General features: G+C 74.3%; 97 protein-coding genes and 1 other RNA gene (2 of these 98 only partly in view). 46 read left to right on the top strand and 52 right to left on the bottom strand.

Features of this window, described 5'->3' with window-relative positions; translation table 11 throughout:
- Positions 1-3,396 carry the 5' portion of a pullulanase-type alpha-1,6-glucosidase gene (pulA, locus tag BLU95_RS27140; protein ID WP_093862275.1) on the bottom strand. The gene continues 2,133 nt to the left of window position 1, outside the view, so only the first 3,396 of its 5,529 coding nucleotides appear in the window; its start codon is at positions 3,394-3,396; its stop codon lies beyond the left edge, outside the window.
- Between the two features lie 327 nt (positions 3,397-3,723).
- On the opposite strand from pulA, the gene BLU95_RS27135 reads away from it, so the two are divergent.
- Positions 3,724-4,632 (top strand): phosphatase PAP2 family protein, encoded by a 909-nt coding sequence (locus tag BLU95_RS27135; RefSeq protein ID WP_231977806.1) that lies wholly within the window; start codon positions 3,724-3,726, stop codon positions 4,630-4,632.
- 118 nt (positions 4,633-4,750) lie between these two features.
- Here BLU95_RS27135 and BLU95_RS27130 read toward each other — a convergent pair whose 3' ends face one another.
- The gene (locus tag BLU95_RS27130) at positions 4,751-7,774 is read right to left on the bottom strand and encodes a bifunctional [glutamine synthetase] adenylyltransferase/[glutamine synthetase]-adenylyl-L-tyrosine phosphorylase (RefSeq protein WP_093862274.1); all 3,024 of its coding nucleotides are present in this window, start codon (positions 7,772-7,774) and stop codon (positions 4,751-4,753) included.
- 187 nt (positions 7,775-7,961) lie between these two features.
- On the opposite strand from BLU95_RS27130, the gene BLU95_RS27125 reads away from it, so the two are divergent.
- Entirely contained in the window at positions 7,962-9,122 is a 1,161-nt protein-coding gene (locus BLU95_RS27125) for an acyltransferase family protein (RefSeq protein ID WP_093862273.1), read from the top strand.
- Here the strand turns inward: BLU95_RS27125 and BLU95_RS27120 are convergent.
- Both BLU95_RS27120 and glnA2 read right to left on the bottom strand, forming a co-directional pair.
- Positions 9,089-10,300, bottom strand: coding sequence for a hypothetical protein (locus BLU95_RS27120; RefSeq protein ID WP_231977805.1), 1,212 nt, complete (start codon positions 10,298-10,300; stop codon positions 9,089-9,091). The genes BLU95_RS27125 and BLU95_RS27120 overlap by 34 nt on opposite strands.
- 183 nt (positions 10,301-10,483) lie before the next feature.
- Positions 10,484-11,845, bottom strand: a complete 1,362-nt coding sequence (gene glnA2, locus BLU95_RS27115; protein WP_093862272.1) for a gamma-glutamylpolyamine synthetase GlnA2 — start codon at positions 11,843-11,845, stop codon at positions 10,484-10,486.
- Between the two features lie 152 nt (positions 11,846-11,997).
- Between glnA2 and BLU95_RS27110 the strand changes: the two genes are divergently transcribed.
- Complete coding sequence (locus tag BLU95_RS27110) at positions 11,998-13,752, top strand: NAD+ synthase (protein ID WP_093862271.1); 1,755 nt, start codon at positions 11,998-12,000, stop codon at positions 13,750-13,752.
- Between the two features lie 23 nt (positions 13,753-13,775).
- On the opposite strand, the gene BLU95_RS27105 is transcribed toward BLU95_RS27110, so the two are convergent.
- The 3 genes from BLU95_RS27105 to BLU95_RS27095 all read right to left on the bottom strand — a co-directional run bounded on the left by BLU95_RS27105 (position 13,776) and on the right by BLU95_RS27095 (position 17,541).
- Positions 13,776-14,822, bottom strand: a complete 1,047-nt coding sequence (locus tag BLU95_RS27105; protein WP_093862270.1) for an endonuclease/exonuclease/phosphatase family protein — start codon at positions 14,820-14,822, stop codon at positions 13,776-13,778.
- Positions 14,823-15,129: 307 nt separating this feature from the next.
- Positions 15,130-15,771 carry a TetR/AcrR family transcriptional regulator gene (locus BLU95_RS27100; RefSeq protein ID WP_093862269.1) on the bottom strand — a complete coding sequence of 214 codons (642 nt, stop codon included), beginning with the start codon at positions 15,769-15,771 and terminating at the stop codon, positions 15,130-15,132.
- A 123-nt stretch (positions 15,772-15,894) separates the two neighbouring features.
- Positions 15,895-17,541, bottom strand: coding sequence for an MFS transporter (locus BLU95_RS27095; RefSeq protein ID WP_173862138.1), 1,647 nt, complete (start codon positions 17,539-17,541; stop codon positions 15,895-15,897).
- A 266-nt stretch (positions 17,542-17,807) separates the two neighbouring features.
- On the opposite strand from BLU95_RS27095, the gene panB reads away from it, so the two are divergent.
- From panB to BLU95_RS27080, 3 genes are all read left to right on the top strand, one after another.
- The gene (panB, locus tag BLU95_RS27090) at positions 17,808-18,677 is read left to right on the top strand and encodes a 3-methyl-2-oxobutanoate hydroxymethyltransferase (RefSeq protein ID WP_093862268.1); all 870 of its coding nucleotides are present in this window, start codon (positions 17,808-17,810) and stop codon (positions 18,675-18,677) included.
- A gap of 147 nt (positions 18,678-18,824) precedes the next feature.
- The gene (locus tag BLU95_RS27085; RefSeq protein WP_093862267.1) at positions 18,825-19,856 is read left to right on the top strand and encodes an ATP-binding cassette domain-containing protein; all 1,032 of its coding nucleotides are present in this window, start codon (positions 18,825-18,827) and stop codon (positions 19,854-19,856) included.
- Positions 19,853-20,665 (top strand): ABC transporter permease, encoded by an 813-nt coding sequence (locus tag BLU95_RS27080; RefSeq protein ID WP_093862266.1) that lies wholly within the window; start codon positions 19,853-19,855, stop codon positions 20,663-20,665. The genes BLU95_RS27085 and BLU95_RS27080 overlap by 4 nt, the downstream gene beginning before the upstream one ends.
- Positions 20,666-20,771: 106 nt before the next feature.
- Here BLU95_RS27080 and BLU95_RS27075 read toward each other — a convergent pair whose 3' ends face one another.
- Positions 20,772-24,155, bottom strand: coding sequence for an ATP-binding protein (locus BLU95_RS27075; protein WP_093862265.1), 3,384 nt, complete (start codon positions 24,153-24,155; stop codon positions 20,772-20,774).
- Between the two features lie 206 nt (positions 24,156-24,361).
- Here BLU95_RS27075 and BLU95_RS27070 point away from each other — a divergent pair, with 206 nt between their 5' ends.
- Positions 24,362-25,177, top strand: a complete 816-nt coding sequence (locus tag BLU95_RS27070; protein WP_093862264.1) for a site-2 protease family protein — start codon at positions 24,362-24,364, stop codon at positions 25,175-25,177.
- 36 nt (positions 25,178-25,213) lie between these two features.
- Here BLU95_RS27070 and BLU95_RS27065 read toward each other — a convergent pair whose 3' ends face one another.
- Both BLU95_RS27065 and npdG read right to left on the bottom strand, forming a co-directional pair.
- Complete coding sequence (locus BLU95_RS27065) at positions 25,214-25,399, bottom strand: hypothetical protein (RefSeq protein ID WP_093862263.1); 186 nt, start codon at positions 25,397-25,399, stop codon at positions 25,214-25,216.
- Between the two features lie 163 nt (positions 25,400-25,562).
- A complete protein-coding gene (gene npdG / locus BLU95_RS27060) occupies positions 25,563-26,255 on the bottom strand; it encodes an NADPH-dependent F420 reductase (RefSeq protein ID WP_045940430.1) in 693 nt (230 codons plus the stop codon).
- A gap of 47 nt (positions 26,256-26,302) precedes the next feature.
- Here npdG and BLU95_RS27055 point away from each other — a divergent pair, with 47 nt between their 5' ends.
- Positions 26,303-26,947 carry a hypothetical protein gene (locus BLU95_RS27055; protein WP_093862262.1) on the top strand — a complete coding sequence of 215 codons (645 nt, stop codon included), beginning with the start codon at positions 26,303-26,305 and terminating at the stop codon, positions 26,945-26,947.
- A gap of 165 nt (positions 26,948-27,112) precedes the next feature.
- Positions 27,113-28,492, top strand: a complete 1,380-nt coding sequence (locus tag BLU95_RS27050; RefSeq protein WP_231977804.1) for an MFS transporter — start codon at positions 27,113-27,115, stop codon at positions 28,490-28,492.
- Between the two features lie 13 nt (positions 28,493-28,505).
- Here BLU95_RS27050 and BLU95_RS27045 read toward each other — a convergent pair whose 3' ends face one another.
- Positions 28,506-28,739 (bottom strand): hypothetical protein, encoded by a 234-nt coding sequence (locus BLU95_RS27045; RefSeq protein ID WP_093862261.1) that lies wholly within the window; start codon positions 28,737-28,739, stop codon positions 28,506-28,508.
- A 133-nt stretch (positions 28,740-28,872) separates the two neighbouring features.
- On the opposite strand from BLU95_RS27045, the gene map reads away from it, so the two are divergent.
- Positions 28,873-29,718: a type I methionyl aminopeptidase gene (map, locus tag BLU95_RS27040; protein ID WP_043472485.1), complete on the top strand. Its 846-nt coding sequence runs from the start codon at positions 28,873-28,875 to the stop codon at positions 29,716-29,718.
- A gap of 83 nt (positions 29,719-29,801) precedes the next feature.
- Here map and BLU95_RS27035 read toward each other — a convergent pair whose 3' ends face one another.
- Complete coding sequence (locus tag BLU95_RS27035; RefSeq protein WP_093862260.1) at positions 29,802-30,503, bottom strand: bifunctional DNA primase/polymerase; 702 nt, start codon at positions 30,501-30,503, stop codon at positions 29,802-29,804.
- A 442-nt stretch (positions 30,504-30,945) separates the two neighbouring features.
- Between BLU95_RS27035 and BLU95_RS41660 the strand changes: the two genes are divergently transcribed.
- Both BLU95_RS41660 and BLU95_RS42480 read left to right on the top strand, forming a co-directional pair.
- Positions 30,946-31,176 (top strand): DUF8847 domain-containing protein, encoded by a 231-nt coding sequence (locus BLU95_RS41660; RefSeq protein WP_107452606.1) that lies wholly within the window; start codon positions 30,946-30,948, stop codon positions 31,174-31,176.
- Between the two features lie 29 nt (positions 31,177-31,205).
- Positions 31,206-31,403 (top strand): hypothetical protein, encoded by a 198-nt coding sequence (locus BLU95_RS42480; protein WP_159425007.1) that lies wholly within the window; start codon positions 31,206-31,208, stop codon positions 31,401-31,403.
- Between the two features lie 78 nt (positions 31,404-31,481).
- On the opposite strand, the gene BLU95_RS27025 is transcribed toward BLU95_RS42480, so the two are convergent.
- Positions 31,482-32,141: a PadR family transcriptional regulator gene (locus tag BLU95_RS27025; RefSeq protein ID WP_093862259.1), complete on the bottom strand. Its 660-nt coding sequence runs from the start codon at positions 32,139-32,141 to the stop codon at positions 31,482-31,484.
- A gap of 182 nt (positions 32,142-32,323) precedes the next feature.
- On the opposite strand from BLU95_RS27025, the gene BLU95_RS27020 reads away from it, so the two are divergent.
- Together BLU95_RS27020 and BLU95_RS27015 are read left to right on the top strand one after the other, a co-directional pair.
- The gene (locus tag BLU95_RS27020; RefSeq protein ID WP_093862258.1) at positions 32,324-32,722 is read left to right on the top strand and encodes an ACT domain-containing protein; all 399 of its coding nucleotides are present in this window, start codon (positions 32,324-32,326) and stop codon (positions 32,720-32,722) included.
- A 114-nt stretch (positions 32,723-32,836) separates the two neighbouring features.
- Complete coding sequence (locus BLU95_RS27015) at positions 32,837-33,094, top strand: metallothionein (protein ID WP_093862257.1); 258 nt, start codon at positions 32,837-32,839, stop codon at positions 33,092-33,094.
- An 80-nt stretch (positions 33,095-33,174) separates the two neighbouring features.
- On the opposite strand, the gene rnpB is transcribed toward BLU95_RS27015, so the two are convergent.
- The 3 genes from rnpB to BLU95_RS27000 all read right to left on the bottom strand — a co-directional run bounded on the left by rnpB (position 33,175) and on the right by BLU95_RS27000 (position 36,624).
- Positions 33,175-33,572: RNase P RNA component class A (rnpB, locus tag BLU95_RS27010), an RNA gene on the bottom strand.
- Between the two features lie 13 nt (positions 33,573-33,585).
- Positions 33,586-35,004 (bottom strand): MFS transporter, encoded by a 1,419-nt coding sequence (locus tag BLU95_RS27005; RefSeq protein ID WP_093865157.1) that lies wholly within the window; start codon positions 35,002-35,004, stop codon positions 33,586-33,588.
- 111 nt (positions 35,005-35,115) lie between these two features.
- Positions 35,116-36,624 (bottom strand): RNB domain-containing ribonuclease, encoded by a 1,509-nt coding sequence (locus tag BLU95_RS27000; RefSeq protein WP_093862256.1) that lies wholly within the window; start codon positions 36,622-36,624, stop codon positions 35,116-35,118.
- 202 nt (positions 36,625-36,826) lie between these two features.
- Between BLU95_RS27000 and BLU95_RS26995 the strand changes: the two genes are divergently transcribed.
- Positions 36,827-37,291, top strand: coding sequence for a DUF3995 domain-containing protein (locus BLU95_RS26995; RefSeq protein ID WP_093862255.1), 465 nt, complete (start codon positions 36,827-36,829; stop codon positions 37,289-37,291).
- Between the two features lie 41 nt (positions 37,292-37,332).
- Complete coding sequence (gene yaaA, locus BLU95_RS26990) at positions 37,333-38,118, top strand: peroxide stress protein YaaA (RefSeq protein WP_093862254.1); 786 nt, start codon at positions 37,333-37,335, stop codon at positions 38,116-38,118.
- A gap of 160 nt (positions 38,119-38,278) precedes the next feature.
- Here yaaA and BLU95_RS26985 read toward each other — a convergent pair whose 3' ends face one another.
- From BLU95_RS26985 to BLU95_RS26975, 3 genes are read right to left on the bottom strand one after another with little or no spacing between them, the layout of a single operon-like run.
- Positions 38,279-39,418 (bottom strand): bifunctional RNase H/acid phosphatase, encoded by a 1,140-nt coding sequence (locus tag BLU95_RS26985; RefSeq protein WP_173862134.1) that lies wholly within the window; start codon positions 39,416-39,418, stop codon positions 38,279-38,281.
- 10 nt (positions 39,419-39,428) lie between these two features.
- Positions 39,429-40,172: a zinc ribbon domain-containing protein gene (locus tag BLU95_RS26980; RefSeq protein ID WP_197698624.1), complete on the bottom strand. Its 744-nt coding sequence runs from the start codon at positions 40,170-40,172 to the stop codon at positions 39,429-39,431.
- Between the two features lie 23 nt (positions 40,173-40,195).
- A complete protein-coding gene (locus tag BLU95_RS26975) occupies positions 40,196-41,032 on the bottom strand; it encodes a Nif3-like dinuclear metal center hexameric protein (RefSeq protein ID WP_093862251.1) in 837 nt (278 codons plus the stop codon).
- Between the two features lie 605 nt (positions 41,033-41,637).
- On the opposite strand from BLU95_RS26975, the gene BLU95_RS26970 reads away from it, so the two are divergent.
- Both BLU95_RS26970 and BLU95_RS26965 read left to right on the top strand, forming a co-directional pair.
- Positions 41,638-45,228, top strand: coding sequence for a class III lanthionine synthetase LanKC N-terminal domain-containing protein (locus BLU95_RS26970; protein WP_159425006.1), 3,591 nt, complete (start codon positions 41,638-41,640; stop codon positions 45,226-45,228).
- Positions 45,219-47,225: a S9 family peptidase gene (locus BLU95_RS26965; RefSeq protein ID WP_093862249.1), complete on the top strand. Its 2,007-nt coding sequence runs from the start codon at positions 45,219-45,221 to the stop codon at positions 47,223-47,225. Before BLU95_RS26970 ends, BLU95_RS26965 begins: the two co-directional genes overlap by 10 nt.
- Here BLU95_RS26965 and BLU95_RS26960 read toward each other — a convergent pair.
- Entirely contained in the window at positions 47,222-48,301 is a 1,080-nt protein-coding gene (locus BLU95_RS26960; protein ID WP_093862248.1) for a serine/threonine-protein kinase, read from the bottom strand. The two genes, BLU95_RS26965 and BLU95_RS26960, sit on opposite strands and share 4 nt — an antisense overlap.
- Before the next feature lie 341 nt (positions 48,302-48,642).
- Here BLU95_RS26960 and BLU95_RS42475 point away from each other — a divergent pair, with 341 nt between their 5' ends.
- A complete protein-coding gene (locus tag BLU95_RS42475) occupies positions 48,643-48,792 on the top strand; it encodes a hypothetical protein (protein ID WP_159425005.1) in 150 nt (49 codons plus the stop codon).
- 131 nt (positions 48,793-48,923) lie between these two features.
- On the opposite strand, the gene BLU95_RS26955 is transcribed toward BLU95_RS42475, so the two are convergent.
- Positions 48,924-50,015 carry an alcohol dehydrogenase catalytic domain-containing protein gene (locus BLU95_RS26955; protein ID WP_093862247.1) on the bottom strand — a complete coding sequence of 364 codons (1,092 nt, stop codon included), beginning with the start codon at positions 50,013-50,015 and terminating at the stop codon, positions 48,924-48,926.
- Positions 50,016-50,304: 289 nt separating this feature from the next.
- Here BLU95_RS26955 and BLU95_RS26950 point away from each other — a divergent pair, with 289 nt between their 5' ends.
- The 4 genes from BLU95_RS26950 to BLU95_RS26935 all read left to right on the top strand — a co-directional run bounded on the left by BLU95_RS26950 (position 50,305) and on the right by BLU95_RS26935 (position 54,881).
- Positions 50,305-50,961, top strand: a complete 657-nt coding sequence (locus BLU95_RS26950; RefSeq protein WP_093862246.1) for a class I SAM-dependent methyltransferase — start codon at positions 50,305-50,307, stop codon at positions 50,959-50,961.
- Positions 50,962-51,251: 290 nt separating this feature from the next.
- Entirely contained in the window at positions 51,252-52,544 is a 1,293-nt protein-coding gene (locus BLU95_RS26945; protein ID WP_159425004.1) for a hypothetical protein, read from the top strand.
- 163 nt (positions 52,545-52,707) lie between these two features.
- Positions 52,708-53,625, top strand: a complete 918-nt coding sequence (locus tag BLU95_RS26940) for an N-acetylmuramoyl-L-alanine amidase (protein ID WP_093865156.1) — start codon at positions 52,708-52,710, stop codon at positions 53,623-53,625.
- A gap of 305 nt (positions 53,626-53,930) precedes the next feature.
- Positions 53,931-54,881, top strand: a complete 951-nt coding sequence (locus BLU95_RS26935; RefSeq protein ID WP_093862244.1) for a hypothetical protein — start codon at positions 53,931-53,933, stop codon at positions 54,879-54,881.
- Positions 54,882-55,033: 152 nt separating this feature from the next.
- On the opposite strand, the gene BLU95_RS26930 is transcribed toward BLU95_RS26935, so the two are convergent.
- The 3 genes from BLU95_RS26930 to BLU95_RS26920 form a co-directional block, all read right to left on the bottom strand.
- Positions 55,034-56,116, bottom strand: a complete 1,083-nt coding sequence (locus BLU95_RS26930) for a prenyltransferase/squalene oxidase repeat-containing protein (RefSeq protein ID WP_093862243.1) — start codon at positions 56,114-56,116, stop codon at positions 55,034-55,036.
- Positions 56,113-56,874, bottom strand: coding sequence for a class I SAM-dependent methyltransferase (locus BLU95_RS26925; RefSeq protein ID WP_045944337.1), 762 nt, complete (start codon positions 56,872-56,874; stop codon positions 56,113-56,115). The genes BLU95_RS26930 and BLU95_RS26925 overlap by 4 nt, the downstream gene beginning before the upstream one ends.
- A 152-nt stretch (positions 56,875-57,026) precedes the next feature.
- Positions 57,027-58,337, bottom strand: coding sequence for a glycosyltransferase family 4 protein (locus BLU95_RS26920; protein WP_093862242.1), 1,311 nt, complete (start codon positions 58,335-58,337; stop codon positions 57,027-57,029).
- Positions 58,338-58,570: 233 nt separating this feature from the next.
- On the opposite strand from BLU95_RS26920, the gene BLU95_RS26915 reads away from it, so the two are divergent.
- From BLU95_RS26915 to BLU95_RS26890, 6 genes are all read left to right on the top strand, one after another.
- Positions 58,571-59,254, top strand: a complete 684-nt coding sequence (locus tag BLU95_RS26915; protein ID WP_093862241.1) for a TetR family transcriptional regulator — start codon at positions 58,571-58,573, stop codon at positions 59,252-59,254.
- Between the two features lie 314 nt (positions 59,255-59,568).
- Positions 59,569-60,879 carry an SCO2321 family membrane protein gene (locus BLU95_RS26910; protein WP_093862240.1) on the top strand — a complete coding sequence of 437 codons (1,311 nt, stop codon included), beginning with the start codon at positions 59,569-59,571 and terminating at the stop codon, positions 60,877-60,879.
- Positions 60,876-61,757: an SCO2322 family protein gene (locus BLU95_RS26905; protein ID WP_231977802.1), complete on the top strand. Its 882-nt coding sequence runs from the start codon at positions 60,876-60,878 to the stop codon at positions 61,755-61,757. The genes BLU95_RS26910 and BLU95_RS26905 overlap by 4 nt, the downstream gene beginning before the upstream one ends.
- Positions 61,754-63,001, top strand: coding sequence for a CbiQ family ECF transporter T component (locus BLU95_RS26900; protein WP_107452604.1), 1,248 nt, complete (start codon positions 61,754-61,756; stop codon positions 62,999-63,001). Before BLU95_RS26905 ends, BLU95_RS26900 begins: the two co-directional genes overlap by 4 nt.
- A complete protein-coding gene (locus tag BLU95_RS26895) occupies positions 62,998-64,620 on the top strand; it encodes an ABC transporter ATP-binding protein (RefSeq protein ID WP_093862239.1) in 1,623 nt (540 codons plus the stop codon). Before BLU95_RS26900 ends, BLU95_RS26895 begins: the two co-directional genes overlap by 4 nt.
- Positions 64,617-65,468: an ECF transporter S component gene (locus BLU95_RS26890; RefSeq protein ID WP_093862238.1), complete on the top strand. Its 852-nt coding sequence runs from the start codon at positions 64,617-64,619 to the stop codon at positions 65,466-65,468. Before BLU95_RS26895 ends, BLU95_RS26890 begins: the two co-directional genes overlap by 4 nt.
- 23 nt (positions 65,469-65,491) lie before the next feature.
- On the opposite strand, the gene BLU95_RS26885 is transcribed toward BLU95_RS26890, so the two are convergent.
- Complete coding sequence (locus BLU95_RS26885; protein WP_093862237.1) at positions 65,492-65,983, bottom strand: TrmO family methyltransferase domain-containing protein; 492 nt, start codon at positions 65,981-65,983, stop codon at positions 65,492-65,494.
- A gap of 13 nt (positions 65,984-65,996) precedes the next feature.
- Positions 65,997-67,379: an NsdA family TPR-like regulatory protein gene (locus BLU95_RS26880; RefSeq protein WP_231977800.1), complete on the bottom strand. Its 1,383-nt coding sequence runs from the start codon at positions 67,377-67,379 to the stop codon at positions 65,997-65,999.
- A 593-nt stretch (positions 67,380-67,972) separates the two neighbouring features.
- Here BLU95_RS26880 and BLU95_RS26870 point away from each other — a divergent pair.
- The gene (locus tag BLU95_RS26870; RefSeq protein WP_093862235.1) at positions 67,973-68,176 is read left to right on the top strand and encodes a hypothetical protein; all 204 of its coding nucleotides are present in this window, start codon (positions 67,973-67,975) and stop codon (positions 68,174-68,176) included.
- A gap of 440 nt (positions 68,177-68,616) precedes the next feature.
- On the opposite strand, the gene BLU95_RS45245 is transcribed toward BLU95_RS26870, so the two are convergent.
- On the bottom strand, positions 68,617-69,579 hold the full coding sequence (locus tag BLU95_RS45245) for a helix-turn-helix domain-containing protein (RefSeq protein WP_159425003.1): 963 nt from the start codon (positions 69,577-69,579) through the stop codon (positions 68,617-68,619).
- A gap of 297 nt (positions 69,580-69,876) precedes the next feature.
- Between BLU95_RS45245 and hemC the strand changes: the two genes are divergently transcribed.
- Positions 69,877-70,839, top strand: coding sequence for a hydroxymethylbilane synthase (gene hemC, locus BLU95_RS26855; protein WP_093862232.1), 963 nt, complete (start codon positions 69,877-69,879; stop codon positions 70,837-70,839).
- Here hemC and BLU95_RS26850 read toward each other — a convergent pair.
- Together BLU95_RS26850 and BLU95_RS26845 are read right to left on the bottom strand one after the other, a co-directional pair.
- Complete coding sequence (locus BLU95_RS26850; protein WP_093862231.1) at positions 70,800-71,771, bottom strand: porphobilinogen synthase; 972 nt, start codon at positions 71,769-71,771, stop codon at positions 70,800-70,802. The genes hemC and BLU95_RS26850 overlap by 40 nt on opposite strands.
- A gap of 146 nt (positions 71,772-71,917) precedes the next feature.
- Positions 71,918-72,316: an ATP-binding protein gene (locus tag BLU95_RS26845; protein WP_093862230.1), complete on the bottom strand. Its 399-nt coding sequence runs from the start codon at positions 72,314-72,316 to the stop codon at positions 71,918-71,920.
- Positions 72,317-72,538: 222 nt separating this feature from the next.
- Here BLU95_RS26845 and BLU95_RS26840 point away from each other — a divergent pair, with 222 nt between their 5' ends.
- Together BLU95_RS26840 and BLU95_RS26835 are read left to right on the top strand one after the other, a co-directional pair.
- Positions 72,539-73,813: an NsdA family TPR-like regulatory protein gene (locus BLU95_RS26840; RefSeq protein WP_231977799.1), complete on the top strand. Its 1,275-nt coding sequence runs from the start codon at positions 72,539-72,541 to the stop codon at positions 73,811-73,813.
- A gap of 44 nt (positions 73,814-73,857) precedes the next feature.
- Complete coding sequence (locus BLU95_RS26835; protein ID WP_093865153.1) at positions 73,858-74,331, top strand: NUDIX domain-containing protein; 474 nt, start codon at positions 73,858-73,860, stop codon at positions 74,329-74,331.
- Positions 74,332-74,395: 64 nt separating this feature from the next.
- Here BLU95_RS26835 and BLU95_RS26830 read toward each other — a convergent pair whose 3' ends face one another.
- Complete coding sequence (locus BLU95_RS26830) at positions 74,396-74,722, bottom strand: antibiotic biosynthesis monooxygenase family protein (RefSeq protein WP_093862228.1); 327 nt, start codon at positions 74,720-74,722, stop codon at positions 74,396-74,398.
- Positions 74,723-74,766: 44 nt separating this feature from the next.
- A complete protein-coding gene (locus BLU95_RS26825; protein ID WP_093862227.1) occupies positions 74,767-75,138 on the bottom strand; it encodes a cupin domain-containing protein in 372 nt (123 codons plus the stop codon).
- Between the two features lie 69 nt (positions 75,139-75,207).
- Here BLU95_RS26825 and BLU95_RS26820 point away from each other — a divergent pair, with 69 nt between their 5' ends.
- Positions 75,208-75,690 (top strand): MarR family winged helix-turn-helix transcriptional regulator, encoded by a 483-nt coding sequence (locus BLU95_RS26820; RefSeq protein ID WP_093862226.1) that lies wholly within the window; start codon positions 75,208-75,210, stop codon positions 75,688-75,690.
- Positions 75,691-75,700: 10 nt separating this feature from the next.
- Here the strand turns inward: BLU95_RS26820 and BLU95_RS26815 are convergent, their stop codons facing one another.
- On the bottom strand, positions 75,701-77,797 hold the full coding sequence (locus tag BLU95_RS26815; protein WP_093862225.1) for an MDR family MFS transporter: 2,097 nt from the start codon (positions 77,795-77,797) through the stop codon (positions 75,701-75,703).
- 323 nt (positions 77,798-78,120) lie between these two features.
- On the opposite strand from BLU95_RS26815, the gene BLU95_RS26810 reads away from it, so the two are divergent.
- Positions 78,121-79,305: a peptidoglycan-binding domain-containing protein gene (locus BLU95_RS26810; RefSeq protein WP_093862224.1), complete on the top strand. Its 1,185-nt coding sequence runs from the start codon at positions 78,121-78,123 to the stop codon at positions 79,303-79,305.
- A 25-nt stretch (positions 79,306-79,330) separates the two neighbouring features.
- Here BLU95_RS26810 and BLU95_RS26805 read toward each other — a convergent pair whose 3' ends face one another.
- The 4 genes from BLU95_RS26805 to BLU95_RS26790 form a co-directional block, all read right to left on the bottom strand.
- Positions 79,331-79,918 carry a TMEM165/GDT1 family protein gene (locus BLU95_RS26805; RefSeq protein ID WP_093862223.1) on the bottom strand — a complete coding sequence of 196 codons (588 nt, stop codon included), beginning with the start codon at positions 79,916-79,918 and terminating at the stop codon, positions 79,331-79,333.
- 340 nt (positions 79,919-80,258) lie between these two features.
- Complete coding sequence (locus tag BLU95_RS26800; protein WP_231977798.1) at positions 80,259-81,044, bottom strand: ABC transporter permease; 786 nt, start codon at positions 81,042-81,044, stop codon at positions 80,259-80,261.
- A gap of 3 nt (positions 81,045-81,047) precedes the next feature.
- Positions 81,048-82,676, bottom strand: a complete 1,629-nt coding sequence (locus tag BLU95_RS26795; protein WP_093862222.1) for a dolichyl-phosphate-mannose--protein mannosyltransferase — start codon at positions 82,674-82,676, stop codon at positions 81,048-81,050.
- A gap of 173 nt (positions 82,677-82,849) precedes the next feature.
- Complete coding sequence (locus tag BLU95_RS26790; RefSeq protein WP_231977797.1) at positions 82,850-84,187, bottom strand: MFS transporter; 1,338 nt, start codon at positions 84,185-84,187, stop codon at positions 82,850-82,852.
- A 170-nt stretch (positions 84,188-84,357) separates the two neighbouring features.
- Between BLU95_RS26790 and BLU95_RS26785 the strand changes: the two genes are divergently transcribed.
- A complete protein-coding gene (locus tag BLU95_RS26785; RefSeq protein WP_093862221.1) occupies positions 84,358-84,918 on the top strand; it encodes a MarR family winged helix-turn-helix transcriptional regulator in 561 nt (186 codons plus the stop codon).
- 135 nt (positions 84,919-85,053) lie between these two features.
- Here the strand turns inward: BLU95_RS26785 and BLU95_RS26780 are convergent, their stop codons facing one another.
- The 3 genes from BLU95_RS26780 to BLU95_RS26770 all read right to left on the bottom strand — a co-directional run bounded on the left by BLU95_RS26780 (position 85,054) and on the right by BLU95_RS26770 (position 88,747).
- Positions 85,054-86,865, bottom strand: a complete 1,812-nt coding sequence (locus BLU95_RS26780; protein WP_093862220.1) for a glycosyl hydrolase family 18 protein — start codon at positions 86,863-86,865, stop codon at positions 85,054-85,056.
- Positions 86,866-87,212: 347 nt separating this feature from the next.
- Positions 87,213-87,965, bottom strand: coding sequence for a hypothetical protein (locus BLU95_RS26775; RefSeq protein WP_093862219.1), 753 nt, complete (start codon positions 87,963-87,965; stop codon positions 87,213-87,215).
- 221 nt (positions 87,966-88,186) lie between these two features.
- A complete protein-coding gene (locus tag BLU95_RS26770) occupies positions 88,187-88,747 on the bottom strand; it encodes a DoxX family protein (RefSeq protein WP_093862218.1) in 561 nt (186 codons plus the stop codon).
- Between the two features lie 181 nt (positions 88,748-88,928).
- On the opposite strand from BLU95_RS26770, the gene BLU95_RS26765 reads away from it, so the two are divergent.
- Complete coding sequence (locus BLU95_RS26765) at positions 88,929-89,564, top strand: MarC family protein (protein ID WP_093862217.1); 636 nt, start codon at positions 88,929-88,931, stop codon at positions 89,562-89,564.
- Between the two features lie 41 nt (positions 89,565-89,605).
- Here BLU95_RS26765 and BLU95_RS26760 read toward each other — a convergent pair whose 3' ends face one another.
- A complete protein-coding gene (locus tag BLU95_RS26760; RefSeq protein ID WP_093862216.1) occupies positions 89,606-90,148 on the bottom strand; it encodes an NADPH-dependent FMN reductase in 543 nt (180 codons plus the stop codon).
- A 141-nt stretch (positions 90,149-90,289) separates the two neighbouring features.
- On the bottom strand, positions 90,290-90,724 hold the full coding sequence (locus tag BLU95_RS26755; RefSeq protein WP_093862215.1) for an Lrp/AsnC family transcriptional regulator: 435 nt from the start codon (positions 90,722-90,724) through the stop codon (positions 90,290-90,292).
- A gap of 246 nt (positions 90,725-90,970) precedes the next feature.
- On the opposite strand from BLU95_RS26755, the gene BLU95_RS26750 reads away from it, so the two are divergent.
- The 3 genes from BLU95_RS26750 (at position 90,971) to BLU95_RS26740 (ending at position 93,746) form a co-directional block, all read left to right on the top strand.
- Entirely contained in the window at positions 90,971-91,801 is an 831-nt protein-coding gene (locus BLU95_RS26750; RefSeq protein WP_093862214.1) for a tryptophan 2,3-dioxygenase, read from the top strand.
- A gap of 106 nt (positions 91,802-91,907) precedes the next feature.
- Positions 91,908-93,134: a kynureninase gene (kynU, locus tag BLU95_RS26745; RefSeq protein ID WP_093862213.1), complete on the top strand. Its 1,227-nt coding sequence runs from the start codon at positions 91,908-91,910 to the stop codon at positions 93,132-93,134.
- Positions 93,135-93,233: 99 nt separating this feature from the next.
- Positions 93,234-93,746: a F0F1 ATP synthase subunit B family protein gene (locus BLU95_RS26740; RefSeq protein ID WP_093862212.1), complete on the top strand. Its 513-nt coding sequence runs from the start codon at positions 93,234-93,236 to the stop codon at positions 93,744-93,746.
- A 69-nt stretch (positions 93,747-93,815) separates the two neighbouring features.
- On the opposite strand, the gene BLU95_RS26735 is transcribed toward BLU95_RS26740, so the two are convergent.
- Complete coding sequence (locus BLU95_RS26735; protein WP_093862211.1) at positions 93,816-94,787, bottom strand: hypothetical protein; 972 nt, start codon at positions 94,785-94,787, stop codon at positions 93,816-93,818.
- Between the two features lie 63 nt (positions 94,788-94,850).
- On the opposite strand from BLU95_RS26735, the gene BLU95_RS26730 reads away from it, so the two are divergent.
- Positions 94,851-95,573: a TetR/AcrR family transcriptional regulator gene (locus BLU95_RS26730; protein ID WP_093862210.1), complete on the top strand. Its 723-nt coding sequence runs from the start codon at positions 94,851-94,853 to the stop codon at positions 95,571-95,573.
- Here BLU95_RS26730 and BLU95_RS26725 read toward each other — a convergent pair.
- Complete coding sequence (locus tag BLU95_RS26725) at positions 95,570-97,057, bottom strand: choice-of-anchor A family protein (protein ID WP_231977796.1); 1,488 nt, start codon at positions 97,055-97,057, stop codon at positions 95,570-95,572. The genes BLU95_RS26730 and BLU95_RS26725 overlap by 4 nt on opposite strands.
- Positions 97,058-97,335: 278 nt before the next feature.
- Between BLU95_RS26725 and BLU95_RS26720 the strand changes: the two genes are divergently transcribed.
- The 3 genes from BLU95_RS26720 (at position 97,336) to BLU95_RS26710 (ending at position 99,579) form a co-directional block, all read left to right on the top strand.
- Positions 97,336-98,037, top strand: coding sequence for a 4'-phosphopantetheinyl transferase family protein (locus BLU95_RS26720; RefSeq protein ID WP_093862208.1), 702 nt, complete (start codon positions 97,336-97,338; stop codon positions 98,035-98,037).
- A 196-nt stretch (positions 98,038-98,233) separates the two neighbouring features.
- The gene (locus BLU95_RS26715) at positions 98,234-98,716 is read left to right on the top strand and encodes a DUF2269 family protein (protein ID WP_093862207.1); all 483 of its coding nucleotides are present in this window, start codon (positions 98,234-98,236) and stop codon (positions 98,714-98,716) included.
- Between the two features lie 32 nt (positions 98,717-98,748).
- Complete coding sequence (locus tag BLU95_RS26710; protein ID WP_093862206.1) at positions 98,749-99,579, top strand: MmyB family transcriptional regulator; 831 nt, start codon at positions 98,749-98,751, stop codon at positions 99,577-99,579.
- Between the two features lie 36 nt (positions 99,580-99,615).
- Here BLU95_RS26710 and BLU95_RS26705 read toward each other — a convergent pair whose 3' ends face one another.
- Positions 99,616-100,035, bottom strand: coding sequence for a hypothetical protein (locus BLU95_RS26705; protein ID WP_093862205.1), 420 nt, complete (start codon positions 100,033-100,035; stop codon positions 99,616-99,618).
- Between the two features lie 240 nt (positions 100,036-100,275).
- Positions 100,276-101,295 (bottom strand): Lrp/AsnC family transcriptional regulator, encoded by a 1,020-nt coding sequence (locus BLU95_RS26700; RefSeq protein WP_093862204.1) that lies wholly within the window; start codon positions 101,293-101,295, stop codon positions 100,276-100,278.
- Positions 101,296-101,399: 104 nt separating this feature from the next.
- On the opposite strand from BLU95_RS26700, the gene BLU95_RS26695 reads away from it, so the two are divergent.
- On the top strand, positions 101,400-102,215 hold the full coding sequence (locus BLU95_RS26695) for an inositol monophosphatase family protein (protein ID WP_093862203.1): 816 nt from the start codon (positions 101,400-101,402) through the stop codon (positions 102,213-102,215).
- A gap of 3 nt (positions 102,216-102,218) precedes the next feature.
- Here BLU95_RS26695 and BLU95_RS26690 read toward each other — a convergent pair whose 3' ends face one another.
- From BLU95_RS26690 to BLU95_RS26670, 5 genes are all read right to left on the bottom strand, one after another.
- Positions 102,219-103,169, bottom strand: coding sequence for an amidohydrolase family protein (locus BLU95_RS26690; RefSeq protein ID WP_093862202.1), 951 nt, complete (start codon positions 103,167-103,169; stop codon positions 102,219-102,221).
- Positions 103,166-104,803, bottom strand: a complete 1,638-nt coding sequence (locus BLU95_RS26685) for an acyl-CoA dehydrogenase family protein (RefSeq protein WP_093862201.1) — start codon at positions 104,801-104,803, stop codon at positions 103,166-103,168. Before BLU95_RS26685 ends, BLU95_RS26690 begins: the two co-directional genes overlap by 4 nt.
- Positions 104,787-105,416, bottom strand: coding sequence for a TetR/AcrR family transcriptional regulator (locus BLU95_RS26680; RefSeq protein WP_093862200.1), 630 nt, complete (start codon positions 105,414-105,416; stop codon positions 104,787-104,789). The genes BLU95_RS26685 and BLU95_RS26680 overlap by 17 nt, the downstream gene beginning before the upstream one ends.
- Positions 105,417-105,651: 235 nt before the next feature.
- The gene (locus BLU95_RS26675) at positions 105,652-107,124 is read right to left on the bottom strand and encodes a S28 family serine protease (protein ID WP_093862199.1); all 1,473 of its coding nucleotides are present in this window, start codon (positions 107,122-107,124) and stop codon (positions 105,652-105,654) included.
- Between the two features lie 151 nt (positions 107,125-107,275).
- Positions 107,276-108,145, bottom strand: a complete 870-nt coding sequence (locus BLU95_RS26670) for a S1 family peptidase (RefSeq protein WP_093862198.1) — start codon at positions 108,143-108,145, stop codon at positions 107,276-107,278.
- 166 nt (positions 108,146-108,311) lie between these two features.
- Between BLU95_RS26670 and BLU95_RS26665 the strand changes: the two genes are divergently transcribed.
- Positions 108,312-109,202: a metallophosphoesterase family protein gene (locus tag BLU95_RS26665; protein ID WP_093862197.1), complete on the top strand. Its 891-nt coding sequence runs from the start codon at positions 108,312-108,314 to the stop codon at positions 109,200-109,202.
- A 72-nt stretch (positions 109,203-109,274) separates the two neighbouring features.
- Here the strand turns inward: BLU95_RS26665 and BLU95_RS26660 are convergent, their stop codons facing one another.
- Together BLU95_RS26660 and BLU95_RS26655 are read right to left on the bottom strand one after the other, a co-directional pair.
- Complete coding sequence (locus BLU95_RS26660) at positions 109,275-111,803, bottom strand: ATP-dependent Clp protease ATP-binding subunit (protein ID WP_093865150.1); 2,529 nt, start codon at positions 111,801-111,803, stop codon at positions 109,275-109,277.
- Between the two features lie 730 nt (positions 111,804-112,533).
- Positions 112,534-112,656 carry the final stretch of an ATP-grasp domain-containing protein gene (locus BLU95_RS26655; RefSeq protein WP_093862196.1) on the bottom strand. Its footprint extends 1,128 nt past the window's final position, so the window shows 123 of its 1,251 coding nt (coding positions 1,129-1,251); the start codon falls outside the window, past its right edge; the stop codon is at positions 112,534-112,536.

Genomic DNA, 112,656 nt, shown 5'->3' with positions numbered 1-112,656 from the left:
CAGGGTCCTCGAGGTGCCGCCGGTGGCGGTGTCGAAGACCTGGACGGAGACCTCCTGCGCGGTCGGCGCCCAGAGCGAGAGCGCGACCTTGCCGTGGTAGAAGGCCGGTCCGAAGTCGACCCGGCCGGTGCGGCGGGCGTACAGGTCGTCGAGCACGCCGGGGATCTGCACACCGGTGGCGGCCAGGGCGGCACCGCTCGGCAGGTGCTCGGTGAACAGCAGCTGGCTCCGCAGGGCTTCGGGCACCCGGGCGGCGTCGCGCGCGTCCACGGTGAAGGCGCGGTAGCCCGCCAGGTGCGGGAAGGCCGCCTTCTGGGCGGCCGTCAGCCCGCCGGGGGCGGGCTCGAGCCGGATCCACCGGCCGGGCCCGGTCAGGGTGCCCCGGTCGGCCCGGATGCCGCCCGCCGGGTCGTACACCAGCTGGGCGCTGGTGCCGGCGGCGAGCGCGGCGTCCCCGGCCCCGTACCCGGGCGGGACGACGACGGTGCGGGCGTCGATCCACTGGGCCTTGGCGGCGGCGGGGTCCAGCTGGGAGGAGGCACCGGCGGCCTGCGGCAGCAGGTAGCCCTCCCGGCCGCCGAGGATCCAGACCTCGCGGCCGGTGCCGGCCAGGTCGAGCGACTGGTCGGCGGGCAGGTCCTTGTCGTTGCCCTTGTGCAGGATGTAGCTGAGGCTGGTCGCGCCGGGGGCGAGCGGTACCTCGAAGACGGCGCCGAAGGCGTCCCGGCGGACGGGCTGCAGCGGGTTGCCCCAGTCGGTGGGGGCGGCGGCGCCGGTCCAGTCGTGCAGGCCCCAGCCGTCGTAGTTCCCGTCGGCCCGGTTGTAGTGGAGCACCGCGGTGCCCGCGGGCGGGGTGTTCACCGGGCCCGGGTTCGCGGTGCGGACGGCCGGGTCGCCCTCCTTCAGCCAGACCTCGCCGGTGGCGCCGAGGTCGAGGTGCCGGTCGGCGTCGACGTCCTTGACGCCGTCCTTCTCGACCACGAAGCCGAGGTCCGAGGCGCCCGGCCGGAGCTTCACATAGGCGAAGGCGCCGTACGCGTCCCGGCCGGTGAAGCCGTGCCCGGCGGGCCACTGGGTGGCCTCGCCGTCGGCGAGGTCGCCCCAGGCGTAGAGGTTCCAGCCGTCGTAGTCGCCGTCCTTGCGCTGGTAGTGGACGACGGCGTACGGGCGGGCGGCGGCACTGGGGACCGGCTTCGGGGCCGGGGTGCCGGTGGTGAACCCGCCGGTGGCCGAGGCCAGCCGGCCGGCGGCGTCCTGGACCACGGCCTTGTAGCGGACGGGCGTGCCCGGGGCGACGCCCGCGAGGTCCTGGGTGACGGCGTAGGGCTTCTGACCGGCGGAGCCGGACGTGCCGGTGTCGGAGGTGCCCAGCACCTGCCAGGGCCGGTCGCCGACCTGCGCGGCGAAGGTCACCCGGCCGAAGCCGCCGCCGGGCACCTTCGCACCGACGGTGACGGTCCCGGTGGAGCCATCGGCGGGCGCCTCGACGGCGATCGAGGGCGCGGCCGGAAGCGGGGCGGCCTTCCCGGCGGCCCTGAGGACGAGGGAGGACAGCGCCGGGACGGTGACAGTGACCCTGCGGTCCGCGCCGCTGGAGACCCGCTCCCCCGCCGCCGGGTAGATCCGGTCGAAACCCTGTCCGGCCGAGAAGGTGTCCAGGGTGACGGTCTTCGCCTCGGGGGCGTTGTTGACCGCGACCAGGTACTCGATCTGCTGGGCGGCGTCGATCCGGGAGAAGGCGTAGACGCCGGGGCCGTCGGCCGCGTACCGCTCGATCTGGGCGCCGTCGGCGAGCGCCGGGTGGTCGCGGCGGAGCTTCGCCAGGGCGGCGATGTCCCGGTAGGGCGCGGCGTCCCGGTCGTAGCGGTCGGCGGGGCCGGGGGTGCCGCCGAGGACGCGGTCGGTGTTGTAGGAGGGGGTCTGCGAGGCGAAGACGTCCTGGCGGGCGTCCTTGTCGCCGCCGGCGCCGGTGAAGCCCTGCTCGTCGCCGTAGTAGACGACGGGCTGGCCGCGGGTGAGGAACATCAGCTCGTTGCCGAGCCGGTCCTTCTTCAGCAGGGTGGCCTCGTCGGCGCCGGGGTTGTCGGCGAGCAGGAAGGAGCCGAAGCGGCCCATGTCGTGGTTGCCGAGGAAGGTCGGCAGCTCGTAGGCGTCGGTGTCGGCGGTGGTGTAGCGGTGGTCCTGGCCGTAGAGCTCGGCCAGGCCCCGGGCCGGTCCGCCCTGGGAGACGTAGGCGCGGGCGGCGCCCTGGAACGGGAAGTCGAGGGTGGCCTGCAGCCGGCCCTTGGTGACGTAGGGCGCGGTGACGGCCGGGTCGCCCGAGTAGACCTCGCCGAACATGAAGAACTTCTTGTTGCCCCGCTCGGCGGCGAACTTCTTGAGCGCGGGCGCCCACTGCTGCCAGAAGGCCATGTTGACGTGCTTGACGGTGTCGATCCGGAAGCCGTCGACGCCGGCCTCCTCGACCCACTGCTGGTAGACCTTCTCGAAGCCCTTGACCACCTTGGGGTTCTGGGTGTCGAGGTCGTCGAGGCCGGAGAAGTCGCCCTCGGTGGCGGACTCGCCGGCGAAGGTGGAGTCGCCCCGGTTGTGGTACAGCGCGGGGTCGTTGAGCCAGGCCGGGGTCTTGGCGGTGGCGTCGGAGGGCTTGCGGAAGACCGGGCTGTAGGGGAACGAGTCCTTGGTCAGCTTCGGCCAGGCAGCTGCGGCGTCGGCGAGGGCGGTCTCGTCGACGGGCCTGCCGTCGGCGTCCAGCACCGGGTAGGCGCCGGTGCTGCGGTAGCCGGACTGTCCCTGCCGGTTGTCGATGATGTCGGCGGTGTGGTTGGTGATGACGTCGAAGAAGACCTTGATGCCCCGGGCGTGGGCCTTGGCTATCAGTTCCTTCAACTGCTCGTTGGTGCCGAAGTGCGGGTCGACCCGGGTGAAGTCGGTGATCCAGTAGCCGTGGTACCCGGCGCCGGCGGCGTCCCCGGCGCCCTGGACCGGCTTGTTGGTGAAGATCGGCGCCATCCAGATCGCGGTGGTGCCGAGGTCCTGGATGTAGTCGAGCCGCTGGATCAGCCCGGCGAGGTCGCCGCCGTGGTAGAAGCCCTTGTCGGCCGGGTCGAGGCCGTGGTCGAGGCGGGTGCCGGTGATGCCTCCCGTGTCGTTGCCCCGGTCGCCGTTGGCGAAGCGGTCCGGCAGCACGAAGTAGAACTGCTCGCGGGTGAGGTCGTGCCGACCGGCGGTGGCGGCCAGCGCGGCGTCCGAGGGCGGGCCGGGCGGGGCGGCGGCGAGCGCGGCCGGTCCGGCGGTGCCGAGGGAGGCGGCGGTGAGCGCGGCGGCGAGGAGCACCGCCGTCCGGCCGGGTCTGCGAGGGGTGCTCCGCCTGCGGCGGGGCGGGACTTCGGCCACTGAAGGCTCCCTTGCGGGGGTATGGGGTCATGGGGTGCTCGGGTGGCCGAGACGCTAGCGGCCTGCAATATGTTTCAGCAAGATGCAGAAAGGGTTTCGGTCGGGGAAAATGCGACCGCCCCGCGCGGCCCCACCCCCGATTGCGCCGCCCCGCCCCTCCGGCGTGACAATGGGACGTATGCCCGTCCCACCGGTTGACCCCAGATCCGTCCGCACCCCCTCCCCCGGTGGGAGCCACCCCCTACCTCTGAAGGGGGACAGCCGGTGAAGAATCCACTTCCGGAGGATGAGCAGACGGCTACGGGACGTCTGGCAGACTTCTCGTCCATGGGGGAACCGACCGAGATCGACCAGAACGGCGGCCGCATGCCCGACGGAGCCACCCGTGCGGCCCGCACCCGGACCGCGGCCCTGCGTGACCGCGTCCGCGAGCAGCGCCGCTCGCCCGCGCGCCCGAGACTCTGGTTCGAGCTGGCACTGATCGGCGTCAGCTACTGGATCTACTCCCTGGTGCGCAACGCCGTCCCCGAGCAGGAGGCGATCGCGCAGAAGCACGCCGGCTGGATCTGGGACCTCGAGCAGTCCCTCGGCATCGCCGTCGAGCGCTCGGTCAACCACGCGGTCGACAGCGTCGGCTGGCTGATCACCGGGATGAACTACTACTACGCGACGCTGCACTTCATCGTGACCATCGGCGTCCTGGTCTGGATCTACCGGTGGCACCCCGGCCGCTACGCCGCGGTCCGCACGGTGCTGTTCGTCACCACCGCGATCGCCCTGGTCGGCTTCTACTTCTTCCCGCTGGCCCCGCCCAGGCTGATGACCGACGGCGGCTTCATCGACACCGTGAAGGCGCACGGCACCTGGGGTTCGATGGCCTCCGGCCCGGCCACCCACGTCTCCAACCAGTTCGCCGCGATGCCCTCGATGCACATCGGCTGGTCGACGTGGTGCGGTCTGACCATCTTCTTCCTGGCCCGCCGGACGTGGGTCCGGGGCCTCGGCCTGCTCTACCCGGTGGCCACCCTGCTGGTGATCGTCTCCACCGCCAACCACTTCTGGATGGACGCGGTCGGCGGCCTGCTGTGCCTGCTGGTGGGCTTCCTCACCGCCGGCTGGCTCTACCACTCCTGGGTCTACCGGCTCCCGCAGGTGCCCGCCCGGGAGCTGCCGGCCGAGCCGGTCACCGTGCCCGAGCAGTGGAGCGAGCCCGCGGTGAGCAGCGCGCGCCGCTGAGGCCGCGACCGAGGACGGGAACGACGGGAACGACGGGAACGACGAGAACGACGAGAACGACGAGAACGCGGAGAGGGGCCCCGGGCGACCGGGGCCCCTCTCCGCGTTCCCCCGCGTGTCAGCCGTAGAACAGCCGCTCCACCACCGACCGGGCCCGCCGGGTGGTGCGCCGGTAGTCGTCCACCAGCTCGCCGCTGTGCCCGGCCCCGTACCCCAGGTAGCGGGCCACCCCGGCCAGCTCCCGGGTGTCCGCCGGGAAGGAGTCGCCCGGCCGGCCGCGCACCAGCATCACCGCCGAACGCACCCGGGAGGCCAGTACCCAGGCCGCGTCCAGCACCTCCGCGTCCTCCGCCCCGACCAGCCCGGCTCCGGCCGCCGCCGCAAGCGCCGCCCTGGTCCGGGTGGTGCGCAGCCCCGGCAGCTCGTGCCCGTGCCGCAGCTGGAGCAGCTGCACGGTCCACTCGACGTCCGCCAGCCCGCCCCGGCCGATCTTGGTGTGGGTGGTCGGATCGGCGCCGCGCGGCAGCCGCTCCGCCTCGATCCTCGCCTTGATCCGGCGGATCTCCAGCACGTCCCGCTCGGGCACCCCCTCGCCGGGGAAGCGCAGCGGGTCGATCAGCCGCCGGAACCGCTCCCCCAGCTCCGGGTCCCCGGCCACCGGCTCGGCCCGCAGCAGCGCCTGGCTCTCCCAGGCGTGCGACCAGCGCCGGTAGTACGCCTCGTAGGAGGCGAGCGAGCGCACCAGCGGTCCGTTCCGCCCCTCCGGGCGCAGGTCGGCGTCCACCTCCAGCGGCGGTTCGGTGGACGGCGCGGCCAGCAGGGTGCGCAGCTCGTGGCAGACCGACTGGGCGGCCCGGGCGGCGTCCTCCTCCAGCGAGCCGAGCACCGGCTCGTGGACGAAGAGCACGTCCGCGTCCGAGCCGTATCCCAGCTCGTGCCCGCCGAACCGGCCCATCGCGATCACCGCGATCCGGGTCGGCAGCTCGCCGTTGCGGGCCTCCCAACCGGCCACGCAGGCCCGCAGCGCGCCCTGCAGGGTGGCCGCGTTGATCGCGGTGAGCGCCTCGCCGGCCGTGTCCAGCGCCTGCGCCGGGTCCTCGCCGAGCCGCCCGAGCACGTCGGCGGCGGCGGTGCGGAACAGCTCCCGGCGACGCACCGAGCGCACCGCGGCCACCGCGCCGGCCACCGAGTCGGCCCGGCTGACGGCGGCCAGCACCTCCCGCTCCAGCGCGGGCCGCCCGCGCGGCGCCAGGCCCTGCGGGTCGCCGAGCATGGCGACCGCCTCCGGCGCCCGCAGCAGCAGGTCGGGGGCGAGCCGGCCGGCCGACAGGACCCGCGCCAGCTGTTCGGCGGCGGCGCTCTCGTCCCGGAGCAGCCGCAGGTACCAGGGGGTGCGGCCGAGCGCGTCGGAGACCTGGCGGAAGTTGAGCAGCCCGGCGTCCGGGTCGGCGGAGTCGGCGAACCAGCCGAGCAGCACCGGCAGCAGGGTGCGCTGGATCGCCGCCTTGCGGCTCACCCCGGCGGCGAGCGCGCTCAGATGACGCAGCGCGGCGGCCGGGTCGGCGTAGCCGAGCGCCTCCAGCCGGGCCCGGGCGGCGTCCTGGCGCAGGCCCGCCGCGCCCGGCGGCAGCTCGGCGACGGCGTCCAGCAGCGGCCGGTAGAACAGCTTCTCGTGCAGCCGGCGCACCTCGACGGCGTGCCGCTTCCACTCCCGCCGCAGCGCGGCGACCGGGTCGGCCCTGGTGTCGTCGTTGATCAGCGGCGCCAGCGAGCGGGCCAGCCGGCGCTGGTCCTCCTCGTCGGTGGGCATCAGATGGGTGCGGCGCAGCCGGTGCAGCTGGATCCGGTGCTCCAGCGAGCGCAGGAACCGGTAGGCGGCGTCCAGCGAGGCGGCGTCGGCGCGGCCCACGTACCCGCCGCGGGAGAGCGCGGCCAGCGCCTCCAGGGTGTTGCCGCTGCGCAGTGCCTCGTCGGTGCGGCCGTGCACCAGCTGGAGCAGCTGGACGGAGAACTCGACGTCGCGCAGTCCGCCGGGGCCCAGCTTGAGCTGGCGGTCCAGCTCGGTGGCGGGGATCGAGTCGACCACCCGGCGGCGCATCTGCTGCACGTCGGTGACGAAGTTCTCCCGGGCGGCGGCCTGCCAGACCATCGGCGCCAGCTCGGCGACGTACGCCTCGCCCAGCTCGGCGTCGCCGGCCACCGGGCGGGCCTTGAGCAGCGCCTGGAACTCCCAGGTCTTGGCCCAGCGCCGGTAGTAGGCGACATGGCTGGCCAGGGTGCGGACCAGCGGGCCGTTGCGGCCCTCGGGACGCAGATTGGCGTCCACCGGCCAGATGGTGCCCTCGCCGGTGGTGTCGGCGCACAGCCGGGTGAGCGCCGCGGCCAGCCGGGTGGCGGCCCGGACCGCCCGGTGCTCCTCGACGCCCTCGCGAGGCTCCGCGACGAAGATGACGTCGACGTCGGAGACGTAGTTGAGCTCGCGTCCGCCGCACTTGCCCATGCCGATGACGGCGAGCCGGCAGTCGGCGGCGGCCTCCGGGTCCTGCGCGGCGGCCAGGTCGAGGGCGGTCTGGAGGGTGGCGCCGGCCAGGTCGGCGAGTTCGGCGGCGGTCTGGGCGAGATCGGTGGTGCCGGTCAGGTCGCGGGCGGCGACCGCCAGCAGGCAGCGGCGGTAGCCGACCCGCAGCGCGTCGGCCGGGCGGCCGGTGGGGTCGGCGGCGACGGCCTCGGCCAGCGCCCGACGGAAGTCCGCCGGGCCGGGGTGCATGTCGCGCAGCTCGAAGGTGACCAGGACGTGCCAGTCGTGCGGGTGCCTGGCGAGGTGGTCGGCGAGCGCGGTGGACGCGCCGAGCACGCCGAGCAGCCGGTCGCGCAGCGGCTTGGAGGTGGTCAGGGTGTCGCGCAGGGTGTGCCGGTCGGTCTCCTCGGCGGCCTCCAGCAGCCGGGACAGACCGAGCAGGGCGAGGTCGGGATCGGCGGTGGCGGCGAGCGCGTCGAGCAGCACCGGGTCCGCGGCCAGCCCGTCCAGGGCCGGTTCGACGAGCAGCCGCAGCGCCTTGGCGGGGTCGGTGAACCCGCGCCGCGCCAGTCTGCTCTCCGGTCGGCTCACCCGGCTGCCGGCCCGCTGTTCCTCCACCGCCATCGCCCCTCCGTCCGTCCGCCCCCGTCCGCCCCCCGTCCGCTCCAGCAGGCTACGCGTCCCGGGGGCGGCACGCCCGGGCGTGACCACCGGGCGGACACCGGTGTCGCCCGTCCGTGACCCCGCGCCCGCCGCGCTCGTTCACCCGGCGTCCGCTCCCGCTGCCCGTCCCACCCTCCCGGAGGGTCCGATGCCCGGCCGTCTGCCCTCGCTCACCGGGCTGCGCTTCTGGGCCGCGCTGCTGGTGGTGCTCTACCACCTGGCGCGCAAGCTCGGCGAGCTGCCGCTGCTCGGCCCGCTCTCCTGGTACGGGCGTTCGGGGGTCACCTTCTTCTTCGTCCTCTCCGGTTTCGTCCTCGCCTGGACGTACGAGGGGTCACCGGTCGGCGCCCGGTCCTTCGCCCGCCGCCGGTTCGCCCGGATCTGGCCGCTGCACGCGCTGACCACCGCGCTGTCGCTGGGCGCGAACGCCGTCCTGGGCCTGGCCGTCCCGCTGGCGGCCGTGCTCTGGTCGCTGCCGCTGCTGCACGCCTGGGCACCGGGGACGGTCTTCGGCGGCAACCCGGCCTCCTGGTCGCTGGGCGCCGAGGCCTGGTTCTACCTGCTGTTCCCGGCGCTGCTGCGGCTGCTGGCCCCGCGCCGGCGGAGCTGGCTGCCGCTGGCGGCGGCCTGCGCCGCACTCGGCCCGGTGCTCTGGGCTGCGGGCGCGCTGCTCCCCGCCGATCCGGCCCTGCGCGGCTGGCTGCTGGACTACCTGCCGCTGACCCGCACCCCGCAGTTCGTGCTCGGGGTGGTCACCGGGCTGGCCGCCCGGCACGGGCTGCTCCCACGGGTGCGGCTCGGCGCGGCCGCGGCGGCGGTGGCCGGCTGGCACGTCCTGCTGGTGCCCTGGCACGCGGCCGTCCCCGACTCCCTGTGGTGGGGCCCGTACAGCGCCTCGCAGCTGTTCCCGGCCCCGCTGTTCGCGGCGCTGCTGGTGGCCGCCGCCGGGCGGGACGCGGCGGGCACGGCGCCCCGGCTGCTCCGCGGGCGCACGGCGGTGCTGCTCGGCGAGTGGTCCTACGCCTGGTACCTGGTGCACGAGATCGGCATCCGCTGCTGGCTGTGGACGGCCGGCCGGCCGACCGGGACGCTCGCGCTGCTCGCCGTCGACCTGCTGCTCGCCGCCGGGACGCTGGCCGCGGCGGGCGCCCTGCACCGGTGGGTGGAGCGCCCCTGCGAGCGGCTGCTGCGCGGGGCGCCCCGGCGGGCCGGAACGCCGCTGCCGCACCCCCCGGTCCGGGTGGTGCGGCAGCGGCGCGGGTCGGTGCCGGGCGGTCAGCCCTCCAGCGAGCCGTCCAGGTTCACGTAGGCGTAGAAGACACCGAGGTCGTAGCCGTCCTTGTCGGTGTCGAACTTGATGGTGATGTCGGTGTCCCCGTTGCGCAGGAACGGCGAGATGTCCCAGCGGTTGGAGTCGTAGCCGAAGTTGTTGCGGTTGTACGGGTTGCGGACGAACTGGTCCGCCGGGGTCAGCTCCTCGATGGTGGAGTTGAACGCGTCGTTGGAGGCGTGGTTGACGTCCGTGAAGATCGACTCCGGCCCGTTGGTGGACTTCATCGCCAGGGTGTCCCCGGTCCACTTCAGGTCGCCGTCGTAGACGATGAAGCCGAGCTTTCCGGCGACCGGCCCGGTGGCGGGGGTCTGCAGCCCGTCGAGGTTGAACTCGCGGGCCGGGCTGTCCGGCAGCTCCACCTGGAAGCCGTCCCAGATGTGGACGTGGCGCAGCGGCTTGCAGGGGTTCTCGTACGCCACCACGATCGACCAGCCGCCCCAGCTGTGCGGCTTCACCACCGAGTCCATGTTGGCGGCGGTGTAGGTGCCGTTGCCCGCCGCCTTCACCAGGTCGGTGATGTCGGCGGAGGCCTGGTAGCTGCTCTCCTCGGTGGTGGTGATGTAGCCGATGGACGGCTGGTCGTTGGCGATGTTGCGGTACTGGTTCTCGCCCGGGACCTTCAGGTAGATCTCGTCGATCTGGCTCTCCGGCAGGACGGTGCTGCCGATGCCCCGGGTGCCGCCCCAGTACAGCCGGGCGTACTTGATCTGAGAGCCCTCCAGCAGCCCCAGGTCGGCCGAGCTGGCCGAGTAGATCTCGTCGCCGAGCGGGCCGATGCTGCCCGGATCGATGTTGATGTACTTCATCTGGTAGTTGTTGTTGATCGGCCGGCTGCCCGCGCCGGTCCGGGCGTCCACGCACGCCGGCTGTGCCGGGTCGACCGGCGGCTGGGTCTCGTCGCAGGTCATCAGGGAGTTGCTGATCCGCGTGACCGAGCCGTGGAAGTCGCCCTGGAAGCGCGTCTTGAACGGCAGCGGGTTCGAGACGATGGTGTCGGCACGCTGCTGCGGGCCCTTGGGGCCCGAGCCGCGGGCGTCCGCGATCGGGGCGGTGAGCAGCTGTCCGGCGACGGCGACGACAGCCACCCCGGTGATCCCGGCCCGGCGGGCGAGGGTGCGGACGGCGGCGGCGCGGCTGACGGTGGAGGAGGGCATGAGGTCCTCTCAGGGGGGAGGGGATTGATCACGCTTATCGGATCACAACGCAACGTCACAATCTCCTCACGTACCGCCATCAGGGAACGCGCCAACCCAAACGGCGGGCCCGCCGTCATCCATTGGAACGACGGCGGGCCCGGTGGTGCTTGACGTGGCGTCAGCCCTCTGTGGTCGGAACCGCTACAGCACCTGGAGGTTCTTGCGCAGCTCGAAGGGGGTGACCTCGGAGCGGTACTCCTCCCACTCCTGCTTCTTGTTCCTCAGGAAGAAGTCGAACACGTGCTCGCCGAGGGTCTCCGCGACCAGCTCGCTGCGCTGCATCAGGTCGATCGCCTCGCCCAGGTTCTGCGGCATCGGCTGGATGCCGAGGGCGCGGCGCTCGGGGTCGGTGAGGGCCCACACGTCGTCGTCGGCGCCCGGCGGGAGCTCGTAGCCCTCCTCGATGCCCTTGAGACCGGCCGCCAGGGTGACGGCGTAGGCCAGGTAGGGGTTGCAGCCGGTGTCCAGGGAGCGGACCTCGACCCGGGTGGAGCCCTGCTTGCCCGGCTTGTACATCGGGACCCGGATCAGCGCGGAGCGGTTGTTGTGGCCCCAGCAGATGTACGACGGGGCCTCGCCGCCCGCGCCGGCGGTGCGCTGGGAGCCGCCCCAGATCCGCTTGTAGGAGTTCACCCACTGGTTGGTGACGGCGGCGGTCTCGGCGGCGTGCTTCAGCAGACCGGCGATGAACGAGCGGCCGACCTTGGAGAGCTGGTACTCGGCACCCGACTCGTGGAAGGCGTTGCGGTCGCCCTCGAACAGCGAGAGGTGGGTGTGCATGCCCGAACCGGGGTGGTCGGAGAACGGCTTGGGCATGAAGCTGGCGTGCACGCCTTGCTCCAGCGCGACCTCCTTCATCACCAGCCGGAAGGTCATGATGTTGTCGGCCGTGGAGAGCGCGTCGGCGTAGCGGAGGTCGATCTCCTGCTGGCCGGGGGCGCCCTCGTGGTGGGAGAACTCCACCGAGATGCCCATCGACTCCAGCATGGTGATCGCCTGGCGGCGGAAGTCGTGGCCCACCCCGCGCGGGGTGTGGTCGAAGTAGCCGGAGTGGTCGGCGGGGATCGGCGCGGTGCCGTCGCCGGGCAGGTTCTTCAGCAGGAAGAACTCGATCTCGGGGTGGGTGTAGAAGGTGAAGCCCTGGGCGGAGGCCTTCTCCAGGGTGCGCTTCAGCACGAACCTCGGGTCGGCGTAGGACGGCGAGCCGTCCGGCATCAGGATGTCGCAGAACATCCGCGCGGTGCCCGGGGTCTCCGAGCGCCACGGCAGGATCTGGAAGGTGGTCGGGTCCGGCTTCGCGATCATGTCGGACTCGTACACCCGGGCGAATCCCTCGATCGCCGAGCCGTCGAAGCCGATGCCCTCCTCGAACGCCTGCTCCAGCTCGGCCGGCGCCACCGCGACCGACTTGAGGAACCCCAGGACATCGGTGAACCACAGCCGGACGAACCGGATGTCACGCTCTTCGAGCGTCCGAAGCACGAACTCCTGCTGCTTGCCCATGGGGACAGTCTCACCTCTGCTCTTTACGTTCGTGTTACGCCCGGAAACCACCCCGGCGGCGACTGCTCCCCATCATGGCGGATCACGGCCGCCGGAGGCAGTGGCGACCCCGGCCGAGACATTTCGTCAGATCGACGATTAGACTCGGTGACATGCCCAATCTGCGTCTCGCCCTCTGCCAGACCGACCCCTGGGTCGGTGACATCGCCCGCAACGGCGACGAGGTGGTGCACTGGACCGGGCGGGCCGTCGAGGCCGGCGCCCAGCTGGTGGCGTTCCCCGAGATGGCCCTGACCGGCTACCCGGTCGAGGACCTCGCGCTGCGCCGCTCCTTCGTCGAGGCGTCGCGGTCCGGCCTGACCCGGCTGGCTGCCCGGCTCGCCGCGGAGGGGCTCGGCGAGGTGCCCGTGGTGGTGGGCTACCTCGGCCGGTCCGCACAGGCCTCGCCGCGCTTCGGCCGGCCGGCCGGCTCCCCGCAGAACTGCGCCGCGGTGCTGTTCCGCGGCGAGGTCGCCACCCGGTTCGCCAAGCACCACCTGCCGAACTACGGCGTGTTCGACGAGTACCGCTGGTTCGTCCCCGGCGACCAGCTGCCGGTGCTGCGGGTGCACGGGGTGGACGTCGCGCTGGCGATCTGCGAGGACATCTGGCAGGACGGCGGCCGGGTGACCGCCGCCCGCGAGGCCGGGGCCGGCCTGCTGCTGGTGATCAACGGCTCGCCGTACGAGCGCAACAAGGACGACGTCCGGCTGGAGCTGGTGCGGCGCCGGGCCGCCGAGGCGGGCTGCGCGCTCGCCTACGTGAACATGGTCGGCGGCCAGGACGAGCTGGTCTTCGACGGCGACTCGGTGGTGGTCGCCCCGGACGGCGAGGTGCTGGCCCGCTCCCCGCAGTTCGAGGAGCACCTGCTGGTGCTGGACCTCGACCTGCCGACGGCCGGCAGCGACCACACCGACGGACTGCTGCTCGCCGACGGGCTGCACCTGGTCCGCACCGAACTGGGCGGCGGGCCCGCCGGGGCTCCCGCCGAGCGGGTACGGGCCGAGGTCGCGCCGCGGATCGCCGACGAGGCCGAGATCTGGTCCGCGCTGGTCTCCGGCACCCGGGCCTACGTGCGCAAGAACGGCTTCCGCTCGGTGCTGATCGGCCTGTCCGGGGGCATCGACTCGGCCGTGGTCGCCGCCCTCGCGGTGGACGCGGTCGGCGCCGGGAACGTGCACTGCGTGTCGATGCCGAGCCGCTACTCCTCGCAGCACTCCCGGGACGACGCGGCCGAGCTGGCCCGCCGCACCGGGCTGAACTTCCGCACGGTGTCGATCGCCCCGATGTTCGACGCCTACACGGCCGCCACCGAGCTGACCGGACTGGCCGAGGAGAACCTCCAGTCCCGGCTGCGCGGCACCCTGCTGATGGCGATCTCCAACCAGGAGGGGCACCTCGTGCTCGCGCCCGGCAACAAGAGCGAGCTGGCGGTCGGCTACTCGACCCTGTACGGCGACTCGGTCGGCGCCTACGGCCCGATCAAGGACGTCTACAAGTCGCTGGTCTTCCGGCTGGCCCGCTGGCGCAACGAGGAGGCCGAGCGGCTCGGCGCGGTGCCGCCGATCCCGGAGCACACCATCGTCAAGCCGCCGTCCGCCGAGCTGCGGCCGGACCAGAAGGACACCGACTCGCTGCCGGACTACGACCTGCTGGACACCGTCCTCGACCTCTACGTCGAGGGCGACCAGGGCCGGGACGCGATCGTGGCGGCCGGCTTCGACCCGGCCGTGGTGGACCGGGTGGTGCGGCTGGTCGACACCGCCGAGTACAAGCGCCGGCAGTACCCGCCGGGCCCGAAGATCTCGGCCAAGGGCTTCGGCCGGGACCGCCGGCTCCCGATCACCAACCGCTGGCACCGGGGCTGAGCTGCCCCGAGCTGTTCGCCGGCTCAGCGGTAGCGGTAGGTGGCGGCCACCGCGAGGTGGTCGCTGCCGTCCCGCTCAAGGGTCCGCGAGTCGGTGGGCTCGAGTCCGCCCTTGCTCATGATCTGGTCGATCCGGGCCATCGGGAGGGACGCCGGCCAGCTGAAGCCGAAGCCGTCCCCGGCCGCGCCCTGGGCCGAGCGCATCTGCGAGGTGATCGGCGCCAGACTGCGGTCGTTCATGGTGCCGTTGAGGTCGCCGAGCAACAGCACCTTCTTCAGCGGTTCGGCCTCGACCGCGTCCCCGAGCGCCTGGGCGCTGACGTCCCGCTGGTTGACGGTGAAGCCGCCCTCGGCCTTGAGCCGGACCGACGGCAGATGGGCGACGTACACCGCGAGCGGACCCTTCGGGGTGGTCACCTCGGCCCGGAACGCCCTGGTCCAGCCCATCCTGATGTCCACCACCGAGACGTCGCCGATCGGGTACTTGGACCAGAGCCCGACCGTGCCCTCCACCGCGTGGTACGGGTAGCTCTCGGCCAGCCCGGTCTCGTAGGCGCGCAGCTGCCGGCCGGCCAGTTCCTGGAGCGCGACGATCTGCGCCCCGGACTGCTCCAGCATCCGGACGGTGCCCTGCGGGTCGGTGTTGGCGGCGGCCACGTTGTGGCTGACCACGGTGAAGTCGCCGGTGCCGCCGCTCTTGTCGGTGAGCAGGCCGCCGAACATGTTGGCCCAGATCACCACCGGCACCAGCAGGGCGAGCAGCGCGGTGGCGGAGCGGCGCAGCAGGGCGGGGACGAGCAGCACCGGCACGGCCAGCCCCAGCCAGGGCAGGAAGGTCTCCAGCAGGCTGCCGAGGTTGCCGACGCTGTTCGGCACCTCGGCGTGGAAGGCCAGCAGGGCGCCGGTGAGCAGGGCCGCCACGGCGAGCACGAGGCCGCGCCGCCAGGTGGTGCTGCCCCGGGCGTCCCGGCCCCAGCCGCGCACGCCGAGGAACCCGGCCGGGCGCCGGCCGGATCCCGGGTCGCCGGCCGCTGCCGGGGACACCCGGTCCGCCCTGTCCGCCTGCGCCATCCGTGACTCCCGTCGTTCGCGCCGTCTGTCCGTCCGCGGTACGCCCCCGCCGGTGGCGGAGGGCGTGCCGGACCTGTGCCGGTTCGGTCGGATTCCGGCCCAGCCTATGTCGGGACAGACGCCCGGTCGGGCGACCGGGGTTCCGGCGTGGCCCGGTTTGGTGAGCCAGGCCACTGCGCGGCCGGCCGTCCCGCGCCGGCCCCCCGGCCTGCGGCGATGACGGGAGGAGGGCCGGGCGGAGGGCCGGGCGGAGGACGCGGGACAGCGCGGGACAGGCGCGGGACGGCCGCGGGAGGTGCCCGTCCGGTCAGGTCCGGGCGGGCCGGAGGGCGGGGCCCCCGAGACCGTCGAGGAGGGCGTCGACCATCCGCTCGGCGAGCCGCGGGTCGTCGAGGTCGGAGTCGTCCCAGAGCACGCTGCGGGCGAGGATCGGTCCGAGCAGCAGATCGCCGAGCAGGTCCTCGTCGAGGTCGGCGCGCAGCTCGCCCCCGGCGACACCGCGGCGGACGAGCTCGCGGGCGGCCTCCCGGCGGGGCGCGATCACCCGGGCGCGGTAGGCGGCGTGCAGCTCGGGCCAGCTGTGCATCTGGCCGAGCGCGGCCTTGAGCACCCAGCGGGAGCGCTTGGCCAGGCCGCGCTGCCGCATGTACTCGATCATCGCGACGAGGTCGCCGCGGATCGACCCGGTGGACCCGGGGAGGGGCTCCTCCAGTCTGCTGACCATGTCGATCAGCAGGGCCTCCTTGTTGGGCCAGCGACGGTAGATGGTGGCCTTGCCGACGCCGGCGGCGGTGGCGATGCCCTCGATGGTCAGTTCCGCCAGGCTGGTGCCGGCCGCCATGAGTTCCTCGACGCCGGCGAAGATCGCCTGTTCGGCGGCCTCGCTGCGGGGCCTGCCGCGGCGCGGGCCGGCGCAGGGCGGCGGCGCGGCCGTCGGGTCGGTCTTCATCTCGCATCTCCCGGTTGTGGAGCCCCCGCCCGGAGAGTGGCGGGGGTCGCACGCGCTCGTGGGCCCTGTCACCGGCGGTCCTCCCGGCGACAGGGCCCCATTCTCGCTCAGCCCGGCCGCCGGTCAGGCGTCCGCGGCCGCCGTCCTGCGGGCCTTCGCGGCCGCCTCGCCGTGCTGTACCGCGTCCGCCGCCGCGCCGGGGCCGGCGGGACCGCCGGCCGGGCCGCCGGCCGGCACCTTGCCCGGCAGCAGGAACCAGGCCAGCAGGGCGCCGGCCGCGGTGATCCCGGCGGAGAGTCCGGCCACCACGTGCATCGCGTGGATGAAGGAGTCGTTGGCCGGGCCGACCAGTTCCCTGCCCCGCTCGCCGAGGCGCGCGGCGACGGCCATGGTGGCCTCCAGCGACTCGCCCGCCTTCTCCCGCAGTTCCGGGGTGGGCAGCTGGGCGAGCTTGTCGGAGATGCCGTCGCGGTAGACGGTGGAGAGCACGGCGCCGAGCACCGCGACCCCGAGCGAGCCGCCGACCTGGCGGAAGGTGTTGTTGACGGCCGAGCCGGCGCCGGCCTTCTCGCGCGGCAGCGAGCCCATGATCGCGACCGTGATCGGCGGCATGACGTGCGCCATGCCGGTGCCCATCAGCAGACCGAGCACGACCAGCACCCAGATCGGGGTGGTGGCGCCCAGCAGCAGGTAGCCGAGGAAGCCGACCGCGATGAACGCCATGCCGGCGGCGCAGGTGGCGCGGACGCCGAAGCGGTCGACCACCAGCCGGGCGCGCGGGGCGAAGACCAGCTGGGCGGCGGCCAGCGGCAGCATCAGCACACCGGCCTCCAGCGCGCTGTAGCCGCGCACGCTCTGGGTGTAGAAGACGCCGAAGAACGAGACGCCCATCAGCGCGAAGAACACCACGCCGATCACCACCACCGAGGCGCTGAACACCTTGTTGCGGAACCAGTCGACGTCCAGCGCGGGGTGCGCGGTGCGGCGCTCGAAGAGCACGAAGGCGGTGAGCGCCAGCAGGCCGAGCAGCACCGGCCCCCAGGCGGCGACGTCCGTGAAGTCGGCCAGCTCGCCGCCCTTGATGATGCCGTAGATCAGCGCCACCAGGCCGACGATGGAGAGCAGCACACCGACCGGGTCCATCCGGCCCGGGTTCGGGTCCTTGGACTCGGGGACGAGCAGGGTCATCGCGATCAGCGCGACGATCACGATCGGCACGTTGACCAGGAAGACCGAGCCCCACCAGAAGTGCTCGATCAGCAGGCCGCCGGTGATCGGGCCGATCGCGATCGCGAGTCCGACCGCACCGGCCCAGATGCCGATCGCCTTGGGCTGCTCGGCACGCTCGAAGACGTTCATGATGATGGCGAGCGTGGCCGGCATCGCCAGCGCCCCGCCGACGCCCATCAGGGCCCGGTAGGCGATCAGTTCGCCCGGCGTCGAGGCGAGCGCGGAGAGCAGCGAGGCCAGGCCGAAGACGACCATGCCGGCCAGCAGGGCCCGCTTGCGGCCGAACCGGTCGCCCAGCAGTCCGGAGGTGAACAGCAGTCCGGCGAAGACCAGGGTGTACGAGTTGATCGACCATTCCAGGTCGCTCTGGCTGGCGCCGATGCCGGTGGGCGCGGGGGAGGCGATGGTCTTCATCGCGACGTTGAGGATCGAGTTGTCGAGGACGACGACGAGCAGGGCGAGCACCAGGGTGCCCAGGATCGCCCAGCGGCGGCGGTGGATGGCTTCCGGTACTCGGGGTGGTGCGGCGGCGGTGGTCATGGCTTCTTCCCGTCCGTGGTACGGCGTGGCACTGGCGGGCACATTCGAGCCGCGGTCGTCTCGTAAACCCCCCGCAGTGAGCGTAGCGCCAATTTCGATACGAGACGGCTCCGTTTCGTAAAACCCTGGCAAAGACCCGCCGGACCCGCTCCCGCACCCGGTGCGGCCCCGCCCCTTTTGCACCCGCGCCGGGCCGTGCAAGCATGGAGGTGATCCGGGGACGCCGCACGGCGCCACGAGACGACAACCCTTCAGGAGCCTGTTCGATGAACGCTTCTTCGCCTTCGCCTGCCCAGAACCAGGCGTCGACCACCACCCTCTACGGTGGGGTCACCACCCGCCGCGTCACCGTCCGCGACCTCGCCGCAGCCAAGCAGCGCGGCGAGAAGTGGTCGATGCTGACCGCCTACGACGCCCTCACCGCCGGCGTCTTCGACGAGGCCGGCACGCCCGTCCTGCTGGTCGGCGACTCCGCCGGCAACTGCCACCTCGGCTACGAGACCACCGTGCCGGTGACCATGGACCAGATGGTCATGCTGGCCGGCGCCGTCGTCCGGGGCACCAAGCGGGCCATGATCGTCGCCGACCTGCCGTTCGGCTCCTACCAGGAGTCCCCGGCCCAGGCGATGCACAACGCGGTCCGGCTGATGAAGGACGCCGGGGTCGGCGCGGTCAAGCTGGAGGGCGGCGAGCGCAGCGCCCGCTCGATCGAGCTGCTGGTCGAGGCCGGCATCCCGGTGATGGCGCACATCGGCCTCACCCCGCAGTCCGTGCACGCGCTGGGCGGCTACCCCGTCCAGGGCCGCGGCGACGAGGCCGCGCACCAGCTGCTGCGCGACGCCAAGGCGGTGCAGCAGGCCGGCGCCTTCGCGGTCGTCCTGGAGGCGGTGCCCGCCGAGCTGGCCAAGCAGGTCACCGAGCAGCTCTCCGTCCCCACCGTCGGCATCGGCGCCGGGGTGGACTGCGACGCCCAGGTGCTGGTCTGGACCGACTTCGCCGGCATGACGGCGGGCCGGGTGCCCAAGTTCGTCAAGCAGTACGCCGACCTGCGGGCCGTGCTCGGCGACGCCGCCCGCGCGTTCGCCGAGGACGTCCGGGGCGACGCCTTCCCCGCCCCGGAGCACACCTTCCACTGACGCCCCCCGTCACCGGGCCCCGGCCACGGCCGGGCCGGGCCCCGGTGACAGCCGCGTGACAGCGCGCCGACAGCGCCTCGCCGGCGGGCCGCCCGTCCGTCACCCCGCTGACAGCGGGCTGTCAGCGGCGGCCGCCAGTCTTGGGGCATGACACGAATCTCCACCGCCCCGAACGACCGGGGGCCCGCCGCGGGGAACGCCGTCGAGGTCCGCGGCATCGTCAAGCACTTCGGCAGCACCAAGGCGCTCGACGGCGTCGACCTCACCGTGCGCGAGGGCACCGTCCTCGGCGTGCTCGGCCCCAACGGAGCCGGCAAGACCACCCTGGTCCGCGTCCTCTCCACCCTCATCAAGCCCGACGCCGGCACCGCCTTCGTCGGCGGCTACGACGTGCTGCGCCAGCCCAAGCAGCTGCGCCGCACCATCGGCCTCACCGGCCAGTACGCCTCCGTCGACGAGCTGCTCTCCGGCTACGAGAACCTCTACCTCATCGGCCGGCTGCTCGACCTCTCCAGCAAGGACGCCAAGGCGCGCGCCACCGAGCTGCTGGAGCGGTTCTCGCTCACCGAGGCCGCCAAGCGCGTCGCCAAGACCTACTCCGGCGGCATGCGCCGCCGCCTCGACCTGGCCGCCTCCATGATCGGCCGTCCCCGGGTCCTCTACTTGGACGAGCCCACCACCGGCCTGGACCCGCGCACCCGCAACGAGGTCTGGGACGAGGTGCAGCGGATGGTCGCCGAGGGCGCCACCGTGCTGCTCACCACCCAGTACATGGAGGAGGCCGAGCAGCTCGCCAACGAGCTGACCGTGATCGACCGGGGCCGGGTCATCGCGGCCGGCGGCATCGCGGAGCTCAAGGCCCAGGTCGGCGGCCGCACCCTCCAGGTCCGGCCCACCGACCCGGCCGCCCTGCCCGCGATGGCCCGCTGCCTGCACGACACCGGTATCGCCACCGCCACCTTCTCCGCCGACACCGGGCTGCTGTCGGTCCCGCTCACCGCCGAGGAGCAGCTGACCGCCGTGATCGGCGCCCTGGGCGGCCGGGGCTTCGGCATCGCCGACATCGACACCAAGCTGCCCAGCCTGGACGAGGTCTTCCTCGCCATCACCGGCAAGCCCTCGGACCGCCCGGCGGCCGCGGACACCGCCCCCAGCCTCGCCAAGGAGCCCGTCGCATGACCACCGCCACACTCGCCCCCGCCCGGGCCGAGGAGGGCCGGATCGGCCTGCCCGGCCACCTGCGGCACGTCGGCGCGCTGACCCGCCGCAACCTGATGCGGATCAAGGCCGACCCGGAGTCGATGTTCGACGCCGTGCTGATGCCGGTCATCTTCACCGTGCTCTTCGTCTACGTCTTCGGCGGCGCCATCTCCGGCGGCCAGGACGCCTACAAGCAGTACATGATCCCCGGCCTGCTCGGGCAGACCGGCATCACCCTGGCGATGGCCGTCGGCACCGGCCTCAACAGCGACTTCCAGACCGGGGTGATGGACCGGTTCCGGACCCTGCCGATCGGCCGCTCCTCGGTCCTGCTCTCCAAGATCGCCGCGGAGACCTGCCGGGCCCTGCTCTCGTTCACCATCCTGATCGTCTTCGCGCTGGTCCTCGGCTTCGAGCTGAAGGGCGGCTTCCTGGAGCTGCTCGCCGCGGTCGGACTCTCGCTGCTGTTCGGCATGTCCATCGTGTGGATCTCGATGCTGCTGGGCATGGCGCTGCGCAGCGCCCAGGCCGTCCAGGGGGTCGCCATGCTGGTCCTGATGCCGATGCAGTTCGGCAGTTCGATCTTCGCCCCGACCGACACCATGCCGGGCTGGCTCCAGGCCTTCACCAAGGTCAACCCGCTGTCCGCGCTGGCCGACGCCTGCCGGGCCCTGATGAACGGCCAGGGCGCCGTGGCGCACCCGGTGCTGATCGTGCTGGCCTGGTCGGTCGGCATCACCGCGGTCTTCGCGCCGCTCGCCGTCGCCCGCTTCCGCAAGCGGACCTGAGCCGCGGCCGACCGGCCACCGCACGGCCCCGGACGCGCGAGGGGAGCGCCCGGGGCCGGCTCGGTGCACCCGCAGGTGACGGCTCGGTGCACCAGCAGGTGACGGCTCAGTGCACCAGCCGGTCGAGCATGGCGTTGGTCTCCGCCATCGACATCGTCCGCCCCTCGGCGGCCGCCGCCTCGAACTCCGCGTCGCCGAGCAGTCCGCGCAGCACCTTCTCGGCCCGCTCGCGCTCGACCCGGTCGAGGTAGCCGCCCTTCGGCCCGTTCATCCCCGCGTGCGCGCCGAACAGCACCGCGGCCAGCCGGGCCCGCTCCAGGTCGCCGTCCCGCCGGGCGAAGGCCTCCAGCAGCCCGACCACCGGAGGCAGCATCATCACCGACATCTGCTCCACGAAACCGCTCGCCGCGGCCGGCACCGAGCGCATCAGCTGCCACCCCTCGCTGACCAGCTCCCGCCCGAGGTCGGGATCGCCCGCCCGGGCGGTGATCCAGCCCCGGGTGACCGTCAGCATCCCGCCCACCACGTCCGGGGCGAACGCGCCGATCCTGGTCCACCGGAGCACGTCCAGCTCGGCCAGGGCCCGCGCGAAATCCTCGCGCTGCACGTTGATGCCGCAGAGCATCAGATGACCGAACAGCAGCGCGCCGTTGGTCGCCTGGTTGTCCCCCGGCTCGATCCCGTCCAGTGCCGCCCGGATCTGCCGCTCCCCCGCCTCGAGGTCACTGTCCAGCATCGCCGACCCCAGGTGCACCTGGAGCATCGGTACCTCCTGCGGCGCCCCCAGCTCCTCGGCCAGCTCGATCGCCCGGCGGTACGCCTCCACCGCCTCCGCCGAGCGGCCCTGGTTGGCCAGCGACTCGCCGCGCGCGGACAGCGCCTGGGACATCCCCCAGCGGTCGCCGGCCCGGCGGTACAGCTCCAGCGACTCCTCGCCGTCCAGGGTGCTCTGCTCGGCCCCGCCCGGCCAGTCGTTCATCATCTTGGCCCGGATCTGCAGGATGAACGCCAGGTCGCTCGCGTTGCCGTGCACCCGGCAGCCCGCCACCGCGTCGTCCAGCAGGTCCCGCATGGCGTCCAGCTGGCCGATCAGGAAGGCGCCGAAGACCCGCATCAGCCCGGGGAAGCGGTAGGACTGCGGCAGGTCCCGGCGGTAGGCCTCGGTGACCTTGCGGGCGATGGCGACCGCGTCCCGGTCCGCCAGGACGTCGAGATTGCCCTCGAACATGCTGATCAGCCGGTAGATGACGATCGCCCGGCGGGCCTCCGCGAGCGCCTCCGGCGGCATCGGGACCGGGTACTCCAGCACGTGCCGGTCCAGCGGCACCGGACGGGCATCGGAGTCGAACGGGTCCGGGCCGATCGACAGCACGGCGTCGTACCAGCGGCGGGCCTCCTGGCTGTAGCCGCGCAGCGACCAGTACCAGCTCATGCCCAGCGCCAGGACCAGCGCCTCGCCCTCGTCCCGGCGGCGGACGGCGCGGCGCAGCGCCGCCCGGATGTTGTCGTGCTCGCGCTCCAGCACCGCCAGCCAGTGCAGCTGCTCGGGCCCGTGCACACGGAGGTCGGCGCCGCGGACCAGCTCGCGGAAGTACTCGACGTGCCGGCCCCCGGTGTCGGCGGTCTCCTCCGCCTCGGCCAGCCGCTCGTCCGTGTACTCGTGGATGGTCTCCAGCATCCGGTAGCGCGGCGGCCCGTCCCCGTCCAGGTCGGCCACCAGCAGGGACTTGTCGACCAGCGAGAGCAGCAGGTCGGCGACCTCCTCGCGGGGCACCTCGGCCCCGTCCGAGCAGACCGACTCGGCCGACTCCAGGGTCCAGCCGCCCGCGAACACCGCCAGCCGGCGCAGCACCGCGCGCTCCTGCTTGCCGAGCAGGTCCCAGCTCCAGTCGACCACCGCGCGCAGCGTCTGCTGGCGCGGCAGCAGGGTCCGGCTGCCCGCGGTGAGCAGCGCGAACCGGCTGTCCAGCCGGTCGGCGATCTGCCGGGCGGTCATCACCCGGAGCCGGGCGGCGGCCAGTTCGATGGCGAGCGGCAGCCCGTCCAGCCGGCGGCAGATCTCGGCGCAGGCCTCCGGGTCGCTGAGCGGGTCGAAGCCGGGGCGGGCGGCGGCGGCCCGCTCGGTCAGCAGCCGCAGCGCCACCGGGTCCGGCAGCGGCTCGACCGGCAGCACGGTCTCGCCCGGCACCCCCAGCGGCTCCCGGCTGGTGGCCAGCACGGTCAGCCCCGGGCACTCGGTGAGCAGGGTGTCCGCGAGGTCGGCGGCGGACTGGATCAGGTGCTCGCAGTTGTCCAGGACGAGCAGCATCCGGCGGCGCCCGCAGTGCTCGATCAGCCGGCGCACCGGGTCGTCGGTGCGGCCCTCGATCACCTCGGCGACCATGCTGGCGCCGGTGTGCAGGACGGTCGCGCGCAGGCCGAGCGCCGACACCACCGCGCCCGGCACCGCGTCCGGGCGCTCCACCGGGGCCAGCTCGGCCACCCAGACGCCGTCCGGCCAGTGCCCGGCGCCCTGCTCCAGGCGGCCGGCCTCGACCGACAGCCGGGTCTTGCCGGAGCCGCCGGGGCCGGTGAGGGTGACCAGCCGGCTGGTGGCCAGGACGGAGCGCAGGGCGGCGAGGTCGTTCTCCCGGCCGACGAAGCTGGTCAGCCGGCCGCGCAGATTGCCGGGCGCGCGGGCGGGCGGTGCCGGGGCCGGTGCCGCTGCCGGTGCCGCTGCTGCCGACGGATCGGACTCCGCGCCCGGGGTGCTCTCCGCCGCCGGTCCGACCGGCTCGGCCGGGCTCAGCAGCTCGGCGTGCAGCGACCGGAGCCGGTGCCCGGGATCGACGCCCAGTTCGTCCGCCAGGGCGCGTCTGGTGTTCTCGTAGTGGCGCAGCGCCTCGGCCGTCCGGCCGGACTCGTGCAGCGCCCGGACCATCAGGTACTGCAGCGGCTCGTCCAGCGGCCGGCCCTCGCACAGCTCGGCGAGCTCGGCCACCAGCCCGGCCGCCCGGCCGAGGCCGAGCTCGGCGGTGATCCGGTGCCGGCGGGCCTCCTCGCGCTGCGCCTCCAGCCTGGTCGCCGGACCGCCGCGGTCCGGCAGGTCGGCGAGCGCCGGGCCGCGCCACAGCGAGAGCGCGGCGGTCAGCCGCTCGGCGGCGGACACGTGGTCGCCCTGCTCCAGCGCCCGGCTGCCCTCCCCGGCCAGCCGCTGGAACTCGGCGAGGTCGGTGGCCGGGTCGGTCAGCCAGTAGCCGGCCGGGCCGGAGCCGACCCGGTCGCGGCCGATGGTCCGGCGCAGCCGGCCGACCAGGGTCTGGAGCGCGGCCGACGCGTCCTGCGGCGGCTCGGCGTCCCACACCTCGTCGACCAGCAGGTCGGCCGGCACCGGCCGCCCCTGGCGCAGTGCCAGCGCGGCGAGCAGGGCGCGCAGCCGGGCACCGCCGAGCGGGACCGGGGTGCCGTCGTCGTGATGGGCCGTGGTGGTGCCGAGGATGCCGTAGTGCACCGCACCATTCTGGTGGATCGCCCCCGTCCCCCACGCACATTTGTCCGGCCCCCGACCCTGACTGCACCCTGAGTCCGGCGGATCGGGCCAGGAACCCGGTGCCGGGACCCGTACGTTCATCCTGGACGGCTTGTCCGGCACGGGCCCGCCCGGCATGATCGGCCTCTGCCCGCCCTCACCTCCCCGACCACCGGAGCACCCACACCATGACCTTCGCCGCCACGCAGCGCTCACGCAGCGAGGACCGCCGGATCAGCCCGGTGTTCTGGGTCCTGCTCGCGATCTTCGCCACCTCCGCGGTGGCGGTGTTCCAGGGCTACGGCAACGCCCGGTTCGGGATTTTCCTGTTCGTGGTGGCCGGCTGGATGGTCTCGCTCTGCCTGCACGAGTACGCGCACGCGCGCACCGCGCTGCACGGCGGCGACATCAGCGTCGGCGCCAAGGGCTACCTGACCCTCAACCCGTTCAAGTACGCCAACGCCCTGCTCAGCTTCGTGCTGCCGATCGTCTTCGTCCTGCTCGGCGGCATCGGCCTGCCCGGCGGGGCGGTCTGGATCGAGCGGCACCGGGTGCACGGCCGGCTCAAGCACAGCCTGATCTCGGCCGCCGGGCCGCTGGTGAACCTGCTCGCCGCGGTGCTGCTGCTGGTACCGGTCGGCGCGGGCTGGCTGGACGACCCCGCGGTGCACGCGGTCTGGAACGGCTACGAGCTGGACGTCTCGCCGCTGGCGCTCGCGCTGGGCTTCCTCGGCATGCTGCAGCTGAGCGCGACCCTGCTCAACCTGCTGCCGGTGCCCGGCCTGGACGGCTACGGGATCGTCGAGCCCTGGCTGTCGGCCAAGACCCGGCGGACGATCGAGCCGTTCGCGCCGTACGGCATGCTGGCCGTCTTCGCGCTGCTCTGGCAGCCGGAGATCAACCACTGGTTCTTCGAGGTCGTGTACGGGGCGATGGACCTGGTGGGCGTCGACCGGGCCTACGCGCAGGTGGGCCACGAGCTGTTCATGTTCTGGAAGAACTGAGCGGACCGGAGCGCGGCGTGTCCTGAGGGACGGGCCTCAGGACTGCTCGGCGGCCGCCCGGGCCAGCTTCTCCCGGCGCAGGTTCATCCAGAGCACGTTGCTGGCGATGCCGGCCATCGGCAGCCAGATCAGGCCGAGCCACCAGCCCTGCACCAGCGAGACCACCGCGGCGGCCAGCGCGAGGACGACGACGAGCGAGGCGAGGACGGACGTGCGGGGCATGGCGGGGTACTCCTGCGGCCGGGGGTGTGGTCGGCCCCCATTGTCGCCGACCTCACCCCCGGAGCGGCTCCAGGGGTGAGACCGGCGATCCGGTCCGACCGTCGCACGGTCGGACGACCGGATGTTCGGAGGACCGGAGGACCGGACGACCGGACGACGGTGATCAGACGTCGGTGATCCGCAGACCCGCGTGCGCCTTGTAGCGGCGGTTGACCGAGATCAGGTTCGCCACCAGGGACTCCACCTGGTGGGCGTTGCGCAGCCGGCCGGCGAAGATGCCGCGCATGCCCGGGATCCGGCCGGCCAGCGCCTGCACGATGTCGGTGGCGGCGCGCTCCTCGCCGAGCACCATGACGTCGGTGTCGATCCGCTCGATCGACTCGTCCTGCAGCAGCACCGCCGAGAGGTGGTGGAAGGCCGCGGTCACCCGGGAGTCCGGCAGCAGGGCGGCGGCCTGCTGGGCGGCGCTGCCCTCCTCCGGGACGAGCGCGAAGGCGCCCTGCTTGTCGAAGCCGAGCGGGTTGACGCAGTCCACCACGATCTTGCCGGCCAGCTCCTCGCGGAGGGCGGTGAGGGTGGCGGCGTGCCCGTCCCACGGCACGGCCACGATGACGATGTCGCTCTCCCGGGCGGTGGCGGCGTTGTCGGCGCCGCGCACCCCCAGGCCGATCGCGTCCGCCGAGGCCTGCGCGCGGGCCGCGTCGCGCGAGCCGATGATCACCTGCTGGCCGGCCTTGGCCAGCCGCAGGGCCAGCCCCCGCCCCTGGTCGCCGGTGCCACCGAGGACGCCGACCACCAGCTGCGAGACGTCCGGCAACTCGTGGGCCGGGTTTGTCGCTGAATCGAGGGAAGTCATGGGCCGATCCTGCCAAACGAGCGGCCCGTCGCGACATCCTGAGCGCCATGGACGCGGTGAGAGTTTCGGCACTGAGGGACCGTCTGGCCGGAACCGGTTGGCTGGAAGCCGTCGGCGGCTTCGCCGGGGAGCTGCGGCACGCGGTCACCCGGCGCGGGGCGGGCGAGCTGCTGCTCGTCGGCACCACCGGGTACGAGCCCTGGCACCTGGCCGCCCATCTGGAGGACGAGGCCGCCTGGTCGGACGTCCCCCGGCTGGCGCCCACCCTGCTGCGGCACCGGGTCCCGGCCGCCGCCCCGGCCCATCTGGCACACGGCCTCGGCCGGCTGACCGGGGCCGGACGCGGCGCGACCGTCCTGGTGGTGGCCCCGACGGCGGCCGGGGACACGCTGCTGGAGCGGGTGCACGACGCCCGGCGGCAAGGGGCGACGGTGCTGGCACTGGAAGGCGCCGCGCCCTCCTCCCCGGGCGGGTCCGCCGTCGGCCCGGGCGGGTCCGCCGGCCCGGGCGACCTGGCCGGGCTGGCGCACGGGCGGCTCGCCGTCGGCACGGCCGAGGAGGAGCCCTTCGACCTCGCCCAGCACCTGGTCAGCGCCGCCGCCGGGCAGCCGCCCGGGCAGCGCTCGGCGCTGGGGCGACTGGCCGCGCTCGCCGAGCGGCTCACCGCGGGGCCGACGATCAGCCGCTGGTGACGGCGGGGCGCCGGACGGGAACCGCGGGCGGACAGGGCGGCGGACGGGAACGGCGGGCAGGGACGGCGGGCGGACAGGGCGCGTCGGACGGGGACGGCCGACGGACAGGGCGGCGCCGGAAAATCCGTTGCGGCCGGGCCCGGCCCCCGCACAGGATGGTCGCTCGTGAACGAAGCCGTCCCGTCCCCGAGCGGCCGGGTGAGATCCCTGCTGCGCACGGTCGCTCCCGACCTGACCCCCTGGCGCTCCTCCCGGGAGTTCCGCCTGCTGTGGCTCTCCGGCTGTGTCACCGGCTTCGGCAGCTTCCTCACCTACGTCGCCGTGCCGATGCAGATCAAGGAGCTGACCGACTCCTCGGTCGCGGTCGGCCTGGTCGGCGCCTTCGAGCTGGTCCCGCTGATCGTCTTCGGCCTCTGGGGCGGCGCCCTCGCCGACGCCCTGGACCGCCGGCGCCTGGTGCTGTTCGCCGAGGCGGGCCTCGGTCTGCTCAGCGTCCTGCTGCTGGTCAACGCGCTGCTGCCGACCCCCGTGCTGTGGCCGATCTACCTGGTGGCCGCGCTGGTCGCCGCCGCCGACGGCCTGCAGCGCCCGTCGCTGGACGCGCTCACCCCCCGGATCGTCCCGCACGACCAGCTGACCGCCGCCTTCGCGCTGAACTCCCTCTACCGCAACGCCGCCTCGGTGGCCGGTCCGACCCTGGCCGGCGTCGTGGTCACCTTCGCCGGGGTGCAGACCGCGTACGCGCTGGACGTGGTCACCTTCGGCGCCTCGCTGCTGCTGCTCTCCCGGATCCGGGCGGTGCCGCCGCCCAGCGGCGCCGAGAAGCCCTCGGTGCGGGCGGTCCTCACCGGCGTCCGCTACGCGTGGAGCCGCAAGGACCTGCTCGGCACCTACGCGATAGACCTGTGCGCGATGCTGTTCGCCTTCCCGGTGGCGATCTTCCCGTTCCTGGCCGCCGAGCTGGACGCCGGCTGGGCGCTCGGCCCGATGTACGCCGCCTCCGCGGTCGGCGCCCTGCTGGTCTCGGTGACCGGCGGCTGGACGTCCCGGATCCACCGGCACGGCCGACTGCTGCTGTTCGCGGCGCTCGGCTGGGGCGCGGCGATCGCCCTGGCCGGACTGGTCGGTTCGGTCTGGCTGGTGCTGCTCTTCCTGGCCCTGGCCGGCGGCGCCGACCAGATCAGCGGGATCGCCCGCTCCACGCTGTGGAACCAGTCGATCCCGGACTCGGTGCGCGGCCGGATGGCCGGCGTCGAGCTGCTCAGCTACTCGGTCGGGCCGCAGCTCGGCCAGGTCCGGGCGGGCGGCATGGCCGGACTGGTCGGCGTCCGGGCCTCGGTGTGGGTCGGCGGCGTGGCCTGTGTGGTGGGCGTGCTCGCGCTCGCCACCGCGCTGCCCCGGCTGCTGTCCTACGACGACCGCACCGATCCGCACGCGGCCGCCGTCCGCGCCGAGCACGAGCAGGCGGCGGCGGAACGGGACCGGGCCGCGGCGGACCGGGCGACGGGGCCCGTCCCGTCCGAGGAGAGCCCCGCCACCGCCTAGCCGCCGACCGGGGCTACTCCCCCGGGCCCTCCTCGGGCCGGTCGTTCCACCGGGGGTCGTCCTTCCACTCGCGGTTGCGCAGCTCCGCCGTCTCCAGTGCGTGCGCGGCCTCCTGCTGCGTGGCGTACGGGCCCAGGCGGTCCTTGGCCGGGCACTCCGGCCCTTCCTCGACCTTGCCGTGCTTGATGCAGTAGAACCATTCGCCGGGCTGGCCGGTCGGCTTGTTCCGCCCGAATCCCAGGGGCATCGTGGTCACCTCCGTATCGGCGGTCGTGTCCCCGCCTTGGCGTCGCGTCGTCCTGATCATTCCCCGCCCCGCTGCCGTCCGCACACCCGGCGCCCGCCCCGGGCCGGAGGGCCCGACACTTAGAATCGGCGCCATGGCACTCGTACCCGGCATCCAGTCACCCATCCGCAAGGTCCCGGCGCACATCCCGCGCCCCGAGTACGTCGGGAAGCCCGCGCCGACGCCGTACACCGGGCCCGAGGTGCAGACCGCCGAGACGATCGAGAAGATGCGGATCGCCGGCGGGATCGCCGCCCGGGCGATGGCCGAGGCGGCGAAGCTGATCGCGCCCGGCGTCACCACGGACGCGCTGGACGCGGTCGCGCACGCGTACATGTGCGACCACGGGGCCTACCCGTCCGACCTCGGCTACCGGGGCTTCCCCAAGTCGGTCTGCACCTCGATCAACGAGGTCATCTGCCACGGCATCCCCGACTCGACCGTCCTCCAGGACGGCGACATCGTCAACATCGACGCCACCGCCTACATCCACGGGGTGCACGGCGACCTCAACGCCACCTACCTGGTCGGCGACGTGGACGAGGAGTCCCGGCTGCTGGTCGAGCGGACCAGGGAGTCGCTGGACCGGGCGATCAAGGCGGTCAAGCCGGGGCGCCTGATCAACGTGATCGGACGGGTCATCGAGTCCTACGCCAAGCGCTTCGACTACGGCGTGGTCCGGGACTTCACCGGCCACGGCATCAACACGTCGTTCCACTCCGGCCTGATCGTCCCGCACTACGACAGCGAGCGGGCCACCGAGGTCATCAAGCCGGGCATGACCTTCACCATCGAGCCGATGCTCACCCTGGGCACCTACGACTACGAGATCTGGCCGGACGGCTGGACCGTCGTCACCAAGGACCGCAAGCGCACCGCCCAGTTCGAGCACACCCTGGTGGTCACGGCGGACGGCGCGGAGGTCCTCACCCTCCCGTAGTGTCCAACGACGAAGGGGCCGGCCCGGTGGGCCGGCCCCTTCGTCGTCGGAAGGCCGATCGGTCGGTGAGTCGGGTTCGTCGGTCAGCCGATCAGCCACTGCTCCTCGGCCACCGCGCCCACCTCGGTGCAGGCGTCGGTCAGCACGTCCAGGACGCGCAGCGGGTCCGGCAGGGGCTGCTCCGGCCCCCGCAGCCACCGCACCTCCGAGCCGTCCGGCAGCGCGGCCGGCGGCAGCAGGGTGTACGAGCCGCGGCAGTGCCAGCGCAGGCCGGGGTGCTCCGACATGGTATCGGGCGTGGAGTCCAGGGCACTCGGCCACCACTCGTCCTCGTCCACCGGGGTGCCCCTGGTGGCGGTGAAGAACAGGTAGCGGTCCTCGCCGACCGCGGCCACCGGGCCCTCGACGCCGAGCGCGGTCAGCCGGTCCAGCGCGAGCCGCCCGGCCTCGGCCGGGACGTCCAGTACGTCGTGGGCGCGGCCGGTGGCGGTGACGAAGTTGGCCAGCGGGTCGCGGGAGAGCCAGCGGGCGAGCTGCTCCGGGTCGGTGGTGGCCTGCGTCTGCCAGGCGAAGGAGACCGGGTGCTGGGCCGGGGCCGGACAGGCCACCCGGTCGCAGGAACAGCGGTACCCGGCCGGATGCGCGGCGGGAGCGAGCGGGAACCCGGCGCGGACCGCGCCGAGCAGTTGGTCCAGTCTGGCGGCGGGGGTGTCGGGTGCCGCCGACCGGGCCCGCTCACGATCCCGCTTCTGCCACCAGGCCGTCCACCTGCCGCCGGATTCCATCGGGCCCCTTCCGCGCATTGCCGTGCCTGGTGTGACACAGCGTTCGACGTACCACTCCGACGCAACGCACGGCACCCCCCACTGCTTCCCCGGGTGGTGCTCGGCACTGCGGTCCCGCGCCCCGCCGGCCGGAGCCGGGGTTGCCGGACGGTCGACGCCCGGGGTCACGGTACGGAGTCGAGGCGGCACGACGGCTGCGGCTCTGCGGCCCGGCGGGCACGATGAGATGCGCCTCGCCCGGCCCGTACGGGCCCGCTGACCCGGGTGGACCCCGAGGGCGTAACAGGAAGGATAAGGGTGCGCGGGCCCTTCGGATGACCGGGGGCGGTGCCTCTCCGGTCACACTCCCGGCACCGGGCCGTCACACCGCCTCCCCCGGGGCGCCCTCCGCTCCGTCCGCCCGGCCCGCCGGGAACCCCCGCCGGGGTGAGACCCTGGTGGGGTGAAGAGCGCGGACACCGAATTCGTCGGCGGCCCCCTGGACGGCCGGATCCTCCCCATCCCGCTGGGCCCGATGTACGGGGTGCCCAAGAAGTACACCGTGCCGGTCCCTTCGCACGGGGACACTCCCGCGCGCACACTGGTGTACGTCCGGGCCAAGCAGCAGCGGGGCACCCGCTGGTTCTGGCGCTACGAGTACGACGAGGCGGCCACCGCCCGCGCTTCCGGGTGACGGCCGCCTCCCCTCGCGGGAGGACGGCGATGGCGAGAACCGAACGGCACCCGAGGAACCGCTCCCGGTCGGTGTCGCTGCACAACCGGCAGGTGGCCGGGGTCACGGCCGGCCTGCTGGTGGCGGTCAGTGTCTACAGCGCGGTGCTCGGCTCCAACGGCTGGCTCTGGTTCGGCTGGACGGTGCTGCTGCTCGCGTGCGTGGCACTGTTCGCCGTCCGCTCCTGAGCGGCCGCACCGCCCGCCCCGGACCGTCGTCGGCGGTGGCGCCGCCGACGACGGTCCGGGGACCGGGGCCCGGACCGGTCAGGCGTCCTCGGCCAGGATCAGGTACAGCTTCTTGCGGGCCTCGTTGAGCACCTCCAGGCCCTTGGCGCGCTGCGCCTCGGTACCCGTCGCCATGACCTGACGGACGGCCTGCTCCACCGCGCCCAGCGCCTGGCCGACCTCCTGGACCGCGGCCCAGTCGACCTCCTGGCCGGCCTCGGCCCACGGCTCGTCCGGTCCGGCCTCGGCCTCGGTCCGGCCCGCCTCGGTGAGCTGGACCAGCCGCTTGCCGCCGACCTCCTCCGCCGTGACCAGGCCCTCCTCCTCCAGCAGCTGGAGGGTGGGGTAGACCGAACCGGGACTGGGCCGCCAGGCCCCGCCCGAGCGCTCGGCGATCTCGGCGATCATCTCGTAGCCGTGCATCGGCCGCTCCTTGAGCAGCGCCAGCAGCGAGGCACGCACGTCCCCGCGCCGGGCCCGCCCGCCGCGCCGTCCGCGCACCCACGGCGGCGGCCCGCCGAAGCCGCCCCGGGCCCACGGCGGACCCGGGCGTCCGCCCGGCCCGCCGCCGCCGAAAGGCGGCCCGAAGGGGCCGAACGCCCCCCGGCCCTCGAACCTCTCGCCGGGTGCACCGGCGAACTCCGGACCCGGGCGGCAACCGCCGGGCCCGCCTTCTCCACGGAATCGTCCTGGGCGCATGGCACCCACCTCCCGTTCGGGCCGCTCGGACGCGGCCCCGTCGCGACGATCGTCCAAACGATCGTTCGGGACAGTCGAGTTACTGTCTCGATAACTCGACGATATATCGCTGACTGTCGGCCGTCAACGGTTTCCGATACACCTTCCGACACTGCCGCCCCCGCGGCCGCTACGGTGCGTGCATGGCCGGAGAACGAGACCTCGCAACACTGCTGCGCGACCTGCGCCCCGAGCTCAACCCGGGGCGGTACGTCTACTGCACGCTCCCCACCAAGGTGCCCGCCGGACTGCGGCCGGTCGCCACGGTCGCCGAACCCGAGGGGGTGACGGTGGTGGTGGCCCAGGAGGAGGCGGACGCCCTGGGCCTGCGCTACGAGTACGTGGCCGCCTGGATCACCCTGCGGATCCACTCCGCCCTGGAGGCCGTCGGACTGACCGCCGCCGTCGCCACCCGGCTCGCCGAGGAGGGACTCAGCTGCAACGTGGTGGCCGGCTACCACCACGACCACCTCTTCGTCGCCGCCGACGACGCCGAGCGCGTCCTGCACGCCCTGAAGGAGCTCTCCGCCCGCCCCGCATGACCGGGGTGGCTCCACCGGGTGGCCGCCCGCCGGGGGCACTCGGACACTGGGAAGGGCCGGGCAGCCGCCCCGCCCCGCCGTCCGCCCCACCCGCCCGGAAGGAAGTGCGCCGCCATGGCCACCTGCGTCACCTGCGGCAACGACTACTGGCTCGCCTTCGAGATCAAGACCGTCACCGGCGACGTCTACACCTTCGACAGCTTCGAGTGCGCGATGGAGAAGCTCGCCCCGCACTGCGAGCAGTGCAGCGTGCGGATCGTCGGCCACGGCGTCGAGGTGGCTGGGATGTTCTTCTGCTGCGCCCACTGCGCCCGCGTCAACGGCGGTCTCGGCGACCAGATCCGCGACGCCGTCGGCACCCACCCGGGCTGATCCCGCAGCCGTACCGCGAACGCCGAAGGCCCCCCGACCTGCTGTTTCGCAGATCGGGGGGCCTTCGCCGACGTCAGGGGCGGAAGAGTCGGCCTGTACGCCGGGTTCTGTCTCCCGGGCCGCTCGCGCGGGCCGGGGAGGCGGTCATCCATCTAGGGCTGCCGTTGCCGACAGCCTCGTGCGGTCCACCCGCGGACTCGGGCGAGCAGCCCTCAAGCATCCGCGCACAGCGCCCTGGGGCGCCGATCTTGACCTTGCTCCAGGTGGGGTTTACCTAGCCGGCCGGGTCACCCCGGTCGCTGGTGGTCTCTTACACCACCGTTTCACCCTTACCCGTCGCCGAAGCGGCGGGCGGTCTGTTTTCTGTGGCACTGTCCCGCGGGTCACCCCGGGTGGGCGTTACCCACCACCCTGCTCTGTGGAGCCCGGACGTTCCTCGGCGGGTCCTGGGACCCGTCGCGACCGCCCGGCCGGCTCTTCCGCCGTAGGGGTCATGGTAGCCGCTCGGGCGGGGCCTCCCGTACTCCGGGGCGGGCCGGCGGCGGCTCCGCGCCGAGGTGGGCGGCCACCCGGGCCGCGGTGGCGGTGCCCCAGGCGGAGGTGGTGACCAGGCCGAGCACCAGGATCGTCGCACCGAGCCCCACCAGGATCCACCAGCCGGCGTGGCTCGCCGGGGCGAAACCGGTGAGCACCGGGCCGGCCACCGCCGAGACGACCACGGTGCCGATCACCGCGACGCCGAGCGACTGGCCGACCTGCCGGCTGGTCGAGGCGACGGCCGCCGCCACCCCCGCCTGGGCCCGCGGCATCCCGGACACGGCGGAGTTGGTGATCGGCGCGTTGACGAAGCCGAAGCCGAAGCCGAACAGCCCGTACGCCGCGAGCAGCAGCGCCGGCGGGGAGTCCGCCGCCAGCCGGGTCAGCAGCAGACCGCTGCCGATCAGGCCCAGACCCGCCAGCACCAGCGGCAGCCGGGGGCCCCTGGCACCGACGATCCGGCCCGACAGCGGCGCGCAGACCAGCATCATCACCGCCATCGGCAGCGTCCACAGGCCGGCCTCCATCGGGCTGTACCGGCGGACGTCCTGGAGGTAGATGGTGTTGAGGAAGAGGAACCCGCCGAGCGAGGCGAAGGCGCAGACCGCGGTCAGGGTGGCCCCGGTGAACGGCGCACTGCGGAAGAACCGCGGGTCCACCAGCGGCTCGGCGACCCGCCGCTCCCAGAGCGGGAAGGCCAGCAGCGCGCCGATCGCCGCCGCGGCCAGGCCGAGGATCAGCGGGGAGGTCCAGCCGTGCTCCGGGCCCTCGATGATCGCGGCGGTGCCGCAGCCGAGCAGCACCACCATCAGCAGCTGCCCCACCGGGTCGAGCCGGCGGGCCCGCGGCGCGCGCGACTCGGGGACGTAACGGGCGGTCAGCAGGCAGGCCAGCAGTCCGACCGGGACATTGATCAGGAAGATCGCCGGCCAGCCGGCGGCATGCACCAGGAACCCGCCGAGCAGCGGCCCGAGCGCCATCGAGATGCCGACCACCCCGCCCCAGACGCCGATCGCCCGGGCCCGTTCCCGCGGCTCGGTGAAGGTGTTGGTGATGATCGACATGGCCACCGGGTTGAGCATCGAACCGCCCACCGCCTGGACCGCCCGGAACAGCACCAGCCACCCCAGGCTCGGCGCCAGGCTGCAGAGCAGCGAGCCGAGCACGAAGACCACCAGGCCGGTCTGGAACACCCGGCGGCGGCCGAAGCGGTCGGCGAGCGAGCCGAACAGCATCAGCAGCGAGGCCAGCACCAGGGTGTAGGCGTCGATGATCCACTGCAGACCGGAGGCCGGGGCGTCCAGGTCCTTCTGGATCTCCGGGAGGGCGATGTTCACCACGGTGTTGTCGAGCCCCACGATGAACAGGCTCATGCAGCAGATCGCCAGGACGAGCTGTCGGCGGCCCCGGCCGGGGTCGGCGACGGGCGGCGGACTCACGAAGGTCGCATCGGGCACGGGTCGATCCTCCCACCGGGGCCCGGCTCAGAGGGCGGCGAAGCGGACCGTCCGGGTGGCGGGGTCCGCGACGGTGAGCCGGGCGGCGATCCGGCCGCCCAGCGGCAGGGCGGCGCCGGGTGACTCCCCGTCGCCGGGTGACGCCCCGTCGGCCCCCTCACCGGGCCCGGTGCCCGCCCGGTCGCAGCGGGCCCGGACGGCCGGCTCGCGGAGCTGGACGGTGCCCCGGCCCGGCCGCTTCCCGTCCACGTCGATGACCACCGCCGGGAAGTCCTCGCCCACCCGGCCGGACAGCACCTCCGCCTCCACCAGGTCCACGCAGGCCCGTTCGACCTCGGCCGCCCGGCGGTCCCCCGCCGTCATCAGCGCGGCCACGTCCTCCAGCGCCTCGCGCGCCCAGTCCGGCGGCTCCTCGCCCGCCGCGACCGCCGCGCAGACCTCCTGGGCGAACCGGTCCCCCAGCCGGCGCAGCGGCGCGGTGCAGTGCGCGTACGGCGCGGCCAGCGCGGCGTGCCCGGGGTCGGCGGGCGCGGGACGGCCCCGGGCGGTGTCGAAGGCCCGGTGACCGGCGCCCCGCAGCAGGCCGGTGCACTCGTTCAGGAAGGCGGCGTGCAGCGGGCGGTCCGGGTCCAGCGAGCGGACCAGCTCCGGGTACGGCAGGCCGTCGGGCCAGTCGATGTCCAGCGCGCGGGCGCTGCGGCGCAGCCGCTCGTACGCGGCGGGCGGCGCGGCCGGCAGGGTGCGGAGCAGACCGACCCCGGCGTCCAGCATCAGCTCGGCCGCGGCCATGCCGGTGAGCAGCGAGATCTGGGCGTTCCAGCCGTCGGCGGGGGTCGGCGCGCGGTAGCCGAGGACGTAACCGCGCGGGGTCTCCTCGATCTCCTGCTCGGGCACGGGCAGGCTGATCCCGCCGCGCTCGCGCTCCCGTTCCTCGCGCAGCCGGCCGACGGTGGCGAGCAGGGCGAGCTGCTCGTCGGCACCGCCGGCGTCCACGGCGCGCTGGACGGCCGCGTAGTCGAGCCGGCGGTGCGAGCGGACCACGGCGCGCCGCAGGTCGGCGAGGACGACGGCGCCGTCCTCGTCCAGGTCGAGCTGCCAGAGCAGCGCGGGGCGGGGTTCGCCGGGCAGCAGGCTCGCCGCGTCCTCGGAGAGCCGGGTGGGGTGCAGGGCCACCGACCGGTCGGGGAAGTACAGGGTCTGCACCCGGCGGCGGGCCTCCTCGTCGATCGCCCCGCCGGGGCGGACGAAGGCGGCGACGTCGGCGATGGCGTAGTGCACCCGGTAGCCGCCGCCGGGGCGGTGGGCGAGGTGCATGGCCTGGTCGAGGTCGCGGGAGCCGGGCGGGTCGACGGTGAACAGCGGCAGCCCGGTGGCGTCGTGGTCGGGCAGCCGGGGTGACCCGGCGGCCCGCTCGGCCTCCGCCAGCGCCGCCTCGGGCCATTCGGTGCGGATCTCCAGAGCGGCCCGCAGCTCGGCCAGTTCGGCGTTGATCCGGGCGGAGTCGGCGGCCTTGACGCGCAGTTTTCGGCGGGGCATGGGGGCAGCGTAGGGCCGGGCGGGTGGTTCCGGACGGAGGCCGGTGCGGGCGGCGCGTCCGGGCGGTCCGGTGGCGGGCGGGCGCGTCCGGGCGGACCTCCGGGCAGAGCCCCCGGGTGGGCCCGGCACGCGGGCGGACCGTCGGCGTAAGGAGTCGTAGCGTGGGAGGCGCTGATGATCGACGGCGAAGGGGGCGCACGCGATGCGGGCGGTACGGACCGTGGGAACGGCGGTGGCCGGAGTACTGGCGGGCACTGGGGCGCTGCACGCGCTGTGGACGGTGACGCCTTGGCCGCTGCGGACCCCGGAGGAGTTCGCGGACACCGTGGTCGGCACCGGCGAGGGGGTGCCACCGGCGGCGGCGTGCGCGGCGGTGGCGGGACTGCTCGGGGCGGCCGCGTACCTGGTGGCCGCGGAGGCCGGGGCGGTGCCGGCGGTGGGGCCGGCGCGGTTGCGCCGGGCGGGGGTGCGGACGGTGTCGGCGGTGCTGCTGACGCGCGGCGCGGGCGGCCTGGTGGTGTTCGGGGGCGGCTTCGCCGAGCGCTCGGAGCGGTTCCGGCGCCTCGACACCCGGTACTACTCGCCGCTCTGTCTGGCGCTCGGTGCCGGCGCGGCGGTGGTCTCGGCGGCCGGCACGCGTTACCGGGAGCGCGGGCCGGTTGCGTAGGGTGGCCGGGTCCGCCGCCACAAAGTGTTGAGGAGTCCGCCGTGCTGGTCCTGTTGCCGCCCTCGGAGGGGAAGGCCGCGTCCGGGGACGGTGTGCCGGTGGCGCTCGACGGACTGTCGCTGCCCGGGCTGACGGCGGCCCGGGCCCGGGTGCTGGAGACGCTGGTCGGGCTCTGCCGGGGCGACGAGGACGCCGCCGCCGAGGTGCTGGGGCTGAGCCCCGGGCTGCGCGGCGAGGTGGCGCGCAACGCGGGTCTGCCGACGGCGGGCGCGTTCCCCGCCGGGGAGGTGTACACCGGTGTGCTCTTCGACAACCTCGGGCTGGCGACGCTCGACGAGGCCGCCCACGACCGGGCCGCGCGGTCGCTGCTGGTCTTCTCCGGGCTCTGGGGCGCCGTCCGGATCGACGACCGGATCCCGCCCTACCGCTGCTCGATGGGTGTGAAACTCCCCGGACTGGGGGCGCTCGGAGCGTACTGGCGGAGCGCGACGGCGTCCGTGCTGCCGGAGGTGGCCGACGGGCTGGTGCTGGACCTGCGCTCCTCCGCGTACGCGGCGGCCTGGAAGCCCGCCGGTGAGCTCGTCGCCCGGACGGCCACCGTGCGGGTGCTGCAGGAGCGCGACGGCAGGCGCACGGTGGTGAGCCACTTCAACAAGGCCACCAAGGGCCGTCTGGTCCGCGATCTGCTGGTCGCGGGCGCCGAGCCCAAGACGCCCGGCGAGCTGCTGGACGCGCTGCTGGGGCTCGGCCACCGGGTGGAGGTCGCCGCCGAGGGCACCGCGCGCAAGCCGTGGCAGCTGGACGTGGTGGTCACCGAGGTGCACTGAGCGCCCGTGGACGCGCCCGTGGACGCGTTCCCGGATCGATTCCCGGATGCGTCCTCGACGCGTTCCCTGCCTGAACCGCGCCGGGGCCGGCCGGACGGGATCCGACCGGCCCCGGCGTCCGTCGGCGCGGGTGCCCGGCGTCCGTCAGCGTGTCAGCGCGTCAGCGCAGGTGCCCGGTGTCGTTGAGCAGCCGCAGCGAGGCGTTGCCGTCCGCGTAGTACTGGACGGCGCAGATCGAGGCGGCGGACAGCTCCATCCGGTACAGCGAGTCCGGCGGAGCGCCCAGCGCCAGCCGGACCAGCGTCTTGATCGGGCTGACGTGCGAGACCACCAGCACGGTCTTCCCCGGGTAGCGGGCGAGGACCTTGTCCCGGGCCACCCCGACCCGGTGGGTGAGGGTGGTGAAGCTCTCACCGCCGCCGGTCGGCCTGGCCCTGGCGGAGCCGAGCCAGGCGGCGAGGTCCTCCGGGTACCGCTCCTGGACCTCGCCGAAGGTCAGCCCCTCCCAGGCCCCGAAGTCGACCTCGCGCAGCCCCTCCTCGTAGCGGACCTCCAGGCCCAGCCGGGCGGCCACGGTCTCGGCGGTCTGCCGGGTGCGCAGCATCGGCGAGGCCACCACGGCCTGGACCGAGCCGCGCGCGGCGAGCGCCTCGGCGGCCCGCTCGGCCTGCCAGCGGCCCTTCTCCGACAGCTCCGGGTCGGTGCCGCCGCTGCCGGAGAACCGCTTCTCCGGGGTGAGGTGGGTCTCGCCGTGCCGGAGCAGGACGAAGGTGGTCGGGGTACCGAGGTCGGCGGGCGCCGCCCAGCCGGCCTTGGGGGCGGCGGTCTCCAGCGGCGGTCCGGGTTCGTCGGCGGCGGCCGCCCGGGGAGCCCTGGGCTCCCACTGGCGGCCCGCCTTGCCCGCGTCCATCGCCTCGTTGGCCAGCCGGTCGGCGTCCTTGTTCCGCTCGCGCGGGATCCAGCTGTACGCCACCTGCCCGCGCGGGAAGACCTCGCGCGCCTCGGCCGCGAGCGGCTGCATGTCCGGGTGCTTGATCTTCCACCGGCCGGACATCTGCTCGACGACCAGCTTGGAGTCCATCCTGACGTCCACCGAGGCGGCCGGGTCGATCGCCCGGGCCGCCCTGAGGCCGGCGATCAGGCCCTTGTACTCGGCGACGTTGTTGGTCGCGTGGCCGATGAACTCCGCAGCCTCGGCGATGATCTGTCCGGTGTCGCCGTCCCGGACCACCGCGCCGTAGCCGGCCGGCCCCGGGTTCCCCCGGGAACCGCCGTCCGCCTCGACGACGAACCTGCGCACGGCCACCGGGTCAGACGCCCGAATCGGCGGTGCGGACCAGGATCCGCGAGCAGTTCTCGCAGCGGACCACCTTGTCGGCCGGCTCGGCCTTGATGGAGTTCAGCTCGGTGATCGAGAACTCGGTGCGGCAGCCCTCGCAGCGGCGCTGGAACAGGCGCGCCGCGCCGACGCCGCCCTGGGTCTCGCGCAGCTTGGCGTAGACCTTCATCAGGTCGGCCGGGACGGCGACGGCGACGGCCTCGCGGTCGCGGCGGACCTTCTCCACCTCGGCGTCGATCTCGGCGTACGCGGCGTCCCGGCGGCCCTCGGCCTCGGTCAGCACGACGGTGGAGTGCTCCAGGCGCGCGGTCAGCTCGGTGACCCGGGTCTGGGCGGACTCCAGCCGCTCCATGATCTCCAGCACGACGTCCTCGAGGTCGCCCTGGCGCTTGGCCAGCGAACCGATCTCGTGCTGGAGGTTCTCCAGGTCCTTCGGCGAGGTGATCGCGCCGGAGTCCAGGCGCTGCTGGTTGCGGGCGGCCCGGGAACGGACCTGCTCCACGTCCTGCTCGGCCTTGGTCAGCTCACGGGTGGTGTCGCCGTGCTGGGCCTGGGCGGCGACCACCAGGTCCTTCAGGGCGGTGTGGTCGGCGTTGACCTTGTCGATCTCGGCGTGCTCCGGCAGGCTGCGCCGCCGGTGGGCCAGCTGGTCGAGCTTGGAGTCGAAGGCCTGGAGGTCGAGCAGGCGGATCTGGTCGGCGGGCGCGGCGTTCAAGCGGAGAGCTCCTGTGAATCGGGTCAGGCGGGGAAGGACATGGGGGCGTGCGCGGTCCACGGGTCGGTGACCGTTCGGGAGACCCTGGTCTCCACGGTCCACCCGCGCTTCTCGGCGGTCCCGAGCAGCGCCCGCTCGGCCAGCGGCAGCCAGGGCCATTCGGTGGCCCAGTGCGCGGCGTCGACCAGGGCGATCGGCGCCGCCTCGGCGGCCTCGGAGGCCGGGTGGTGGCGCAGGTCGGCGGTCAGGTAGGCGTCGACGCCCGCCGCGCGCACCTCGGCGAACAGGCTGTCGCCCGAGCCGCCGCACACCGCGACCCGGCTGATCAGCCGGTTCGGGTCGCCGGAGACCCGGACGCCGGCGGCGGTGGCCGGCAGGCCGGCGGCGACCCGCGCGGCGAACGCGGCCAGCGGCAGCGGGGGCTCCAGCAGGCCGACCCGTCCGGTGCCGCGCCGGCCCAGCGGGTCGGTCGGGTCCGGGACCAGCGGGCCGGTCACGGTCACGCCGACCGCCTCGGCGAGCGCGTCCGAGACGCCCGGGTCGGCGTGGTCGGCGTTGGTGTGGGCCACGTGCAGGGCGATCCCGGCGCGGATCAGGGTGTGCACGACCCGGCCCTTGAAGGTGGTGGCGGCCACGGTGGTGGTGCCGCGCAGGTACAGCGGGTGGTGGGTGACCACCAGGTCCGCCCCCCACTCGACCGCCTCGTCGACGACCGCCTGCACGGGGTCGACGGCGAACAGCACGCGGCGGACCTCGGCCCGGGGGTCTCCGCAGACCAGGCCGACGGCGTCCCAGGACTCCGCCCACTGCGGCGGGTACAGCTCTTCGAGGGCGGTGATGACGTCGGACAGTTTCGGCACCTGTCGAGACTACCGTGCGCGCGGGGAGAGCCGTCCGCCCGCCCGGCCGACCTGCCCGACCCGCCCGGGCGGCCGCCGGACCGCGTCGGCGCCCGCGGGACGACCCGGCCCGGGGTGCCCGGGCACGCGTCAACCCGCGGCGCGGGCGTCCCGGGCGGGCGGCGGCCCCGTTCGGCCGCCGCGCGGGCCCGGTTCGCGCCGGGTGACCGGGCGGTCGTCGCGCACACCCCGCGGTTCGCACGAATTCGAAACGGCGCCCGGATCACCCTTACGAGTGAAGTGACCGGCTTCGGATTGAGCACCGCTCGCTACCGAAAGTAACTTCACTCCGGCGAAAGGGAGTTGTCCCGGCAACGGGAGCCGCCCCGGCCGGGCACCGGAGCGGTGACCGGCCGCAGGCGCTTCCGCAGGTGCTTCCCCCGGCGCGCGGAACGGGCCGGACGCCCGGAACCGGGCGGATGCGGCCGGGGCGGTGCGGACCACCGCCGGGGCGCCGGACCCCGGGCCTTCCGAGGAACCGATTTCAGGCCGTGGCCGCCGGTCCCGGTGCCCGAGCGGGCACCGGGACCGGCGCGTCGGCAGCCGACGAAGGGATGTGGTGGCGGATGCGGGCGGACACATCGCTGCGGACGGCCGGTGGCACGGACCCGGTGGACGACGGCGCACCGGCGGAGGACCGGCCGACGGGCGACGGTCCCGACCCCGACGGCGGCCGGTGGCCCGGGATGACGCGGAGCGCCCTCGCCGCCGGGAGTCGTCGGGCCGACGGACCGGACCGGCACGCCGACGGGCAGGACCGGCGGGACGGGCAGGACCGGCGGGTCGGCTGGCGGGTGGACGTCGAGGGCTTCTGGTCCACCGCCAGACCGACCCCGGGCGAACTCCCCGACGAGGGCTGGAAGCTCCACGTCAGCGCCGCCTCGACGGTCGGGGGCGCGGTGCTCGCGGCCGTCACCGAAGTACTCGCCGAGGACCCCTGCGCGTTCCGGTTCGCGACCGGCCCGGCCCAGCTGCACGAGCTCAACTCGCGTCACAGCGAACAGGGTTCGGCCGGCAAGTTCATCACCGTCTACCCGGTCGGCGAACCGCAGTTCCGGCGGCTGGCCGCCGCGCTGCACCGCGCCACCGACGGCCTGCCCGGACCCGCGGTGCTCTCCGACCGCCCGTACCGGCCCGGCAGCCTGGTCCACTACCGGTACGGCGCCATCGCGGCCCGGGCCGAGCTGGGCAACGACGGCGGCTACCGGTCGATGCTGCGCGGGCCGGACGGCGAGCGGGTCGAGGACGTGCGGGGGGCCTCGTACCGGATCCCGCCGTGGGCCCGGGATCCGCTGGCCACCGACGGACCGCGGGCGTTCGACGGACCGCGGGCCTCCCCCGGACCGGCCCCCTTCGGCCCGACCCCGCCCGGCTCGCCCGGCGCCACCGACGCCCGGTCGGTACCCGGTCCCGGTGCTGGTCCCGGTACTGGTGCTGGTGCCGGGTACCGACCGGGCGTCGGCCGGCCCGCGCCCCGGCGGCGCGGCAGCGGCGGGGTCCTGCTCGCCGGACGCTACGTGGTCACCGGGGCGATCCGGAACGGCGCCAAGGGCGGCGTCTTCCTGGGCCGCGACACCGACGGCGGTGACGAGGTCGTGGTCAAACAGGCCCGCGCGCACATCGAGATGGACCCGGCCGGCACGGACGCGCGCGCCGCCCTGCGGCACGAGGCCGCGCTGCTCGCCCGGCTGGAGGGCCTGGGGCTGGCCCCGAGACCGGTCGAACTCGTCGAACAGGACGACTCGCTCTTCCTGGTGCAGGAACGAATCGCCGGACAGCCGCTCGGCAGCTGGGTCGCGGCCCGGCTGCGCCGCGACGGCAGCCCCGACGTCGACTGGGCCGAGGCAGGACCGATGGCCCACATCCTGCTCGACCTCGTCGAGCGGGTGCACGAACAGGGGCTGGTGCTGCGCGACCTCTCCCCCGGCCATGTGCTCGTCCAGCCGGACGGCTCGCTGCGGCTGGTGGACCTGGAGCTGGCCGCCGAGGCCGGCAGCCCCGCCGGATCGTCCGGCGTGCCCGGCTACCGTGCCCCCGAGCAGGGACCGGGGCGGCTCGCCCTGGTCCCCGCCGCCGGGGCCCCGGTGGCGGCGCGACGCGGCGGCGGGTTCGCCGGCCTGACGGCGGGGCGCGGCGGCGACGGCACCCGCACCGCCGAGCCGGAGGCGGACCTCTACGCGCTGGGCGGGCTGTTCTTCCTGCTCGCCACCGGCCACGACCCGCTGCTGCCCGAGGACCTGCCGCACGCCCGCCCGGTCACCGAGCGGCTCGGCCGCTGGCTCGCCCTCGCCGCCCGCTGCGGCACCACCGCGCGCCGACTGGCTCCGGCCGTCCTCGGCCTGCGCGCCGAGGACCCGCGCCACCGGTGGCACCCCGCCCTGGTCCGGGAGTCCCTCGCGGCCGACGGGAGCGCCCCCTCACCGCCCGCCCTCTCCTCGCCCGCCCGCCCGGCCGGCCCGGACCGCCCGGTGCCGGTGCGGGAGGCCGATCGCCTCGCCGGAACCGGCCCGACCGGGGCCGACGACGACAGCCTCCCGACCGGGACCGGGACCGGCGGTCGGACCGGGACGGCCGGGGCCTTCTGGCACACCGAACCCGCCACTGCTCCCCCGGACCGGCCGGGGCCCGGTCCGGCCGCCGCCACCCGCGCCGACGGGCGCCCCCGCGGCCACGGCCACGTCCGCACCCCCGCCCGGAGCGACACCGCCCGGAGCGACACCGCCGTCCTCGACCGGGTGCTGCACGACGGCCTCCGGCACATCGCCGCCACCGCCACACCCTCGCGCCGGGACCGGCTGTGGCCCGTGGTGCCGGCCGGCGAACGCGCGGACCCCTGCAACGTCCAGCACGGCGCGGCCGGCGTCCTGGCCGTCCTCGCCCGCGCGGCCGCGACCGCCGGGCTGCCGGAGGACGTCCGGGCCACCGCCCGCGCCACCGCCCGGACCGCCGCCGACTGGATCGAGCGCCGCTGCGCCGCCGAACCGGTGGTCCTGCCCGGACTGCACTTCGGACGCTCCGGCGCCGCCTGGGCCCTGCTGGACGCCGCCCGTGCCCTGGACGACCGGGCCCTCGCGGGGCGAGCGGCCGGGCTGGCCGCGCGGATAGCCGTCGAGTGGCCGAACCCGGACGTCAGCCACGGCGCGGCCGGCGCCGGCTTCCTGCAACTCCGCTGCGCCGCCGAGGAGCTGCCGGGATCCGCCGCCGACGGCGGGACGGCCGGGGCGGCGGAGTTCCTCGCCCGGGCGTCGCGGTGCGGCCACGGCCTCCTCGCCGCGGCACGGCAGGCACCCTACGGCGCGGTGTGGCCGGTGCCGCAGGACTTCGACTCCGCGCTCGCCGGGATCACCCGTCTCGGATTCGCCCACGGGGTCGCGGGTGTCGGCGCCTTCCTGCTGGCGGCGGCCGGGGCCACCGGGGACGGCGCGCTGCTCGCCGGCGCCGTCGAGGCCGGCCGCACCCTCGCCGCCACCGTCCGCCTCGACCCGTCGGCCGCGCCGGGGCGGGCCGACGACGACGGCTCCCCCGCCGCCCGGTGGCCGCGGAGCGCCGACGACCCCGCGCACGTCCGCCTGACCCACTGGTGCAACGGCTCCTCCGGCGCCGGCAGCTTCCTGCTGCGGCTGTGGCGCGCCACCGGCGACGCCGAGGCGCGCCGGCTGGCCCTGGCCGCCGGGCGGGCGGTCACCGCGGGGCGCTGGCACAGCGGTGTCTGCGCCTGCCACGGCCTGGCCGGGGACGGGGAGTTCCTGCTCGACCTCGCCGGGGCGACCGGCGATCCGGGGTTCCGCGCCGCGGCCGTCGAGTCGGGCCTGCTGATCGCCGCCCGCGCGGCGCTGCGCGACGGGCTGCTGGCCCTGCCGGACGAGACCGGGACCGGGTGCGCGCCCGCGTACGGCACCGGGACGGCGGGGGCGCTGGCCTTCCTGCTGCGGCTGCGGCACGGCGGTCCGCGGCTCTGGGTGGACCCGGTCCCGTTCGGCGCACCGCTCGGTACGCCGTCCGACGCGCTGCTCGGCGCCCCCTCCGAAGCACCGCCCGCCACACCGCCCGACGTACCGGGCGCACCGTCCGACGCACCGGACACACCGCCCGGCGCACCGTCCGGGCGGACCGGCCCCGATCCCGATCCCGCCGGGCAGGTGGATTCATGGACGTGACCACCCGGGCCGGGACCCAGGCCCTGCGCCGGCTCGGCTTCACCTTCTCCGCCGACGGCAGCCACGCCGCCTGCCTGGCCTCCGCCGCCGACGGCGGCTGGTACGCCGAGAGCTGGCACCTCCCCGCCCGGGGCCCCGCCCGGCCGACCGGTCTCCCGCTGCCCGGCCACCGCTCCGAGGACCTCCGCTCGCAGCTGGTCGCCCTGCCGGACGGCTCGGTGCTGGTCCGCCGCGCCGACGGCGACCGGCACGACCTGGTGACGCTCTCCGCCGCCACCGACCAGTACGGCAGGGCCGTCACCGCCGAACGACCGCTGACCACCCTGCGGATGCCCGGCCTCCGGCTCCTGCCGCTCCCGGAGGGCGCGGCGTCGGGCCCCCACGCCCCGGTGGCGCTCGCCCTGGGCAGCGACACCCGGCCGGGCACCACGGTCTGGCTGGTCCGGGCCGACGGCTCGCCGCCGCACCGGATCGCCGAGATCCCGGGCCTGCACGGCGGTGGCATCTGGCTGGACCGCGCCGGAGCGCTGCTGGCCCTCGACCGGGTGGGCGACGGCCTGGTCCGCACCGTGGTGCTCGACCTGCGCACCGGCACCGTCACCCCGCTGCTGGAGATCGGCGAGCGCAGCAACGACCGGCTGCTGCTGTTCGACCCGGACAGCCGGTTCGCGATGGTGCGCAGCGACGCCCCCGGCACCGACCGGATCGGCTGGGGCGTGCCGGGCGGCGGCGAGCCGCTGCGGTTCCCGGAGGCCCTGCACGTCGCGGGCATGTTCCTGCGGCCGGTCGCCCTGTGTCCGGCGGCCGACGGACCACGGGTCGCCGTGCAGCTCGACCACGGCGCGGGCTGCTCGCTCGCCCTGTGGCGGCCCGCCCTGGGCCGGCTGGACCCGTTGCCGGTCCCGCCCGGACGGCTCGGCGCGGTCGGCCACTGGTCGGCGGAGGGGCTGCGGCTGCCGTACTCGGCGCCGGACCACCCGGCCGCGCTCGCCACCCTGGACGTGGACGCGCTGCTGACCCAGGGGCCGGTCGCCAGCACCTCGGGGCCGGTGCCACTGCCGCTCCAACTGGCCCCGCTCGGCTCGGGGTTGCCCGGGCCGTGGCGGGACACCGTGCTGCCCTGGCAGCCCGGCGTCACCCGGAGCCGCCCCGGTACGACGCCGCGCGGCTGGCGGCTGGACGGTTCCGCCGAGCCGGGCGACGGCGGCCGCTGGCACCCCGCGCAGAGCCTCGAACTCTCGGGCCCAGCAGGCCCGTTGGAGGCCGTGGTGTACGGCGGGGACGCCTGGCTGAGCAGCCCCCAGCTGGTGCTGGCCCTGCACGGCGGCCCGGCGGACGCCTGGCGGCTGGAGTTCGACCCGGCGCTGCAGCGGATGGCCGGCGAGGGCCTGGCCGTGCTCGCCCCGAACCAGCGCGGTTCCACGGGCTACGGGGTCGCGCACGCGCTGGCGATCCGGGGCGCCTGGGGCGGGCCCGATCTCGACGACGTCCTGCACCTGCTGGAGGGCATCGCCGGCCAGCGGGCCGCGCTCGGCCTGGAACCGCCGGCCCTGTTCGGGGTCAGCTACGGCGCCTTCCTCGCCCTGCTGGCGGCGGCCCACGCGCCGGCCGATCAGGTGGCGCGCTGCGCGGTGGTCGCGCCGTTCCTGTCCGGCGCCCGGCTGCTCGCCGAAGCCTCCGACCCGGTCCGGGCGCTGACCACCCGGCTGGGCGGCGGGGATCCGATCGCGGACGCCCGCGGGCCGCGCGACGTGCTCCAGCTCGCACACCGGATCGGCGTGCCGCTCCTGGTCGTGCACGGCGACCGGGACGAGGTGGTGCCGGTGAGCCAGTCCCGTTCGCTGCGGCACGAGTTGCTGCGGATCGGGCGCACCGAGGGCGCCGACTTCCGCTACGTCGAGGCGGCGGGAGCCGGGCACGAGGTCCTGGCCGAGGAGGGTGGCGCGGTACTGCACGAGCTGCTCGCCGGGTTCCTGCGCACCGGCCGCCCGGGCTAGGCCCCCGGCCGCTGGTACCGCTCGACCATCGTTTGTACCGGTGGCGGCAGCCAGTCGTCGTTCTCGATCCGGTGGCCGGAGAGCTGTCGCAGGACGTCGGACGCGGTGGGCCGGCGCCCGGGGTCGTGGTCCAGGCACCGGAGCACGACCGCCGCCAGCTGGGCGGGAAGCAGGCCCAGGGCGGATTCCAGCGGCACACCCGGGGCGAACGGAGCGGCGCCACCGGCGTGGCACAGCACCATGCCGAACGCGTACAGGTCGACGGCGGGGGTCACCGGCGCGCCCGAGAGCTGTTCCGGGGCGACGAAGCCGGCCGTACCGACGACGAATCCGGTCGAGGTGAGCCGGGTGTCGTCGGCGGCCCGGGCGATGCCGAAGTCGATGAGCCGCGGGCCGGTGCCGGAGACGATGACGTTGCCCGGCTTGAGGTCGCGGTGGATCACCCCGCAGCGGTGGATCTCCTCCAGGGCCTCGGCGATCCCGGCCGCGAGCGCGTGCAGCGTGCGCCCCGGGACCGGGCCGTGCCGGCGGAGGACCTCCTGCAGCGACGGGCCGGGGATGTACTCGGTGGCCAGCCAGGGCGGGCTGCCGTAGGGATCCGCGTCGACCACGGGCGCGGTGTGGAAGCCGCCGACCCTGCGCGCGGCCTCGATCTCGCGGGCGAAGCGGCGCCGGAAGGCCGGGTCGGCGGCGAGCTCCGGGTTCACGGCCTTCACGGCGACCGGGCGGCCGCCGGGAGTCAGGCCCAGGTAGACCGTTCCCATGCCACCCCGGCCCAGCTCGCCGGTAAGGCGGAAGCGGCCGAGCCGGCCGAGGTCGCCCTGCGCGGGGACGGTCGGGGGGTACGCGTCGGCCGGCGGCGGAGGCGCCCGGTGGACGGGCGGCGCACCGCCGGGCACCGCACCGCCGGGCAACCCACCGCCGGGCAACCCACCGCCGGTCCCGCCCGGCGTCACGGGCGGGCCACCGGGATTCCGTTCGACCGCGCGTCGCCGGGCCCGCCGACGCGCGGTCGACGTGACCAGCACGATCAGCGTCACGACGATCGCGACCGCCACCAGCAGCACCGGCTCCATCCAGCCCCCGCCCTCGCTGGCCCCCGGGCCGCCCCGTCCCCGTGCCGCGGCCCCTGCGCGGAGTATCCCGGATCCGCCTGCCCGGCGGGAGCGGAATGCGCCGCCGGGAGCACCGGTCGAGCGTCCGGTCCGGCCGGGGGGCGGGCCGCGCCGGCGGGTGGGGCGTACGAACCGTCGGGCGGTCCGGGGCCGGGCGGTCCGGGGGACGGGGCGCCGTGGTCCCGGTAGGACCCCGCACACCCCGGCGGTTAGGGTGGCGGCCGCGCCCCGGCCGCTTCCTCGCGGGACCGGCCGGAGGCCGGACGACCCGTACCCTCGCACGGAAGCACGGACAGACGATCTTGATCTCCGACACCCTCACCGACACCGACGAGACCACGGCCGAGGACACCGCGGCGGCCGGTCGCCACCGCGGCCGCTCCGCCGCCGACGACAGCCCCGAGGCGGACCCGCACGGCCGCCACCGCGCGGCCTCGGCCGACCTGGCCTGACCCGGTCGCGGTGGGTCCGGCCCGGTGCGTGCGCGCCCGGCCAGACCCACCGCCCGGACCGGCCGTCACCCCCCGGCCGTCAGCCCGAGCCATCAGCCCGAGCCGTCGGCCCCCGGCCCCGGCCCCGGCCCTCAGCCCGGCAGCACCACGGTCCGCAGCGCCTCCCCGCCGCGCATCTGCGCCAGCGCCTCGTTGACCTCCGCCAGCGCGACCCGGTGGGTGACCATCCCCGCGAGGTCGATCCGCCCGGCCCGCCACAGCTCCACCACCAGCGCGACGGTGTGCAACAGCGGGGCCCCGCCGTACAGCGAGGGCAGCAGCCGCTTCTCGTTGAAGAACAGCTCCCCCATGCCGAACCGGACCTGGTCGTCCTGCGCCCCGGCGCCGATCACCACCACGGCACCGCCGCGCCGGGCCGCGTCGTAGGCCGCCCGGACGGTGGCCGAGCGGCCGACCGCCTCGAAGACGTAGTCGAACCCGCCGCCCGGCAGGCCCTTCGCCGCCGCCCTGAGCTCCTCCGGGGCGAGCGCCTCGGTCGCGCCGAAGGCGAGCGCCCGCTCCCGGCGGGACACCACCGGGTCGACCACCGCGATCCGGCCCGCGCCGCAGACCCGGGCGCCCTGGACCGCGGCGACGCCCACCCCGCCGGCGCCGATCACCGCGACCGACGCGCCGGGCTCGACCCGGGCGGTGTGGACGGCCGCGCCGATACCGGTGGTCACGCCGCAGCCGATCAGCGCGGCCAGTTCGTACGGGAGGTCGGCGGGCACCGGGACCACCGCGTCGCGGTCCACCACCACCTCCTCGGCGAAGGTGCCGGTGCCGTAGAAGCCGGACGCCTCCACCGCGCCGGTCCCGTCCCCGCCGAAGCGGAAGCCCGGGGCGCCGAGTCGTCGCAGGCCAGCCACGCAGAGGTGGGAGCGCCCGCGCTCGCAGTGCGCGCAGCGGCCGCACGGCGCGATCCAGCTGAGCAGCACCCGGTCGCCGACGGCGACCCCCGTCACCCCCTCGCCGACCTCGACGACGTCGCCGGCACCCTCGTGCCCGGGGACGAACGGCGCGGGCTGGGGCAGCACGCCGCTCATCGCCGACAGGTCGGAGTGGCAGAGGCTCGCGGCCCGCAGCCTGATCCTCACCCTGCCCGGACCGAAGCCGACCGCCTCGACGTCGTCGCGGACGTCGAGCGTCTCCTGACCGGTCCTGTGCAGAACGGCGGCACGCATGGGCTGCTCCCGGGGGTCCGTCGCGGATCCGGGGATCGTCGGATCCGCGGATCGTCGGTCGGCCCGATTCTGGCACGCCGCGCCCGGGCCGAGTAGAACACGTTCCATTCCACCGCGCGCCCGGACAGCGCCCGCGCCGGCCACCGGGCCGGACCGGCCGTTTGTCGGGCCCGGGGCGGGCCCGGGGTCGGGGCAGGGCGTTGGGGCCCGCGGCGTACCGTCGAGTAGGGTCCGACGGCGAGCAGCACCACCGGACCCCACCGGACCACCCCCGCCGAGGAGCAGCACCATGTCCGACCTCCCGCAGACCGCGCACCCCCGGCCCGAGGTGCTGGCCGCGTTCGAGGGCGCGACCGGGTTCATGCCCGTCGACGAGGGCCTCGCGCTCTACGCCGCCGCCGTGACCGCGGCCCGCCGCACCGGCCTGCCGGTGCTGGAGATCGGCACCTACTGCGGCCGCTCGGCGATCCTGCTGGCCGAGGCCGCCCGGGAGACCGGCACCGTGGCGCTGACCGTCGACCACCACCGCGGCTCCGAGGAGCAGCAGCCCGGCTGGGAGTACCACGACCCGACCCTGGTCGACCCGGAGGTCGGCCGGATGGACACCCTCCCCCGGTTCCGCCGCACCCTGCACGCGGCCGGCCTGGAGGACCACGTGATCGCCCTGGTCGGCCGCTCGCCCCGGATCGCGGCGGTGTGGGGCGGCAGGCTGGCCCTGGTCTTCATCGACGGCGGCCACACCGACGAGCACGCCACCGCCGACTACGAGGGCTGGGCACCGCACCTGGCGCCCGAGGGCCTGCTCGTCGTCCACGACGTCTTCCCCGACCCGGCCGACGGCGGCCAGGCGCCCTACCGCGTGTACCTGCGGGCGCTCGCGGAGGGCTTCGAGGAGGTCTCGGTGACCGGTTCGCTGCGCGTCCTGCGCCGCGCCGCCACCGGCTGACCCGCGGGTCGGGACCGCCGTCCGGCCCGCCGCGCACGCCGCGTCGGGCACTCCGCGGGCACTCCGCGGGGCAGCGCCGTCCGGACGCCGCGCGGGGTGTCCGGAATCGGCCGACCCGCCCCACGGGCGATCACGGATGCTCTAACGTCGTGCCGGGGCTGCCGGGTGCGGGGCGCGAACGGTACGGTGTCCGCGCGGTCGCGGACGCCCGCGACCGCGGCGCGGCCGCACGACACCAGCAGAGCACCCGGGCGGAGCAGGCCCGGGCAGACCGTGGGGGCCAGGGACAGATGACGGACCAGCAGAACACCGCTCCGGCGGTCTGGGACCCGACCGCCCGCGGCGGTGCGGGCGGCTGGGTGCGCGGTCCGCAGCAGCCCTCCGCCCCGGGCGCGCCGCCGACCGCCCCGCCGGCCGCCCCCGGCCCGCCCCCGGCGTCCCCCGCCGGACCGCCGCAGGCCGGACCGTACGACGAGGACGCCCCGACCGCCCTCATTCCGCAGCCGGTGCCGCCGCGCCCCGACGCGCCCGGCGCCTTCCCGCCCCGGAGCGCGCCGCAGCAGCAGGCCCCCTACGGACCGCCCCGGCCCGCCCAGCAGCCGCCGTACCCGCCGCAGGCCCAGCCGCGACCCGGGTACGGCCAGGCGGCCCCCTCCGGCCGGGCCCCGTACGGGGCGCCCGGCCGGCCGCCGTACGACCCCGCCCAGCAGGGCCACGCCCAGCCCGGGTACGCCCGGACCGAGCACCCCGGGAACGAGTACCCGCAGCAGTACGAGTACCCCCAGCACGAGTACCCGCAGCACGAGTACGCCGGGCACGACTACCCGACCGGCTACGAGGACGACGACGAGGGCCCCGGCAACAAGCGCGCTCCCCTGCTCATCGCCTTCGCCCTGCTGTTCGTGCTGGCCCTCGGCGGCGGCATCCTCTGGGCGGTGAAGGACAAGGACCCGGGCACCGACCAGGCCGGCTCCGCGACCCCCTCCGCCACCGCGACCGGCGCCGCCTCCGGCACCGGGAACCCCCAGCCCGCCCCGGCCCCCACCGGCGCCGACCCGACCCCGACCGCGCCCGACCCCGCGGCGAGCACCGGCCCGTCCGCCTCCCCGACCGCCGCCGGTGCCAACGCGCCCACCCAGGCCAAGGCCCTGGACGAACTGCTCACCCAGGGCGAGAGCGCCAAGGCCCCGATCGGCAACGCCGTCGCCAAGGTGAACAGCTGCCCGACCAAGCCCGACATCGAGTCCGCCGCCCAGGTGTTCGACAGCGGTGCCAAGCAGCGCGACCAACTGCTGGCCAAGCTCGCCCAGCTGAGCGTCACCGACCTGCCCGGCGGCCCGGACGCGGTGCAGTCGCTGAAGTCCGCCTGGCAGTTGTCCGCCGACATCGACCGGGCGTACGCGAGCTGGGCCCGGACGGTCGCCTCCCAGGGCTGCACGGGCAGCGCCCCGAACACCGCCGACAAGAAGCGCGCCGACGAGCTCAACCCGCAGGCAACCCAGGCGAAGAAGGACTTCGTCACGAAGTGGAAGGCGATCGCCGACCAGTTCGGACTCACCCCCCGCACCCAGGACCGGATCTGAACCACCCGTGACTCGCACCACCCGCCGGACGGCCGGCCCCACCGAACCCGACGGCACCGACCCCGGCGGCACCGCTCTCGACCGTGCCGCCACCGACCGCGCCGCCACCGGGCGTGCCGGCGCCGCCCCCGGCCGGGACCGCCGCCCGCGCCGCTCGGCGCCGTTGCGCGCCGTGACCGCGATCGCCGTGCTGGCGCCGCTCGGCCTGGCCGGCTGGCTCGGCTGGCGGACCGTCGGCAGCCCCGACCGGAGCGTCCCCGCCGTCGCGGCCGCCGGCACCGGCACCCCCGCCGCGGCACCGCCCGGCGGGGCGGAAACCGGCGCCGCGCCCACCGGCACCCCGGCGCCCGGCACCGCTCCCACCGGCACCGCCGACCCCGCCGTCCCGCTCCCGGTCGCCACCTCCACCGCGCTCGCGGGCCGCACCGTCCTCCTCGACCCGGGCCACAACACCGGCAACTCCGCCCACACCGCCGAGATCAACCGCAAGGTCGACATCGGCAACGCCCGCAAGGAGTGCGACACCACCGGCACCAGCACCAACAGCGGCTACAGCGAGGCCGAGTACTCCCTCGACGTGGTCCACCGCGCCCGGGCGATCCTCGCCGCCCGCGGCGCCACCGTGGTGCTGGCGCACGACGGCGACCGGCCGTGGGGGCCGTGCATCGACGAGCGTGCCCGGATCGGCAACGCCGCCCACGCCGACGCCGCGGTCTCGGTGCACGGCGACGGCGGGCCGGCGAACGGCAGCGGATTCCACGTGATCATGCCCGCCAAGGTGGTCGCCGGGAAGGCCGACACCGCGGCGATCGTCGACCCCTCGCACCGGCTGGGCCTGTTGCTGCGCGACAGCTTCCATGCGGCCACCGGCGAGCCCTACGCCGACTACGTCGCGAGCAAGGGCCTGGACACCCGTTCGGACCTCGGCGGACTGAATCTCTCGACCGTCCCCAAGGTGTTCATCGAGTGCGGTAACATGCGCAACCCGGCCGACGCCCGCCGGATGACGGACCCTCAGTGGCGCCAGCAGGCCGCCCAGGGGATCGCCGACGCGCTGACCTCGTTCCTGACCACCCGGTAGGACCCCGGCGGGAGCCCCCGTCCGGCGGCCCGGGCGCCCGCCCACCGGCCCGGTTGACGGAGCGGCGGACCGGGCACTGGAACGATGGACGGGCCGGTGGACGGGCCGGGGCCGGAAGCGCGCGATTTGCAACGACTTCGCCCCGTTCCCGAGCCCGCTGTGCATCCGCGAGGCCGTTGGCCCTAGGCTTCTGGTCCGTTCGGGGTTTTCCCGCCGGTCAGCCGACCGGACGGGCGCCGGAACCACATCGGCCGAGCGCCGAACCGAAAACCGCCGACCACGACACACCAACGAGGGGAACGTTAGTGAATCTGCGCGCTCTCACCAAGGGAGACGCCGCCGTCGCAGGTGCGGCCGTCCTGCTCTTCATCGCCTCCTTCCTGCCGTACTGGACCGTCGAGTGCAAGGGCAAGTACTGCGGCGACACCTCGACGAACGCCTGGGACAGTGTCCTGTTCCCCGTGCTGCCCTCGGTCTTCCTGCTCGGCATCCTGGCCGCCGCCCTGATCCTGGTGCAGCGCTTCCAGGGCCAGGCGGCCGCGACCCGTCAGATCCTCGGCCTGCGCCTGGACCAGTGGGGCATCGCCTTCTCGGTGGCCGCGCTCTGGACCTCGCTGTGGGCGCTCGGCGGCGGCCTGGAGGGCATCGGCCACGGCATCGGTGCCTGGCTGGCCGTCATCGCGCTGATCGTGCTGACCGGCGCCTCCGCCGGCGGCCAGCTGATCCCGGTGCTCAAGACCCCGCTGGTCACCGACAGGCCGGCCACGCCGGCCGCGTTCCCGGCCGGCGGCTACCCCGCCCAGGGCCAGCCCGGTCAGCCCGGCCAGTACGGCTACCCGGGCCCGGGCGTCGACCCGAGCCAGGCGCAGTCCCCGGCCTTCGGCGGCCAGCCCGGCGGCTACGGCTACCCGTCCCCGCAGGCCGGCCAGCCGGTCGCGGGCCAGCCGCACGACCTCGCCGCCCAGCAGGCCCCGGCCGCGCACGCCGCCGAGGCCGAGGCCGCCCGTCAGGCCTCCGCCCAGCAGGCCGCCCAGCCGCAGCCCGCCCCGGCGGCGGACTTCGCGCCGTTCTGGTTCGCCGTCCCGGCGCCGCGCCAGCTGGCCCCGAAGGACAACCCGGCCGGCGGCCCGGTCGGCGAACTGGTCCCCGGCACCTGGTACCTGGCGGTCGAGCAGCGCGGCGCCGCGCTGGTCGCCCAGCTCCAGGACGGCACCCAGGGCGTGCTGGCCGACACCTCGGGCATCCAGCGCGGCTGACCCGCGCGGCACCCCGTACGGCGGAGGGGCGGGACCGGATTTCTCCGGTCCCGCCCCTCCGCCGTACCGCCCCTCCGCCGTACCGCAGGCACCGCCGCACCGCGGGCACCGCCGGACCGCGGGCACCTCGGGTGCGACAGCCCGGCGCCCGCTCAGCAGCAGTCCTGGACCACCAGACCGGCTGGCAGTTCCTCGCCGCCGAACACCGCCACCGTCGCCGGGTCGCCCCCGAGCGCCGCGACCGCCAGCAGCAGCGCCCCCGCCGTCCAGGTGGTGCGCTCCTCCGGCCAGATCGCGTCGTCCTCGAACACGTACCCCGTCCAGTAGGAGCCGTCGGGGTGCCGCAGGTGCTTCTGGATCCAGCGCAGGATGTCCACCGCGCGGTCGGACTCGCCGATCGCCCAGAGCGCCATCGCCAGCTCGGCGCTCTCGCCGCCGGTCACCCAGGGGCGGTCGCTGACGCAGCGCACGCCCAGGCCGGGGACGACGAAGCGGTCCCAGTCCCGGGCGATCCGGGCCTGCGCCGCCGGGCCGCGCAGCGCGGTGCCGAGCACCGGGTAGTACCAGTCCATCGAGTAGCGGTCCTTGTCGAGGAACCGCTCGGGGTGGTGGGTGACGGCGTGCCGCAGCCGGCCGGCCGCGAGCTCCCAGTCGGGCTGCGGCTCGTCCAGGTAGTCCGCGACGGCCAGCCCGCAGCGCAGCGCGTGCAGGATGCTGGAGGAGCCGGTGAGCAGCGCCTCGTCGGTGGCCCGGCCGTCCTCGTCGACCCGCCAGGCGATCGGGCCGCCGGGCAGCCGCTGGGCGACGATGAAGTCCAGCGCGCGCCGGACGGTCGGCCAGATCCACTCCAGGAAGGTGTCGTCACCGGTGGAGAGGTGGTGGTGCCAGACGCCGACCGCCAGGTAGGCGCAGAAGTTGGTCTCCTTGGCCGGGTCGCAGACCTCGCCGTCGGCGAGCCCCGGCTTCCCGTAGGCGTAGCCGGCGTACCAGGAGCCGTCCGGGTTCTGGTGCTTCGCCAGCCAGCGGTAGGCGGCCTCGGCGGCGGCGTGCTCGCCGGCCGTGTCCAGCGCCATCGCCGCCTCGGTGTGGTCCCACGGGTCGAGGTGGTGGCCGCGGAACCACGGTATGGCACCGTCGGGCTGCTGCTCGGCGAGGATGCTGCGGACGGTGCCGGCGGCCTGCTCGGCGTCGAGCACGCCGTCCAGCAGCAGGACCTCGGGAACGGCGGCGGTCACTCCGCCCCGCCCGCACCCTCGGCCCCGCGACCGGCCCGGTGGGGCTTGGTGGCGTAGGCGACGAAGCTCTTGCCGATGACCGGGTTGAGCGCCCGCTCGGCGGCCTTGGTGAGGGTGCTGATCACCGGGGTGCCGACGATGTCCCAGACCAGCAGCTGGTGGTAGGCCTTCACCGGCAGCGACTTGTCGTTGTCGACGCCGACGGCGCACTTGATCCACCAGTACGGGGAGTGCAGCGCGTGGGCGTGGTGGGTGCCGTAGGGCTCCAGGCCGGCGTCCTTGAGCTTGTCGAGCAGCTCGTCGCCCCGGTAGATCCGGATGTGGCCGCCCTCGACCTCGTGGTACTCGTCGGAGAGCGCCCAGCAGATCTTCTCGGGCAGCCAGCGGGGCACGGTGACGGCGAGCAGTCCGCCGGGCTTGAGCACCCGGAACATCTCGTTGAGCACGCCCTTGTCGTCCGGGATGTGCTCCATCACCTCGGAGATGATGATCCGGTCGAAGTGCTCGTCCTCGAACGGCAGCGCGAGCGCGTTGCCCTCCATGGCGACCGCGGACGCGCCCTCCGGTGCCTCGCCGGCCTGCTCCATGGCGGCGAACCACTTCCTGACCTCGGCGATCTCCTCGGCGTTCTGGTCGAGGGCGACCACGTCGGCCCCGCGCCGGTAGCACTCGAACGCGTGCCGTCCCCCGCCGCAGCCCAGGTCGAGCACCCGGTCGCCGGGGGCGAGCGGGAAGCGCGAGAAATCAACGGTCAGCACTGCGGACTCCCATTCCTTCGGTACCAAAGGGTTCCTGACGCCGAGTCAGAGAAATCGCGGGGACGGACGGCGGCCGGGGGCACCGTCCGGCGCGGCCGCGGCCGCGGGCGCCGGTCACCCGCCGCGCCCGCCCGGCCGTTCGGCGGACGCCGTCAGGCCACGTAGCGCCAGCCCGGGCCGGAGCGGGCCCGGCGGCCGGTGCCGGTGGCGATCGCGGCCCGGTAGCCCTCGACCGTCAGCTCGGCGGCGCGCTCCCAGGTGAACCGGGCGAGCACCCGCTCCCGGCCCGCCGCGCCGAGCGCGGCGCGCAGCTCCGGGTCGTCGAGCAGCCGGCCGAGCGCCGTCGCGAGCGCGTCCGCGTCGCCCGGGGGCACCGCCAGGCAGCTCTCGCCGTCCGGACCGGCCACCTCGGGGATCGCGCCGCCGGTGGTGGCGACGAGCGGGGTCGCGGTGGCCATCGCCTCGGCGGCCGGCAGCGAGAAGCCCTCGTACAGCGACGGCACGCAGGCCACCTCGGCCGAGCGGTAGAGGTCGACCAGTTCCCGGTCGGTCAGGCCGTGCCGGAACTCGATGTGCGGCTCCAGCCCGAAGGCGCGCACGGCGCGGGCGATCGGACCGTCCTCCTTCTGCGGCTTGCCGACCACGACCAGGTGCGCGTCCCGTTCGGTGCGGACCTTCGCCAGCGCCTCGACCAGGTGCACCAGGCCCTTGAGCGGCACGTCGGCGCTGGAGGTGGTGACGATCCGTCCGGGCACCCGGGCGACCTCGTCCGACGGGGACCACAGCCGGGTGTCGGCGCCGATCGGCACCACCGAGACGGCGTCCGGGGCGGCGCCGAGGTGCTCGGCGATCTCCCGCTTGGAGCTGCCGGAGACGGTGATGATGTGCTCGAGCCGGGCGGCGACCCGGCGCTGCATCCGGGTGAAGGCGTACCAGCGGCGCAGCGACAGCCGCTTCAGCCGGCCGGGGGCCGCGTCCAGCTCCACCCGGCGGTCCACCGTGATCGGGTGGTGGATCGTGGTGACCAGCGGGAAGCCGTGCCGGGCCAGGCCGAGCAGGCCGTAGCCGAGCGTCTGGTTGTCGTGCACGACGTCGTAGCGGCCGCGGTGCCGGGCCAGGTACTGACGGGCGCGCAGCGAGAAGGTCAGCGGCTCGGGGAAGCCGCCGGTGCGCATGGTGGCGTACTCCAGGACGTCCACGGCCCCCCGGTACTCCTCGCGCGCCGGGGTGCGGAAGGGGTCGTCGGCGCGGTAGAGGTCCAGACTGGGCAGCTCGACCAGCCGGACCGAACCCGGCCCCTCGACCTCGTCCAGGACGGGGTACGGCTGGGCGCCGATCACGTCCACGTGGTGGCCGAGCCGGGCCAGCTCACGGGAGAGGTGCCGTACGTAGACGCCCTGACCGCCGCAGAACGGGTCGCCGCGGTACGAGAGCAGGGCAATCCGCAGCGGCTGCGCGGTCATCGTCGGCCCTCATCTCTGCTGCTGTCTGTGCTGCCGGTCGGTAAAGTAGATCAGGTTTCAGTGTGGTGTGGAGTTCACCGGTGACCCTGTGAACAATGAGAGACCTCGAAGATACCGGCCCGTAGCTTCCGCTCAGGATCCAGGGCTGGTGATTCGCGCCACGCCCGGGCGCCACGCCCGGCCGACCGTGCCCGTCCGGAGCAGCCCCACCACTCTCGCGCCCGGGAGCGTCCTTGCCGTCACCGTCCTCACCGCCGCCCGCACCGCCCGCACCGCCGGCGTCCGCACCCTCCGCCGCCCCCTCGCCGGGTGCCGCTCCGGCGCCGCTCCCGGCCGCCCCGGCGGCACCGCCGCTGACCGCCCGGCAGGCCGAACGCCGGCGGCGGATCCTGCGGACCGCGACCGCGCTGGCGGCCCGCGGCGGCTACGACGCGGTCCAGATGCGGGAGGTCGCGGAGGGCGCCCAGGTGGCCCTGGGCACCCTCTACCGGTACTTCCCGTCGAAGGTCCATCTGCTGGTCGCGGTGATGCTGGAGCAGCTGCGCGGCCTCCAGGAGCAGGTCCGCCGGCACCCGCCGACGGAGCGCGAACCGGCGCGGCGGGTCGCCGAGACGCTCACCCGGGCGTTCCACGCGCTGCAGCGCGAGCCGCTGCTGGCGGAGGCGATGGTCCGCGCGCTCTCCTTCGCCGACCGCTCGGTGGGCGCCGAGGTGGACCAGGTCTCCGCCGCCACCGGGCAGCTCATCCTGGACGCCATCGGGCAGTCCGGGCCGCCGACCGGGAGCCAGCGTGCCGCCGTCCGGGTGATCGAGCACACCTGGCACGCGGCGCTGGTCGCCTGGCTCTCCGGCCGCGCCTCGATCGCCGAGGTCAGGGCCGACCTGCACACCGCCGCCCGGCTGCTGGAGCTGCCCTGAGGCCGCACCGGCCGCGGCGCGACGGAGCGCCCGTCGAACTGGAACCTGTTCTCACCCCGGCCGCGTCCGGGCACCCGGCCCGGCGGCTAGAGTCGACGGGACAATTCCATCCCGCTTCTCCTGATCCGGGGAAAGCCGGTGCGAATCCGGCGCTGACCCCGCAACCGTGAGCCCGGCGCCCGTCCGCCGGCGAGCCGGAGCACCCGGGGAGAGGCGAGCGGCCCCATGCCGGGCGGACCACCGCCGGCACCGTCGAGGTCTACGGAACGGCCGGCCCCGGCCGGCACCGCTCATCGAAAGGCACAACTCCGATCATGCTGACCGCCGCCCGCGCGGGCGCCGCCGCCCTGGCCGCCGCGCTGCTCGCCGGAACCGCCGCCGCCACCCCGGCGTTCGCCGACGTCCCGAGCCCCACCGCGAGCCTCGGCACCGCCCCGCTCCCCGACGGCCTGTACGGCAAGGGCGACCCCACCTACGACGGGGTGTGGCGGCAGTCCCTCGCCCTGACCGCGCTGACCACCGCCAAGGTGACCCCCGCCGACTCCGCCGTCTCCTGGCTGACCGGACAGCAGTGCGCGGACGGCGGCTGGCCCTCGTACCGCGCCGACGCCGCGACCGCCTGCGACCCGGTGTTCGAGGACAGCAACGCGACCGCGCTCGCGATCCAGGCGCTGACCGCCCTCGGCGGGCACCAGGACACCGTGGACAAGGGCGTCCAGTGGCTCAGGGCCAACCAGAACGCGGACGGCAGCTGGGCCTACAACCCCGGCAACCCGGGTGACGCCAACTCCACCGGCCTCGCCGTCAACGCCCTGATCGCCGCGAAGACCGACCCGGCGACGGTCGCCAAGGCCGGCCGCAACGCCTTCGACGGGCTCGCCGTCTTCCAGCTCGGCTGCGCCGCCCCCGCCGACCAGCGCGGTGCCTTCGTCTACCAGACCGCCCCGGCCGGTTCCCCCGCCGCCGAGCCCAACGCCCTCGCCAGCGGCCAGGCCTCGCTCGCCGCGGCCGGCGGGAAGCTTCCGGTCGCCAACGGCAACCGGACCGACGCCGCCCCCAAGGCCCTGGCCTGCGCCGACGGCGGTGCCACCGCCACCGCCGTCCCCCGGGCCGACTCCGGCGAGGCGGCGGGCGCCTACCTCACCGCGCAGCTCGCCGCGGGCGGCCAGCACCTGATGCTGACCCTGCCCGGCGCCGCCCCCTCCCCCGACTACACCGCCACCGCCTGGGCCGCGCTCGGCCTGGTCCAGGGCGGGCACCCGCAGCAGGCCGCGGGCGCCGTCGACTGGCTGGCCAAGGAGGGCGGCAACTGGACCAAGGGCGGCACCGACGCCGCCGCCACCGCCACCCTGGTGCTGGTGGCGCAGGCCGCGCAGCGCGACCCGGCCGCCTTCGGCGGGGCCGACCTGGTGGCGCAGCTGACCGCGCTCGGCCCGGTGCCCAAGGCCGTCGGTGCGGCGTCGCCCGGTGGCTCCGCCTCTGCCTCGGCCTCGGCCTCCGCCTCGGCCGAGAAGGACAAGGACGGCGGCATCGGCAAGTTCTGGCTGCTCGGTGTCGGCCTGCTGATCGGCATCGGCGGCGGGCTGGTGCTCAGCCTGCAGCGCAAGCGCGGCGCGAAGCTGTGACCCCTCCCGGCCGGGACCGGGAACCGCGTCCGACCACGGCCCCGGTCCCGGCCGTTGCCACCCCTGCCGGCCAGGCAACCGCTGCCACCGCCGCCGTAGCGCCTGCCGCCGTAGCCCCCGTAGCCGCCGCCGTCGCCGTCGCCGTCGCCGAGAACGAGGCGGCGGCGGTCCGGCGGCGGGTGGTGCGGGCGGCCCTGCGCTTCCTGGCCGGGACGGTCGTCGGCCTGCTGATCGTGCTCCTGCTCGGGGCCGCTCAGGCACAGGCCGCCGGCTACCGCTACTGGTCGTTCTGGCGGTGGTCCGACGGCGGCTGGACGTACCAGCAGCAGGGCCCCGCCGTGCACGTCCCGGCGGACGGCGAGGTCGAGGGCTGGCGGTTCGCCGTCAGCCCCGACGGCGGCCGGCAGGCCACCCGGCCCGGGCAGGGCGGGGACTTCGCCGCCCTCTGCGCCGGTACACCGGCCGAGGCCGGACGCAAGCGGGTCGCCGTGGTGCTGGACTTCGGCGGCCCCGCCGACGCGCCCGCCCACGAGACCCTGCCGGAGCCCCGGACCGCGTGCGCCCTCGTGCCGACCCGGGCCAGCTCGGCGGAGGTGCTGGCCACCGTCGCCCCTCCGCTGCGGTACGACGGCAGCGGGTTGCTCTGCGCCATCGCGGGTTATCCGCGCACGGGCTGCGGCGAGCAGCTCGGCGGGGCGGCGCGGCCGACCGGGGCGGGCGGGAGCGGCACGGCCACCGGCCCGGCCGACGCCACCGGGTCGACGGCGGCCGGGGCCTCCCCCGGTGGCGCCGGACCCGTCCTCGGGATCGGCGCCGGCCTGGCCCTCGTCCTCGCCGTGGCCGCGGGCGCCCGTTGGCAGTCGCGCCGCCGCAGATGACGCCGGCCACCACCCGGCCCCGCCCGCCCGCCGCCCCGCTCCGGACCGACCCCCTGGACCCCACCGTGCCCACACCCCGCGCCGCCCGCCGCCGACCGGCCGCCGGACCTCGCCAACTGCACCCAGGAGCCTGGTGGTTGTGGGCACTCGGGCTGGGCGCGGCCGCCACCCGCACCACCAATCCACTGGTCCTGCTGCTGCTGGCCGCCGTCGCCGGGTACGTCGTCGCCGCCCGACGCGGCGACGCGCCCTGGTCGCGCTCCTACGGCGCGTTCCTGCGGCTCGGCCTCCTGGTGCTCGGCATCCGGCTGCTGTTCGCCGTCCTCCTCGGCTCGCCGGTCCCCGGTACCCACGTCCTCTTCACCCTCCCCGAAGTCCCGCTGCCCGCATGGGCGCAGGGCGTCCGGATCGGCGGCCGGGTGACCGCCGAGGGGCTGCTCGCCGCGCTGTACGACGGGCTGCGGCTGGCCACCCTGCTGGTGTGCGTGGGCGCCGCCAACGCCCTCGCCAGCCCGGCCCGGCTGCTGCGCACGCTCCCCGGCGCGCTCTACGAGGCGGGCGTGGCCGTCGTGGTCGCGATGACCTTCGCGCCCAATCTGGTCGCCGACGTGCAGCGGCTGCGCGCCGCCCGCCGGCTGCGCGGCCGCTCCGACCGGGGCGTGGCCGCCGTGCTCAGCGTCGGACTGCCCGTCCTGGAGGGCGCGTTGGAGCGCTCGGTGGCGCTGGCGGCGGCGATGGACACCCGCGGCTTCGGCCGCACCGCCGCCGTGCCGCGCCGGATCGCCGTGCTCACCGCCGGGCTGACCCTGGCCGGACTGCTCGGCATCTGCCTGGCCGCGTACGGGCTGCTGACGGCGGGCGGGGCCGGCTGGGCGGCGCCGGTGCTGGTGATCGGCCTGGCCGCCGCCTTCGCCGGGCTGCTGCTGGGTGGGCGGCGTTCGGTCCGGACCCGCTACCGGCCCGACCCCTGGGCGCTGCCGGAGTGGCTCACCGCCGGGTCCGGGGTCGCGGTGGCGGCGGCGACGGCCTGGCTGGCCGCGCTGGACCCGCTCGCCTTCGCCCCCACCGTCGTGCCGCCGACCGCGCCGGTGCTGCCCGTCGCCGCCGCGGCCGCCGTCCTGTTCGGGCTGCTCCCCGCCTTCGTCACCCCGGTACCGCCGGACACCACCGGCAGCGCCGCCGCGTCCAGGAACCCGACCACCACCCCCAAGGCCGCCACCACCGAGCCCGGGAGGACTCCGTGATCACCTTCGACCAGGTCGGCGTCCAGTACGCCGACGCCGAGGCGCCCACGATCGACGGCGTCGACCTGACCGTGCCCGAGGGCGAACTCTGCCTGCTCGTCGGCCCGTCGGGCTCCGGCAAGTCGACCCTGCTGGGCACCGTGAGCGGCCTCGTCCCGCACTTCACCGGCGGCGTGCTGCACGGCCGGGTGACCGTCGACGGGCGCGACACCCGGGAGCACCGCCCGCGCGACCTCGCCGACCTGGTCGGCACGGTGGGCCAGGACCCGCGGGCGCACTTCGTCACCGACACGGTCGAGGACGAACTCGCCTACGGCATGGAGTCCCTGGGCCTGCCCCCGGACGTGATGCGGCGCCGGGTCGAGGAGACCCTCGACCTCCTCGGCCTGGCCGAGCTGCGGCAGCGGGCGCTCGGCTCGCTCTCCGGCGGCCAGCAGCAGCGGGTCGCCATCGGCTCGGTGCTCACCGTCCACCCGAAGGTCCTGGTCCTGGACGAGCCGACCTCCGCGCTCGACCCGGGCGCCGCCGAGGAGGTGCTGGCGGTGCTCCAGCGACTGGTCCACGACCTCGGCACCACCGTGCTGATGGCCGAGCACCGGCTGGAGCGCGTGGTCCAGTACGCCGACCGGGTCCTGCTGCTGACCCCCGGCGCGCCGCCGGTCCTGGGCGAGCCCGCCGGGATCATGGCGCACTCACCGGTCCACCCGCCGGTGGTCGGGCTCGGCCGGCTGGCCGGCTGGCACCCGCTGCCGCTCACCGTCCGCGACGCCCGCCGCCGGGCGGCCGGGCTGCGCGCCCGGCTGGACGGCCACCGGCCGCCCGCCGCCCCGGCCGCCTCCGCCACCGGCACCCCGCTCGCCACCGCCTCCCGCCTGGTGGTCCGGCGCGGCCCGGTCCCGGCCCTGCGCGGCGTCGACCTCACCCTGCACGCCGGAACGATCACCGCCCTGATGGGCCGCAACGGCGCCGGCAAGTCCACCCTGCTCGGCGCCCTGGTCGGCCTGCACGCCCCGGCCTCCGGCTCGGTCGACGTCGGCGGCCGCACCCCGCACCGCACCCGGCCCGCCGAACTCGTCCGCCAGGTCGGCCTCGTCCCGCAGGACCCGCGCGACCTGCTGTACGGCGAGAGCGTCACCGCCGAGTGCGCCTCCGCCGACCACGACGCGGGCGCCGAACCCGGCACCTGCCGGGCCCTGGTGGAACGGCTGCTGCCCGGCCTGCCCGACGCCGTCCACCCGCGCGACCTCTCCGAGGGCCAGCGGCTCACCCTCGCCCTGGCGGTGGTCCTGACCGCCCGCCCGCCGCTGATCCTGCTCGACGAGCCCACCCGGGGCCTCGACTACGCGGCCAAGGCCCGGCTGGTCGAGATCCTGCGCGGCCTCGCCGCCGAGGGCCACGGCGTCCTGCTCGCCACCCACGACGTCGAACTGGCCGCCGAACTCTCCGACCGCACGGCCGTCCTGGCCGACGGCGAGATCGTCGCGGACGGCCCGACGCCGGAGGTGGTGCTCGGCTCGCCGGCGTTCGCCCCGCAGGTCGCCAAGATCCTCGCCCCGGGGCCCTGGCTCACCGTCCACCAGGTGGCCGGGGCCCTCGACCGGATCGGACCCGACGCATGACCCCGCCCTCCCTCCTCGCCCGCCCGGTAGCGCTCGGCCGCCGTTCCGTCCTCGCCCTGGCCCTGACCTCCCTGGTCGGCGTGGCCGGCTTCGGCTGGCCGCTGCTCGCCTCCACCGACTCCGCCCTGGTCGGCCACTCCGCCGACGCCCCCTGGCTGTTCGCCCTGCTGCTCCCGCTGCTCCTGGCCGTCGTCGTCGCCCAGATCTCCGAGGGCCGGACGGCGGGCGGCGGAGCCCCCGGGCTGGACGCCAAGTCCGTCGCACTCCTCGGCGTCCTCGCCGCCGCCGGCGCCGCCCTGCGCCCGCTCGGTGCGGGCACGGCCGGACTGGAGCCGATGTTCTTCCTGATGGTGCTGTCCGGCCGGGTCCTCGGACCGGGCTTCGGTTTCGTCCTCGGCGCGCTGTCGATGTTCGCGTCGGCCCTGCTCACCGGCGGCGTCGGCCCCTGGCTGCCGTTCCAGATGCTCGCCATGGGCTGGGTCTGCCTCGGCGCGGGCCTGCTCCCCGGCCCGGCCCGGCTGCGCGGCCGCCGCGAACTCGCCCTGCTCGCCGGCTACGGGGCCGTCGCCTCGCTGCTCTACGGCGTGGTGATGAACCTCCAGGGCTGGCCCTACATCGCCGGCCTGGCGAGCTCGATCTCCTTCGTCCCCGGCGACCCGGTCTCCGAGAACCTGGTCCGCTTCGCCGTCTACTGCCTCACCACCTCCCTCGGCTGGGACCTCCCCCGCGCCGCCCTCACCGTGGTCCTCTGCCTCACCCTCGGCACCCCGGTCCTGCGCGCCCTGCGCCGCGCCACCCGCCGCGCCGCCTTCGCCGCCCCGGTCACCTTCCGGCCTCCGACCGACTGAGAACGGCCCGCCCCGGTCAGCCGTCAGTCACCGGCCCCGGGCGCGAAGTAGTCGCGGAGCATGACAGTCGTCCAGTCGGCCTGTCGCTGCTCCCCACGAGGTCCCATCTCACCGAACCACGGCTTCACGTCCAGGACCGGCGTGCCGTCGACGGCGTCGAGGTCCTCGACGTGCAGGTCCAGCCCGTCGACCTTGAGCAGGCGGCAACGCGACACACCCAGCCAGTTCAGACGTCGCATGTTGCGGTGACCGAAGATCCCGACCTCCGGCCACTCCGGGTTGTCCCGGGGCCGACGGGCGCCGAGGTTCAGATCGGTCGGGTCGGTGAGATGGAACCGGAAGACGATCTCCAGGTGCGAGAAATCCTCCAGGCCCTTGGTCGCGTCGGCGGTGAAGCGGGATCCATCCAGCCGGACGATCGCCCGGGTGCCGCCCCAGAAGTCGTCCGTCGGTTCGGTCCGACCGCCGACCACCTGACCCAGCGCCTCGACCTCGAACGTTGCACCGTCTGCCATCAGTGACTCCTCATCAGGCTGTTCCGGAAAGGTACGCGGCGGCGCGCGCGTCGATCTCGCCGATCGCCGCACTACCGCGCCGTCGATAGGGGGAGAGCAGAGTGCGCATATCGGCGGCGGCCTGTCGGGTGCGGCCGGACCGCACTCCGTCCATGGCGTCGAGCGCCTGCGACCAGGTGGCGCAGGCGCGGTCGATGTTGCTCGTCTGCGCGTACACGGAGCCGAGATATCCCAGCGTCACCGCGTGGGTGCGGGTGAAGCTCGTCGCCCTGCGGGTGCGGACGCTGCGGTGGAACTCGCGCACGGAGCCGTCGAGGTCTCCGATGTCGCGCAGGGTGCACGCGGTCTCGTGGGCCAGGCTGGCCTCGCCGAAGAAGAACACCCGGTCCGGCTCGGCAATGCCGTCGCTCGCGGCGGACAGGTCTCCCTCGGCCCGCAGTAGTGCCTTGGCAGCGGCGTTCCTGCGCCCGGCGGCGGCCAGGCTCCGGGCGTGGACCACGCCGAGGAGGGCCCGCTCCCTCGGGGAGGCGAGCGCGTACCGGTCACCGTCGACGGATGCGGCGGCGAGGTCGAGAGCCTGCTGGTGGTGCCCGAGGTCGATGGCCTGGTGTGTCATCGCCCGCAGCACGTGGGCGGCCATCGGCGGATCGTCTGCCTCGGCCGCGAGCTTCACGGCCTCGGCGAAGTACCGCTGCGCCGTCGCATGCTGGCCAGCGTCGAACGCCATCCAGCCTGCCAGGTAGGCGAGTTCACTGGCTGCGGAGAAGAGGTCACGACGCACCCGCCCGTCGGTGAACCTCCCCCGCAGGTGGGCGGTGACGTCGGTCGCCAGATACTGCACCACCGAGGTCCAGGCGTGGCCACCGCCTCGCCGTTGATCGACCTGCGAGAACAAGGTGGTCATCTCGCGGACGGCTGCCAGGTCGCCCGGGCCGACCCGCCGGGTTGCGGCGGAGCCGCGCACGCTGCCCCGCTCAGCCATGCGCTGCCACCAGTCCTCACCGGGCAGGGAGAGCCCGGCCACCGAGTAGACCGCCACCCCCAGCGCCCGCCTGCGTTCCACGTCCACGTCGGCTCTCCCGAGTTCGGCCAGCGCGCTCAGCGTATCCGCGTCCCAGTCGGCTTTCCGGGGTGCGGGCGCGATCAGACCGATCTCCTCCAGTGTCACGACCCGTCCGCCGAGCGCGCGGCTCAACGCCTCGGCCAGGAAGGCACCGACGTTACCGGCCGGCTGACCACCGTTCTTCCAGTGCGTGATGCTCGACTTGTTGGTCTCCAGGAGTTCGTCGTGCTCGGCCGCCACCCGTCTGACCAGGCGCGCGATCGCATCGCCGGAGAGCCTCGTCCCGTCGATGACCTTCCGCAGCCGCTCGTTCGGTTCCCTCGTCGGCGCCAAATCATCCACCTCCCTGACGGGCCGTTAAACCGCTTAAACCGCACAGCGTGCCCAACACCGTACTCCCAGTAACGATTGGGCGGTTCACTAACTGCATGCCGCCCACGGGTGGGGCCGATTCGGCCCCTGAGGCCCTGCGGAGCGGTGGCCTGCGGCGGCTCCAGCTGTGAATTCGGCATCGAAGTCGCCCCGCCAACTCGCGACCTCGGAGAAGCTGATGACGACCGCCGACCGCACACCGCACCCGTGGAGCCTCAACGCCACCGCCACGCCAATGGCACCCAATCGGCCGATCCCGCGCCGATCCACGAGTCCGACGCAGGAGGGCGCCGCCGCGACCAGCAATCGCATGCTGCTGGACGAGCACCGCAGCAATGACGGGCTGTGCGTCCGGTGCGAGATCCCCTGGCCCTGTGGCGTGACCAGGAGTGTCCATTTCGGGAGCGTCGCGTGATCAGCTACAAGCTCATTCAGGCTGACGGTCGGACGGTCGTCCTCGTCCCGAACCGGGAGCGAGCCCGCCGACGCGCCCTGGTCCTGCATCAGCTCGCCGCCGGTCGCCGTCGCCGCAAGAAGCACCGGGAGGCAGCCGCGTGAGCGCCGAGAACTCCCCGGACTTCAAGCTCCCCGAGGACCGCCGCCATGGCCTGTACATCCGTACGTTCAAGATCGCGAAGGACGGTACCCGGTACGACGACTCCGGCGTCATCACCGTGGAGTCGGAACCCGACGCCTACGCCTACCACTCCTCGGCCACCTGGCCCGCCTGCCGCTGCCCGCAGCACCGAGACGGCTGACGCGCAACGTCCCTACGGCACCACCCATCACACGTGTGAGAGGAAGAACCTCCCCTGTCCCTCGAACAGCGATCAGGAAAGACCGTCCCGGTCACGGCATCCCGACGCCGTTCAACGGCACGATCCCGAAAGGCGAGATCGGAATCAATCCCGCCTGTCCTCGGTCCCGCTGCATCGTTTGGACTGCGGAGACCTGCGAGCGCGGCCTGCTGCACCCGGCGGACCAGCTGGACGTGACCTTCCTCCCCCCACCTCGCCGAACTGGGCACGACCGCCACGCGGAGAGACGAGACGGGAAAGGCCGCAGGGCACCTTCGTCAGGTCGTGTCACCCTCGCCCGGTGCGGGAGCGCACGGGAGGACGCAACCACCCACCACCTTCCGCCTGCAGGCGGGTGAACCGGGAGGCGCGGAGGTGCCACTGCGCCGGAGGCACCATCTTCACCCGCAGGCCACCTCCCCGACCGACTGGATCGAGTGCCGCAACACCGTCCAGTCCCCCACCGCCCGGGGCGGGCGGCAGCCCGTGCACAGCTCTCCCACTCCGCCGACGGGACGGCCGCACATGCCGTCCCGCCCCGCGCACTCGTGCTGCCTCGGTCGCGGCACCGCCAACGACTTCACCGCGCAGCCACGGCGCAAGGGAACGGGCGGCACCTTCGTCAACCGCCCGCCGAGGATCGCCGCAACGCTGTGGGTCACCTTCCCCGGCAGCGGCGCGGCCAGGATGCCCATCAGCGCGTCCGCCGGCCATCCGCCCGCCAACAGGCCCTCCACCCGCGCGGCCTGGTCCGCCAGCGGCTTGCCGGCCAGCGCCAACGCCGGCTCCCGGCAACCGAGTTCGATCAGAAGACCCATCCCCTCCGTCATCCGGGGCGCTGTCGGGATCGCCGGAAGGACGGAAGGTTCCTTCCGCCTCACCGTCCTTGCCCTCAAGGAGGGGCTTCCCGCCTTCCCGGCACCGGGCGCCCCGGAGGCCGGTGCCACGGGAACCGGTGGCAACGTGTGAACCGCCTTGTCCGCCAAGGGCACTTCATGCACGGAGACAGCCGTCGTCACCCGCCCCGTCAGGGGGTCGCGCACGGTCCGCCGCACGTAGTGCCCGGCCGCCTCCAGCTCCCGCAGCGCCCGGGCCACCGTCGCCCGCCCCTCGACACTCTTCGCGGCCAGGGTCCGTACGTCCTCGCGGGCCCCGTTCGGCAGACTGAGGAGGTACCCGAGCAACCCGCGCGCCGCCCAACTGAGCGAGTGCTTCCGCACGACATGCCCGTTGTCGAGGATCGTGTACCCGGGCGCGTGCTTGGGGATACGATTGATCTGCATCTTGGAGGTCCGTCTCCTGGTGCCGTTCCCCGGGGTGTTGGCGCACCGCCGGGGCTTTCCTTTGCTGAACGCAATGATCACGCTAGTCCAGCGAACAGCCCCGGAAACCTCATCCCCATCACCCGATCGGGCGGCGCACGCGCACCCACCCCGGCGCACTCGCGCCCAACAATGCGCCCTCGCGCTTTGAATTGCCGGACGACAGGCAGAACCACCACCCGCCGCCCGGCGTGGGACCGCGGGCACCGATATGGATCGTGCGGCGGGTGGGCGGTATTCGATCTCTCCAATCACGACTCCGACAAACCGTCGGAAAAAGGTAGGCCGACGTTCGACTAACATGCGGTCAACATCTCTTCAGGTGCCGGGAGTTCGGGAATGCGGACGCTGATTGTCGGATCGCGGGCCAGTCACCTCGCGCGAGCGCAGGTCAAGGAGTTCCTGGCGCCGCTGCGGGACCGTTTCCCCGACGTCGAGTTCCGCCACCAGGTGATCCTCGAAGGCGGTGACCGGGACCGGAAGACGGCCCTGTCGCAGGTGTCGGCCCGCTCGGGCGGCTCCGCGTTCTCCACCGAGCAGGAAGCCGCGCTGGTGCGGGGCGAGGTGGACGTGATCGTCCACTCGCTGAAGGACCTGCCGACCAGCAACCCGCCCGGCCTGGTGCTGCTGCCCCCGCCCGGCCGCGAGGACGTGCGGGACGCGCTGTGTGGCTCGACGCTGGCCGCCCTGCCGAAGGGCGGCCGGGTCGGCACGTCGGCGGCCCGCCGGATCGCCCAGCTGCTGCACGTCCGCCCGGACCTGGTGTTCGTGCCGATCCGCGGCAACGTTCCGCCCCGGTTGAACAAGCTCAAGACACTGAACCTGGACGGTGTCGTCCTGGCCGCGGCCGGGCTGGTCCGACTCGGCCTGGACGACGTGATCGGCGAGCTGCTGCCGCTCGACCAGTTCCCGCCGAGCCCCGGCCAGGGGGCACTCGGAATCCAGATCCGCGAGGACAACGAGCTGGCCCGCGAGATCCTGGCCGACACCGGCGACCCGGTGGTGGACGCGGAGGTGCGGGCCGAGCGGGCGGTGCTCGGCGAACTGCACGGCGGGTGCTCGGTCCCGGTCGGCGCCTACGCGAAGGCCACCGGCGACATGCTGTCGCTGCACGCGCAGGTCACCGCCCTGGACGGGACCGAGCAGGTCGAGGCCCGCCTCTCCGGCCCCGTCTCGGAGCCGGAGAAGCTGGGTATCCAGGTGGCCGGCCTTCTCCTGGACCAAGGCGCCGAGGCGATCCTGTCAGAGATCCGCCCGGCCGCTCAGCCGGCCAGCAGCCGGGCGAGGTCGACAGCGGCATAGGTGATGATCCGCTCCGCCCCCGAGCGCTTGAGCATCGTGAACAGCTCCAGCAGCGGGCGGAAGTCCCGCCGCCCGCTGCCCGGATCGAGCGGAGCGAGCCGCGTGTACTCGCCTGAGACGGAGAACGGCATCAGCGGCGCCGACGTCTTCTGCTTGAGGGTGGCGAGCACGTCCACCGAGAGCATCCCCGGCTCCAGCAGCAGCATGTCCGCCCCCTCGCCGACAAACGCCAAGCCGGTGTCCACCGCGGTCTCCGGCCGGCGCGGACTGATCTGGAACGGCCGGTGGGCACCGGAGGCAGGGGTTGCCCGCATGGTGGCTCGGTAGCCCTCGTAGAGGGCGGAGTCGAAGATCAGGTGTGGCATGGTCGCCACATCCCGGTGGCCGTGTTCGTCCAGGGTCCGGCGCACGGAGGCGGTGGCGCCCCGGATCATCGCGGCCGGTCCCACGATGTCGGCGCCGGCCTCGGCCTGGATGACGGCCTGGGCGGCGATCATCGCCGCCGTACGGTCCAGGTCGATCCGGCCGGCGCTGGTCAGGTGGCACTCGCCGGTGTCGGTGTGGCCGCACAAGCAGTTCTCGGTCATCACCGCGATGCCAGGTTCGGCGTCCTTGGCGGCGTGGATTGCCCGCACCATCAGACTGTCCGGTGCCACGGCGCCGGACGCCTCGGCGTCGCGGTGCAAGCTGTTGGCGAACACCTTCACCGAGCGGATGCCCCGGGCGGCGAGGTCGCGCACCGCCTGCGGGATCTCGGCCACCGTGACGGTCGGCATCGGCCGGTCGCCGTCCTCGCTGTCCTCGCGCACGAGCAGGACCATCGACAGGTCGGCCGCCGTCAGCGACGGGCCCTCCAGGAAGCTGCGGACGGCGGCCCGGTCGTGAAGCCGGGCGGTGTCCGTGATCGCTGTGCCGTGCTGGGTGGTGGTCATGTCGTCCTCTCGATCGTGGCTGCGGGCGCGGAAGCGGCCAGGGCGGGCGGGTGCGTTGGTGGGCGGCGCCGACCCGACAGGCGGCGGATCACCGTACGGACCGCCCGACCGGGGAGCTGGACGAGGAGCTGGCGGCGGTTTGGCGGCTACTCGGGCAGGGCGACCTCGGCCCAGACCTTCTTGCCCCGTGCGGTGCGCTCGGCTCCGTGGGCGAGGGCCAGGCACTCGACCAGGAACATGCCCCGGCCGGCCTCCGCATCCGGGCCCGAGGCCTGCTGTCGGGGCAGGGCCTGCGAGCTGTCGTAGACCTCGATGATCAGGCGCCGCAGGTCGAGGTTGGCGTGCACCCCGACGGTGACCGTCGCTCCGGCGGTGTGCCGCACCGCGTTGGTGACGAGTTCCGAGATCACGGTGTCCAGGGCCAGGCGGCTGTCGTTGTCCGTGCGGACCCCCCACTGTTCGATCAGCCCGCCGAGCCGCCGGCGGCCGATGGAGACTGAGACGGGGTCGCGGACCAGGAAGAAGCTGCTGCTGCACACGCGCATGTCGAAGGAACCCTTCAGGCCGTCAGGCCGGAGCTGGGGAGCTTGGGGGTGCCCTGTGGAGGGAAGGAACTGATCTCGCCCGCTCTCCACTTGGCTGGTACACAGTCAACTACTGCCGGTAGTGGCGCCGGTGGTGCCAGCCGGGGGTGCATTTCTCACACGGGGGGCCGCTTTGGGGGGCCAGGATCGGGCACCAGCCAGTCAGAGGCTTGGGGGATGGGCATGATGGCACCAGACGGCATCGGCGCCGTGCTGAGGCGGATCCGGGAGATGGCCGAACTCACCCGCGACGAGCAGTCCCTGCTCTTACAGGACGCTCAAGGCGGCACGTGGTTCGACCCGGAGAACCTGAAGCGCTGGGAGACCGAGCGACGTCTGCCCACCCCGAGGTGGCACCAGCTGCTGGCCGACGGGTACGGGCTCTCGGTGGAGGAGGTCGCCCGAGCAGTGGCTACCTCGCGGCGCTGGCGCAGGCTCCACCAGCAGCCGGTCGAAGACGAAGGAGAGGAGGGTACGGCGGTGAATCGACGACAGTTTCTCGGCGCGGCGGCACTGGCGACAGGGGTCGCCGCGCTGCCAGGCATCGCAGAGGCGCGAGAGGGGATCGACGCCGGCCTGTCCGGCTCCGACGCCGGCGACCTCGCGTACCTGGACGGGGCGTTCGAACGCCACCGCGGCGGCTACCGCGGTCGGGCACCGGGGGTCGTGCTGACACAGATGCGCCAGGACCTCGATCTCCTGCGGAACGTCCTCAGCCGCCCGCACCCAGCCGGCACCCGTACCGACCTGGCCCGCACCGCCGCCGGGATCACCGGACTGGTCGCGATCATCCAGCACGACCGCGGTGACCAGCGCGACTCCCACGGCTGGTTCGCCACCGCCGAGAAGGCTGCGCGCGAATCCGGCGACCGGCACATGCTGGCCTGGGTCCTGGCCCGGCACGCGATGGTCCCGCTGAACTACGGCGCCCCGAACGCCGCCGCGAACCTGGCCATCAGCGCCCGCCGCGAGGCAGGCCGAACCCCCACGGCCGCCGCAGCCCTGGCCGCCGCCGTCACCGCGCGCGCCCTGGCCTCCATCGGTGACCACCGAGGGGCCCTTCGCGCGGTAGCCGACGCCCGCACCATCGCCGAACACCTCAATACCGCGCAGGCCGCCGACACCTGGTTCGGCTACCCGCTCCAGAAGCACCACGTCCACCTGTCCCAGGCATTCACGCTGATGGGCCGCACCCGCGAGGCGAACGCCGAACAGCAGGCAGCCCTTGCCCTCACCAGGTCGCCGTCCATCATGACCCGAGCCCTGCTGACCATGGACGCGGCGACCTGCCTGAGTTTGGACGGCGACCCGGCCGCCGCCGCGGACATGGCCGTCGGGGTCTGGAAGCAGCTGCCGACGGCGTACCACGACGGGCTGATCCGGTCTCGCGCCGAGGCCCTGCACCGCACCCTCGCCGGATCGGCTCACACACGGCTCGGCGAGGCCCTGACCGGTTGATGCGGCTCGGCCGCAGCAGGGCCCGGCGGCTACAGTCGCCGCCCATGACCGACTCCCAACCCCACGAGGTCGTGGCCCAGCCCCGTACCGCCGCCGGCGTGCTCTTCTTCGACGAGGACGACCGTGTCCTCCTCGTGAAGCCGACCTACAAGCCCGGTTGGGAGATCCCCGGCGGGTACCTGCACGCCGGGGAGACCCCGAGCGAGGGCGCGGCCCGCGAGCTCGAGGAAGAGCTCGGTATCACCCCGCCGATCGGCTGCCTCCTGGTCGCCGACTGGGCACCGCATCCCATCGAGGGCGACAAGCTCCTCTTCGTCTTCGACGGCGGCGTCCTCCCGACCGACGAACTCGACCGCATCACCGTCGACCAGGTGGAGATCGGCGAGTACGCCTTCCACGCCACGGACGAGCTCGACGAACTCCTCATCCCGCGTCTGGCTCGCCGCGTCCACGCCGCCTGCGTGGCCAGAATGCGATCGGAGACCGCCTACCTGGAGCACGGCGAGATCCGCCCCTGAATGCTCGACGGCGCGCCCCGGACGCCGTTGCGTCCGGGGCGCGCCGTTCCGCGAACTGCCGGCCTCAGCCCTTCGGGCCGGCCGACTGCACCACGTCGAAGGACCACAGCGTGGAGCCGCTGGCGGCGGGCCGCTGCGGCGCCTCGCCCTCCTGACCCGCCGGGCGGTGGGCGGCCTGCATCGGGCCGGCGAGCCAGGCCTGGAAGGACTCCTCGTCCCGCCAGCGGGTGTAGACCAGGTACTGGTCGGTGCCCTCGACCGGGCGGAGCAGCTCGAAGTACTCGAAGCCGTCCGAGTTCTCCACCGCACCGGCCCGCGCGCCGAAGCGCTGCTCCAGCACCTCGCGCTGCTCAGCCGGAACGGTCAGCACATTGATCTTGACGACGGACACGCCGTACCTCCTCAGGGTTGTTCCGGGAGGCAGTCTGCTACACCTCACACGATCCACGGCGGGGCGACCCGGTCCCCGGTGTCCAGGTTGGCGGCCGTGGACGGTGCCGGGGAGGCCACGACGGCGGTGAAGCCGTCGTCGGAGCGCAGCTGCCGGGGGAGGTCGGCGGGCAGGACGAGGGTGTCGCCGGCGGCGAGGGCGAGCTCCTCGCCGTCGAGGTCGACGACGGCGGTGCCGGTGAGGAAGGTCCACACCTGCTCGGTGTCCATGGCGTGGCGCGGGCCGGAGCGGGCCGCCTGCATCTCGACCCGCCACAGCGCGAGGCCGGTGCCGCCCTGGGTGGGCGAGGCGTAGGTGGTCATGACGGCGTTGGGGGTCTCGGTACGGCGGGCGTCGGTGCTGCGGATGACGGACAAGAGGGGCTGCCTCCCTTAGGATGGACAATCAGGTTGTCTATATAGTCAATGAGGTTGTCGATCGTGTCAATGGATTCCGGGCAAGAGGCCTCGCCGGGCTACGAACTGCCACTGCGGCTGCTGTTCGCGTTCCGGCTGATCATCGACGAACTGCACGAGCGGATCGCCCGCGAGGGACACCCCGACCTCCGTCCGACGCACGGGTTCGTGTTCCAGGCGATCGGGCCGCACGGCACCACCGCCGTCGAGCTCGGGAAGCGGCTCGGGGTGTCCAAGCAGGCGGCCGGGAAGACCGTCGAGCAGCTGGAACGGCTCGGCTACGTCGAGCGCGGCAGCGACCCGGCGGACGCCCGCCGCAAGGTGGTCCGGCTGACGGCGCGCGGGGTGGACTGCCTGGTCCGGTCGGCCCGGATCTTCGACGAGCTGCGCACCGAGTGGGCCGCCAGGCTGGGCGGCGAGGAGCCGCTGCGGGAGCTGGAGGACGCCCTGCGAACGCTCGCACCCGGGGACCCGTTCCGGCTGGACACCCCGAGGTGGTTCGGAGCGCCGTAGGGACGGAGCGTCAGAACGAGCGCCCCTCACCGTGGTACGGGTGCTCGTCCTCGACCCGGTCGGGCCGGTCCCGCCGGTCCGCGCACAGCGTGGAGGCCAGCCGGGTGAGCAGCTCGGCCAGGTCGTCGAACTGCTTCTCGTCCCAGTCGCCGAGGAGTTCGGCGAGCTGCGCCCGCCGGGCCGCGACCAGCCGGACCGCCGCCGCCTCGCCCGGCTCGGTGAGCCGCAGCGGCAGGCCGCCGGTGCGGGCGGCCAGGCCCCGGCCCTCGACCTCGCGCACCGCCTCCTCGACCACCGAGAAGGGCACGATCCGGTGCTCCGCCAGCTCGGCGGGCTCCACCGAGCCGTGCTGGTGCATCTTGAGAAGCAGCCAGCTGGACGCCGGTTTCAGGTCCAGGCCGGCGCCGGCGGTGATCCGCCGGAACAGGTCGCGCCCCGCCTCCCGGGTGCCGAGGACGGACAGCGCCCGGCTGATCTCGTCCAGCGAGGAGCGCTCGACCGGGTTGAGGCCGATGGACTCGGAGAGGTCGGGGGCGGTCACGGTGGTGCGCAGCTTCTGCTCCCGCAGGAACAGCGAGAGCACGAAGGCGACCACCGCCACCGGCACCGCGTAGAGGAAGACCCGGGTGATCGACTCGGCGTAGGCGTGGTAGACCGCCTCCTGGGTGGCGGTGGGCAGCTGGGCGACGACCCGCGGGTCGGAGGTGATCGCCCCGGCGCTGAAGCCGGGCGGCAGCGCGACGCCGGCCAGGACGTCGCCGAGCCGGTCGTTGAGCCCGGAGGCGAAGATCGTGCCGAAGACGGAGACCCCGAAGGAGGCGCCGATGGAGCGGAAGAAGGTGGCACCGGCGGTGGCGACACCGAGGTCCTGGTAGCCGACGGAGTTCTGCACGATCAGCACCAGCACCTGCATCACCAGGCCGAGGCCGAGGCCGAAGACCAGGAAGTAGCAGCTCATCTCGAAGGTGCTGCTGTGCTCGTCGAGCAGGGACAGCAGGAACAGGCCGACGACGGTGACGGCGGTGCCGGCGATCGGGAAGACCCGGTAGTGGCCCGTCCTGGCCACGATCTGACCGGAGCCGATCGAGGTGACCAGCATGCCGATCACCATCGGCAGCATGTGGATGCCGGACATCGTCGGCGAGACCCCCATGACCACCTGGAGGAAGGTCGGCAGATAGGTGAGCGCGCCGAACATCGCGAAGCCGACCACGAAGGAGATGACGGCCACCAGGCTGAAGGTCCGGGAGCGGAACAGCCGCAGCGGCAGGACCGGCTCCTCCGCGGTCCGCTCCACCTGGACGAACGCGACCAGCAGGACCAGGCCGAGCACTCCCAGGCCGATGATCTGCCAGGAACCCCACCCCCAGGTCGTCCCGCCGAGCGAGGTCATCAGCACCAGGCAGGTGGCCACCGAGGCGATCAGCACGGTGCCGGGGTAGTCGATCCGGTGCCGGCGCCGGACCTCCGACCCGTGCAGCACGGCGGCGATCACCACCAGGGCGACCACGCCGATCGGCAGGTTGATGTAGAACACCCAGCGCCAGCTGAGGTTGTCGACGAACAGGCCGCCGAGCAGCGGGCCGAGCACGCTGGTGACACCGAAGACGGCGCCGAAGACGCCCTGGTACTTCCCCCGGTCCCGGGGCGGCACGAGGTCCCCGACGATGGCCTGCGAGAGCACGATCAGACCACCGCCGCCTAGGCCCTGGACGGCGCGGAACGCGATCAGCTCGCCCATGTTCTGGGCGATGCCGCACAGCACCGAGCCCAGCAGGAAGATCACGATGGAGGCCTGGAAGAAGACCTTCCGGCCGTACATGTCGCCGAGCTTGCCCCACAGCGGGGTGGCCGCGGTCGAGGCGAGCATGTAGGCGGTGACCACCCAGGACAGGTGCTCCAGGCCGCCGAGGTCGCTGACGATGGTGGGCAGCGCGGTGGAGACGATGGTCTGGTCGAGCGCGGCGAGCAGCATCGCCAGCAGCAGGGCCCCGATCGGCACCCACAGACTGCCCCCGGTGACCGGAGGCTGGGCCGGAACCCCCGCGGACCCCGGCCCCGGCCCCCCGTCCGGGCTCCGGTCGGACGCGGCGATCGGATCCGTCATGGCGTCTCCGTATCCCTCACAGGTCGGCAGATGATCACTCCAGGCCACCATGCTGTCAGAAATGCCCCGCTTCGCCCGGTTTGATTGGGCCGAACGTAAGCGCGAATGTCAGCAGGACCTTCACATCCGCACACCCACCGTTCACCGACCCCCAATCCCCACCAACCGCCACAAGGCCCCCACACCGGGCCGGACGCCCCTGTCCCCCCTCAGGGACGTCCTGCATAATCAGGCCCGTCCATGGCCTGAACACGAGTCCGACCGACCACGCGTCCGGGACCGCGAACCACCGCGAACGACCGAGAACCGAGGAGGGCCGGCCGATGCCGGACCAGCGCTGCCCGACGTGCGGCTCCGCACGATCCACCGGGTGCGGCTGCCTCCCGCCGGACCACGGCCTCGACGACACCGCCGTCCTGCCGCACCTGGAGGGCCCGCCACTGGTGCGCCCGTACGTGCCGCAGGCCGTCGGCCAGGTGGCCGACCCGGCCTTCCCGGCACCCCTCGAAGCTCCCCCGGCACCGGGGGCGCCGACGGCCGACCCGTTCAGCACCACCGTGCTGCCCACGGTCGCCCCGCCGCCGGTCGCTCCCCCGCTGGGGCCGGACGCCGACGCCTACGCGACCACCGTGCTGCCCCCGGTCGCCACCGCCCCGCTCTTCCCCCCGCCCCCGCCCCCGGCCGGGGCCCACGACGCCCCCGCCGAGGACGAGCTCGGCGTCTTCCCGGTCGCCCCGGTCGCCCCCGGCACCGCGGCACCCACCGGTGGCCGGGCCGCGCGGCGCGCCGCCGAGCAGGAGAACGGCGGCGGGCCCGGCCGCCGCAAGGGGCTGCTGGTCGCGGCCGGCGCCGGCCTGCTGGCGCTCACCGTCGGCCTGGCCTACGCGGTCACCGGGTCCGCCGACCCGGACGACCGGGCCGCACCCCCACCCAGTACGACGATCGCCCCTGCCCCGGTGGCCCCGACCGCGCCGGCCGTGCCGAGCCCGAGCGCGCCACCGCCCACGAGCGACACCCCGACCCCCACACCGAGCCGGACGAGCGCCAAGCCCTCGCCGACCCGGTCGACCGCGAGCACCCCGCCCCCGAACGCCCCGAGCACCACCGCCGCCGTTCCGCCGCCGGCCCCGGCACCGGTGCCGACCACCGCCCCGTCCGGCCAGCCCCCGGCGCCGTCGAGCCCCGCCCCGACCCCCTCCGCACCCCCGGCCGCCACCCCGACGGCCACCGCGACGCCCACGCCGACCGCGACGCCGACGCCGACACCGACCCCCACGAACCGGGTGCTGCAGTACGGCATGCAGGGCGCCGACGTGCAGGGCATGCAGCAGAAGCTGGCCGTGGTGCTGTGCTGGATGGCGCCCGACATCCCCGTGAACGGCTACTACGACGGCGACACCGAGTACTACGTGTCGTACTTCCAGACCATTCAAGGCGTCCGTGGCGACAAGAAGGGCGTCTACGGGGCCAACACCCGGGCCGCCCTGGAGAAGCGCACCGGCTGCTGACCCCGGACCGTCCCCGGGCGGGCCGTCAGCCCGTGATCGCCTGGAAGATGCTGACCCCGGCCATCAGCACCATGATGCCCGCCGCCACCCGGATGATCATCTTCATCGGCACGTGCTTCAGCAGCTTCTGCCCGCCCAGGATCGCGATCCCCGCGACCGCGCACAGCGCCAGCCAGGCGCCCAGGCCCACGGCCAGCGGGTCGGCGTACTTGGCGGCCAGGTTGGCGGTCATGATCTGGGTCAGGTCGCCGAACTCGGCGATCGCCACGACCACGAAGCTGGCCCCGGCGACCTTCCAGAAGCTGTTCGCGGAGGGCTCCTTCGCGGCGTGCCCGTCCTCCTCGTCGCCCCCGCCGTGGAACAGCAGCATCGCCGCACCGGCCAGGAACAGCACACCGGTGACGCCCTCGACCCAGCGCTGCGGCAGCAGCGAGAGCAGTTGCCCGGCGACCAGGGCGATGCCCACCTGGAGGGCGAAGGCGGCGGCGATGCCGGCGAAGACGTAGCTCGCCCGGTACTTGGCGCCGAGCATCAGGCTGGCCAGGGCGGTCTTGTCGGGCAGTTCGGCCAGGAAGACGATGCCGAACGTGATCGCGGCGACGGTCAGACTCATCGGGGGTGGTGTCCCTCGGGTCGGGCTGCCGGACCGCGGGCAGCTCCGTCAGGGGTCGCTCCGGCCCGACAGCGCTGGTTGGAAGACACGCGGGACGCACGGACGCGCCCACGTTCACAGCACTGCGGCCGAAGGTCTCGCCGGCACGACGGACGAAGATCCGCGGTGCCCCGGGCGCCGGGCCCCGAGGGGCCAGTATGTCGACGGTCCGGTGGAGGGCTACTCCCCTTCAACTCGGCCAAGCCTACCCGATCACCGCTCCCGGCCGCCCGGCGCGGAACCGCGGCCGGCCCGGAGCGCCCGCCCCGGACGCCTGACCGCCCGCCCCGGAGCGCCCGCCCTACGCGGACGGGCCGCCGGCCCGAACCAGCCCCCGGCCGACCAGTTCCAGCACCACCACGACCGCCGTCGACTCCACCGCGAGCAGCGCCACCAGCACGAACAGCTGCACCGTGCCGGCCTGGACCGGCGAGGCCCCGCCGAGCAGCATGCCCACGAACGCCCCCGGCAACGTGACCAGGCCCACCGTCCGGGTCTGGTCGAGCGCCGGGACGAGCGAGGTGGCGGCGGCCGTCCGGCAGATCTCCATCCGGGCGTCCCGCTCCTCGAGGCCGAGCGCCAGCGCCGCCTCGACCTCGCCGTGCCGCTGGCGCAGCTCGTCCAGGGCCCGCCGCCCGGACAGCGAGGTGGCGGTGAGCGCGCCGCCGATCAGGATGCCGGCGACCGGGATGACCGACAGGCCCTTCGGCGGCAGCAGTCCGCTGCCGAGCAGCAGCACCAGCACCGGCAGCACCCCGGCACCGATCGGCGCGGCCGCCCACAGCCAGGCCCGCCCCCGGCCCGGGACCATCCGCCGTCCGGCGGTCCGCACCGCGACCGAGAACATCAGCAGCACGAACAGCGCCGACCACCACAGCGAGTCGACCACCCAGGCGATCACCAGCGCGACGACGGCGAGCTGGGCCACCGCGCGCAGCCCGGCCCGCAGCACCGCGCGCCCGTGCCCGAGCCGGCCCCACCCCGCCACCGCGACGGCGGCCAGCAGCAGCACCGCGGTGACCGCGCCCAGCGCCGGGGTCACCGGCAGCAGCTGCCCCCCACCGGCGGCCGACAGGACACCGGGCACCCGTCAGATCCAGGTGGTGAACCACATCCGGTCCTGCCAGGACGTCATCGGGATCACCTCCGCGGTGTACAGCGGGTAGAAGAAGGCGAAGCAGGCCATGATCGCGAGCACGACCAGCCCGGCCCCGGCCGCGCCGATCCGCCGCCGTTCGGGCGAGCAGCCCTCGGGGCCGAGCATCGCCCCCAGCATCTGCGCCACGGCCAGGCAGAGGAAGGGGACGAGCACCACCATGTAGAAGGAGAAGACCGTCCGCTCCTGGTACTGGAACCACGGCAGGTAGACGCCGGCCACCGCGCACAGCACCGCGCCGGAGCGCCAGTCCCGGCGGAAGGCCCACCGCCAGAGCAGGTAGACCAGGGCGAAGCAGGCCGTCCACCAGAGCAGCGGGGTGCCGAGGCCGAGGATCTGCGCCGCGCAGCCGCCGGACGCGGTGCAGCCGCGCTGGCCGGCCGGCACCTGCTCCCAGTACATCGAGACCGGCCGGCCCTGGACCAGCCAGCTGAACGGGTTGGACTGGTAGGTGTGCGGGCTGCTGAGGCCGGTGTTGAAGTCGTACATCTGCGCGTGGTAGTGCCAGAGGCTGCGCAGCGGCGCGGGCACCCAGCTCATCGGGAGCTGCGGCAGCGGGACGCCGAGGAAACTGTCCGGGGAGAGCCCGGCCCGGTCGTCGGCCCAGTGCCGGTCGAAGCCGCCGCCGGTCGCGCCCTTGCCGCCGCCGGTGAACAGCCAGCCGGCCCAGCCGCCGACGTAGACCACGAACGCGGCGCCGACCGTGGCGAGGAAGGCGGGCGCGGCGTCCCGGCGGAGCATCGAGCGCCAGGGGCGGCGGGCGCCGGCCCAGCGGCGGCCGGACCGGTCCCACAGCACGGTGAGCACACCGAAGGCGGCCAGCACCATGACGCCGTTCCACTTGACCCCGGCGGCGGCGCCCAGGCAGACGCCGGCGGCGATCCGCCAGGGCCGCCACCCGAGCCGGACGGTGTCCCCGCCCCGGTCGGGGAGGACGGCGGCGAGCCGGTCCCGGGCGTGGTCGCGGTCGATCAGCAGCGCGCCGAAGGCGGCCAGGACGAAGAACATCTGGACGCCGTCGAGCAGGCCGACCCGGCTCATCACCAGTTGCAGGCCGTCCACGGCCATCAGCAGGGCGGCGGTGCAGCCGATCAGGGTGGAGCCGAAGAGCCGGCGGCCGATCCGGGCCAGCATCAGCACGGTGACGGTGCCGAGCAGCGCGGTCATGAAGCGCCAGCCGAAGGGGTGCAGGCCGAAGGCCCACTCGCCGAGCGAGATCACCCACTTGCCGAGCGGCGGGTGGGCGATGAACTCGGGCGCCGAGGTGAGCGGGATCTGCTGCGGGACGGCGAGCACCTGCTCGTTCGCGTGCTCCGGCCAGGTGCCCTCGTAACCCTGTTGCAGCAGGGACCAGGCGTCCTTGGGGTAGTAGGTCTCGTCGAAGACGAAGGCGTTGGGGTGGCCGAGGTTCCAGAACCGCAGCAGACCGGCGAAGAGCGCCACCGTGATCGGCCCGAGCCAGTCCCAGCGGGCCGCCGCCAGGCGCGGCAGCCCTCGCCGCTCCGGTGCCGGGGCGGCGGGCTCCGTCGCGGCCGGTGGGTGGGTGAGCGCCGCTTGGGTCATGGTCTCGGTAGCCTCGCCGCTTCGCCGTTCTCGCCGGGTGCCGGCCCCGAGGGGGTCGGGCCGGACGGTCAACAGCCACCGACACTATGTGCCGGTGGGCGCGAAACCAAGCGCGACGGGCGCCGGACAGGTGACCTGTCGGGCGCCCGTCGCGGGGCGGTCGGGCGGCGCGGTCAGGCGGCGGCCTGCAGCTCCCGGACCGGCCGGGCCGGGGTGCGGACCGGGGTGGCGGGGGCCTGCTCGTCCCCGACCGAGGGAGCCGCGTTGTCCTGGGCCGCGGTGAGGTGGGGCCGCAGGCGCAGCGCCAGGACCACGATCAGCACGGTGCAGCCGGCCATCGCCGCCAGGTAGAGCGGCCAGGTGCCGGAGCCGACCAGCAGCACGCCCACGGCGGGGCCGACGGCGATCGCGACCTGCTTCACCAGGGCGTAGCCGGAGTTGTAGGTGCCGAGCAGCCGGGCCGGGGCGAGGTCCGCGACGATCGGGCCCATGGTCGGGGCGAGCAGCGACTCGCCGACGCCGAACAGGGCGTAGATCGAGACGATCGCGACCGTGGCGGCCATCGCCTCGGTCCGGACCAGACCGGCCACCAGGGCCATCGCCCAGGCGCCGAGCCAGACCACGCCGGCGGCGGCCATCGCGGTGGTGCGGCGGCGGCGGGCGGTGATCCGCACCATGAACATCTGCAGCACCACGATGGTCAGCGCGTTGGCGCCGATGGCGATGCCGAGGGTGGACGGGGCGGTGCCGACGGTGTCGGTGGCGAAGGCCGCGACGCCGGACTCGAACTGGCCGTAGCAGGTGAAGAAGATCAGCCCGGCGAGCACGCAGAGCCGGAGCATGGCCTTGTCGGCGACCAGGGCGCGCAGGCCCCGCGGGGCGTCGGCGCCGTCCTGGACGAGCACCGGCGCGGCCTTCGGGATCCGCGCGGTGCCGGTCACCAGGGCGAGGCCGAGGAAGGTCACCGCCTCGATGGTGAACAGCCGGGTCAGGCTGGCCGGGTCGGCGACGTCCACGATCTGCCCGCCGACCAGCGCGCCGATGCCCATGCCCAGGTTGATCAGGGTGAACTGGAGCGCGAAGGCGTGCGAACGGGTCGCGGCCGTGGAGCAGCGGACGATCATCGTGGCGAGCGCCGGCTGGCAGGTGGTGACACCCGCGCCGAACAGGAACGAGGAGACCAGCAGGGCCGGGGTGCCGGTGGCGTGCCCGAAGGCGAACGCGCCGGTGGCGGCCAGCGCGGCGCCGGCCAGCAGCACCGGGCGCGGGCCGTAGCGGTCGATGCCCCGGCCGGTGAACGGCAGCACGGCGAGCGCGGCCAGCGCGAAGACGGTGAACACCATCCCGGCGGCCAGGGAGCCCAGCCCGCGCACCTGGTCCACGTACACGAACATGTACGGCATCGTGAACCCGCTGCCGAACGCGCTGAGCGCGTTCCCGATCTGGACGCGGCGCAGCGGGCCGCCCGCTCCACGTCGCTGCTGCCTCTGCTGCTTCACCGTGCCGGTCACCGTGCACACCCCTTCCTGTGGACTCCGCCCGTCGGGGCTTCGTCGATTTTCACTGGATACTCTTAAGCCCGGAAGACTTAAGAGCTAAAGTTTGACCCTAAAGTCTTAGCACCGGAAGAGTGTGGAGTCAAAGTCTTAAGGAGTGCACCCCACATGCGACACTGGTCCGCATGACTGCAGAGAAGCCCGCGCCGGCCACCGCCCGCGAGCTGGGCATCGCCGAGCAGGTGGCGCTCTACCAGCGGGAGTTCCCCACCGTGGACCCCCAGGTCGAGACCATCGTGCAGACCCTCTCCCGGGTCGCCCGGCGGATGACCGTCGCCTACGACCGGCAGCTCACTGTGCTGGGAATCACGGCCGCGGAGTGGGAGGTGCTCAAGGCGCTGGTGGTGTCCGGCAGCCCGTACCGGCTCGGGCCGGGCGAGCTGGCGAAGCGGCTCGGGCTGACCCCGGCCGCGATGACCCACCGGGTCGACCGGATGGTGGCCGAGGGCCTGGTCACCCGGGACCGGGACGAGGCCAACCGGGTCCGGGTGATCATCGAGCTGACCGACCTCGGCCGGGACAAGTGGCTGGAGTCGATGCGGATGGCCGCCGTCTTCGAGGAGGAGCTGCTCCAGGACGTCGTCGGCGAGGACCGCGCGGTGCTCGCCGGGATGCTGGCCCGGATGCTGCGGCGGATCGAGGAGAGCCGGCCGGACACCCCGGGGCGCACCGCCGACCAGGACTGACCCTCGCCCGGGCACGAAAGACGTCCGGGCACCGAAAGACGTCCGGCCCGCCGGGGGATGTCCCCCGGCGGGCCGGACGCTCGGTGCGACGGGAACGAGGGTCCGTCAGGTCCTCACCCGGTCGGTACTACGGGGTCAGCAGGGGCCGTTGTCGGTCCAGACGCCCCACTGGCCGCTCAGCGACGGGTCGTCGCCCTTGGTCCACCACTTGTTGGTGTAGTAGTGACCCTTCCAGGAGACCTTGGTCGAGGTCGCGTAGGTGGCGGCCGCGTCCCAGCTCGGGGCACCCGCGCAGCCCGGCGGGGTGGTCGGCGGCGTGGTCGGCGGGGTCGTGGGCGGCGTGGTCGGCGGCGTGGTCGGCGGAGTCGTGGGCGGCGTGGTCGGCGGGGTCGTCGGCGGGGTGGTCACCGGCGGCGCCGGGCAGCCCGCGGCGGAGCCGTTGGTGGCCTCGACCATCTTGTCGAACAGGCTGGTCTTGGTGCCCAGGTCGTACAGCGAGAAGGCGAAGGAGCCGCCGAGGCCGTTGCAGTGCGCGTAGTCCAGCTTGGCCTGGATCGAGCGGGCGTCCTCACCGGACCAGAAGGTGCTGCCGTCGTAGAAGTACGTCGTCTTGGCGTCCTCGTCCCAGTACGTCTTCGCCGGGTTGTCGACGAAGCCGGCCAGCTCCTTGTACATCTGGATGCCCGCGACGTTGCCCGACATGGAGGCACCCGCGGCGGGGCCGGTGGCGGGCTGGAAGAGACCGTTCTTGCCGTTGTTCTGGACGCCGGTCCAGCCGCGGTAGTAGAACGGCACACCCACGTTGATCTTGTTCGCGGGGAAGCCGCCCGGGATGCCGTACTGCTGGTCACCGGCGGTGTAGGCCTTGACGGCCGAGTCGACCGAGTACTTGCCGGTGCCACCGGGGACCGGCGTCATCGGGTCGTTCGGGCCGGCGTAGATCGGGGCCTGGTGGTTGGTCGGGCCCTTGGCCTCCCAGCCGCCGTGCATGTCGTACGTCATGATGTCGAGGAACGACAGGTACTGACCGATCTTGTCGGTCTCGACGTTCTTGATCTTGTCCTGGCCGGCACCCACCGCGGCCGCGGTGTAGTAGCTCTTGCCGTCGGTCTTGCCCTGGGCGTCGAGCTGCTCGCGCAGCTCCTTCAGCAGCAGGGTGAAGTTCTGCTTGTCGTTCGGGCTCGACAGGTTGCCGGTGTGGCCGCCGCCGCCCGGGTACTCCCAGTCGATGTCGATGCCGTCGAAGATGCCGGCCGCCGAGCCCGGGCCGCCGTAGCCGGCCTCGACCGGCAGGTTGCCCTTGATGAACATGTCGATGCAGGACGAGACCAGCTTCTTGCGCGAGGCGTCCGAAGCGGCCGCCGCCGAGAAGTACTTGGAGTACGTCCAGCCGCCCAGCGAGATCAGGACCTTGAGCTTGGGGTTCTTCGCCTTCAGCTTCTTCAGCTGGTTGAAGTTGCCCACGATCGGCTGGCCCCAGACGTCGCCGACGCCGTCGACCGAGATGTCCGGGCCGAAGCTCTTCTGGTAGTCGGCGAAGGAGTCGCCCGCACCGTCACCGGCGTTGGGGTTGTTCTCGTCCTGGCTCGCCGCCTTGTTGGCCTCGAAACAGGTGAGGCTGGTGGGGTTGATGTTGGCGAACGAGTAGATCAGGTAGTCCAGCTTCCCGGCCACGCCGGTGTCCTGGATGGTCTTCGGGTAGTACCCGTTCGCGTAGATCGACCACTGGTCGAAGTAGGCCACCTTGATGCCGCCGCTGGTGGCGGGCGCGCCGGTGGAGTTGGTGACGGCGGCGTTGGCCGTGGCGCCGCCGGTGAGCGCGAGACCCGCGCCGAGCAGCAGGGACGCCGTGGTGCCGGCGGCGATCGCGGTCAGGCTCTTGGACCGCTTGCGGCGGCCGCCCTCCTGAACCGGGGCCCCGGCCCTTTCGATGCGTGAACGGAGCATGGGTGCGTGACTCCTGGTGTGGGGGATTCCGCCGGTCCGGGAACGTGCGCACGGGGTGGGGCCGTACGACCAGGACATGACAGAACGGGATGGGGGAATCGAACGGAACATGCCTTGACGGACGCCGGGATATGCCGAACCGGCGCCAGCGGCGAACCGCTGACGCCGGCTCAGGGGCTCCCTGCACCTGGGCACTAAAATGGACTAGACCAACTACCCCGTCAAGGGGTGATGTTGCGGCTTGAGCCGCCGTTAAGGTTCCGCCGGAACGCGTCCGCCCCCGCTGACCTGGGGGTCAACGGGAGCGGAGGAGGTCGGACGGCCGACCCGGAGTCGGCCGGGTCCGCTCAGTACCGGACGGCATTGGCGACCACGGCCTTCACCGAGCCGGAGAGGTCCCGGTTGCTGAGCGCCTTCGCCTCGGTGCTCTTCCCGGCCTCGACGTCCGGCACGGTCACCGCGGTCGCGTCCAGCACGTTGCCGCTGTCGTCGGTGAAGTTGACCTGGACCACGTACCGGGCGCTGCCCTGCTGCTCGTGGTTGGTGACGGTCAGCGTCGTCTGGGCCTTGCCGTCCGTGAAGGACACCGCCCCCGCCGAGACGTCCGCCTTCGCGTCCAGGCCGCCCTTGACCCCGGCGAGCGCCGAGGAGGCCGCGGCCTGGGCGGAGGAGGCCGCGGAGGCCAGGGACGAGGAGATCCCGCCGGCCGCCGAGGCGAGCGCCGAACTCGCGGCCGAGGCGGCGGCGGAGGCCGCTCCCGCGATGCCCGACCCCACCTGGCCGGCGGCCGAGGAGACCGCGCTGCCCGCGCTGCTGCTCGACGAGCAGCCCGCCAGCGCGGCGCCGCCGAGCAGGGCGGCACCCACGACCGCGGCCACGGCGCGGCCGGGCCGGCGGACGGCGGGGGCCTGCGGGTCCCCGGCGGTGGGCCGCGGCGGCGCGGCCGGGCGCGGGGTGGCGGCGGCAGTGCCGGTCCCGTCGGCGACGGAGATGACTGGGGTGGCAGTGGTGGCAGTGGTGGCAGTGGTGGCGGAGGTGGCGGAGGTGGCAGCGGTCCGGCGGGGCGGAGCCGCGGTGCGGCGGAGCGGCTGGCGGTCCATCGGGGTCCTCGATTCTGGCCGGCGCCGGGGGCCCGGCGCGCCTCCCCGCCCACGTTCCGGGGGCCGGGAGACGCTCGCCAACAGGGGTGGTGCGTTCGGGTGAGCCCGGCCGGGCGGCGCCGGACGGGGGCGTTCGGGTGAGGTTCGGGCGGCGTTCGGGTGGGGTTCGGGGGCGGTTCGGGGGCGGTTCGGGGGCGCCCCGGCCCGGAGCACGAGCGGCCTCAGGAGAGCCCGGAGCCGTCCTGGGTGTCCGCCTCCACCGCCGCGCGCTCCTCCGCCAGCCGGACGGCGTGCCGCCGGCGGGCCACCACGCCGTACGCGGAGGCTGCGCTCGCCACGAAGGCCAGGGCGCCGACCCACGGCTGGTCGAAGGCGTGCCCGGTCAGGTGGTCGACCGAGTACCGGCCGGGGCCGGCCAGCCCCAGCGCCAGCCCGGTCGCGCCCAGGAACGCCGGGTACTCGTAGCCGCCGGACATCACGAAGAAGCCGGCCGGGGCGTGCACCGCGACCGCGCCGGCCATGGTGCCGGCCACCACCGCGCCGGCCGCCGGCGTGGCCAGCCCGACCAGCAGCATCGCGCCGCCGCCCGCCTCACCGAGCCCGGCGGCCAGGGCGCTCTGGCGCGCCGGATGGAAGCCCATCGCCTCCATCGCCTTGGCGGTGCCGTCCAGGCCGCCACCGCCGAACCAGCCGAACAGCTTCTGGGTGCCGTGGGCGATCAGCACACCGCCGACGGCGCCGCGCAGGGCCAGCAGACCCAGGTCCTTACGGTTCAGAGCCATGTCGAAGTCCCCTTCGGGAGCCCTCCGCCGAATGGTGGGGAGGTCCGGCTTCCATGGCACCGGAAACGACGGCCCCACTCGACCCGGGGCGGCCGTTCGGGCGAATGACGGCGCGAGAGGGAATAACCGGCCGGGGGCGTGGCGGCCGGGCGGCGGTGATTGTCGCGGCCATGCTTGGCCCATGTTCGTCTTCAACCTGAGCAGCGCCTTCATCGCCTTCTTCGCCGTGGTCGGCCCGCCGAAGGTCCTGCTGTCCTTCGCCCGGCTGGCCACCACCCGGACCACCGGGGAGCTGCGGCGCCTCGCGGCGTGGAGCACCGTCGTCTCCGCCGTGATCGGTGCGGTGATGGCCCTCAGCGCGGACTTCGTCACCACGCTGTTCCACATCAGCGACCAGTCGCTGCAGCTCGCCGGCGGGCTGATCTTCTTCGTCTACGCGGTCGCCCTGGTCTTCGGGGTCCACCTGGGCTGGGGCACCGACGTGGAGGACGAGCACCTCGTCAGCCCGCTGGTGGACGGCATCCGCGAGCTGCTGCTGCCCTACCTGGCCAGCCCGCTCGCGGTCACCGCGGTGCTGGTCGCCTCGCTCACCAAGGACGACTGGGGCTGGCGCACCACCGTGGCCGGCGCCTACATCGCGGTGGTGCTGATCAACTACGTCTGCGTCGCCCTGCTCGCCCCGCTGATGCGGCGCAGCCACCGCACCTCGCTGGAGGTGCTCTCCCGGCTGCTCGGACTGCTGCTGGCGGCGGTCGGCGTCGAGCTGTTCCTGAACGGGCTGGCCGGACTCGGCCTGCACCTGCCCGACGGGCACTGAACCGCCCGCCGGTACAGGGCCGGGCCCGCGGGCCCGGCCGCTCAGACCGCCGCGGCCAGCCGGACCAGCGCCTCCGCGATCCGGTCGCGCACCAGCGGGTCGGCGACCAGTCCGTCCGCGCCGACGTCCCCGCGCGCCAGCGGCAGCCGGACGCAGGCCGCCTCCACCACGGCCGCCCCGGTGTACCCGAGCACGGTGCGCAGCGCCTCCTCCGCACCCAGGCCCCGCCCGGGCCCGGCGGCGTTGATCCAGGCGGCTGGCTTGTCCACGATCTCCATCCCGCCGACCGTCCAGTCCAGCAGGTTCTTGAAGCTGCCCGGCAGGGTCCCGGCGTACTCGGGCGCGCAGATCAGCAGCGCGTCGGCGGCCTCCACGGCCTCGCGCAGCGCGGTGACCGGCTCCGGCAGCGGATCGGTGTCGAGGTCCGGGTTGAAGTGCGGCAGCCCGGCCAGCCCGGTGTAGTAGGTGGTCGCGACGCCCTCGGTGGCCAGCGCCACGACGGCGGCGGTGCGCAGCACCGTCTCGTTGACGGACCCGGTGCGCAGGCTGCCCGGGAGCAGCAGGATGTGACGGTCGTTCGGCATGGGCAGGAACCTATAGCGCGCGGCACCCCGTCCGCGCCGGTTGTCCACCGGTCACGGGACTTCCGCCGGTCACGGCACGACCGCCGGTCACGGCGTTTCCGTCGATCACCGCACGACCACCGGTCACCGCACGACCACCGGTCACGGCACGACCACCGGCCGCCAGGGCACCGGGCTGGAGAGGATCATCGAGCTGGCCGGCTGGCCGTAGGCGCCGAGGCGGTCGATCAGGGCCTCGAAATCGGCCATCGCGGGAACGGCCACCAGCAGGGCGCAGCAGGCTCCGCCGGTCACCCGGTGCAGCTGGAGCACCTCCGGCCACCCGGCCACCTCCGGGTCGCGGAGCACGCAGCGCGGACCGTAGCACTGGATCTGCACCAGCGCGGTGATCGGCAGGCCGGCCCGGGTGAGGTCGACGTGGGCGTGGTAGCCGGCGATCACCCCGTCGGCCTCCAGCCTCCGGACCCGTTCGGCCACGGCGGGTGCGGAGAGGCTCACCCGGCGCGAGAGTTCGTTGTAGGAGAGGCGGGCATCGGCCTGCAGCTCGGCCAGCAGTCGGCGGTCGACGGTGTCCACGGCGGGCTCCCGAGGGTGTGTGCGGGTGTCCTCCGGTTGGCCGGATCCCACCGCTTTGCGATCGTGAAGAGGATCAGGAAAACACCTCTTGTACGACAGGCGCGACCGGCGTTGCCGTGCCCGCCGCCCATTCAAATGCGGGACCGGGCCACCGCACAATGGGGCCCCGGCGAGGACCGGGGCGACGGGACCGGATCCCGGGCCCGTCCGGTGGTCCCGCCGCCGGTGACTTCAGGAGGGATCGGTATGGGGCACGACACGGTGGAGAAGCCCAACCTGTCGTTCGGACGGACCGGGGAGCCGGTCCGGGGCACCCCGTACGCGCGCTACGCCCGGCTGGACGAACTGCACAGCCTGCAGCACCCGCTCAGCGAGGCCCCGGCCGAGCTGTCGTTCATCGTCACCACCCAGGTGATGGAGCTGCTGTTCGGCCTGCTGCGGCACGAGTGGACACTCGCCCAGCGGGCGCTGCGCGCGGACGACCTGCCGGGCGCACTGGCCGCGCTGCGCCGGGGCACCCACGTCCAGGACGTGCTGACGGAGTCCTGGGACCTGCTGGCCACGATGACCCCGCAGGAGTTCAACTCCTTCCGCTCGGTGTTCGGCGAGGCCTCGGGCTTCCAGTCCTCGGCCTTCGTGCACCTGGAGTTCCTGCTCGGCAACAAGAACGCCGCGCTGCTGCGGATGTACGACGACAGCCCGGCCGCGCTCGCCGAGCTGACCGAGGTGCTGCGCTCCCCCGGTCTGTACGACGACGCGCTGGCGCTGCTGGCCCGGCGCGGCCTGGAGCTGCCGGACACCGTGTCCGAGCGGCGCCACCAGAGCGACGAGGCCGTGGCCGCGGCCTGGCGGCGGGTCTACGCCGAGGACGGGTACGCCGAGCTGCGGCCGCTGGCCGAGGCACTGCTGGACGTCGCCGAGCGGGTGACCCGCTGGCGCCACCGCCACCTGATGGCGGTCAAGCGGGCGATGGGCGCCAAGCCCGGCTCGGGCGGCTCCAGCGGCCTGAGCTGGCTGCGCCGCTCCGCCGAGCAGGACGTCTTCCCCGAACTCTGGGAGATCCGGGACGGGATGTGACCGGCACCGGCCGGGCAGGAACCGGGGGGACGCCGAACGGCGCGGACCCCCGCGGGCCGCGGGCGGGACGCCGCGGACACGGACGAGGAACGGGAAAGGGCAGGGCATGATCACTCGCGAGGAGTGCGCGGCGCTGGACGCCGCCGACCCGCTGGCGGCGTTCCGCGGGGAGTTCTCCCTGCCGCCGGGGGTGATCTACCTGGACGGCAACTCGCTCGGCGCGCTGCCGGTCCGCACCCCCGAGCGGGTGCGGACCGTGGTCGAGGAGGAGTGGGGCCGGGAGCTGATCCGCAGCTGGAACGACGCGGGCTGGTTCGAGCAGCCGTACCGGCTGGGCCGGCGGATCGCCCCGCTGGTCGGCGCCGCGCCCGAGGAGCTGGTGGTCTGCGACACCACCTCGGTGAACCTCTTCAAGGTGCTGGCGGCGGCGCTGCGACTGCGGCCGGGCCGTTCCACCGTGCTCGGCGACCGGGCCGCGTTCCCCACCGACCTCTACATCGCCGAGGGCGTGACCGGGCTGGTCCCCGGCGCCCGCAGCCTGCTGGTCGACCCGGCCGAGCTGGACGCGCACCTGGACGGGGACGTGGCCGCGGTCGTGCTCTCGCACGTCGACTACCGGACCGGTGAACTCCTCGACATGCCCGGGATCACCGCCCGGGCGCGGGCCGCCGGGGCGCTGATGATCTGGGACGTCTGCCACTCGGTGGGCGCACTGCCGGTCGAACTCGGCGCGAGCGGGGCGGACTTCGCGGTCGGCTGCACCTACAAGTACCTGAACGGCGGCCCCGGTTCGCCGGCCTTCCTCTACGTCGCCGAGCGGCACCTGGCGGCCGGGCCGCTGCAGCCGCTGAGCGGCTGGTTCGGGCACGCCCGCCCGTTCGCCTTCGAGCCCGGCTACGAGCCCAAGGACGGCATCGGCCGCTTCCTCACCAGCTCGCCGTCGCTGCTCGGCCAGGCCGCGCTGGAGTCCTCGCTGGACATCTGGGAGCGGGCGGACCGGGACGCCGTCCGGGCGAAGAGCCTGGCGCTGACCGATCTGTTCATCGCCCTGGTGGAGGACCTCGAGGGGATCGAGGTGGTCACCCCGCGCGAGCACGGGCGGCGCGGCAGCCAGGTGGCACTGCGGCACGCCGACGGGTACCCGGTGGTGCAGGCGCTGATCGCCCGCGGGGTGATCGGGGACTTCCGCGCGCCGGACCTCATGCGCTTCGGCTTCACCCCGCTCTACCTCTCCCACACGGAGGTGTGGGACGCCGCGCGGCACCTCGCCGAGGTGCTGGCGAGTGGCGAGTGGAAGGACGAGCGCTTCGCCCGCCGCGGCGAGGTGACCTGAGCCGCCGGGGTGACACGCCCCACAGCGCCGGAGCGGTTCGCCCTCGATCCGCCCGGAAAAGATCCTCCTTGACCGATCGTCAGCTCGAAGGAGGGTCGCATGGACCTGGAACTCGGACCGCTGAAGCCCGAGCCCGCTGAACTCGTCCTGGGACTGGCCTTCTTCTTCCTGGTGCTCCTGACCCTCGGCCGGGTGGTACTGCCGCGGGTCGAGCGGGTGCTCGCCGAGCGGCACGACGCCACCGAGGGCCGACTGGAGCGGGCGGCCGCCACGGTCGCCGAGGCCGAGCGGACGCTGGACGAGTACCGGCAGGAGCTGGCGGCGGCGCGGCACGAGGCGGCGCGGATCCGGCAGCAGGCCGCCGAGGAAGGCGCGGCGGCCGTCGCGGCGGCCCGCGAGGAGGGCCTGCGCGAGCGCGATCTGCTGCTCGCCGAGGCCGACGCGCGGCTCGCCGTGGACCGGGCGTTCGCGGAGGCGGCGCTCCGGGAGGACGTCGGGCGGCTGGCCACCGAGTTGGCCGGCCGAGTGGTCGGCGAGTCGGTGGCGGCTGTCTCCGCCGAGCGCCGCACGGTGGAACGCTTCTTCGACCGGCCCACCACCGAGGAACGCTGAGCCGACACCGCGGCGGTCCCGCACCCGGGTTCCGGGTGCGGGACCGTTGGCGTCACGGCGCCGTTCGCGTCACAGCGCCGTTCGCGTCACGGGGCCCGTCAGCTCCTGGACCAGCCGCCCGTAGACGGCGAAGGCCGGCTTGGGGGTGTAGTCGTCGCGGAGCAGGCCGAAATGATGGAACAGGCCCGGCCCCGCGCTGTCCGCGTCGCGCAGGCCGAAGTGGCTGTAGCCGGTGAGGTTCAGCTCCCCGGCGAGCCCGGCCACCGTCCGGACCACCTCCTCGACCACTTCCGCCTGCCGCTGCTCGGGGCGGTCCGGGCCGGTCGGCCAGCCGTGCTCGCACACCCTGACCGGCACCGCCGCCCCGATCCCGGCCCGGACCACGACCTCCCGCCGGAAGCCGGTGAGCACCGCCGCGACCGCCGCCCCGAGCCGCTCGGCCGGGACGAGGCGGAAGACGTCCGGGAAGAAGTCCAGGCCGACGTAGTCCAGCGCGCGGTGGAACCGCTCGTCGGCCAGCTCGCCGAGCGCGGACCAGAACGGCTCGGCCGGGTCCGGGCTGAAGGCCGCGTTGAACCCCACCGCGAGACCCAGGCCGAGGGCGAGCGCCTCCTCCTTGGCCGCGACCACCCCGTCGACCAGCGCCCGCAGGACGCCCGGGGCGGAGCCGTCGAGCACCGGTGAGTCGACGTTCGGCTCCTCGCAGATCTGCAGGGTGCCGATCCGTCCGCCCCCGGTGCGGACCGCGTCCCGGACGAAGTCGGTCCAGCCGTCCGGCCGGTCGCCGGGACCGCGGTACTGGAGCACCAGGTCGAGCCGGCGCCCCTCGCCGAGGTACCGCTCCGGCTCGGCCGGGGTGGGCGGCAGGCCCGGGCCGGGCGGGTACGAGCGGTAGGCGCGGACCAGCAGGGTCGGTGCGGTGCCCTGGAGTTCGCGCAGCGCGGCGGTGATCCGCGCCGGGTCGTCCGGGCTGACGGGGGTGATCACGCCGCTCTCGTCGCCGAGCAGGCCGCCGGGGTAGACGCCGAAGGTGAAGGTCATGGCTCCACCGTAGCCGAAATTATTGGTGTCACTGCAAGTTTGGTGCGGCACTATGATTCCCGTATGGGACTTCGCGAGGAGAAGAAGCGGCAGACCCGGACCCTGCTCGCCGACACCGCGACCGCGCTGTTCGCCGAGCACGGGTTCGAACGGGTCACGGTGGCCGAGGTGGCCCGGGCCGCCGGCGTGGCCGTCAACACGGTCTTCAACTACTTCCCGACCAAGGAGGACCTCTTCTTCGACCGGCAGGAGGAGGTGGTCGCCCGGCTGGCCCTGGTCGTGCGCGAGCGGCCGCCCGGCACCTCCCCCGTGGACGCCGTCCGGACGGAGCTGCTCGCCGGGCTGGACGCGACCGAGCCCACCTACGGGCTGGACCCGCGGGCCGCGGCGTTCTGGCGGACGATCGAGGACAGTCCGGCGCTGCGGACCCGGCTGCTCGACCTCGGCGAGCGCGCCGAGGAGGCACTGGCCGGGGCGCTGGCCGAGGAGGCCGGCACCCCGCCCGGCGATCCGCTGCCCCGGCTGGTGGCGGGCGCGCTGGCCGGGGGGCACCGGGCGGCGCTGGCGGAGGTCCGCCGGGGCATGGTGGCGGGCGAACCGGTGGACGCCGTCCGGACCCGGGTCGTGGCCGCGGTCACGGCGGCCTTCGGCCTGCTGGCGGCGGGCCTCGACGACTGGCCGGGCCGGGCCGGGCCGGGGGCCGAACCGCGCGGCACGGGAGCACGCACGGGGCCGCCCGGTCGGAGTGACCGGGCGGCCCGGGAGAGCGCCGCGAGGGGGCGCTAGCTGTGGCGGCCGCGGCGACGGGCGGCCAGCACGGCGAGGCCGCCGAGAGCGAGCAGACCCGCGCCGGCCAGACCGAAGACCACCGGGGCGTTGCCCGCGCCGGTGGAGGGCAGCTGGCCGCCCCCGCCGCCGTGGGTGGGCCCGGGGTGGTGACCGGTCGGACCGTGGCTGCTCGGACCGTGGCTCGACGGGCCGTGGCTGGTGGGCGCCGCACTGGAGGAGCTGGGCGAGGTGGTCGGGGTGGTCGGCACGGCCGAGCTGGTGGTCGGCGTCGGCGAGGTCGGGGTCGGGGTCGGGGTCGGGGACGTCGTGGTGGGCGTCGGCGAGGTCGGCGCCGGGGAGGTGGTGGTCTCGGTCGGGGTCGGCGTCGGGGAGGTCGGCGAGGGCGACGGCGAGGTGGGCGAGGGGCTCGGCGTGACGTCGCACTCCGGCAGGTCGCCGTCGAACGGGTAGCTGTGGAGCTCGTACCCGCCCGTCCCCGTGTGGATCAGGTTGCCCGCGAGGTACACCCGCCCGTTCATGCCCGGCTGGGAGATGGTCGTCGTGCCGCCCGGGTTGCCCGCCAGCACCGAGCCCTGGAACTGCGCGCTGCCGAGGATCTGCGCGTTGGTGGCGGTCGGGAAGTTGTACATCAGCTTCGACCGCATGTCGGTGGTCTGGTCCCCCGCCAGGCCGGTCCCCGTGTAGGTGTTGATGATCGGGCTGTCCCCGAGCATGTTCACCACGACGGTGGCGCCGGCCGGGATGTTGGCGAAGACCAGGCCGATCTGCCCGCCGGTCGGCGAGGCAAGATTCTGGGAGACGTTGAAGACCTGCTTCATGCTGGTCCCGTCACCGGTGAACGTGGCCTCGCTGGAGGTGACCGCGACGGTGCCGGTGGCGGCGGCCCGCCCGACGCAGTCGGAGACCTCCTCGATCTGGGTCAGCACGGTCTGGTAGGGCGCGGCGGCGTTCGGGTCCGCGATCGACTCACCGGTGGGGTCGATGCTGACGGTGCCGGTGACGGTGCCCGCGTGGCGCAGGTTGCCGAAGGCCGGACCCTTCGAGTCGCTGCCGCCGATCAGGATGCTGTTGCCGGTCACGGCGTCGACGTTGCCGCCGGTGGTGACGAAGTCGCTGCCGTTCGGCGGCACCACGCGCGAGCCGACGCCGACCACGCCCATGTTGTAGATGCCGCCGCCGTTCTTGTCGACGGTCAGGTTCCCGAGCGTGACGATCTTGCCCCCGGCCTCGGCCGCCCGGCCGTTGACGGTGAAGTTGCCGCCCGTGAAGACGTTGATCGTGGCGTCCCGCCCGGTGAAGTCGCCGTTGTTCGGCTCCGGCCAGGTCGCCGGGCAGTCCGGCCCGGTGCAGGCACCCAGCGGCGGGGCCAGCGGCGCAGCCGAACCCACCGTCAGTACCGCCGCCAGCGGCAGTACCGCGACGGCGGTCGCCACCGCGACCCGGACGGTCGTCCGCCCCTGGGGGGACGACTGACGCTTCACGGCGGTTCTCGTGTGTCCCGGCGCACCGGTTCCCTGATCCTGACCCATCGGCACATTCCTCCGCACAGCGAAAAAGGCAGGTGGAGCAGCACCTGCCGGGTTCCAGTTGATCCTGGATCATTCCTGGAGATTTCCAGAGAATCCAGAGATTCGTGATATCCGATACCAAATCGGACTATCCATACCCTACAGACCATCAGCTTCGAGCCGAAAATCCCCCGCCCGGGCGAACCGACCGTGTTCTCCCGGCCCGGGCCCGGCCCCGCTAGGTTGGGGGCATGACTTCCGCGCGCATGACTTCCGACGCGATCGCCACCGTCGCCGCGAGCGCCGACGTGCTGCGCCACCCCGAGGCCGGCGAGCACCTGCTCACCGCCGTCGAGAAGGAGCGCGCCGCCCGCTTCCGGTACGAGTCCGGGCGGGCCGACTTCACCGCCGGACACGTCCTGGTCCGGCTCTGCGCCGCCCGGCTGCTCGGTGTCCCGGCGGCCTCGCTGACGCTCGCGCAGCACTGCCCCGACTGCGGCAAGGGCGACCACGGCAAGCCCTACCTGCCCGAGCACCCCGGTATCTCGGTCAGCCTCTCGCACACCAAGGGCGTGGTCGCCGCCGCCGCCGCGCACGCCCCGATCGGCGTCGACGTCGAGCTCACCGACCGGGGCGGCACCCTGCTCGACGTCGCCCCCCGGGTGCTCGCCGAGGAGGAGCTGCGGCAGGTCCGGGCGCACAACGACCCGGCGCGCGCCTTCCTGCGCCTCTGGGTCCGCAAGGAGGCCCTGATCAAGGTCGGCCGGACCACCCTGGACGGCCTCGCCGCCGTCGACCTCTCCGGGCTGCCGCTCGACCTGCCCGGCGACCGTCCGCTGCTCGGGCGGTTCGAGGACCTGGAGCTGCTCGACTGGGCCGACGAGTCGCACGGCGCGGCCGTCGCGGCGGTCTGCGAGCTGCCGCCGCGGGTGGTGGAGCTGGCCGCGCTGTAGCCGGGAGTGTGGTGGCTGGGAGCGTGGCCGCCGGGGGCCTGGTCGCTGGGGGCGTTGCAGCCGCGACCTGGGTGGATGCCGGTCGGATAAGCGGTGTTAGCGTCCTGGACGGGGCGCTGAGAACCGTCCGCCCCGGCGTGCCCGCGCCGTGACCGCCGCCGGGCCGCCCCGCTGAAAGTCGCAAGGGTGCCCCGCCATGGCCAAGTTCCTGCTGAGCCTGCACGTCCTCGCCTCGGTGCTGTTCATCGGCCCGGTGGCCGTGGCCGTCAGCATGTTCCCGCGCCGGGCGGGCGCCGCGCTGGCCGGCGGGCCCGAGCAGGCGGCCGACGCCGGCATGCTGCGGCAGCTGCACCGGATCACCCAGGTCTACGCGCTGCTCGGGATCGCGGTGCCGGTCCTCGGCATCGGGCTCGCCCAGGTGATGGACGTGCTCGGACAGTCCTGGCTGATCGCCTCGATGGTGCTGACCGCCGTCGCCGCCCTCTCGCTGCTGCTGTTCGTGCTGCCCGCGCAGCAGGCCGCGGTCGACGCGCTCGCCCTGGAGTCCGGCTCGGAGGAGCACGGCAAGGCCGTCCGCGGGCTCAAGCTGCTGCCGATGACGGCCGGCGTGTTCAACCTGCTCTGGGCGGTCGTGGTGGTGCTGATGATCGTCCGGCCGGGATCGACCACCGGCGCCTGACGCCCCGGCGCCCGCGGTAGTACTGTCCGGCCATGACGATCATGGCGGGGATGGGGCCCGGCACCGGGACGGGAATAGGGCCGCTGCTGCGCGGCTGGCGCGAACGGCGACGGCTCAGCCAACTGCAGCTCGCCCTGCTGGCCGACTCCTCCGCCCGGCACATCAGCTTCGTCGAGAACGGCCGCTCCCGGCCCAGCCAGGACCTCGTGCTCCGGCTCGCCGAGCACCTCGACGTCCCGGTCCGCGAGCGCAACGCCCTGCTGCTGGCCGCCGGCTACGCACCGCTCTACCCGGAGAAGCGGCTGGACGACCCCTCGATGGCGGCGCTGCGCTCGGGCATGGAGCGGCTGCTCGCCGCGCACGACCCGTACCCGGCGCTGGTCGTCGACGGGACCTTCCAGGTGCTCGCCGCCAACCGCGCGCTCGGGCTGCTGCTGGCAGGGGTCGAACCGCACCTGCTGGAACCGCCGCTGAACGCGATGCGGATCACCCTGCACCCGGAGGGGCTCGCACCGCGGATCGTGAACCTGCGGCAGTGGCGGCGGCACCTGCTGGAGCGGATGGAGCAGCAGCTCGGACTGGTCCGCTCGGCACCACTGCGGGCCCTGCTGGACGAAGTCAGGGCCTACCCGGAGCCGCCGGGCGCGGCGGAGGAGGCGGCCGAGGACCTCACCGAACTGTTCCCCTTCGCGCTGCCGCTGCGGATCGCGCACGAGGGGCGGGTGCTGTCGTTCCTGTCGACCATCGCGACCTTCAACACGCCGATGGACGTGACCGTCTCCGAGCTGGCCCTGGAGGCGTTCCTCCCGGCCGACGCGGAGACGGTCGCGTACCTCCAGGCCGCCGTGGGGGCGGAGCGGTAGGACCTTCCGGCCGGCGGGGCGACCGGTGCCGGGCGGTCAGGCCGGGATCCGGCGCAGGGTCGTGAACTGGAGGACGCCGAGGAGCGCGACGGTGCCGGCCTGCAGCGGGATCCAGACGTAGCCCGCGGTGGTCGGCCCGAACCACAGCTCCATCGCCACCAGGCTGAGCACCGTCCAGCCCAGGTTGATGTCGATCACCGCCCGCACCGCGGTCCGCGGCGGCTGCGGACGGGCGGCCAGCAGGCCGACCGCCAGGCCGAACACCGTCAGCACGACGCCGAGTTCCAGCAGGGTCGAGCGTCCCACCCCCAGCAGGTCGCCGAGCGGGCCGGAGAAGGCGAGGTAGGCGAGGCCGTTGCCGCCGCTGACCACGGCGTCGACGGCGAGGAGCCGGCGCAGCGCCGTCCAGGAGGCGGGGGCGGTCCGGCGGGCGGTGGTGACGGTGTGGGCGGACATGGCGGATCGGCCTCCGGCGGTGGGGTGGGATCCCGGTCGGCGCTCCGCCGCCGGGTGGACACCACTGTGCCGGGCGGTCGGACGGCCGTCGATTACCTCCGGGGTCATCCCCCGTCCCCGTCCCCGGCGCCGCGTCCCGGGCCGAGGGCGCGTTCCGGCCGGGGGCGCGCCGGAGGTCGTGCCACAGGTCAGGACCACAGGTCAGAGCCGCGGGTCAGGGCCGCAGGTCAGGGCCGCAGGTCAGGGCCGGAAGGCGCGCGGCCGGGCGGCCTCGGCACCCGGCGGCCGCAGCGGCACGCCCGCGCGCTTGACCGCCCGCGCCACGATCGCCGTCTCGGCGCGGCCCACCCCGAGCGGGCCCAGGGTGTCCGTGACGAACCGGTACAGGCCGCCGTGGTCCGGGCAGAACACCGCGGCCATCAGATTGGCCGGCCCGCTGGTCGCGAACACCCCGTGCACCTGCGGGTGCCGGCCCAGTGCCGCGCCGACGGCCGCGAGCCGGGCCGGCGGCACGTCCAGCCACAGGTTGGCGTCCACCGCGAGCCCCAACAGCCTCGGGTCGACGGCGACATGGGTGCGCAGCAGCCCGGTCCCGTCCAGCCGGTGCAGCCGGCGCCGGACGGTGGACTCGGGGGTGCCGGCCGCCGCCGCCAGCATCGCGTGCGACTGCCGGGCGTCCTCCCCGAGCCGGGCCAGCAGCTCGCGGTCGAGCGCGTCCAGCGACACGCCCCCGGGAGCGGGGCGGGCGACCGGCGGTTCGGCGAGCGCGGCCGCCTCCGTCTCCTCCAGGTGGCCGGAGCGCCAGTGGCCGGCGTCCGCGAAGGCGTGCAGCACGGCGTGGACGGTGGTCTCGGTGACCGCGGCGGTGGCGGGCAGCTGCCCGTGCAGCAGCCGGTCGCGCGCGCCGGCGCCCGCGAGCATCACCGCGCCGACCTCCTGGCCGCCGAGCATGACGTCGACGAAGGGCACGTCCGGCCGTTCGGCCAGCGCCCGGGCGACGGCGTCGCCCTTGCCCTGCAGCACCCGGATCCGCAGCAGCAGCGCGCCGACCGCCGCGTCCTCGACCTCGGGCATCCGGACCACCCGGACCAGGCCGGTCTGCTGGAGCCGGACGAGCCGGCGGGTGACCGTGCGCGGGGAGACGCCGAGCACCTCGGCGATCCTCCCGGCCCCGGCCCGGCCGTTCACCTGGAGCGCGCAGACCAGCCGGCGGTCCAGGGTGTCCAGCACGGTGTCCGGATCAGCAGCAGCGACGTCCATGGTGTCCGATCTCCGTCGTCCTCCCGCACCGGACGTCCCGTCCGGGCGCTCCGACGGTACTCCTTGACCGCACGAGCACGAGCACGAGGAACGGGAGCGGGACGATGGACGACGTCGAGGTGCGGAAACTGCGGACGCTGCTGCCGGAGGTGGAGGCGGCGGTCCGGGAGGTCGGCGCGCGGCTGGCCGGACAGCGGCCGGCCGACCCCTGCCCGGAGTCCGGCCTGGCCGGGGCGATGGCGCGGTTCGCCGCGTTCGACGACCCGGCCGCCGCCGAACTCCGCGCGCGGCTGGCCGCGTTGCGCCCGCAGGCGGGTCTGCCGGCGGACGAGTTCGACGGCGCGGTACCGACCGGGGGCGAGTGGTGGCTGTGCGACGCGATGGACGGCGCGGTGCAGTTCCTGCTCGGACTGCCGCACTGGGCGGTGACCGCGACCCTGGTGCGCGACGGCGCGGCGGTGCTGTCCGTGGTGCACGCGCCGCAGCTCGGCGCCCGCACCTACCGCGCCGTGCGCGGCGGCGGGGCGGAGCTGGACGGGCGGTCGATCGCCCCCGTGGAGCGGGAGTTGGCGGCGACGGTGGCCGGGACGAGCCAGCCGCCCGGGGTCGGCGCCGACCCGGTGGCGCTGCGCCGTGCGGGCGCCTCGCTGTCGGCGGTGGCGGGCGCGGTACTGGCCGTCCGGAACCTGGGGCCGACCTCGCTCCAGGTGGCCCAGGTCGGCTCCGGACACCTGGGCCTGTTCTGGGAGTTCGGCGCGGACGCGGCGAATCTGCTGCCCGGCGCACTGATCGCGACGGAGGCGGGCGCGGCCGTCACGGACGCCACCGGGGCCGCCTGGAAGCCCGCCGCGGACGCCTTCCTGGCCGCCGCGCCGGGCCTCCACAGGCTGGCCCTCCCCCTGCTGAACGGTCTTGACTGACCGTCAGAGCCCGAACAGCGCGGCCGCGTTGTGGTGGCAGACGGCGCGCAGCCAGTCCTCTCCCAGTCCGAGCCTTTCCAGCGCGTCGAGTTGGTGCCCGTACCGGTAGGGGATGTTGGGGAAGTCGCTGCCGAGCAGGACCCTGCCCCCGAGGGCACGCAGCCGGGGCAGCTCGGCGGGCGGGAAGGGGGTCTCCCGCTCGGAGAAGTCGGTGAACGCCATGGTGGTGTCCAGCCGGACACCGGGGTACCGCTCGGCGAGGTCGAGGAAGTCGGCGTACTCGGGCAGACCGAGGTGGGCCACCACCAGGACCAGCCGGGGGTGCCGGGCGAGCACCGCGCCGATCGGGCCGGGGCCGGTGTGCTTGCCCGGGACGGGCCCGGAACCGCAGTGGGTGACCACCGGTGTGCCGCTCTCCGCGAGCAGGCCCCAGACCTCGTCGAGTTGTGGGTCCGCCGGGTCGTAGCCGCCGACCTGGAGATGCGCCTTGAACACCCGGGCGCCGTCGGCGAGCGCCCGGGCCACATAACCGGGCGCGCCCGGCTCGGGGTGGAAGGTCGCGGTGTGCAGGCAGTCGGGGGTGCGGGCGGCGAAGTCCGCGGCCCAGGCGTTCAGCCACTCGGCCATCCCCGGCTTGTGCGGGTAGAGCATCGCGGTGAACGCCCGGACGCCGAACTCCCGAAGCCGGGCGACCCGTTGCTCCTCCGCCTCGCGGTAGGCGATCGGCCAGGGGCGGCCGGTCAGCGGACCGGCCGCGTCGAAGTACGCCCACACCTTGTCGAGCACGTTCTTCGGCATGAAGTGCGTGTGGACGTCGATCAGGCCGGGCAGGCCGAGGTGCCGCCAGAAGGCGCGCACCCCGGCCGCCTCGGCGGCGGGGTCGGGGGCCGGTCCGGACAGCGGGCCGTTCAGCGGGCCGTTCAGCGGGCCGTTCAGTGGGCCGGGCGCGCTCATGCGGCCGGTACCGGCCGGGCGCGGTCGATGATCGCCGCGACGTCCGGACCGGGCGGCAGGGTGCCGAACGCGGCGCCGTGGTCACCGCCGAGCCGGGAGGCGCAGAACGCGTCGGCGACCGCCGGGTCCCCGTACCGGACCAGCAGCGAGCCCTGGAAGGCCAGCGCCATCGCCTCCACCAGCCGGCGGGTGCGGTACTCCAGCTGGTCCAGGTCGGTGAGCTGCTTGCGCAGCCCGGCGACCGCCGCGTCGAGCCTGCGGTCGGCGCCCGCCGCCGCGTCCAGTTCGCCGAGGAAGGCGTCGACGGTCTCCGGGTGCTTGGCCATCGCGCGCAGCGCGTCCAGGGCGGCGACGTTGCCGGAGCCCTCCCAGATCGAGACCAGCGGCGCCTCCCGGTAGAGGCGGGGCATGCCGGACTCCTCGATGTAGCCGTTGCCGCCCAGGCACTCCAGGGCCTCGGCGGCGTGCGCCGGACCGCGCTTGCAGACCCAGTACTTGGCCACGGCCAGGCCGAGCCGGCGGACCAGCGCCTCCTGCCCGTCCCCGGCGAGGGCGGCGTCGGTGGCCTGGGCGAGCCGCATCGCCACCGTGGTGGCCGCCTCGGACTCCACCACGAGGTCGGCGAGCACGTTGCGCATCAGCGGCTGGTCGACCAGCGCCCGGCCGAACGCCCGGCGGTGCAGGGCGTGCTGGACGGCCCGGGTGGCTCCGAGCCGCATCCCGGCGGCGGCCCCGATCGTGCAGTCCAGCCGGGTCGTGTTGACCATCTCGATGATGGTCCGCACCCCGCGCCCCTCCTCGCCGACCAGCAGGCCGTACGCCTCCTCGTACTCGATCTCGGCGGAGGCGTTGGACTTGTTGCCGAGCTTGTCCTTGAGCCGCTGGAGGCGGAGCCGGTTGCGGCTGCCGTCCGGCAGCACGCGCGGCAGCAGGAAGCAGCTGAGCCCGCCCGGCGCCTGGGCGAGGGTGAGGAAGAGGTCGGACATCGGCGCCGAGGTGAACCACTTGTGGCCGGTGAGCCGGTAGCTCCCGTCGGGCTGCGGCACGGCGGTCGTGGTGTTGCTGCGGACGTCCGAACCGCCCTGCTTCTCGGTCATCGACATGCCGGCGATCAGGCCGCGCTTGCCGTGCGGCTCGCGCAGCCCGAAGTCGTACTCGGTGGCGGCGAGCAGCGGTTCGAACTCGGCGGCCAGCGCGGGGGTCGTGCGCAGCGCGGGAACGGCGGCGTAGGTCATCGAGACGGGGCAGGTGTGGCCGGCCTCGACCTGGCTCCAGACGTGGAACCTGGCGGCGCGGGCGGTGTGCGCGCCGGGCCGGTCGTCCCGCCAGGGGGCGGCGTGCAGACCGTGGCCGACGGCGGTGTGCATCAGCTCGTGCCAGTACGGGTGGAACTCGACCTCGTCGATCCGGTGGCCGAAGCGGTCGTGGGTGCGCAGCACCGGCGGGTGCTCGTTGGCCAGCCGCCCCCACTCGGCGGCCTGCTCGGAGCCGGCCAGCCGGCCGAGGGCGCGCAGTTCGGGCTCGGCCCAGCCGGCGCCGGCCCGGTGCAGGGCGGCGAGCAGCGCGGGGTCGGCGGCGGTGTCGTGCCCGTACGGGAGCGGGGCCTGGTTGGTGACCTCATGCGTCGCTGTCATCGCGTTCTCCAAGCGCTCGGAGGGTGAAGGAGACGAGGGCGGGGACCACGGCGCCGGGGGCCGCCCCGGCACCGTTCGGGGGTACCGCGGCGAGCGGGCCGGTGAGGGCCTCGGCGGTGGCGCCGACGATCGCGGCGGCGGTCAGCTGCGGGTCCTGGGGCGGCAGCCGTCCGGCGGCGAGCGCGGTGGCGATCTCGGCGGCGAGCACATCGCGGAAGGTGCGGCGGAAGACCAGGCGCTCGGCGTCCACCACGGTGTCGGCCGGTTCGACCAGCAGCGCGTGGGCGAGCCGGGGGGCACGCAGGGCGCGGGCGGCGAAGGTCTCCACGACGGCGGCGATCCGGTCCCTGGGGGTGTCGTGCCGGGCGACGGCCTCGTGCACGGCGGCCACCTCCCGGGTGACCACCCGACGGAACAGCTCGACCGAGAGTTCGGCCTTGTTGGCGAAGTGCCCGTACATCGAGCCGGTGGCGATACCGGCCCGCTCGGCCACCGCGGCCATGCTGCAGCCGCCGTAGCCGCGCTCGGCGAGCAGGCCGACCGCGGCCTGGAGCACCGCCTCGCGCTGGGCGTCCAGTCGGGCTTGCACGGCGGGGGTGCGACGGTAGGCCATGGAAGCATTGAAGCACTGATTCACTGCTTCGGGGAGGGTTCCGCGAGGGTCCGGGCGGGTCCGGGCGGGAACGCGTGTCCGCCCGGGCGCGGGAACGGCGGAGGGCCGCCCGACCGACGGGCGGCCCTCGCTTCGTACGGTCCCGCGAACGCGGGCGGTCCCGCGAACGCGGGCGGTCCCGCGAGCGCGGGCGGTCCCGCGCTTCGTACGGTCCCGCGAGCGCGGGCGGTCCGGACTACAGCCGGACGCGGTCCTGCTTCAGCCCCTCGATGTCCAGCGGGCCGATCGGCGGCACCTGGTACTGCCCCTTCAGCGCACGGGCCGAGGCGTCCGGGCCGAGGCCGGCCCACTCCAGCACCTTCGCGGTGGCGGCCGCCGACTCGTCGGCCGGCAGCTTGGCGATGTTGGAGCCGTGGTTGCCCCCCGGCACCGTGTAGACGTAGCTGTCCTCGCTGCCCCACCCGAGACGGAACGGCTCGGCACCCCAGGGGTCGTTCTGGCCGTAGACGTAGATGATCCGCTCGGCCGAGTTCCGCACCCAGCGGTCGATGTCGCGCATCGCGGACGGGTCGAAGCGCATCGGGATGGACCGCGGCACGTAGGTGCGCGGCGCGTACAGCTCCTTGTAGTCGTAGTGCAGCAGGCCCTTGAGGGCCGAGACGTCGAAGGAGGGCGAGCCCAGCTCGGTGCCGGCCTGGTAGTAGTACGCGGTGTACCCGGCGAGCGACTGGTCGCTGTTGCCGGTGATGCCGGACTGGGTGTCGAGCCAGGCGTACAGCGCGTCGTCGGTGCCGGCGGCGCCCGGGACGTTCACGCAGTCGGCCGCCAGGCTGTACTGCCAGAACGCCCAGACCGAGTCCAGCACGGCCAGCTCGTACGCCTTGTCCGCGCTGCCGATGGTGGTGAAGGTGGAGCCGGCGGCGGCGTTGTCCGCGGCGTAGCGGGGCTCCAGCCGGTCGCGGCGGGCCAGCAGTTCACGCTGGGTGGCGGTCAGCGCGGCCCGGCACTCGGGGGTGCCGACGTTGCGGAAGAACTTGCTGTAGGCGGAGTCCTCGCGCTCGTCGACGTCGTTCGGGGCGACGTAGGCGATGGTGCCGGCCACGTCGTCCGGGAAGAAGCGCCGGTGGTAGGTGGAGGACATGCCGCCCTTGGAGGCGCCGGTGGACAGCCACTCCTGGTGGTAGATCCGCTTCAGCGCGGTGATCAGCCGGTGCGCGTCGGTGGCCGCCTGCTTGATGCCGGCCTTGCTCCAGTCGGCGGGCTCGGGGCGGGACGGCGTGAAGTAGCGGTACTCGATGGAGACCTGGTTGCCGTCGACCAGCCGGGCCGGCTCGGTGCGCGAGGGGGTGGTGCGCAGCGTGTAGCCGTTGGTGTAGAACACGGTCGGCCGGTCGTAGCCCTTGTGCAGCACGCTCAGCCGCTGCTGGAAGGTGCCCAGCCAGGGGCGGGCGTGGTCGATCGGCTGGGTGTAGGTGAGCAGGAAGTAGCGGTGGCCGGTGGTGGTGGGCTGCTCCTCGGTGACGGTCATCCCGGGGATCCCGGCCAGCCGGGCCTTGATGTCGGCCGACGGGTCGTCGGCGACGGACGCCGCGGCGTCGGCCGGGCCGGTCGCCCCGGCGGACCGGGCGAGCGCGGTCGGGGCCAGGCCGAGGCCCAGCAGCGGTATCAGCAGAACGGCGACCAGCAGCCTTCTGATCTTGGTGGTCATCAACTCTCCATCGGGTCAACGGAACTGTGCGGTGCTCTGGTCCGAACTCTCCGGCAGTCGGCGCGCCGCCGCCGGGCGGACCGGCCGTCCGGTAGACGGCCGAATGGGCCACCCGCCGGTCGCGGATGGCCCATCGGGGAGAAAGTGCCGGTCAGGGGCGCGGCAGGGTGCAGCCGGCCCTGGTGAGGTCGAGCTTGTTGCCGGGCCCGAAGCAGGCGGGGATGATGTACGTCTCCTGGGCGTAGCCGATGCCCCGGCGGACGGTCACCGCGCCGTTCTGGTCCACCTCGCACGGGTTGTTCAGCGTGCAGCGCTGGCCGTCCTCGTTGATGGTGTTGTTCACCGCGACGACCTGCCCGCTGTTGGCGTCGACCACCGGGGAGCCGGAGGTACCGCCGATGACGTTGCAGGTGGAGGTGTAGCGGAGCGAGTCCTTGAAGGTCCAGTCCGCTTCCTTGAGCCGGTAGGCGAAGCCGTCGGCCGAGCAGGAGTAGATCTTCTTCCAGTAGCCGGAGACGACCTTGATCGAGCTGCCCTGGACCGGGTGGGTGGCGGCGACGGTCAGCGGGGCGATCCCGTAGCGCGACTGGATCGCGGCATAGGTGGTGTTGAGCTGGTAGATCGACACATCGGTGTCGGTCATCGTGCCGTAGACCATCTTGCTGGCCTTCACCGTGCCGAGCGAGCCGCCGCTCGCGTTGAGCAGGGTGAAGCTGCGGCTGGAGGTCTGGTTGGTGACCACCTGGCCGGGGCCGGGCATGCCGGTCTCCAGGCAGTGGCCGTTGGAGAGCACCAGGGCCGGGTCGCTGGCGGTCGAGGCGGGGAACCGGACCAGCGAACCGGAGCAGTTGCTCAGCGCCACCGTCCCGGCGAACGTGACGGCGGCGGCCTTCCCGGCCTGCGGCGACGTCACGGTCGTCGTCGTGGTGGCGGTGGACGCGGTCGCGGCGGGGGCGCCCGCCAGGGCGGTCGCCCCGGCGAACAGCAGCGCGGCGGCCGTGCCTATGAGCGGCTTCTTCATGAGAGACCTCTCGGTGTGTCTCGGCGTGGGGGTGCCCCAAAGCTGGCGCGGACATGACGCCCTGTCAAGGGGCTTGTCACCGGCCCCCGGACCACAGGGCCGTGTTCCGGCCGCCGGACCCCGGTACTGTGACCGGGACGGCAGGAAGACCATCTGGGGGGCTGACATGACCGGCGACCACCGCGACCACGGCGACCACCGCACGGACGACGCACGACGCGGACCGACCGGAGGCCGGCTGCTCGCGGTCAGCGACCTGCACGTCTCCTACCAGCAAAACCGTGACCTGGTGGAGCAGTTGCGCCCGGACTCCCCCGACGACTGGCTGATCGTGGCCGGCGACGTGTCCGAGTCCACCACCACCATCCGCTGGGCCCTGGGCCTGCTCGCCGAACGCTTCGCCAAGGTGATCTGGGCCCCCGGCAACCACGAACTGTGGACCCACCCCAACGACCCGGTCCAGGTGCGCGGCGTCGAGCGCTACCAGCACCTGGTGGAGATGTGCCGCGAACTCGGCGTGGTGACCCCCGAGGACCCGTACCCGGTGTGGACCGGCGCCGGCGGCCCGGTCGCGGTCGCCCCGCTGTTCCTGCTGTACGACTACACCTTCCGGGCCCCCGGCACCTCCACCAAGGAGGAGTCACTGGCCGCCGCCTACGAGACCGGCGTGGTCTGCGCGGACGAGCGCTTCCTGCACCCCGACCCGTACCCGGACCGCGACTCCTGGTGCCGCGAGCGGGTCCGGCTGACCGAGAAGCGCCTCGCCGAGCACGACCCCGGACTGCCGCTGGTCCTGGTCAACCACTACCCGCTGGTCCGCCAGCCCACCGAGATCCTCTGGTACCCCGAGTTCGCCCAGTGGTGCGGCACCGAGCTGACCGCGGACTGGCACCGCCGGTTCAACACCGCCACGATGATCTACGGGCACCTGCACATCCCCCGGCGGACCAGCTACGACGGGGTGCCGTTCGAGGAGGTGTCGCTCGGCTACCCGCGCGAGTGGGGCCGGCGCGGCCTGCCGGACCCGCTACTGCGCGAGGTGTTCCCGGACGCCTGAGGCGCGGTGCGCCGGTGGTGGCCGCTACTCCCCTTCGCGTCCCGCCACCGGCTCCGGCTCGGGGCCCGCGTCCTACACCGGGCCCGCGTCCGCGTCCGCCACCGCGTCGGCCACCGGCTCCGGCTCGGGCTCCGGGTGCCTCGGCGCCACCGTGAGCTTCCCGTCCGACACCTCCGCGACCAGCGTGTCCCCCTCCCGGACCGTGCCGTCCAGCAGCAGGTCGGAGATCCGGTTGTCCAGCTCCTGCTGGATGGTGCGGCGCAGCGGCCGGGCCCCGAACGCCGGCTGGTAGCCGAGGTTCACCAGCAGCTCCTTGGCCCCGTCGGTCACCTCCAGGTCGACGTCCTGGGCCTTCAGCCGGCGCCGGGTGCGGTCCAGCAGCAGGTCCACCACCTGCAGCAGGTCCTTGCGGGTGAGCGCGTGGAAGACGATCACCTCGTCGATCCGGTTGAGGAACTCCGGCCGGAACTGCGTGCGCAGATCCCGCATCAGATCGTCCCGGATCTCGTCGACATCACCCGCGTGGTCGAGGATCCGCTGCGAACCGATGTTGCTGGTCATGATCAGCACGGTGTTGCGGAAGTCGACCGTACGCCCCTGGGAATCCGTCAGCCGGCCGTCGTCGAGCACCTGGAGCAGCAGGTTGAAGACGTCCGGGTGGGCCTTCTCCACCTCGTCGAAGAGCAGCACGCTGTACGGCTTGCGGCGCACCGCCTCGGTGAGCTGCCCGGCCTCGTCGTAGCCGACGTACCCGGGCGGCGAGCCGACCAGCCGGGAGACGGTGTGCTTCTCCTGGAACTCGCTCATGTCGAAGCGGATCATCCGGTCCGGGTCGCCGAACAGCAGCGCGGCCAGCGCCTTGGCCAGCTCGGTCTTGCCGACACCGGTCGGGCCCAGGAACAGGAAGGAGCCGGTCGGACGGTCCGGATCGCCCATCCCGGCCCGGCCGCGACGGACCGCCTGGGCCACCGCGGTGACCGCCCGGTCCTGCCCGATCACCTTCTCGTGCAGATGCTCCTCGAGCCGGAGCAGCCGCTCCCGCTCGGTCGCGTTCAGCTCGGCCACCGGGATGCCGGTCCGGCCCGAGAGCACCTGCGCGATGTCGTCCGCGGTGACCGCCACGACCTCCTCGCGGGCCTCGGCGACCGCCGCCAGCTCGTCCTCGGTCTGCCGCAGCTCGGTCTTCAGATTGGCGGCCCGGACGAACTCCTCGTCCGCCACCGCCTCCTCCAACTCCCGGCGCAGCTTGGTGATCCGGTCCCGCACCGGCACCGCGGCGGTGGAACCTCCCAGGCTGCGCAGCCGCACCCGCGCGCCCGCCTGGTCCAGCAGGTCGATCGCCTTGTCCGGCAGGAAACGGTCGCTGACATAACGGTCGGACAGGGTCGCGGCCGCGTCCAGCGCCTCGTCCGTGAACCGCACCTGGTGGTGCGCCTCGTAGGCGTCGCGCAGCCCCCGGAGGATCTCGACCGTCTCCTCCACCGTCGGCTCGGGCACCAGCACCGGCTGGAAGCGGCGCTCCAGCGCGGCGTCCTTCTCCACGTACCGGCGGTACTCGTCCAGGGTGGTCGCGCCGACCACGCTCAACTCACCGCGGGCCAGCGCCGGCTTCAGGATGTTGCCCGCGTCCATCGAGCCCTCTCCCCCGCCGCCCGCGCCGACCACGGTGTGCAGCTCGTCGAGGAACAGGATCACGCTCTGCTCGGCCGCCGTGACCTCGTCGATCACGTTCTTCAGCCGCTCCTCGAACTCGCCCCGGTACTTGGAGCCGGCCACCAGCGCGGTGAGGTCGAGCGTGACGACCCGCTTCTCCTTGAGGATCTGCGGCACGTCCCCCGAGACGATCCGCTGCGCCAGCCCCTCCACGATCGCCGTCTTGCCGACCCCCGGCTCACCGATCAGCACCGGATTGTTCTTGGTCCGGCGGGACAGGATCTCGACCGTCTGCTCGATCTCCTCGGCCCGGCCGACGACCGCGTCCAGCCGGCCCGCCCGGGCCTCCTCGGTGAGGTCGCGCCCGTACTCGTCCAGCGTCGGCGTCGCACTCGGCTGCCCGCCACCGCCGCCCCCACCGGCACTGCGCCCGTCCAGCACCGAGCGCAGCGCGTCCTGCGACGGCGCCGCGTTGCGCACCGCCGCCCCCGCCCCCGACCGCTCCTCCTCCAGCAGCGCGCCGAGAATGTGCTCCGGCCCGATGTACGAGGCCCCCGCCGCCTGCGACCGCGCGTGCGCCGCCAGCAGCGCCCGCTTGGCCGCCGGCGTCAGCGCCGGCCGCCCCTCCTCCCCCGCCACCTGCGCCCCGGCCGGCAACGCCTTGTCCAGCTCCCCCGCCAACCGGTCCGGATCCACCCCCGCCCGCTCCAGCATCCGCCGCGACGGATCCACCCGGGTGGCCGCCCACATCAGATGCCCGGTGTCGAGATCACTCCCCCCGCCCTCGGCCGCCCGCCGCGCGGCCGCCGCCAGCAACTCCTGCGCCGACTCGCTCAACAGCCGCCCGATCGGCACCCGTTGCACCGCGGGCGGCGAGGCCATCGGGCTCATCCCGAAGAACCGGCTGAGCAGATCCGAAAACGGGTCGTTCGACCCGAACGGCGGCATGGTCACGGAGGATCACCTCTCCCGAGCGTTGTGCGCCCACCCAAACACACCCCACCCCACCCCGCCTCCCGGCCACAGCACCCGGCTGACAGGCCTCCGCTCAGCCCGCGCGCTGCACCAGCAACCGCTCCCGCACCACCCCCGCCGTCCCCGCCACCACCCAGCGGCAGGACCACAGCAACGACTTCCCCATTCAGCCCTTCACGCCCGTCAGGAGGGCGCTGTAGCTGATCAACGACCCCCGAAGGCACACCCGCTCAACGTCCCTGTCCCGGGCCCACCACCCGTTCACCGCCCCGTGGCCGCTTTACGCGGTCGACATCCACCTCGCACTCCGGGACCTCGACATCGCCGCCGCGGTGGTTTACCACGCCATCGACCCCACCGGCACGCTTCCCCCAGGTCCGACCCGCGACCACCGCGACAAGCTGACCCTCACTGTCACGAACCCGTCATCAGGCAGACCCTCGACCGCCTGAACGACACCGTCTCCCCCGCCCCGACCACTCGACCCGTCGACGAACGGCCGTCGGCAACTCGAGAAGGATGAAGAATCCACGAGCAACCGGCCCAGCTGTGCCAGGGCAACGATGTCTCGGCAGGCTTCGGTCCGGAGCGTCGGCCAACACGTGATCCAGAATCCACCGAGAGCAACGCAACGCCTCTGCCCCTGTGCGCGCCGGACAGGGGCAGAGACGTTCACACACCACCGTTGGTGGCCCCGTTCACGTCACTCCCCGGTCCGTTCGATAACCAGCTCGACAGCGTTCCTGACACGGCCCAGCAGGTCCAGGACGCCGGAGTAGTCCGGGGCGGAGACCCACACGCCGATCGGAATGTTCAGAGTGTTGTC

The sequence above is a fragment of the Streptomyces sp. TLI_053 genome, assembly GCF_900105395.1.
GTDB lineage: Bacteria > Actinomycetota > Actinomycetes > Streptomycetales > Streptomycetaceae > Kitasatospora.
Note: the sequence above shows the minus strand (reverse complement) of the source record. Positions and strands in the feature narration are given on the sequence as shown.

Bases quoted from the DNA above. Each gene is read 5' to 3' on its own strand.
- BLU95_RS26785 (WP_093862221.1), top strand. From the start codon at position 84,358: ATGACTGCAGAGAAGCCCGCGCCGGCCACCGCCCGCGAGCTGGGCATC.
- BLU95_RS26760 (WP_093862216.1), bottom strand. From the start codon at position 90,148: ATGCCGAACGACCGTCACATCCTGCTGCTCCCGGGCAGCCTGCGCACC.
- BLU95_RS27065 (WP_093862263.1), bottom strand. From the start codon at position 25,399: ATGCCCCGCACGTCCGTCCTCGCCTCGCTCGTCGTCGTCCTCGCGCTG.
- BLU95_RS26795 (WP_093862222.1), bottom strand. From the start codon at position 82,676: ATGACCCAAGCGGCGCTCACCCACCCACCGGCCGCGACGGAGCCCGCC.
- BLU95_RS26765 (WP_093862217.1), top strand. From the start codon at position 88,929: ATGTTCGTCTTCAACCTGAGCAGCGCCTTCATCGCCTTCTTCGCCGTG.
- map (WP_043472485.1), top strand. From the start codon at position 28,873: ATGGCACTCGTACCCGGCATCCAGTCACCCATCCGCAAGGTCCCGGCG.
- BLU95_RS27095 (WP_173862138.1), bottom strand. From the start codon at position 17,541: ATGACCACCGCCGCCGCACCACCCCGAGTACCGGAAGCCATCCACCGC.
- BLU95_RS26955 (WP_093862247.1), bottom strand. From the start codon at position 50,015: ATGCGTGCCGCCGTTCTGCACAGGACCGGTCAGGAGACGCTCGACGTC.
- BLU95_RS26705 (WP_093862205.1), bottom strand. From the start codon at position 100,035: ATGTCCGCCCACACCGTCACCACCGCCCGCCGGACCGCCCCCGCCTCC.
- BLU95_RS26715 (WP_093862207.1), top strand. From the start codon at position 98,234: ATGGCCAAGTTCCTGCTGAGCCTGCACGTCCTCGCCTCGGTGCTGTTC.
- BLU95_RS26685 (WP_093862201.1), bottom strand. From the start codon at position 104,803: ATGACAGCGACGCATGAGGTCACCAACCAGGCCCCGCTCCCGTACGGG.
- BLU95_RS26680 (WP_093862200.1), bottom strand. From the start codon at position 105,416: ATGGCCTACCGTCGCACCCCCGCCGTGCAAGCCCGACTGGACGCCCAG.
- BLU95_RS27005 (WP_093865157.1), bottom strand. From the start codon at position 35,004: ATGAGCCTGTTCATCGTGGGGCTCGACAACACCGTGGTGAACATCGCC.
- BLU95_RS26720 (WP_093862208.1), top strand. From the start codon at position 97,336: ATGACTTCCGCGCGCATGACTTCCGACGCGATCGCCACCGTCGCCGCG.
- BLU95_RS26780 (WP_093862220.1), bottom strand. From the start codon at position 86,865: ATGCTCCGTTCACGCATCGAAAGGGCCGGGGCCCCGGTTCAGGAGGGC.
- BLU95_RS26910 (WP_093862240.1), top strand. From the start codon at position 59,569: ATGCTGACCGCCGCCCGCGCGGGCGCCGCCGCCCTGGCCGCCGCGCTG.
- BLU95_RS27105 (WP_093862270.1), bottom strand. From the start codon at position 14,822: ATGGCGCAGGCGGACAGGGCGGACCGGGTGTCCCCGGCAGCGGCCGGC.
- BLU95_RS27055 (WP_093862262.1), top strand. From the start codon at position 26,303: ATGGACGCGGTGAGAGTTTCGGCACTGAGGGACCGTCTGGCCGGAACC.
- BLU95_RS26750 (WP_093862214.1), top strand. From the start codon at position 90,971: ATGGGGCACGACACGGTGGAGAAGCCCAACCTGTCGTTCGGACGGACC.
- BLU95_RS27045 (WP_093862261.1), bottom strand. From the start codon at position 28,739: ATGCCCCTGGGATTCGGGCGGAACAAGCCGACCGGCCAGCCCGGCGAA.
- BLU95_RS27070 (WP_093862264.1), top strand. From the start codon at position 24,362: ATGACCTTCGCCGCCACGCAGCGCTCACGCAGCGAGGACCGCCGGATC.
- BLU95_RS26890 (WP_093862238.1), top strand. From the start codon at position 64,617: ATGACCCCGCCCTCCCTCCTCGCCCGCCCGGTAGCGCTCGGCCGCCGT.
- glnA2 (WP_093862272.1), bottom strand. From the start codon at position 11,845: ATGGGCAAGCAGCAGGAGTTCGTGCTTCGGACGCTCGAAGAGCGTGAC.
- npdG (WP_045940430.1), bottom strand. From the start codon at position 26,255: ATGACTTCCCTCGATTCAGCGACAAACCCGGCCCACGAGTTGCCGGAC.
- BLU95_RS26805 (WP_093862223.1), bottom strand. From the start codon at position 79,918: ATGAGTCTGACCGTCGCCGCGATCACGTTCGGCATCGTCTTCCTGGCC.
- BLU95_RS27000 (WP_093862256.1), bottom strand. From the start codon at position 36,624: ATGCCCCGCCGAAAACTGCGCGTCAAGGCCGCCGACTCCGCCCGGATC.
- BLU95_RS42480 (WP_159425007.1), top strand. From the start codon at position 31,206: ATGGCGAGAACCGAACGGCACCCGAGGAACCGCTCCCGGTCGGTGTCG.
- BLU95_RS26965 (WP_093862249.1), top strand. From the start codon at position 45,219: ATGGACGTGACCACCCGGGCCGGGACCCAGGCCCTGCGCCGGCTCGGC.
- BLU95_RS26770 (WP_093862218.1), bottom strand. From the start codon at position 88,747: ATGGCTCTGAACCGTAAGGACCTGGGTCTGCTGGCCCTGCGCGGCGCC.
- panB (WP_093862268.1), top strand. From the start codon at position 17,808: ATGAACGCTTCTTCGCCTTCGCCTGCCCAGAACCAGGCGTCGACCACC.
- BLU95_RS26885 (WP_093862237.1), bottom strand. From the start codon at position 65,983: ATGGCAGACGGTGCAACGTTCGAGGTCGAGGCGCTGGGTCAGGTGGTC.
- BLU95_RS26920 (WP_093862242.1), bottom strand. From the start codon at position 58,337: ATGACCGCGCAGCCGCTGCGGATTGCCCTGCTCTCGTACCGCGGCGAC.
- BLU95_RS26970 (WP_159425006.1), top strand. From the start codon at position 41,638: ATGCGGGCGGACACATCGCTGCGGACGGCCGGTGGCACGGACCCGGTG.
- BLU95_RS26675 (WP_093862199.1), bottom strand. From the start codon at position 107,124: ATGACCACCAAGATCAGAAGGCTGCTGGTCGCCGTTCTGCTGATACCG.
- BLU95_RS26835 (WP_093865153.1), top strand. From the start codon at position 73,858: ATGACCGACTCCCAACCCCACGAGGTCGTGGCCCAGCCCCGTACCGCC.
- BLU95_RS26845 (WP_093862230.1), bottom strand. From the start codon at position 72,316: ATGCGCGTGTGCAGCAGCAGCTTCTTCCTGGTCCGCGACCCCGTCTCA.
- BLU95_RS26670 (WP_093862198.1), bottom strand. From the start codon at position 108,145: ATGAAGAAGCCGCTCATAGGCACGGCCGCCGCGCTGCTGTTCGCCGGG.
- BLU95_RS27100 (WP_093862269.1), bottom strand. From the start codon at position 15,771: ATGAAGACCGACCCGACGGCCGCGCCGCCGCCCTGCGCCGGCCCGCGC.
- BLU95_RS26710 (WP_093862206.1), top strand. From the start codon at position 98,749: ATGACGATCATGGCGGGGATGGGGCCCGGCACCGGGACGGGAATAGGG.
- BLU95_RS27080 (WP_093862266.1), top strand. From the start codon at position 19,853: ATGACCACCGCCACACTCGCCCCCGCCCGGGCCGAGGAGGGCCGGATC.
- BLU95_RS27125 (WP_093862273.1), top strand. From the start codon at position 7,962: ATGCCCGGCCGTCTGCCCTCGCTCACCGGGCTGCGCTTCTGGGCCGCG.
- BLU95_RS26665 (WP_093862197.1), top strand. From the start codon at position 108,312: ATGACCGGCGACCACCGCGACCACGGCGACCACCGCACGGACGACGCA.
- BLU95_RS26735 (WP_093862211.1), bottom strand. From the start codon at position 94,787: ATGACCTTCACCTTCGGCGTCTACCCCGGCGGCCTGCTCGGCGACGAG.
- BLU95_RS27130 (WP_093862274.1), bottom strand. From the start codon at position 7,774: ATGGCGGTGGAGGAACAGCGGGCCGGCAGCCGGGTGAGCCGACCGGAG.
- kynU (WP_093862213.1), top strand. From the start codon at position 91,908: ATGATCACTCGCGAGGAGTGCGCGGCGCTGGACGCCGCCGACCCGCTG.
- BLU95_RS26820 (WP_093862226.1), top strand. From the start codon at position 75,208: ATGGATTCCGGGCAAGAGGCCTCGCCGGGCTACGAACTGCCACTGCGG.
- BLU95_RS26900 (WP_107452604.1), top strand. From the start codon at position 61,754: ATGACGCCGGCCACCACCCGGCCCCGCCCGCCCGCCGCCCCGCTCCGG.
- BLU95_RS27135 (WP_231977806.1), top strand. From the start codon at position 3,724: ATGGGGGAACCGACCGAGATCGACCAGAACGGCGGCCGCATGCCCGAC.
- BLU95_RS26850 (WP_093862231.1), bottom strand. From the start codon at position 71,771: ATGACCACCACCCAGCACGGCACAGCGATCACGGACACCGCCCGGCTT.
- BLU95_RS26660 (WP_093865150.1), bottom strand. From the start codon at position 111,803: ATGCCGCCGTTCGGGTCGAACGACCCGTTTTCGGATCTGCTCAGCCGG.
- BLU95_RS27085 (WP_093862267.1), top strand. From the start codon at position 18,825: ATGACACGAATCTCCACCGCCCCGAACGACCGGGGGCCCGCCGCGGGG.
- hemC (WP_093862232.1), top strand. From the start codon at position 69,877: ATGCGGACGCTGATTGTCGGATCGCGGGCCAGTCACCTCGCGCGAGCG.
- BLU95_RS26740 (WP_093862212.1), top strand. From the start codon at position 93,234: ATGGACCTGGAACTCGGACCGCTGAAGCCCGAGCCCGCTGAACTCGTC.
- BLU95_RS26950 (WP_093862246.1), top strand. From the start codon at position 50,305: ATGTCCGACCTCCCGCAGACCGCGCACCCCCGGCCCGAGGTGCTGGCC.
- BLU95_RS26700 (WP_093862204.1), bottom strand. From the start codon at position 101,295: ATGGACGTCGCTGCTGCTGATCCGGACACCGTGCTGGACACCCTGGAC.
- BLU95_RS26960 (WP_093862248.1), bottom strand. From the start codon at position 48,301: ATGGAGCCGGTGCTGCTGGTGGCGGTCGCGATCGTCGTGACGCTGATC.
- BLU95_RS26995 (WP_093862255.1), top strand. From the start codon at position 36,827: ATGCGGGCGGTACGGACCGTGGGAACGGCGGTGGCCGGAGTACTGGCG.
- BLU95_RS27025 (WP_093862259.1), bottom strand. From the start codon at position 32,141: ATGCGCCCAGGACGATTCCGTGGAGAAGGCGGGCCCGGCGGTTGCCGC.
- BLU95_RS27035 (WP_093862260.1), bottom strand. From the start codon at position 30,503: ATGGAATCCGGCGGCAGGTGGACGGCCTGGTGGCAGAAGCGGGATCGT.
- BLU95_RS26775 (WP_093862219.1), bottom strand. From the start codon at position 87,965: ATGGACCGCCAGCCGCTCCGCCGCACCGCGGCTCCGCCCCGCCGGACC.
- BLU95_RS26730 (WP_093862210.1), top strand. From the start codon at position 94,851: ATGGGACTTCGCGAGGAGAAGAAGCGGCAGACCCGGACCCTGCTCGCC.
- BLU95_RS26840 (WP_231977799.1), top strand. From the start codon at position 72,539: ATGATGGCACCAGACGGCATCGGCGCCGTGCTGAGGCGGATCCGGGAG.
- BLU95_RS26945 (WP_159425004.1), top strand. From the start codon at position 51,252: ATGACGGACCAGCAGAACACCGCTCCGGCGGTCTGGGACCCGACCGCC.
- BLU95_RS26695 (WP_093862203.1), top strand. From the start codon at position 101,400: ATGGACGACGTCGAGGTGCGGAAACTGCGGACGCTGCTGCCGGAGGTG.
- BLU95_RS27110 (WP_093862271.1), top strand. From the start codon at position 11,998: ATGCCCAATCTGCGTCTCGCCCTCTGCCAGACCGACCCCTGGGTCGGT.
- BLU95_RS26810 (WP_093862224.1), top strand. From the start codon at position 78,121: ATGCCGGACCAGCGCTGCCCGACGTGCGGCTCCGCACGATCCACCGGG.
- BLU95_RS26690 (WP_093862202.1), bottom strand. From the start codon at position 103,169: ATGAGCGCGCCCGGCCCACTGAACGGCCCGCTGAACGGCCCGCTGAAC.
- BLU95_RS27020 (WP_093862258.1), top strand. From the start codon at position 32,324: ATGGCCGGAGAACGAGACCTCGCAACACTGCTGCGCGACCTGCGCCCC.
- BLU95_RS27120 (WP_231977805.1), bottom strand. From the start codon at position 10,300: ATGCCCTCCTCCACCGTCAGCCGCGCCGCCGCCGTCCGCACCCTCGCC.
- BLU95_RS27015 (WP_093862257.1), top strand. From the start codon at position 32,837: ATGGCCACCTGCGTCACCTGCGGCAACGACTACTGGCTCGCCTTCGAG.
- BLU95_RS26815 (WP_093862225.1), bottom strand. From the start codon at position 77,797: ATGACGGATCCGATCGCCGCGTCCGACCGGAGCCCGGACGGGGGGCCG.